This is a genomic window from Ureibacillus galli (genome assembly GCF_014836845.1).
Taxonomy (GTDB): Bacteria; Bacillota; Bacilli; order Bacillales_A; family Planococcaceae; genus Ureibacillus; species Ureibacillus galli.
Genome location: NZ_JACSQA010000005.1, coordinates 1 through 115343, shown reverse-complemented (window position 1 = coordinate 115343; position 115343 = coordinate 1). Strand labels below are relative to the sequence as shown.

The following is a 115343-nucleotide window of genomic DNA, read 5'->3' as shown; positions in this document are numbered from 1 at the left end:
TCTAATTCTTTATGGGCCGTTAACAACACTTTGGCTCCTGGAATTTCATAAACTTCCCGGGATTTTATGCCGACAAGTCTATTTTCAACATGGTCAATTCGTCCAACACCATGTGCCCCAGCAATTTTATTTAACGTTTGTATTAAATCTGCTAATTTCATTTCATTACCATTTAATGCAACCGGTTTTCCTTCTACGAACTCGATTTCAACGTATTCAGGAGTATCAGGGGCATTTTCAATGGAAACCGTTAAGCCATAAGCCTCTTCCGGTGGTGCTACCCAAGGATCTTCCATAACTCCTGCTTCATTAGCTCGACCCCAAAGGTTTTGATCTATTGAAAATGGTGAATCGATCGTTGCTGGTACAGGGACTCCATGCTTTTGTGCGTATTCAATCTCCTCGTCACGGCTCCATCCCCATTCACGAACAGGAGCTAAAACTTCGAGAGTAGGATTTAATGCTTTAATGGAAACCTCAAATCGTACTTGGTCGTTTCCTTTTCCTGTACATCCGTGGGCAACCGCATCTGCTCCTGTACGGTTGGCAATTTCCACTAATTTTTTTGAAATGAGTGGACGGGATAGTGCAGATAACAATGGATATTTTTGTTCATACCATGTATGGGCTTGTAATGAAATAAGAGCATATTCTTCTGCAAACTCATCCTTTGCATCGACCATATACGATTCAATGGCACCTACTTGAAGTGCTTTGTTTTTTATAAATTCAAGGTCTTTACCTTCTCCCACATCTAAGCAAACGGCGATGACATCCCAGCCTTGTTCCTTTAACCAAGGAATTGCGACGGATGTATCAAGTCCACCTGAATAAGCTAAAACTACTTTTTTATTTGCCATAAAATAGCGCCTCCGATAATTCATTTATGTATTTTTATACATTGTCATAAAAGTTTATACACGAATAGTAACATGGAATAAAAATAAACACAAGTGTATTTTTATAAATTTTTATTTTTACCAAAATAAAAAAGCGCCTATCATTAGACGCTTTACTATCATTGGTTCATCACCTATTTTTTATTAAAAAAACTACTACCCAATCTTTCTACTAGTGTCGGTGCTAATGCATAAAGTTTACTTGTTAGCGACATGACCCTCGGCAAGTTTACTTCACGAACAGGTCTATCAATCGTTTTCATTACTTCTGTTGCTACGTATTCTGGGTTCAGTAGAAATTTTTCAATCGTATTACGATAATTGTTAGTGGAATCGGCTTTTTGTAAAAAAGGCGTATCAATTGGTCCAGGGAAAATCGTTGTTACTTTTATATGAAAGGGAGCTAGTTCCATTCGAATTCCGTTTGCAAGTCCTGTAATAGCATGTTTAGAAGCAGCATAAACACTCGCTTTTTTTGTCGCCACTTTTCCTGCTTGTGATCCTACAAAAATGAAGTGCCCCGATTGACAATCAATCATTTGTTTTGAAAGTCTATTCGTTAAATAAATTGGTGCCTTTACATTAACATCAATCATTTCATTAATTTGTTCATCCGATAATTCAAACACATTTTCAAATATACCTACTCCTGCATTTATGACGGCAACATCGATTGCAGGCAATTGACTACATACGTTATTTATATCTTGAAGATTGGACATATTTGCTTGAAATACTTTTGCTCCCATTTCGGATAATGAAAGTAATGAAGACTCATTACGTCCAGTTGCATAAACTGTATATCCTTTATTTATACATTTTTCTGCAATCATTCGACCAATTCCACTCGTTGCACCTGTTATAAATATCTTTTTATTATTCATCAATCTGTATAATTCCTTTCAATTTACTCATAATAATTTTGTTATTTATAGAAATAAAATTGAAAAAGAGTATAGATACATCATCTATACCCTTTAAGACTGATCAATTCCTAGTAGTCTATACATTTCGTCTTTAGATAGGAGAAAATCTGCTAGTGTATATTTATCTAACACTTCTAAATACGCATGAAGTGCTTCTCTTAAAGCAAATTTCAATTGACAAGTAGGTGAAATTTTGCACATATTATTTTCTTCATCAAAGCATTCTACAAGATGAAAATCTTCTTCGGTTTGACGAACTACTTGCCCAATATTAATGTCTTTTGGATCAATATGTAATCGTATACCACCACCACGGCCGCGTATCGTTTCGATTAATCCTAATTGTCCTAAATCATAAGTAACTTTCATCAAATGATTTTTCGAAATATGATAATTGTCCGCTATTTCTTGTATCGTTGATAAGCGTTCCTTCCCTTTAATACCAAGATATAATAAAACTCTTAAAGAATAATCTGTATATAAAGTTAAGCGCATCAATTACACACCACTCTTTCTCTTAGTATTATACCATTATAAATTTATATAGAATGAAAATTTTGTCTCAATTAAAGATGTATTCTATATACATCATTGTGTCCATTTTGTTAAACATATATTTCAAATATTGCTTTTAAATACAGTGAAGCGTATGATGGCGATGAAAGGACGTGAATGTTTTGTTATCTCAACAAACAATTGACATTATTAAATCAACCGTTCCAGTATTAGAACAACATGGTGTAACGATTACGAAGACTTTTTACAAAAATCTATTTGAAAAACATCCAGAATTATTGAATTATTTCAATCACGCAAACCAAGTAAGAGGAAGACAACAAACGGCATTGGCTAACACGGTCTATGCCGCAGCAGCCCATATAGATAACTTACAAGCAATTGTTCCTGCCGTAATGCAAATTGCCCACAAACATCGTGGATTAGGAATTTTACCTGAACATTATCCAATCGTTGGGGAAAACTTATTAGCTGCTATTAAAGAAGTATTAGGTGATGCAGCAACGGATGACATTTTGAACGCATGGGCTGAAGCATATGGCGTTATTGCAGATGTATTTATTTCTGTGGAAGAAGATCTATATAAGGAAGCAGAAAAAGATGGAGGTTGGCGTTTATTTAAAACCTTCTTAGTAACAAAAAAAGTGCCAGTAAACGAAATTGTAACTTCATTTTATCTAGAACCTGTTGATGGCGAAATACTACCTGAGTTTAAACCTGGACAGTATATTACAGTTCGTGTAAAAGTTCCTGGTGATGAATATACATCCAACCGTCATTATACCCTTTCACAGCCTTCTAACAATAATGAATACCGTATTTCTGTAAAAGTAGAAGATGAATGTGATCCAAAAGGTGTTGTTTCGAATTTTCTTCATAAACAAGTGAACGTAGGAGATACAATTGAAGTAAGTGCTCCTGCTGGTTTATTTACTTTAGAAGAAAATAACAGCCCATTGTTATTTGTCAGTGGTGGAATCGGTGTGACACCGCTAAATACAATGTTACAAACAATGGAATTAGGACGACAAGTGTCATTTGTTCAATGTGCCCGTAACGATAAATCAGCTGCCTTTAAAGAACAAATTGAGAAAAAGGTAAATGAGTTAAATGGTTCTTACCGCATCCTATACTCAGAAGAGACTGGTTATGTTACAAAAGAAGATTTAGCTCCATTTATAAGTAAAGATACAGAAATTTATATTTGTGGTCCTGCGCCATTTATGGAAACAGTTATTTCCATTGCCCGTGATTTAGGAGTTTCAGATGATCAAATTCATTTTGAATTCTTCGGGCCTGCTATGTCTTTAGAAGCATTAGCAAGCGCTAATTAACAAATATTCAAATAAAAATCCCCCAAACAGAGAATGGTTTGGGGGATAATAATTTACTTTGTTACGAGCGAATAAAAATGAACTCCATTAATCAAGTCCACTTGAACTATTTCATCTCGAACTAAACAATCTAAATATCCTAATGTTTTTGATAAAGTTAGTCCCATCTGTTTTTGATAAACTGTTGGAAATAAATTCATTGTCAATTCAATTACTGTTTGATGACCATCCATTAACTGTAATAACTGTTCCATACGTAGTTGATCTTTTTCTAACCGAATATCAATTAACTCATTTACCTTTATTATATCATGGCCATGACCTGAAAAGACTTTCGCCACATTTAATTCACGTAACAATTTTAAAGATTGTTGTTGCTGAATTAGTGACTTCGGTCTATTTTTGGATAAATCGATTGGGGGTTCCACTAATGGATTAGGCGTTATTTTTTCTAATAGAAGGTCCCCACCGATTACTTCCTTTGTTTCTTGCTCAACGAAAATTAAATGACTTTGAGCATGCCCCGGAGTATAATAAGCCTTTAAATTTGGATGACCTGGCACCTCATCACCATCACCAATAAATTGAGTTAATGGTTTTGAACCAAATAACTCCATCTCTCCCTTATTTTGAACTATTTTTTCAATATAATTATTAGGAACCCCTTGCAACTGTAATTGTTGTCGATAAAAATCACTTCGATAAGATAAAAATTCATCTGTTTTTCTCAGCCAATGGTCCACATATTCATGGGCTATAATTTCAGCATCCGGAAATGCATCGACCCATCCACAATGATCCGGATGATGATGGGTTAATACAACTTGTTCCACATCGTTCATTTTATAACCAGCTTCTTGGATTCCCCATTTTAATGCTTCAAATGCTTCTGGTGTTTTTGGTCCAGCATCAAAAAGCGACAATGCATCACCCTTCACTAAAAAAGCATTTACATCCCCTTCAGGATATGGTGTTGGAATAACAATTTTATGTATGTTCATGGAAATCCCCCTCTAACCTCATTACAAGCAAAACTATTTTATCCCTATAATGAATCACTATTCACTCATTTTATCTCTTTTTTTCTTTTTCGTCACGTATGTAAGTTGACATATTTTAAAAGTGTGCCTATAATTTTCATAATTTAAAATTTCTTAATGCGATGATGAAGACAAGTAGATGAGCTTATGGTTTCAGAGAGTGCTATGTTTGGTGGAAGTAGCATAACCCACTAATTTCATCGAACCTACTTCAGAGCAGTCATGAAAACATGACCGTACCCTCTGCGATAATGAGGATTTAAGCTGTGTCTATTGAATAGGCAAACAAAGGTGGTACCGCGGAAAAGCGTTCAAGCGTTTTCGTCCTTATTATTAAGGACGAAAACGTTTTTTTGTTGTTTTATTATTCATCATTAGAAGTCATTGCATTCATTTAAAAATAAAATGCTGATTTTTTTAATCGCATTTTTGAATAATGACATTCTTTACACATAAATATCATTAAACGGAGGGATAACATTTGCAAAAAATACTATTTATCGGTGCAGGTTCGATGTCAGAAGCCCTTATTCAAGGTTGGATAACACAAAACGTCGTTTCGAACGACTCTTTGTATGTCACCAATCGTTCCAATTATGAACGACTGGAAGAATTAGAAAAGAAATATGGAATTCATATTTTGTCACATATTGAAAAAATAAAAGAAATGGATTTCATCATTCTTGCTACTAAACCAAAGGATGTACAATCAGTTATCGAACAAATTCAACCAATTATTTCTCCAAATACTGCAATACTATCCGTCTTAGCTGGTATTTCCATTCAAACAATTGAAGACGGGTTAGGTAGTCGCCCGATTGCACGGGTTATGCCGAATACTTCAGCTACCATCGGAATGTCTGCTAGTGGCATTGCGTTTAATAAAGAAGTTTCCGAAGTTCAAAAAACAATGTACTTAAAATTGTTAGAAGCTGTTGGAATTGTTATAGAAGTAGAAGAAGATAAGCTACATGCGGTAACCGCTCTCTCTGGTAGTGGTCCTGCCTATCTTTATTATTTACTAGAGGCATGGGAAAGTGTTGGAACTGAGTTTGGATTATCAAAGGAAATTGTACGTAAACTAATGGTACAAACTATAGCTGGTTCCGCTGCAATGCTACAATCCGTAAAAGAGGAGCCAAACGTACTGAGAAAAAAAGTGACTAGTCCAGGAGGCACTACTGAAGCTGGCATTCGCGCCCTTGAAAATTATCACTTTCATGATGCTATTTATGCTTGTATAAAAAGTGCTGAGGCCCGCTCAAGAGAATTAGCAAAAGGAGACTAATTCTTATCTAGTGTAATGAATCTTTTAAAGCATCATTCAAATCTATTTATCGTTCTATATTAACCCCTAAAGATTGACATTAAAATTTTCTTCCCTAACAAATTCGTAACATATCAATGCAAGTTTCAGAAGTATAGGCTATAAAAATAGTAAATATTTATTAAATAATTCTGCTTTAGTTCTAATATTTCCTAGGAAATGTTTTTTTTTACTATTTTTCTTTTGTCGAAAGGTGCCATTTATCCTATATACTTCATCATTTTATTACAAATCTTTATCTATTTCGTGAAAAAACGCGTACGCAATTGTTGAAATTTGCGTACGCGTGATTTTTATAAAACTCCCGCTTTTATTCTTTTGACGATTGAGTAAGTCGTATAAATTGCCATAGGGCCAAGGATTACAACTAGAATAAGCCAAAAAGTTAAAGCATTCGCTGCTTTTAATCCTGCAAAGTTTGTAATGATGTAAATAATTACCCCTAACAGTAAAATGTAACTTAGTACATTTGGAAAAATAACAAGTAAACGTAGTACAGCAGGATTAATTTTGGTTTGATTCATAACATCCCCTCCTCGCTCTATGATACATAAATCATCTCGATTATTCTACTTTTTTCTCACTTTAGTAAAATATTCTTCCTTTTTACTCTGTCGTTAATTGGTTGTTTTTCCATTGATATAGCGTAAAATCATTTGCGATAGACACATTAGGGAAAATTTCTTTTGCATCATTTAATAATGTTTCTAAATCATGGGGTAAAAATCGAGCACTGATATGATTCAAAATTAAATTTTTCCCCTTTGATTCTCTGGCTATTTTTGCTGCTTCGACATTTGTGGAATGGCCATAACTCGCTGCCAAATGTCCTGTTGCATGATCAAAAGTTGCTTCATGTACGATAATATCCGCCTCATTACAAAGTATTTTTGCACTTTCACAATACTTTGTATCGCCTAAAATTGTAACAATAAACCCTTTTTTCGGTGGGGCCGTTACATCTTTACTAAGAATTGTTGTCCCATTTTCCAAAGTTACATCTTCACCATTTTTTAATTTTCCTAACATTGGACCTTTTGGAACCCCTAATTCATTTACTTTGTCGATTAACAATTCCCCTAGCAGTGGTTTTTGTTCGATACGATAACCGTAGCAAGGTATGACATGCTCCAGTAACTTTGCTGTAACTATGAATTGATCGTCCTCGAATATTACCCCTTCTTCTACCTCAACAAATTCAATCGGGTAGGTTAAGTGAGTTTTTGAAACTTCAAAGCTACTGTTAATCCATTCCTTTAAACCTTTAGGTCCGTATATCGTTAATGTATCTTTACCACCTAAAAAAGACCGTGAACTTAAAAATCCAGGTAACCCAAAAATATGGTCCCCATGTAAATGGGTAATAAAAATTTTTTCAACTTTACGAGGGCGAATTGTTGTATGTAAAATTTGATGTTGTGTCGCCTCACCACAATCGAATAGCCAAATTGTACCGCGCTCCTCTAATAGTTTTAACGCTAGTGCACTTGTATTTCTCTCCTTAGAAGGCATCCCTGCCCCTGTTCCTAGAAATTGTAGTTCCATCTCTAGCCTCCGTTCTTCGTATTTATATGAACATTTTTATTCGATGGAGTCGATATCCTTTAAATCTTCCAAAAAATCTTTACTAAAACTCGTTTTGGAGGCGTAACTCTGTTTATTTACTTCCATTCCCTTTTGAATGGCTCCCTTGCCGAATTTCCGTTCAATATTTTCAATTAATTCATAGATTGGTTCTTGTTTTGCGTATTGTTCAAAATTAAATATAGACAGCTGTTCCACCGACTGTTTTCGGTCAAACACATTGGAAATAGTTACTCCAAGAAGTCGAATTGGTGCACCATCCCATGATTGATGAAATAATTTAATTGCTTCTTCATAAATGACATTTTTATTATAAATAGGATTTTGGAATGTTTTACTTTTAGAATGATTGTGCCAATCTGCATCTCTTATTTGTATACTTAACGTAGATCCACATAATTTTTTTGCATCCAAACGTTCTGCCACTTTTTCACAAATTTTTTCAAAGGTTTTCTCCAAAACTTGAATGTCCGTCTCATCTATCGGCAAAGTTGTGGAATTCCCTACACTTTTCGTCTCATATATTGAATTTGGATCTACCTTTCGAACATCTTCTCCATTTGCACGTGCCCTTAATCGTATTCCATTTTTACCAAGAGCTTGTCGGATCGTATATTCTTCAACATGGGCCAATTCACCAATCGTCTGAATGTTCAATGATGCCAGCTTTTTCGCTGTACTTTCTCCCACACCATGCATTTCAATGACAGGAAGAGGCCATAGTTTAGATGGAACATCCCTTTTTCTAAGTATGGTAATTCCCATCGGTTTTTTCATATCTGATGCCGTTTTCGCTAAAAATTTATTTGGGGCAATTCCAATGGAACAAGGTAAATCCAGTTCATTGTAAATTCTCTTTTGTATTTCTTGCGCTATTTCGAGAGGGTGGCGTTCGGAAGATAGATCTGTGATGTCCATATACCCCTCATCAATCGATACCGGCTCTATTAAATCAGTATAACTTCGTAAAATCGTAAACATTGCCTTCGAAGCGTTTCGGTATTTTGGAAAATCTGGGGGTAAGAGTATCAACTCAGGACATTTCCTCATGGCTTCCCCAACATTCATCGTTGTATAGATGCCTTTTGCACGGGCTTCATAGGAACTCGTGACAATAATTCCACGCCGTTCTTTTGGATTCCCTGCTATAGCAATCGCTTTCCCCTTCAATTCAGGACGATGGGACTGTTCCACCGATGCATAAAAACTGTTCATATCAACATGTAAAATAATTCTACCCTTCGTCATACTCTCACCACCCTTTCCCAAAATCAATTCATTAAAATATTATCACATTCTAATTGTTCTATCCTATTTAGTGCAATAAAAAAGGAGAAGGATCAATTGATTCCTTCTCCCAATACATTATGCATACATTTCTTCAAGCCATTTTAATTGTTGTTGAACGAATTCTTCAGACAACCCATTTTTTTCAATAAAACGATTACGTTCATGTTTCGAACATTCTAGTGTACAACCACCTAAATGTTTTAATTCATTTTCTTCAGAACTTAAAATTTGTTTATTGCATTCTGGATTCGAACAGTTAATGTAACGTTCACATGGTGTTCCATCAAAATGGTCCTTACCAACAATGTTATGTTCTACTTGGTTAATCGGAACCGTTAAACGTTCATCGAAAACGTACATTTGACCGTCCCATAATTGGCCTTTTGCAACAGGATCTTTACTATACGTTGCAACCCCACCATGTAATTGACCAACATCTTCTCCAATACCTTCACGTTTTAACCAACCGGAGAATTTTTCACAACGGATACCGCCTGTACAATAAGTTAATACCCGTTTTCCTTCGAATAATTCCTTGTTTGCGCGTACCCATGCTGGCGTATCACGGAACGTTTCTACTTCGGGACGAATCGCCCCACGGAAATGACCGACATCGTATTCATAAGTGTTACGTACATCTAAAACAATCGTATCTTCCCGTTGCATTTCTTCCATAAATTCAGCTGGAGAAAGGTAACGACCAGTGATTTCTTTTGGATTCACATCATCTTCTAAACTTAAATTAACAAGCTCAGGACGCGGACGCACATGCATTTTTTTAAATACATGTCCTTCTGCTTCATCAATTTTAAAGACGATATCTTTAAATAAAGGAGAGTTTTGCATCATTTCCATATATGCATTTGTATCTTCAATAGTACCTGAAACAGTACCGTTTATTCCTTCATTTGCTACTAAAATACGACCTTTTAAATTTAATTCTTTACAAGCGGCTAAATGCTCTGCGGCAAATGCAGCTGGATCTTCAATCGTTGTGTAATAATAGTAAAGTAATACTCTATATTCCATCTTTTTTCCACCTATCATGTATATTTGCAAGATATATTGATAGTATATATATCTTAATCATTTAAGTAATCATTTAACATTTTATACTTTCATCCTTTTTAAAACAAAAGAAAAAAGCGGAATACAACATACAAAACCGCTAAAAAGAGTTTTATAAAGTATGCAAAAGCAAAAAATGATAATTAATCACACTGTTTATAATATACCATAAAAGTAATAGTCATTTCCTCATACATAAGTCTGAATTGTGATATTCTCAACTCATACGAAAGTCTACATATACTTAAAGTTAATTATTTTCAGTATTTTAAAAGAACTATGTTGACATTTATCTATTAGTATAATAACCTTTTTGTGTAAACTTAAATAATTAATAAGTTAACACAAAGGGGGTATTAATTTGAAATCAAAAACATATTCATATGTTGTCACTGCATTTGGTGCAGCCATCATTGCTGTACTAGCTCAAATCACCATTCCATTGCCACTTATTCCGATTACAGGACAAACCCTTGCTGTCGGACTGATTGTGACCATTTTAGGTACTAAATATGGGACTCTATCAGTATTATTATATATTTTATTAGGTGCCATTGGCTTACCTGTATTTTCAGGTTTTTCGGGGGGATTTGCAGTTCTAGTAGGTCCTACAGGAGGCTATATTATCGGTTTCCTAGTTCAAGCCTACATAATGGGAATTTATATGGACAAATTCGGAATTACTTATGTTCACGCAATTATCGCCAATATTATTGGAATGGTTATAACGTTAGCTTTCGGTACAACTTGGTTAAAATTTGTCGGGGATTTATCTTGGACTGCCGCATTTATGGGAGGAGCAGCTCCATTTATCGTTGTAGGCATTATAAAAGCAGTCCTTGCAGCTTGGCTTGGGGTACTTGTTCGTAAACGTTTAGAAAGTGCCCACCTACTACCACAACTTTCATAATTTTATTTTATCGCTTCTTTTAATTTAAACGAGCTATTCTATATGAAGAATAGCTCGTCTTTTTATTTACTTAATAAGAAAATTCTTTCCATTCTACTACTCTTGGAATACGGACATGTTGATTGTAAGATTGATCCTTTACGAATACTTTAGTGGAAATATCCTTTAACGTATCAAGAACTGCTGGCTTATCATCAAAATAATAATCCAAGTTTAATTTTTTTATAATGTCAATTTTCTCTTGATCTTGCATACCGCAGAAAAATTTTTCATCATGGACAGGGAATCCTTTTTCCTTTACCCACTGTCTAGTTCTAGAACAAAACTCTTTCGGACGGGAAGTAATATAAAATATTTCATGTCCCTCTTGTTCAAGTTTATTTAATAATTCAATGGCACCTTCAAAAGCAGGACAATCGGTAAAATAAATTTCTTCTAAAAGACTCCCCCACATTTGACTACCACTTTCTTTATCCAAACCAAACGCTTCATGTATTTCTACAGTTTTTAATTCACGGAACACTTCCAATCCAACATTTACATTTAACTTTCTATTGTAAATATGAAAGGCATGTTCCCGTAAATTTATAAGTGTATCATCTATATCAAAACCATATCTCACAAAAGCTCCTACTTTCTTTATGAATAAATGACAAATTGTGTCGCAAATGTTTGTTCTTTTTCAATTTGAATTGCTTGCAGTCTTGCTACTTCTTTTTTCCTTTGTTTTGAACATTGTATTAACTCTAGTTCAGATACTTTTTCTTCTGTTATTACTGATGCTAACGTGTCCGCATCTTTCATCGCACTATTTAACCCAAAAGCCCCTGTCGGTGTCATCGTATGAACCGCATCTCCAATTAACGCAACACCCTTTTTCCCCCACTGTTCTGCATAATTACTATGCACATCCAGTAATACAAAATCACGCCACGACTGAATATGACTGCGTACTGTTGACTCTAATTCAGGGAACGCCTTAATTAATTTTTCAATAAATGGCATAAAAGGTTGTTTTATTAACGAAGGAAATGATCCTTCTGGGATATTCCATCCGATTTGGATAAATCTATTTGTTTGGGTAAACAAAGAAAGCTGCATTCCATCGATTAAAGCCATTTTAATCGTCGGTTCCCAATGGATAGGTGCTGGAATTTTTGCCCATAGTAAATCATAGCCATGTTTTCGAACGGTAACATCAATGCCCGCCTTTTTACGAACGATTGAATAACGACCATCAGCCCCAATGACTAGGTTACTTTCGATGAATATCTCATTGCCATTTTGGTTTGCTTTTACCCCTTTAACGGAACCTTCATTGTCTTTTATTAAGTCAATTACAGTTGTACTAGTCATCAATGAAAATTCATTAAATGTTTTTGCTTCATTAATGAGCACCGTAAGAAGATGGGATTGAGGAACATGGATTCCTAAATGTCCGATAGCTGGATCAGGCAATACCGTTTTAAACAGTTTTCCATTTTCCCAATATTCTAATCTTTCCATACGGAGCATCCCAAGTTTTTCTACTTTCTCTAATAAACCGTACTTTTTTAATATTTCTTCGCCTTCTTCATTTAAATGTTCTCCACGAAATTCCTTTGCAACTTCTTTAAAACGTTCGAGAAGAATGACAGATATATTTTGTTTGGCTAATAAATACGCAAGTAAAGCTCCACCAGGTCCAGCGCCAACAATACATACATCCGTTTTTAAATTCATTTCGATTCTCCGATTTTAGGATATGCGGTTATACATAAATCCGGTCCAACCTTTTCAAATGAATCGATTTCAAGTTGTAAAGCTTGCTCCATCGTTTCCACATCGAAACCGGTAAATGGTGTTTTTGAATTTCTCCCACCAAGTAGTTTCGGAGCAATATACACGATGAATTTATTAATGAAACCTGCTCTTAGGAAAGATGCATTCACTTCAGCTCCACCTTCAACTAAAACATCTGTAATACCAAGTTTGTATAGTTCATCGAGCATGTCTTCTATTTTTAGTCCGCTAGCATCCTTTTCAATTGGAAGAATTGTCGCGCCTTTTTCCTCATATTGACTCATTTTCGTTACATCTACATGAGGGTTACAAACAATAATAGTGGATGCTTCTGATGTATCCATTACATTTGCATCTAAAGGTGTTTTCAGTTCACTATCTAAAATAATTCGAATCGGATTCTTCCCATCGCGATGAGGAAGTCTAGTTGTTAATGATGGATTATCAGCTAATACTGTGCCAATCCCTACTAAAATCGCATCTACCTCATGACGTAATTCATGAACTTGAAGTCGCGCTTCCTCGCTCGTAATCCATTTTGATTGGCCATTATATGTGGCAATCTTTCCATCTAAAGTCATCGCAAATTTGGAAATAACAAATGGTTTACTTGTTAACATATTATGAATGAAACGTTCGTTTAACTTTCTTGCTTCTTGTTCCAGTAAACCTACTTCCACTTCTATGCCCGCTTCTTTTAGCATGTTGATACCACGTCCAGCAACAGCTGGATTAGGATCCATTGTCGCAACAACCACACGACTTACTTCCGATTCTTTTACTAATTTTGCACATGGCGGTGTTTTTCCGTAATGGGAACAAGGTTCTAACGTAACGTATAATGTAGCGCCTTTTGCATGATCACCAGCCATTTGAAAGGCATGAACTTCTGCGTGGGGCTCACCTGCTTTTCGATGAAGACCTGTCCCTACAATGACACCATCTTTTACAAGAACCGCTCCAACAACAGGGTTAGGATTTGTGTTCCCTTTTGCTGAAGCAGCTAAATCTAAAGCTAATTGCATATAATCACGATCTGTTTTCATATAGGACATACTCCTTAAACCGTTAATTGCGTTTCTGCAATGTGACCAGATTTTTTAACTTTCGTTTCTAAATAGTGACGATTTGTTTCCGTCAAACCGCCCCATAACGGAATATGTTTATGGGCAAGGAGGCCATGGGATTGCAGAGCTGCAAGTTTTTTTGGATTGTTCGTAATTAACGTGACTGGTTTTTCTCTTAAAGTTTCCAAAACTCGAATTGCTTCCTCATAACTACGGGAATCGTCTTCAAAACCTAACGCATGGTTAGCCTCAACTGTATCGTAACCTTCCTCTTGTAGTATATAGGCTAATGATTTGGAGAATAAACCAATCCCACGACCTTCATGATTCGCTAAATAGAAAATAGCGCCACAACCATGTTCTTCAACCATTTTCATCGATTCATGAAGCTGGTATCCACAATCACAACGTTGGCTACCAAAAATATCGCCTGTATGACAAATACTATGCATACGAATAATCGCGTCATCACCACTAGAAAAGTCACCATAAAGTAATACGGAGGATTGTTGTTTTGAAGCCAAATCCGCATTGACTATATATTCTAATACTTTTTCTTTCGTTTCGAACTCTTTATTTACAGTTAACCATGTGTACCATTGAAATGTAGTCTCAAACTCACCTTGTTTAATTGGCAATTGAACGGGACCTACTATACATAAATTTTCTTGATCATTAAACGGTACTAAATTCATTCTATTTATAAGTATCTCTTTTGTATTTGAAAGATTTTCCATACTCATCTCACCTATCTCTATTTAATCTTTAGTCCAACTTGCATTTGTTATTACACTTACTTTTCGTAACTTAGTTTACAATAATAAGCATAACAAGTCAATTGAAATTCCTAGTGATTTAATCAACTTTCAATTATTACAACTTAACTATAGCTTATGTAATTTACGAAATCAAAAGAGGTGCATGCACACAAACATCTACCTATTAGATTGGAATTATTTCCTCTCTCCAAAAACAGGCAAATTTAAATACCCACCCCGTTTTAAAGAAGCTTTATGAAAGTTCCAATAAAATATAAAAAGAGAGAAAACATAATACATTTACCATCCCTCTCCTTATATCCATTCTTTTAAATTAGTCTCTCAATGTTTATTTGTAAAGTTAAGATACTATAAGATTTGTAAAAATAAAAAAAGCTCTAATTTCACATTTAGAGCTTTCCATTTATCGCATTTTTGCAAAATGGTTATAAACGTCATTTAATGTTTCACATCCGATTTGCATTACCTTTTCAACATAAACACTCCACAGTTTCGCCGTCATTTTCGCATCGCCTAATGCGTTATGGCGATTTGTAATAGGAATTTCATTATGAATACACAGTTGTTCTAGAGAGACATGATGTAAATGTGGTTCGATTATTTTATAAAGGAAGGATGTATCTACGACCCGGTGTTTAAAAGGGGTTTTAAATAACTTGGAACTTGCGAGTTGCATAAAACTTCTTTCATGGTTCGCATGATGTGCAACTAGTGTTGCATCTTCTACGAATTGAAAAAACTGAATTAATACATCAGCTAATGGTGGCGCCTCAATTACTTCTTCATTTGTTATGCCTGTTAATTGTATAATCTCTTCTGGAATCTTTCGATCAAAATGTATAAGGGAATAAAATTCTTGACCTTCTATTAAATTAGTACCCTGCATTTTTATTGCACCAATTGATAAAATACCATCTCCTTTTTCCGGAGAGAAACCAGTAGTCTCCATGTCAAATACGACGACAGGTAATTGTTGCAAGGGTACGTTCATAGCATTTTCTTTGTTCATCTCTTTTTGTAGATGTCTTAAATAGGCCATTTGTTGTGAATTTTGAATGGCACCAATTCCACCGTGGGCACGTCTTCCTTGAATTCCCCTCAATAATTGCATAAATGGTTCAAACGCCATTGGAAACACCCTCTATTACGAAATTTAAGCTTTTAACTTTTCAAAAACGTTAACTCCACTACCGAATCATGGAGCTTTTTGCCATCTTTTAAAATACGTTTCAACTGTTTCCGTTGTTCTTTACTTAACTTTTTTATATTTAAGTAATGCGTATCATCGTAAGTTATCGAATCCAACAAAGACATACGATAAGTGATCAGCGTTGAGAAATTTTCATAACTATATCGAAGTAAATCTTTGTATCTTTCTATTAACCTAAGCTGTTTTATTCGTTCTAACGTCGAAGTTTCATAAATTCCTTCCTTTATAGATAAAAGTCGTATGGAATTTACGTATGGTAAAAAAGCAGCGTACTTTAAATTAATACACCCTTGGTAAACCCCGTGTTGCTCAACTAAAATTTGCCCTACTGGACCTATAATAGGCTTTATATGTTTAACGTTGGCTACAAATCTACTTAATAGAGACGGATGTTCGAGTTGATATTCTATTATAATGGACTTTAACTGTTGAATATAATTTGTATTTCCAAATAGAACTCTAGCATCATAAAAAATTTGTAAATAACGAATGGATTCCCAACTTTCCTTTTCCATCCATAGAACAATTTGAGTGTTCCATTGTTCCAGTGACTTACACCAAATTGGATTAGAGCTCATAATATTCCCGTTACAATATGGATAGCCAACACAATCCATACCGAAAGCCAACTCTTCCCCCAACCGTTTGAAATAATGATCATTTTCTTCATTTGAAATTTCATAAACAATACCGTGATCCTGATCACTTATGAAACCTTGTTCAAAACGTCCTCCACTTCCTGTAATAAACCAAGTAAAATCACATGGTGGTTTTGGACAATTTATGTTGGCGATTGCAACAGTCAACACTTTTAACATTACTTGATCATGAAATTCGTTGAGCGAAATATTATTGGATAGGTAGGAAGCAATATTGGCATCTTTCCATTTTTTGATTGTCTCGTACGTTTCCACCTTCACACTTCCCTTTTATAAAAAAAGCCTCTGATATCAGAGGCTTTTTTGATTAAGTATAAAGTATATTACCTATCTATTCATGAAAAATTTTCTTTTGTTGCTGCCGTTGTTAATTTTACTTCTTCTAATGCCATTTGTTCCGGATAACCGTAACTTCCGTGTTCAGACATGTCTAATCCCATAATCTCTTCTTCTTCAGAAACCCGAAGACCACCCATAACCTTATCCAATATTTTAAGGATAATGAATGAAATGACAAATGCATAAGCACCTGATGCAACAACACCTAAGGTTTGAACGCCCAATTGTTCCCAGCCTCCGCCGTAGAACAAACCTGCTTGACCCCAATCGATGTCCGTCGATAAAGCTGGTAAAGCAAACAGACCGTTCGACAGTGTACCCCAAACCCCTACAGTACCGTGTACGGATAATGCAGCAATTGGATCATCAATTTTAAGTCTTTCAAATAATTGCATACTGAATACAACCATGATTCCACCGATTAAACCAATTACTACTGCAGCCCAAGGAGCTACAAATCCACAAGAAGCAGTAATCGCTACTAAACCAGCAAGGGCACCATTTAACGTTGTCGGTACATCAGCTTTACCTGTTTTAGCCCAAGCTGTAAACATTGCTGCAACAGCACCTGCACCAGCAGCTAATTGCGTGTTTAAAATAACATATCCAAAGAATCCATCAGCAACACCAAATGTACTCGCACCATTAAATCCAAACCAACCAACCCAAAGGATAAGGACTCCTAGTGTCGTATATACTTGGTTATGACCAGCAAGAACATTTGACGAACCGTCCTTGTTATATTTACCGATACGTGGTTTCAAAATCATCGTAGCAGCTAATGCAGCCATTGCACCTGTTAAGTGGACTACCGTAGAACCAGCAAAATCTTGCTTTCCGTGTTCAGCTAACCAGCCACCACCCCAAATCCAATGGGCAACAATCGGATAAATAAATGCACTAAATAAAATGGCAAAAATAACATATACAGATAATTTTGCTCTTTCAGCAAAGCCACCGAAGGCAATTGTTAATGAAACTAATGCAAACATCACTTGGAAAGAAAAATCAACAGCAGTCGTTAAACCATCCTCTGGAGCAGATGCGTCACCGTAGAAAAAATTTGATAATCCGATAATTGGATTCCCATCTCCATAAATAAAGCCATAACCGACCGCCCAGAACACTAAAGTTCCAATTCCAGCTGTGAAAATTGTTTTTCCAGCAATATGTCCAGCATTTTTCATTCTAGTCGAACCTGCTTCGAGTAAAATAAACCCGCCTAACATGAAGAAAACTAAAATTGCACCAATCCCTACCCACAGGTTATCCATTAATACTTGAACAGCTTCCATATACTCATTCTCCCTTCTCGCAAAACTATACGTTACTTTATGTTATTCATAGATGTTAGAAAATGTAACACGTTTTATTACGTTTATTTTATCCTAAATTCGTTTAATGTCAATACAATTTTCATCAATTGTTTTCTATTATGTAAGAAAACATAACATATTAATAAAAGCATTAGACAACTTAGAAATAGAAGTTCTTTTCTTTAGATAACGCATGCAGTTTTGTATCCGATTTCATAAAACACAACCTTTCATTCACTTTAAATTTATATTTTTTATTTACATTCGGATAAATTAGCTTCGTCTTTCCCTTGATTTTTTTATCAATCCGTCTTAATTACATGTCATATTTTTTCACACAATACAATTAACCCTCCTGTAAAATTCGTTTCTTTTTGATAAAAACAGAAAAGACCCTTAAAGAATAATCTTTAAGGGCCACTTCACATATCAATTTATACGGGATTAATTCAAAATTTTAACTTTGACTTTCTTTCTTCCCCATTCTAAAGCTTGATCTTGGGAAGGGATGAAAACATCAATTTTATTTCCTTTAATGGCTCCACCAGTATCTCCTGCGATAGCTTCACCATATCCTTCTACCCAAACTCTAGATCCGAGAGGAATGATATTTGGATCCACAGCTATTACTTTTTGATTTGGGTTTGCTCTCAAATTGATTCCAATCGCTGTTGTTCCGGAACATCCTTCACAATAAGCTGTATATGCCGTTGCCGTCACAGTCATTTCTTTACCGGATGTTGGTTCTGGACTTGAACTAACGGCCGATTTTGTTTCTGTAGTTTTTGAATTTGATTGGTTTTTCTTTTCCTTCACAGATTTCTCTTGTTTGACTTGAGTATTTGCTGATGATGCATCTGCAACTGTCGTTTTCTTTTCCTGTTTACTATGATCCTCATATAAAACTAATTCATCTCCAGGGTGGATTGTATAATCATTTAAATTATTCCATTCCATTAGATCTTCTAATTCTACTTGGTGATTTAAAGCAATTCGGAACAGGTTATCCCCATCCTTTACTTCGTATGTTTCCGGTTGAGCCGACTTATAAAACACCTTATCCTTCTCTAATACATGATCAAAAAGTTGGTTCTCAAATGAATCGGTAATAATGATTTGTTCACCCGCATCATTTGTGTGCATTGCAGATTTATCTATGTCCATAGCAAAAGAGTTTGTAGTTATAGAAAATACTAGAAGTAAAGATAGTAAAACGATTTTAGATTTCATACTTAGTCCTCCTTACATTTTTTCAAAATTTGTAATGAAATTGATGAACTAAGTACTCTCCAGGGTTTTACAAGATTATACATATTGATATAAAAATAGAAATAAAATGAAATATTTGTAACATTTGAAATAATTTCATAATCTTCTTTTTTTCATAAAAAAACTGATTTCATAGCTAACGCTTTGAAATCAGCTTTTTATTTTTTAAATGAAATCATTCTTTATTGAGCAGTATATCCACCGTCGACAGTTAATGCATTCCCTGTCATGAAGGAAGAATCATCACTAGACATAAATAAAACTGCTTTTGCCATTTCTTCATCTTTACCTAGTCGTTTCATTGGTGTCATAGAGCGTAAAGCTTCCTTGCTTTCTTCAGGAATTATCGGTGTATCAATAAAACCAGGACATAATGCATTAACGCGAATATTTTGTTCTGCATATTCTAAAGCTAAAGAACGAGTTAAATTAATCACTCCGCCTTTTGCCGCATTGTATGCCGCTGATCCTGGTGATCCAACCCAACCATACATAGAAGCTGTGTTAACGATTACACCGCCATCTGCTTTTAAAAATTCACGAATAGCTTCACGGGCAACTAAGAAAACTCCATCTAAATCTACATTTACTGTATTTCTCCACTCAGCATATTCAAGATCATGGGACGAATGAACGCGACCAATTCCAGCATTATTAAATACAACATCTACTTTTCCAAAAGTTTGTAATGTTTGTTTAAAAACATTGGCCACTTCTTCTTCACTTGTAATATTTGCTTTTATAAATAAAGCTTCTGCGTTTTGTTCTTTTAATTCCGCTTCAAAAGCTTTTCCTTTTTCTTCATTTAAATCAACTAGTACGGTACGACTTTTGCTCCTTCTTTCACGAATAGACGAGCAGTAGCTGCACCAATACCAGAAGCTCCACCAGTAATAACCGCTACTTTATTTTGTAATTTACCCATGTATATTACCTCCTAAATTGTTATACAAATTAGAACATGAACGACTTTGCTCAAAGTGATTTTACTATTGTAAAGTGTTCGATTTTGTTCACAATTTCATTGTACTCCTCTCACTTCATGGTACAATCATTAATATAATTCAATGTGTTTATTACATAGACACTTTCGATCATTGTGTTGAAAATAGGAGGATTCTAATGACAAAAGACGATCTCCAAATAACAACTAGACGTCAAAATAGGACAAAAACCCATTTTAAACAAGCACTTATCGATTTAATTAAAGAAATAGGCTACCATTCGATTACCGTAAAAGATTTGGTAGAATATGCGAACTATAATCGAAGTACCTTTTATGTTCACTTTCAAGATAAAGAACATTTAGCTAAAGAGTTATTAGAATCGATGTTAAAAGGATTAGAACAATCTGTTGGACAACCATATACTTATGGGCAAAGAGTGAATACTTCCCAGCTAACTAAACCTGCTTTTAATATCGTACATTTCATTTATGAAAATCGAAACTTTTTTGAGCTGGTAAAGTATGAAAATACATTACCTGGTTTACATACCCAGTTTCCATTAACAATAACTAAAATTTACAAAGAGCAATTTATTTTTAAAACGATCAATAATACACCTGTAAACATGAATTACTTTAAACTGTATACTTCCTATGGTTTTTATGGATTAGTAATGGATTGGATTACCAGCAGTTTTAGTAGATCGGAAGAAGATTTCATCAATGATATCATTGATTTAACAAAAACCCATATTTCTTCTTATGAATACATTGGCAAATAAACAAAACAAACTATTTTAAACTTCGAAGAAAAGTGGTGGGAGAAATTGAAGAGTCGAGTACATGTTATAGCACCCTATGCCACAATGTTACCCGTCGTAAAAGAATGTAGCGCCCTTTTTCCAGAGTTAATTGTTAACACATCTGTCGGTAGCTTAGAAGATGGAGTGAACATTGCGATTAAAGAAGAGTGCAATACTGATATCTTTATAAGTAGAGGTACGACTGCAAGACTAATAAAAGAAGCGGTTAAAAAACCTGTTATCGATATGCACATATCAGGATACGATTTAATGCGTTCTCTTTCATTAGCATCGAATATAACAACTAAAACGGCACTTATTGGAATGCGATCCATTACCCACGTTGCAAAAGCAATCATCGATTTAATGGATATACCTATAGCGATTTATACAGTGGAGCATTTAGAGGAGATTCCCACTTTAGTTTTAGAATTAAAAAATAAAGGGTTTAAACAAATTATCGGTGATGTGATAATTACCCACATTAGCGAAACGTATGGACTTAAAGGGTTTTTAATTCAATCTTGTAAAGAAACAATTTTACAAGCACTAGAACGGGCTAAACAGGCAAACGAGTACAAAAATAATATCGATGTCCCGAGTAAAATATTCGAACAAATCGTTCAAAAAAAATATAAAAATATCGTTGTCCTTAATAAAGAAAACCATATTATATATGAACATATTTCAAAATTAAATTTCACCGGTGAAATAAAGGATCATTTATACATATTAAATACAGATATGAATGAACTAAAACCAAGGGCGTCAAAATTAATCGTAGTGGATAATGATTTAATCGAAATAAAGGGTTACTTTGTCTCGGAGTTCGGATATAAACTTTTTATATTAAAAAAATATGATCAGCTTATTAATCAGTCCGGTTTAACGGTCCAAACTCATCCCCTTCATATACCGGTAATTAAAGAATCAACTTCTATACAACATGTATACAAACAAGTAGAATTACTTTTTAAACATAGAGAACCGATTTTACTTATTGGACAGCAAGGGACGGGAAAAGACTTTATTTCAACTTATATTCACGAAAAACATGAAGAGGGATTATTAGTAACAATTAATTTTAAATTGTTTAATATCGATCAATTAAAGATCTTTCCATTGCAACATGTACGAACGATTAAATTTCAACATTGTGAAGCGATTGGGGAACAACAAAAAGAAGTTTTATCTTCATTTGTTCAACAATGTTTAGAAAAAAATATTCATATTTTTGTATTATGTGAAGAGAGTCAACAAGTCGATTCGTTTGAATGGTTAAAGTGTAATAAAATTCAACTTCCTACTCTTTCAGAACGAAAAGAAGATATTGTTCCTTTAATCCACTATTTTTTATCCCAATTTCACGAAAAGTACGGAACAACTCCTGTTAAAATCAAAAACAAATCCCTCTCTTTATTGGAAGAAACGAATTATCCATTAAATATTGATGATTTGCATGCCATTATGAAACAAATTGTATTAAATGAAAAAGATTATATTATCCAACATGAAACTGTTGAAAATATATTAAAGCAAAGAAACCAAACTTTAAAACCGATATCATTTAAAGGAACTCTAAAGGAAATTGAAAAAGAAATTATCGAACTTGTATTAAAGGAAGAAAATTTTAATCAATCAAAAACGGCAGAACGACTTGGTATAAATCGAGCAACTCTCTGGAGAAAACTTAAAAATGAGGTTCATTAAAATATAAAAAAGAAGCTCCCGGTTATAAAACATCCATTTTATTAGATGTTTGCCTTAATTGTGAGCTTCTTTTTACTATCAATTACTCAAATAACATACCAACTGATACATTAATCATTGTTGATTTATTGCACCTTTATAATCAATACATTCACTTCAAATCCAATTATAATGTTAAAGGGGAATGGATAATAGAAATGTTCAACATGATTAAATCTAGTTTATGATTTAGTTAAAATTTGAAAAAACAAATATAAAAACTCCATTTCGAAAAAGATGAACTAGGACTTCTACATAATCGATAATTACCAGCTTCTTATTTTAGTTGTTCACCAATTCAACGTTGTTTTTATTTTAATTCTATTTTTTCGTCATATGTTTTACCTTGTGCGTCTGTCCATATAATGACAACAGAATACGAAGCATCTTTTTTTGGTTCTTCTCCATAATATAAGTCTGGATAAGAAAAAGGATGTAATGTGTACGTAGTCCCATCGATATCTCTGCCTTCATAAAACTCAGTTCTATCAGATATACCCTTGTCATTTTCCAAAAACTCAAGTTTTTTCACAATTACTTCCTTGTCATTTAACTGTGTCACAGATACTTTCCAGGCGTCACCAGCTTCAACTTCATTAATTTTTTTATAAACTACTTTCCACATACCATCAGTTGAAGTTCCTTTGATACTAGTAGGTGAAAAAATAAAAGTAACTATTCCCACTAGAATAATTAATAAGAGCATTAAGAGATATATTTTTTTCATAGGATTTCCCTTCTTTTAGATTGAAAGTATATTAATTAGTAGGTATTGGTTACAGTATTTTCCCTACCTCTTATAATGCAAAAACTATTCAATTGGTAGACAACAATGAATAAGCTAATTACATAGTATTATAACGTACAAAATAGTAAATTTATGTAAAATTTCTAAAAGAAAAAGTTTATTAGAAACAATTTACATTAAATAAAAGAACTCATTTTGTAATAGCATCAAAAATGAGTTCTTTTATTTAAATTCATTATTTTATCCTTTTTTTTTCTGCTATGTCTCTACACATCTCTACTAAATGGGATGGTATTATTTTAATCTATTTAATTTAGTAAATCTGTATCACAAGTAGGGAAAATATAAATACCTTGAATAGACTCATAATTATAATATTTTTGAACAAATTTTGCTTGATATAAATATTCCATAAGGCAGATTTCATCTTCATCGGCCCCACATAAAACTCCCGAGATACTTAACCCATTTTTAAACGCAACGCCAATCGGCTGACCAATTAATAGTTTGATTTTATCAAGCATCGATTAGCTCCCTCCTTCATCTAGATTATGAAAAAAAGAGAGCCCATCCTTGTGCGATTGCCTTATGAAAAAAATAATCCCGTTCTTAAAAGAACGAGATGTACCTCATTATTCCTTTTTCTTTCCGCGCATGATTTTTTCAAATCTTTCCATCATCGGGTCGACTTTTGGAGTAAATTTATAAGGATTTTTCTCCACAGCAAACTCTACAACCGGTTTCGCTTGAGTATAAACGCTTATTTTTTCACTCGCTGATGCAGTAGGATCATTAATGATACTTTCCTTTTCCCCATCAAAATGTGGGGTTGACTCAACATGTTGATTATCATTTCTTGGCATTCTAGTCATCTCCTTTGATGTTTCTTTTAATATGAATAAAAAGGAGACGATTTATACGATAAAACGAACGCTTTCTCTATTTTTCTAACAACCAATACTTTAAATTGTCAAGATTACGTCATTATATTTCAAATATAAATAGGACAAAATAAAAATATTTTAATAAATGCTTTGACATGTCATGAAAAATGAGGTAAATTACCAAAGGGCGAACATTATTGCCCGTATTTATAAAAAATATTCGTGATTTAGGGGTGTACGTAAAATGGATAACGTATTTGATTATGAGGATATTCAACTAATACCAAATAAATGTATAGTAAACAGCCGTTCAGAATGTGATACTTCTGTTATGTTTGGCGGATATAAATTTAAATTACCTGTAGTACCTGCTAATATGCAAACAATCATCGATGAATCTATTGCAATTAAATTAGCTGAAAACGGCTACTTTTATATTATGCACCGTTTCAATCCTGAAACTCGTGCAGAATTTATTCGAAATATGCATTCACGTAAATTAATCGCATCTATTTCTGTTGGTGTGAAAGAGGAAGAATACGCGTTCATCGAACAGTTAGCAGTAGAAGAGTTAATTCCTGAATTTATTACAATTGATATTGCTCACGGTCATTCGAATGCGGTTATCGAAATGATTAAACATATTAAAACACATTTACCACAAAGCTTTGTTATTGCTGGTAATGTCGGAACACCTGAAGCAGTTCGTGAACTCGAAAATGCTGGGGCAGATGCAACAAAAGTCGGCATCGGACCAGGTAAAGTATGTATTACAAAAATTAAAACAGGTTTCGGTACAGGTGGTTGGCAATTAGCCGCTCTTCGTTGGTGTGCAAAAGCTGCAACAAAACCGATTATCGCTGACGGTGGTATTCGTACCCATGGTGATATTGCGAAGTCTGTTCGTTTTGGTGCTTCCATGGTGATGATCGGTTCCCTATTTGCAGGTCATGAAGAATCTCCTGGTCAAACCGTCGTAAAAGACGGAAAAATGTTTAAAGAATATTTTGGTTCAGCATCTGAATTCCAAAAAGGCGAAAAGAAAAATGTCGAAGGGAAAAAAATGTATGTTGAACATAAAGGTTCTTTGATGGACACTTTAACTGAAATGGAACAAGACTTACAATCCTCTATTTCCTACGCTGGTGGAAATAAGCTTGATGCTATTCGCACAGTTGATTATGTAGTTGTGAAAAATTCCATCTTTAACGGAGATAAAGTATATTAATTCATTAAAAATAAATTTTATTTATCTTTAGAAAACGTGGTAAACGATGAAACTCGAAGAAATTCAATATTTTTTCGAGTTTCTTTTACTTTCTTATTTCATTATTTCTCTATATTTTTCATACCATTTTTCCCATTCATTTTCAGGATAATGGTTTTTTTCATTATTGACGACATCAGCGAAATGAAATAAACAAACATGCCAACCAGCTAAATCTTTTGGTGTATGATCTGTTATTTCTGTTAGCACTTGTTTCAGTAGAAGTTGTGTCCCTTCTTCTTCCGGTCGAATTTCAAACCTTACAAAATCCTTTCCCCATTCAAATTCCAAAACTCTTCCCTCTTCAAAGTCGGTAATTGTTATCTCCTCTACAGTTCCTAAGTCGTCATGGAAATGGAATTGTATGTTTCCTCCCTTTCTTAAATCCGTTATTTCGAGGTGATCCATCCACAATTTCAAGTTTTCATTGTTTGTTAAGACATTCCAAACTTCGGCTGGTGATGAAGAAAATATTCTCTTGTATTCAGCTATTGTACCGTGATTATTTTTATATAAAGAAGCTAGCATAATCGTTTCCTCCTAATTTGTCCTGATTAAATTATGGGAAAAAGTAAAAAATGGCTACTTTCAATGAATAGCCATTAGTTTACATGTTAATATTTCCATTTACTTTTTACGTTAGGTAATGAAAGGTTCAATGAAAATTAATTTGATTTAACTTCCACTTCTTCCTTTCCCCAATTTAACGTGAAATGGTTGAAAGGATATATTCTCATTTTGGACTCTCCTAAAACAGCATCAATCGATATTAATCCATAATGTCTACTATCAAAACTTGTTAAGCGATTATCACCTAAAACGAATAAATAACCTTCTGGTACAGTTTTTTCACCAGTATAGTCTTCTAAAGTGAAATTTTCAGTTACCCTTCTTTGGAAGGGGTTATCCGTTTCACGATTAACATACGGTTCTTCATATTCAATGCCATTCACAATTAAAATGTCCTCTTTCATTTCTACCGTATCTCCAGGTAACCCAATTACTCGTTTTATATAGTATTCATCTTCTACCGGGGATTTAAAGACGATATGATCGAATCGATCAATCTCGCTAATTTTACTCACAATAATGACATCTTTATTCTCATAAGTCGGTACCATGGAAGCACCCTTAACCACAATTGGGGAGAAAAGAAATTCTCGACAAATAAAAGAAATTACAATTCCGAATAATATAGCGACTAACCAAGACATAAACTCATTTTTATTTTTTCGTTCTTTTTTCATTCAATATCCCCCTCCTCTATCTATAAACTACATGCTCTTCCTATGGGATATTAAAAATTGTTCATCCCTAACCTTATTTAGATGTATGCTTTAAAATATTCGCGCATTCAACGGGAAATGAAACAATGATCATTTAATTATGTTGGACGATTTCTTTTAAAGCAAGCCATGTGCGGTCTTGTTCCTTTTGTATTGAAACAGGGCGGTCATAAAATGTAGATAAAATATCTTCTGTAAATAAAAACTCTGACAAGCCTTGGTCAAAAACTTCTCCATTTTTTAATAACAACGTATGGCTAAAGCAAGGTAACACTTCTTCTACATGATGAGTTACGTATATCATAGTTGGACATTCTTTTTGCATGCTTAAATCGTTAATCAAATCAAGTAAATGTTCCCGCATAATTATATCTAAACCATTACAAGGCTCATCAAAAATAAGAAGTTCAGGTTGTGCCATTAAAGCCCTAGCAATTAAAACTTTTTGACGTTCCCCTTGCGATAAAGTTCCATATTCTTTATCTTGCAAATGATTGCATTGTAATAGCTCCATATAATGCTCGGCAAGTTGAATATCACTTTTTTCTACTGATTCCCATAATCCAATCGATGCAAACTTTCCGCTTAATACAATGCTTAATACACTTTCAAAAGGTTGGATTTGTTGCTGCAATGAAGCACTTACAAGCCCAATCCTTTTACGTAAGTCTGGTAAGTATGTTTTTCCAAAGAGTTGATGAAACACTTCTACTTGACCTGTTGTTGGATGTAAATAACCATTTAACACATTCAAAAGGGTTGTTTTGCCAGAACCGTTTAAACCTAAAATCGACCAATGTTCTCCTTTTTCAACATGCCAACTTACATTTTTTAGAATGGTTTTTTTATTTTTTATAACAGAAACATTAGTTAATTGAATCATGGAATTCCTCCTTCAACTTCCATAAGCTCCTAGTCAATGACAATTGGTTCTATTCACACTGTAAATCTTGTTGTAGAAAGATAGCTTGAAAAATATGTACAAACTTTTCGTCTATAATTTCGAACTATTTACTTTATTTTAATACTTCCGAACATTGAATAACATATAAAAATAAAAAATGAAGGAGATACGTTTAAATCCCTCCATTTTTTATACGACTAACTATACAACTTCATCCATTCCATAAAGTTGGCCACTACTGAATCGAGGAATTGTACAGTACCTTCATCTGTTATATTTCCTTTATCATCCATTTTCGTATGAACCGCTCCAATATATACATCATTCCCAATTAAAACAGGTGATGAAAGACCAATTGCAAATAATATATCCCGCAAGTGCATTTGAGCTTTTGCAGTTCCTAGATTCCCCATTGACGCCCCCATGATCCAAGACGGTTTACCAATCATTACTTTATCCACCCTTGATAGCCAATCAATCGCATTCCCTAAAACACCAGGAATAGATGAATTGTATTCTGGGGTTACCCATAAAACAGCTTGCGCTTCTTTTACCTTCTGTTTAAAATCAAGCACTTCTTGTGGAGGATTTTCCTCGATGTCCTGATTGTACATAGGAATATCATTTAATGTTAATATTTCTAAATCAAACTTATCTGCGTAACGTTTTTGTACAAATTGAGCCAATTTTTTATTATAAGAGTCTTTTCGTATACTACCGACTATCGCTACTACTTTCATTTCTTTTCCCTCCATTTTCACTTTTCAAATTATTTTCTGCAGTTTGCTCATTTTCATGCCAAAATGAAAACCATTATGTAATTAAAATAAAATAGTAAAATCCCTACTTACGTAAAATAAATAGGGATCTTATGATTATTTATTTCGAACTGTTTGAAGTGCAGTGCTCCATGCAATAACTTGATCTAACATGTCATTTACAGATTGGGCTTGAACTTCTTTCGGTTTAAAATCAGTCCCATTTTCAAAATCAGTGAATAAAGATAATGCTGGATGAACACGAACATCGGCAATCAATAATTCACCACAAATGCCACGTAAATGTTCTGCCGCTCTCGCTCCACCTACAGAGCCATAACTTACGATACCTGCTGCTTTATGATTCCATTCTTCTCGAAGAAAATCGAGGGCATTTTTTAGTGCACCTGTTATCGAATGATTATATTCCTGAACGATAAATACAAAACCATCGCAACCATTAATTTTACTAGACCATTGGGCAGCACCTGATGCATCACCGCCAGGTTCACCTAAAAACGGTAATTTATAATCAGCAATGTCGATAATTTCATAAGTTGCATCACCACGAGCGTCTCCAATTTTCTTTACCCACTCACCAACTTGTGGACTTACTCGACCTTCTCGTGTACTTCCTAAAATAATACCGATGTTCAGCATTTCATTACCTCCATATAAAATTTAATAAGAAAATATTTTCCAATTGATTAAACAAGTAGAAAATTACCCTTAATTCATTCGAATTTTGATAGAACATTCTGTTGTTATTTTCACCAAAATAATCAATTGTAATCACTTTTTGAATTGAAATAAAATTCTTATTATTATGCATTATAACTATTTTTTTCTATAATGGGTAATAACTTGCTCCCGAGCTATTATTGTTTATTTTTCAAACTATTTTGTAAGTTCTCGATTGTATCTAGTAAGCTTTGATATTCTGAAATGATCGGAATTTCTTTACCAATGACAGAATCTTTTCTTTCTGCTGCATTGGCCAAAGTCTCAAAAATTAATAAAAAACGAGCCATCTTCTGATCATCAAGTGTAGGACGTGAGTGGAATTTAGAATATTTATCTAACAAAAACGCTAATTCTTCTAACGAATAAACAATTGGCCAATAATACTCTAACGCCCTTTTATCTTTTGGAATTTCACCTGCTGCTGTATCGTAAACGGTACTTAAATTAGCCATATTTGTTTCCATCTTATTAAATTCTATATTTTTTCCATAATGTTGATAAATCTTATTACCCGAAAACAGTGCATAAAAGACTTGTCCTTGACTTCGAATCGTTTTGGCAATTAAGTGAGGTAGTCTACTGGATGCAGATTTTCGACCGATTAACCATACACCGATTAAACCAATCGCTATCCCAATGATTACATCAATTAGTCGAGCAGTTGCAAAATATGTAAATGCATAATGCCCTTTAGAACCTGCTTCAGCCATGATTAAAGCATTCGGAGTAAAAAATAAGGCGGCTAAACCATAATTTTTAACGATAAATAACTCAGTAATGAATGTTAAAAGAAAAACGAGAAAGGCAATAATATATCCGGTTGGATGAAAAGCGAGGATGAAGCTTGCAATTAATATACCAAAAATAGTTCCTAAACTTCTTTGTATCCCTCTATGAAGAGTCGCGACAACTGTGGCACCACTCATAACCGCAACACATGAAAGAGGTACCCAAAAGGAACGATCTAAATCCAACTCATAGGCAATGATAGCGGCAAGCATCGTAAAAATACCAAATCGTATTGAGTTAATGAAAATAATTGAATTTATATCAAAAGCCCCTAATAATACTCTTTTTGCTGTAGGCTTTGAAATTTCCACTTGTTCTAGTAATTTCGTTTTGGAAACCGATAAACTATTTTTTGCCTCATTAATTTCTATAAATAATTGGGCCATATGCTCTTCCATATGATTTGGATGTGGTAAAGGGATCGTTTCTACTTCATGAAATTTTTTTGAATCGACGATATGGGCGATGGTACGTAAAGATTCTCCAAACTCGATAGGTATTTGCTCTTTTCTATCAGTAAAATGTTCGACTGCATATAAAAAGATTTTATTAGCATAATTATTTAACACATACAGATGATTGAAAACATCCGTTCTACGCCAAGGAATGTAACCCGATGCAATTATTTGGCTAGCTTCCTTTAAAGTAGCCATAACAGCGTGTTGAGCATCATTCTCTTTTTCAGTCCCGATGGCATCTAAAAAATTAGCTAATTGTATATAGGATCTTTTTACAACTACCCTTTCAGGTCCGTGTGGGTTAAAAAACCATCCACTCATGGCAATGATCCATGAAAATACCCCACCTAAAAAGGCTAAACCAGCTCTCATAAAGGCTTCTTCTGGGGCGACTGGCATCCCCGTTGTCATCGCAAATATGAGAACAAAAAATATAGCTGAAGGACCAATTAATCGAAATGCTCCAAATATAAATAACCCGGTTGCCCCAATGAGTCCCATTACAATTGCGGCGAAAATAGGATAAGGAGCCAAAACAGTTCCTAAAAATACACATAACGTAATCGCTAAAATACACCATGTAAGCTTTTTTGCTAATTGGGCATAAGGTATAGGAAATACATATAAATAAGTAAAACCACCCAATCCTGCGAGTAATCCATACTCTAAACTACCAAACAATAACCCAACTGCAATCGGAAACCCTGCAGCAAAACCAGCTAAAAGAGCCTTTAACCATGGAAATGGTTTTTTATTAACCGTTAAAGCTTGTTTAAAAATTGAAGGACTATGTATCGTATTCCCCATGACAGTTCTCTCCTTACATAAAAAATACCATTCAAATTATTTTTCCCTAATCCATAACTAGATAATCAGAAGGTAAAAATTCATATAATTAATGAATATAAAAATCGCTCCTACTTTGAAAGAGGAACGATTGCTCTATTATTTATTATATCACAATCATTTCCTTCCCCATTCTATTTGTATACAATTAGAAAAGACGGTAAAAACTTATGCAATTCGTGATAGAATAGAGAAAACGGGGGTATTTTTATGCATAATACAAAACCTATATACTATCATTTTCTAGAACATAATAAATGGAAAGTTTATATCGCTTGTACAGAAAAGGGACTTTGTTACGTCGGCACTGAGCATTCATCAATTGAAGATTTAATTTCATGTTGTAGTAAACAGTTTCCGAATAGTGAGATCGTCGAAAATGAAGAAAAGTTAACTCTATATAAAAATGAACTTATTGAATACTTTGAAGGTAAAAGAACCCAATTTACTTTTTCCTTTGACATTAGTGGAACTGCTTTCCAAATGGCTGTTTGGAAGGTGTTACAAGAGATTCCCTTTGGCCAAACGAAGTGCTACTCAGATATTGCCTTCAAAATTGGAAATCCGAAGGCCGTTCGAGCAGTCGGTACTGCTATCGGAGCAAATCCTGTGGCCATTGCAATTCCCTGCCACCGCGTATTAGGAAAAAACGGAACTTTAACCGGATTCAGTGGCGGACTGGATGTAAAAGAAAAACTACTAACTCTAGAAGGAATTACATATAAACCATAGTAAAACAAAAAGCAGTGCAAATTGCACTGCTTTTGACTAATCGATGATATATCCATTTTCATCTCTTTGTTCATCATATTCGAATGTTTTTGGTTTGCGTACAAAACACATAATCGCAGCAATAATTAATAAAATTCCCGAAATCGAAACGATACCTGATAAAACTGCTGCAATGATAAATAAAATTCCCGCCAATTTAGCATTTTGATTTACTTTAACAGCCCCAACTACTGCTAATACAATTGCAATAATAGCAACTACGACTACTAACCAACCAATCGTGTTAATAAGTGCCATAACATCATCCATAATTTCCATACCGTATACAGGGTCGTATCCGTTTATACTTGCATCTTCATAAATCGAATTCTCAAACTCAGTTTGAAAGGCTGGATCCTCAACAATCATTTTACTTATAAATAACATGAAAATTAAAAACCCTACACCTATTAAATTTAATACAGCAGACACAATACTTAATATTCTTTCACCAGTTCTTTTCATTTTCATTCTCCCTTACTAAATTTTTCTATATTTTTAATAACATCTTCCACAGTACTCACAATGACACCATGTTGCTTAATAATTCCAATTACAAATAAATTGCGATAGATGAATTGATTTTCAGTCCCATCTTGGATGAGGGCATCTATTTTTTGTTGATTATCTCGACCAAGTTGACGTACATCTGAGAAAAGAGCGACGATCGGCCGGTTAAAAGTAGAAAATACACCAATCTCAGCAGCAACACCAGAATCTACTTCAATTCCATCTAAGACAGCGATTAAAATATCACTTTCCTGTAATTTTTCCAAATCTGCACTGGCAATCGCTAAACTATCAGCAAAGCTTTGTTTATCATTAATCACATCGTTTTCCTGTGGTACATATAAATCAATATTTGGTATTGCTTTTCGTATTTCTTTTGCTAATAATTCATTTACTAATCGATCTCCGATGGAAAATAAACCATTTGCCAAGTAAGCTTTCATGTTCATTACCGCCTTTAATGTATGTATGAAAAAACGATTATATAACTAAAGATTCCATCCAAACCAAAAGAATAAAATCCCTCCCAATAGATTAATTCCGGTAAATAGAAGAGCCATTCTCCACTGTTTTGAATCGATCAATTTGACCAAATCAAATGCAAAGGTTGAAAAGGTTGTAAATCCACCTAACACACCTATCGTTAAAAACGATAACATTGTACTTTCGATAAATGTCCAAGAACCTACATTACCTAATAAAAACGAACCTAATAAATTGACGAGAGCAGTAGCCCAAAAGGAAGGAACATCCATTTGTTGAATGAAACGTTGTGTACTATATCTTAATGTAGCCCCTACTCCACCCCCAAGGGCGACTAAGATCCACTCCATTTAGTCATCCCTCGATTCAAATAATACCCTCCGAAAGCAGCCAAAAAACAAGAGAGTGTCATTGCTATTCCATAAAGGATACCAACTACCTGATTTTCCTGTAATTGATGAAACCAATATTCGGAAAAGGTTGAAAATGTTGTAAAAGCACCTAGCATACCAGTTGTGAAAAGAAGTTTTAATTTATTTTCTTTCCTTTCAAAATAACCGTTTAAGCTCCCTAGAGCAAAACTGCCCAATACATTCACAACCCACAACATAATCGAAACACTCGTAAGTGATTGGACGATAAAACGTAAAAGAGAGCCAATCATACCGCCTAAGAAGACTTGAAACAAATTTTTCAATAATACCTCTCCAAATGAAACAATTTAATGTTAAAAATAGTATTTTAGAACTTCAATGAAAATGAAATACTCTATTAACATAGAGTTTTTAACAAGAAGTACCATCCTATTTCCTAATTTTCCCCATCTATCCAAATTTACCTATTTAGTAGTATACACTGTTCCGAGTCCTTATTTCAAACCTTTTAAAAGTAAGAATCTCTTATTTAAATGACGATTTTTTATCAAGATTGATTGTTTCCTCTTTCTATACGGGGCAATAACAAAAAAGTTTCACTAACCATAGTTGAATATTAGGTTAATTATTTTAATTTATGAATATAATTTAATAAGGTAGAAATTAGACTTAACGATTGGAGTTAACTACATGAGTATGTCTGAAATCTTTGAATTACTAAATAAACTTGATTCTGAACTTTACTATTATATAGATAAATTTGGGATATACATTTACTTTATCCTATTTCTAATCGTATTTGGCAAGACAGGTTTTGTTATTTTAACTTTTTTACCAGGTGATTCCCTTGTATTTGCTAGTGGGACAATTGCTGCAGTAGGGGAATTAAATATAGTGATTTTATTTCTTTTATTTTTTATCGCAACCTCTTTAGCTGATAGTAACAATTTTTTTATCGGACGAAATTTTGCTAAAATACCAACCGAAAAAATAAAGTTTATTCCACTATCTACGATTGATCGGGCGAGAGAGTTTCTAGATGAATATGGAAAAATTGCCATTACATTTTCAAGGTTTATTCCTTTGATGAGAACGATGACACCATTTATCGCTGCATATACTGGACATCCGTACTATCATTTTGTACGTTACAATATCATCGGCGCTTTCATTTGGACGACAGTTTGGCTTGGTACAGGTTTTGCACTAGGAAATATTCCTTGGGTAGAAAAAAATTTATTTGTCACATTAATGCTTATTACTGTAATCATGTTTATTCCGGGTATATTTGGTTTCATATCACACTTTCGGAAAAAACATACGACCATTGCAGAAAATACCGAAGTATAAAAACTAAAAAAATAGCTAATAGGCTGATTTTATAACTTGCCATTTACGTTTCTTTTTTGAAACATGACGGTTAAATAATTTCATCGCCTATTAGCATTTTAATTTTTACGTGTTTAACGCACTTTCATCCTGTCGCATTTTTTCTAAATAATCGATTATTTCTCGAATACCTTCCAAAGAATTAACTAATATTTTCGGATCAACACACGTTATCATCCGATCTTCCAAATTGGCTACAGCCGTGAAATATTGGGTTTTTGTATAATTTACTAGTCCTACTTGATGAATATCCGTTCCAGAAAAATCTACTATTTCCTTTGCTTCACTAACAACTAAACCAAAATGAACAATATCGGTATTGACTACGATAATGCGACATAACTCCCCGTAACTTTCTCTATTATATAAAATACGATTGAGATCAATAATTGGAATTATTTCTCCTCGAATTTTCGTAAAACCAAGTAAATAAATCGGTAGGTGTGGAATCGGTGTAACATTATTTAATTTTTCAATTGATACTACTTGTTCAACTGGTACAGCATATTCTTCATTACCACAACCAAAAATAAGTGCTTGATTAAATGTCATTGCTATCACCTCGTTACTCTACTTTGCAGAGCATTTTACAATCTCCACTAATAAATCGGCTAATTTCTCCAATTCTTCAATAGGCATACGCTCTTTTGTCGTATGAATTTCTTCATAGCCGACAGAGAGATTTACAGTTGGAATACCAAAACCAGCGATAACATTGGCATCGCTCCCCCCACCTGAAGTACCTAATAATGGTTTGCGTCCAACTTTTGTGACAGCTTCCATCGCAATTTGTACAACACGATCAGATTCTGTAACAGAAAAGCCTGGATACATTAATTTAACTTCAACTTCAGCACGTCCCCCTAAACTTTGGGAAACATTTTCGAAAGTTTCTTTCATATGTTTCGTTTGAGCATCTAATTTATCTTTATTAATCGAACGAGCTTCAGCTAAAATATACACTTCATCACAAACAATGTTTGTAGCTTTCCCACCTTCGAATCGCCCAATATTTGCCGTTGTTTCTTCATCGATTCGACCGAGATTCATTTTTGCAATCGCTTTGGAAGCTAACGTAATCGCTGAAATTCCTTTTTCAGGTGCCACACCTGCATGGGCAGTTTTACCATAAATCTTTGTTTCAATTTTCGCTTGGAATGGGGCTGCAGTTACAATTCCACCTACTTTCCCATCGCTATCTACAGCAAATCCGTATTTAGCTTGAATGAATGATGGGTCCAATTCTTTTGCACCTGCCAAACCACTTTCTTCTCCAGCAGTAATAATAAATTGAATTGTACCATGATCAATATTTTGTTCTTTTAAACGTTTCGCCATTTCGAAAAGCGCTGCCATTCCTGCTTTATCGTCTGCACCTAAGATGGTTGTTCCGTCAGAATAGATATATCCATCTTCTCTAATCTCCGGTTTAATGCCAACTCCCGGGACGACTGTATCCATGTGTACAGTAAAATAAATTGGATCTGCTTCTATTGTACCTTGTAATGTGGCAATAATATTACCAGCAGCATGACCATTTCGTGTATGTGCATCATCTTGAAAAACTTCGAATCCCATATCTTTTAATTTTTTTACTAGAATTGGTGCAATGACCTCTTCATGTTTTGTTTCAGAATCAATTTGAACTAATTCTAAAAATTCGTTTACTAAACGACTATTCATGTAAAAAAACTCCCTTTTCTTTGGATAATCTCCATCTTATTTTACGCCTCTCTAGAAAGGAGCACAAACCTAAAGGTTTCTTTTTTGACCAAAAATTTCATTTTCCTTTTTTATTTTCGGAAAATTTGGTTACACTTTTTTAAATAAAAACAGGCGATTCATAAAGAATCGCCCATTCATCGTTGACTAAAACTTGATTTATATTAGATGTAGAAAAACTTACAAAACGATTAAACTAATAATCCGCCGCCATTTTTAATGTAATTTTGAATACCTTCAGCAGCTAAGTATGATAATGCTCCAACTGTACCAGTTGGGTTAAAACATGAGTTGTGTGGGAACGAAGATGCACCTACTACAAATACATTTTCTACTTCCCACATTTGTTGATATTTATTTAGGGCAGATGTTTCTGGATCTGATCCCATTATAACGCCACCAGTATTGTGGGTATTTGTATCTTTATTTACACTGAAGTTACCTTGTTCTTCTGAAGTTTCGATAATATCCGCACCGATTTTTTCACCGATTTCACGCGTTTTTGTCGCCATGAATTTTACTAATTCACGGTCATTATCCGTATATTCATACGTCATACGCAGTAAAGGATAACCCCAAGCATCTTTATATTCAGGATCAAGGTCTAAGTAGTTTTCGCGGTGTGGCATACTTGCACCCTGTGTTTTTACTGGGAAGTTTGAGTTCGCATATTTAATGGATTGCTTTTTAAATTCTGCACCCCAGTTAGGTGTACCTTTTGGCACACGGTTCGTTGCAATCGGACGATCACCGTATTGAGTAGAGCGAATACCAGCTCCATGAATAAAGTTTACATCGGAATGGTCAAAATTATCACCCATATATTCGGCAATTTCAATCCCTAATGCACCAGCACCGCCGTATAAGTTAAACTCTTTATCTTCAAAGAATAATTGCGTTGTACCACCAGTTACTTGGTAACAATAGTTTTTCCCAATCGTACCTTTACCTGTTTTCGGGTCATAAGGTGTACCTAAGTTCGAGTTTAATAATAAACGTGCGTTATTAAATACATAAGAAGTGATAACAACGACATCAGCAGGTTGTTCGAATTTTTCACCCGTTAACATATCTACGTAAAGTACGCCCGTTGCTTTACCATTAGCAGAAGTAATTTCTAATACGTTCGCATGTGTACGTAGGTCCAGTTTACCTGTTTGTTTTGCTACAGGAATCACTGTTACAGCAGGATCACCTTTTGCTCCGTATTCACATCCGAAGTTTTCACAGTATGCACAGTATTGACACGCACCACGTTGAATACCATCTGGATTTGTATAAGATTCAGAAAGGTTGGCTGCTGGAATTACGAACGGTTTATATCCTAGGCTTGTTGCAGCTTCTTCAAAAGTTTTCATGATTGGCGTTTTTACTAATGGGCCAGTTGGATATGGTTTCGCACGTTTACCCCACAGTTCAACTTCTTCCCCAGAAATACCAGCCATATATTCAAATTTTTCATAGTAAGGCTCAAGTTCATCATAAGTAATTCCCCAGTCTTGAAGCGTCATCCAACCTGGAATTTTACCTTCGCCATAACGATCAACTGTTTGGGAACGAATTTCGAAATCATATGGTAAAAAACGATATGTTTGTCCATTCCAGTGGGAACCTGCTCCCCCTACTCCATCACCAACGATGAAAGTACCGTAATGGCGCATTGGAAGTGCCTTTTGTTTTAAAGAACTACGATAAGTAATTGTCTCTTTTGATAAATCTTGCATTAACTCTGTACGATGTTGATAACGTAACTCATCGTGAGCCATTGTATAGTCTGCTGTTGTACGATCTTTACCACGTTCCAGCCCGACTACGTTAATTCCAGCCTTTGTTAGTTCTGCGGAAACAATACCGCCTGCCCAACCCATACCGACTACTACTACTTGGGCTTTATCTAATTTTGTTACCATGTAAGTGTCAATCCTTTCTACTATCCAAATGTTAGCTCATGTGGCTACTTAAGCCCTCTGGTTTTAATTCGATAAATTCATCACTTTGAATTTCATTTACATATTGCATACGAGAACCTGGATACTTACGCATTGCCCAGCCTTTCATTTCATTATTACCGCCGTACATTGGATCTGCGTAAACCCCTTCAATTGTCATCGTACGTAATAAACTGAAGAATTCACCTGAACCTGTATTACCGTATAATGTCACTTTTCCTTCACTGAAAGCGGTTAAAACTTCATCTTGTTGTTCAGGTTCTAATCCTGTAAATACGGCATCATAGTTTTCTTTTGAATATGCATCAAGAGCTTCTAAACCTGCACGGAATAAATCTTTACGTAATAATTTCGTTTGTGGACCTTGATTTTCTCCCGGTTTATAAAATGCACCTAAACGATAATCTTTTACATTATTACCCCATTGACCTGCGAGTTGGTGGTCAATATAAACGGCTGCTCCTAATTCTTTAGCGCCTGGGCCGTTCTCATCTTCTGGATAAATTCGCTCAACTGCTGCAGCAGCCGTTTGGTATTCTGCAGGAGTAAAGAACATTAACGCGTGGTTATAATTTGTTGTTGTACCCCCACCATGTGCTGCTTCATGTTCTGTCGTCGTAGTACCTTCATTATTTTTTACTACTAAACTTGTTACAGCTCCACCAAGTACTAATCCCCCAAGGGTCAAACCTGAATTCTTTAAGAAATTACGTCTCGTCGAACGTTTTTCTGTGAAGTTTTCTTTCTCTGCCATGATGACTCCTCCTTAAATTAACTAAACATAGCTCCAAAATTAAAATAAATTGTAAATACTATTGATGTAATAATCATCGTAAGCATGAAGCCTAAATGTCTTAAGCCGATCCAGCAACCTATAATAATGGCTAAACCTACAGCTGTTCCAATAAGCGCGAAGGCTGGTACAGAACTGTTGTATACATTTATAGTAAATGCATAACCTACAGTTAATGTAATTCCGGATAACACTTGTAAGATTGTAAAAAGCTCATCGCGGCTATACTCTGTCATGATAATTCCCTCCTTACCTTTCCACTCAAATAAAAGGAATTAATAATTTACTTTTTGGATAAAGAGTGTATAATTTACTTCTGTGTCCTACAAAACCATTTCATTTTATAACAGGATTGTATACAATGTAAAGTGCTTATCTTGAAATTGAAATTTTCCTGTTAATTTTTTCTTTAATAGTTTGTTTTGAAAGGTTGGTGAAAAAATGGAAGAAAAAGAATATACATTAGTTGAGCATTTAGAAGAACTTCGCAAACGATTAATTATTATTTGCGTAGTCTTCGTTGTGACACTATTGATCGGTTTCATTTTCGCACCGGATATTTTACAATTTTTAAAATCTCAAGATGTTGCAAAACATGTTGATTGGAACGTTTTTGGTTATACAGATGGCATCTCAATTTACGTGAAATGTGCACTAATTGTATCGATTTGTATTACATTACCGATTGCAATGCATCAACTTTGGTTATTTACTAAACCTGCTCTAACTGATCAAGAATCTAATAGTGCAGCAATCTTCATTCCAGTAGCCTTTCTTTTATTTATTATAGGAATATCATTTAGTTACTTTATTTTATTCCCACTTATGCTAAATTTTATGTCCAATATTAATGAATCGATTGGTGCAACTGAAACTTATGGAATGAAACAGTACTTTACATTAATGTTTAACTTACTTATTCCTGTAGGTCTCGTTTTTGAATTGCCGGTAATAATATTATTTTTAACCAAGTTAGGGATTGTTACTCCAAATCGACTAAGAAAAATGAGAAAAGTATCTTATTTCATTCTAATCGTGATCGGTGTCATGATTTCGCCACCAGATTTTGTATCAGATTTTTTAATTATTATTCCGCTATTACTTTTATTTGAAATAAGTATTATCGTTTCAGAAAAAACTTATAAAAAACAGTTAAAAACAGCACAACAAGAAGGAACCGAATAACAATTATTTTTTAAGGAGGATTTTTTCATGTTTCAATCTATCGGAGTTCCAGGATTAATTATCATCCTAGTCATTGCATTAATTCTTTTCGGACCATCAAAATTACCTCAATTAGGTCGTGCAGTTGGACAAACATTAAAGGAATTTAAAGCTTCAACGAAAGATGTTGTTGACGATGTATCTGGTGAATTTAAAGAAGTAAAAGAAGAATTCACTTTAGTAGATAATAAAAAAGAAGAGGCTGCAAATAAATAAGTCCGCTTTCAAACAAACTATTTGTCCCCTCTATATACGAGTGAGCCTAACAGATACACGAATATTTAGAGGGGATTAAAAGTTGAAATACACTTATATCTTTTGCAGTAAACAAATTGGAGGAAAAACTGTATGTTGAACTCAATTGGTATCCCTGGGTTAATTATTATTTTAGTTATTATTTTAATCATCTTTGGTCCTTCCAAACTGCCAAAGTTAGGCCGTTCAATTGGCGAATCATTAAAAAACTTTAAGGATTCAACAAAAAATGTCATTAACGATGAAGATGATGAGAAAAAAGAACAATAACCTAGGACCTTATGAAATTTTCATAACCTATTAACATATTTTTCAATAGAAAACTTTAATTTTTGTAACACTTGAAGTTTTCCCGTTTCAACAACTTAGAAAAAAATATATCCATACCCATTTGTCCAATGGTTTGAAAGTTACTAACGACAAAAAAGATGGTAGGAATACATCCCACCACCCTTTTTATGTTGTTGACTAGAAACTTATTTAAATATTATAAGACTATTTCTATTTAACTTTGTTTTACTATTTCATTTCAGACAAAATTATACTAAAGAGCCGCCACCGTTTTTAAGGTATTTTTCAATTCCTTCTGCAGCACGGTATGCTAGTGCACCTACAGTTCCAGTTGGGTTCATACCTGAGTTATGCGGGAAGGCACTTGCACCAGGGATAAAGACGTTTTCACAATCCCACATTTGTAGGTAGCTATTTAAAACTGAAGTTTCTGGATCAGCACCCATAATTGCGCCACCTGTGTTATGCGTTGTTTGATATTTTGTAGTATCCCAATCACCTTGGTCACCAGCTGGATCAATAATATCAGCACCCATTTCTTTCATGATTTTAGTCGTAATATCACGAATGAATTTTTGTTGATTACGTTCGTTTTCACGATAGTTAAATGTCATACGTAATAATGGGTCACCAAATTGGTCAGTATATGTAGGATCAAGGTCTAAGTAGTTATTTTTATGAGGCATTACAGATCCTTGGCTACCAATACTTAAAGTACGGTTTGCATATTTTACAGATGCATCTTTGAATTCAGCTCCCCAAGAAGGTGTTCCTTTTGGAGTAGAGTTATTCGCGATTGGACGTTTACCATAATGACCTAATGCAATGTTTCCACCGTGAATGAAATCTAAATCTGTATGATCAAAATTGTCACCATTAAAATCATCAAGAACCGAAGCTAATGCACCAGTACCGGCGTATAAGTTGAATTCTTTATCTTCAAAGTAACCAGTAGTACTTGCTGAAGTAATTTGGTACGCATAGTTTTTACCAACGACACCTTTACCCGTTTTAGGATCGTATGGTTTACCAAGTTTAGAATTCAATAATAAACGTACATTGTTAATTGCATATGCAGAAATCACAACAACATCCGCTTCTTGGATAAACTCTTCACCTGTATTAGTATCCACATACAATACACCAGTAGCTTTACCATTTTCATGTAAAACTCGACGAACATAACTGAAATTACGAACTTCGTGGTTTCCTGTTTCTTTTGCAACTGGTAAAACTGTTACGACTGGTGATGCTTTTGCACCATATTCACAGCCAAAACGCTCACAGAATCCACAATATTGGCAAGCTCCACGTGTAATTCCATCTGGATTTGTGTAATCTTCTGATAATGTTGCAGCAGGAGCTGTATATGGATGATATCCTAATTTAGTTGCTGCTTCTTTAAACATTTTCATTGAAGGAGTATTTAATAATGGAGCTGTTGGATATTCAACTTTTGGTGAACCTGGGAATGGATTCTGTTCTCCTGATAGACCAATTAGTTGATCAAATTTATCGAAATAAGGTTCTAATTCATCATACGTAATACCCCAATCTTGCAATGGCATATCTGCAGGTATTTTATCTTTCCCGTAACGTTCAACCGTTTTTGTATAAATTTCAAAATCGTAAGGCATGAAACGATAAGTTAAACCGTTCCAGTGCTCACCAGAACCACCTAAACCATCACCGATTAAGAATGAACCATGTTGGCGCATTGGTAATGCTGTTTGATCAGGATCATGACGAAGTGTCCAAGTTTCTTTTGATAAATCTTGCATCATTTCTAAACGTGAAGCATAACGAAGTTCATCGTGTACCATTAAGTAATCAGCAGTCGTACGGGCTTTACCGCGCTCTAGACCTACTACTTTATATCCTTTTTTGGCTAGTTCTGCGGCAATAATACCACCAGTCCAACCAACACCTACCGTTACTATATCTACCTTTGGTAATTTTGTTGCCATTTTCATTACTCCATTCTAATTAGTGATTATGTTGAGCATTTAATCCTTGTGGTTCAATTGCTACAAATTCTTCTTTTTCAATTATGTTTTTGAAGCTCATTTGGTGACCTGGGAAGTTTTTCATTTTCCAGCCAGCCATATCCTTATTACCACCGTATAATGGATCTGAATATGCCCCTTCTAAAGTTGCACCACGCAATAATTTAAAGAAAAATGACGGTTTTATAGCAGCTTTCATTGTTACTTCATCTGCTTCAACAGCCTTAAGAATTTCTACTTGTTGTTCAGCAGTGATTGAATAAAACGTGTTATCAAAACGTTTTTTCGCTTCATCGTTTAATAAATTTATACCTAATGTAAAAATTTGTTGACGATTCAAATGAGTTTGATATCCAAATAACGGGGATGCTTCAGGACTAAATGGTCCTTGAGTGTATTCTTTGGAGTTTAAGCCCCATGCTCCTGCTAATTGATGATCGATGAAATAAGCTACTAATAAGGACTTTGCACCAGGGCCAATTTCTGTTTCGGGGAAAATTTGTTCAGTCGCCGCTTCAATCGTTGAGTATTGTTCCGGTGTGAAGAACATTAATGCTTGATTATAATTAGCTGTACTGTGGGAATGTGAAGGATCTGCAGTAGTTGTAATTGTTTCATCTTTTTTCGTTACTAAACTTGTTACAGCTCCACCAAGCACTAAACCACCAATTGTTAAACCAGAATTTTTCAAAAAGTTCCTTCTTGTAGAACGTTTTTCTGTGAAGTTTTCTTTCTCTGACATCATGACTCCTCCTAAAATTAACTAAACATTGCTCCAAAGTTAAAATAAATCGCATAAATAATTGACGTTATAATCATTGCAAGCATAAAGGTTAAATGTTTTAACCCTAACCAACATCCGATAATTATGGCAAGGCCGACCGCTGAACCAATTAATGCAAATGCTGGAACAGTTTGATGAAAGTTTGCGACGGAAAAGGCATAACCTACCGTTAATGTGATTCCTGCTAACATTTGTATAATTGTAAATAGTTCGTCACGGCTATACTCTGACATAGAATCCCCCCTATCTATCACTCTATTAAATTATTTACTTTTCGTTTAAAGAGTGTATAATCAATTAATATTCCTTGTAAAACTATTACAGTCTACAATAGTTCTGTATACAATTCAACAATTTTGTGTACATTTAATCGATTTTGTATACTTTATTTGATGTATACTTTTATTTTTGTAGATAGTATATTGAAAGTTTGCTATAATTAAAAGTTTCGAAAAGGGGATGAAAAATGGAAGAGCAAGAATATACGATAGTTGAACATTTAACAGAACTTCGAAAAAGACTTATTATTTCTTGTTCTGTTTTCATTGTGACATTACTCATTGGATTCATTTTCGCACCTGATATTTTACATTTTATTAAAGCCCAAAAAGTTGCTCAAAATGTTGATTGGAACGTTTTTGGCTATACAGATGGTATTTCGATTTATGTAAAATGTGCATTACTAGTTTCCATTTGTTTAACATTACCCGTTGCAATGCATCAACTTTGGTTGTTTACTAAACCAGGTTTAACAAAAAAAGAAGCATCTGGCGCAGCAAAATTTGTACCTTTAGCATTCCTCCTATTTATTATCGGAGTATCCTTTAGTTACTTTATTTTATTTCCGTTAATGCTAAACTTTTTGGATAATATCAATAATTCCATTGGTGCAACTGAAACTTATGGAATGAAACAGTATTTTACACTAATGTTTAATTTATTAATTCCTGTAGGGATCGTTTTCGAGCTACCAGTCGTAATTTTATTTTTAACTAAGCTCGGTATCGTTACCCCAACTAGATTAAGAAAGATGAGAAAAGTATCATACTTCATTCTTATCGTAATCGGTGTAATGATTTCACCCCCTGACTTTGTATCAGATTTTTTAATCATCATTCCACTATTACTCTTATTTGAAATTAGTATTATTGTTTCGGAAAAAACATATAAAAAACAATTACAAAATAAAGAAGTATCAAACTAAAACACTATATTTAGGAGGATTTACCATATGTTTCAATCAATCGGAGTTCCAGGCTTAATTATTATTCTAGTCATTGCTTTAATTCTTTTCGGACCATCAAAACTTCCGCAACTTGGGCGCGCTGTTGGACAAACTTTAAAAGAATTTAAAGATTCAACAAAAGATGTAGTTGATGAAGTAACTGGTGACGTGAAAGAAGTAAAAGAAGAGTTCAAATTAACTGAAAGCAAAAAAGAAGAAGCTTCACAAAAATAATAGATTGTGTACTTTAAAGTGATGCCATATAGTGAGAGATTGACAATGCCCCTTTTCTATAGGCGGTTCACATTGTAGGAGGAAAATATTCTATGTTCAATTCAATTGGTATCCCAGGCTTAATTATTATTTTAGTCATTATTTTAATACTCTTTGGTCCATCAAAATTACCTAAGTTAGGTCGTTCCATTGGAGAATCGATGAAAAACTTTAAAGATTCCACAAAAGATATTATGGATGATGATGAAATAAACCAAGACGAAAAAGCCACTAAAGAAAATAAATAGTAAAATATGAAGAATCACTGTTCCAAATTCATCTCCCCCGTAAAGTTAGAGAATAATCTATTTTTACGGGGGTTATTTATTGAAAAATGAAAAGACCTAGCCCAGTAGATTACCGAACTCAGGTCCTTGGGATAATTTTATCTAACTTTCTTTAGTTAAATAGATAAATCGAATGTTTATACATAATATCGTTTTTTCCAACTTACAATGGAATATTTCCGTGTTTTTTATATGGTCGAGTTTCTTCCTTCGTTGCCAACATATCAAGTGATTGGATTAATTTTATACGTGTTTCCCTCGGATCAATAACATCATCCACCATTCCACGGGATGCCGCAACATAAGGATTCGCAAATTTCTCTTTATATTCTTCAATTTTTGCTTCACGTGTACTTTCAGGATGTTCAGAGTTAGCTATTTCATTGGCAAAAATAATATTTGCCGCCCCAGCTGCCCCCATTACCGCGATTTCTGCATTTGGCCAAGCATAAACTAAATCTGCGCCTATTGACTTCGAGTTAAGTGCAACGTATGCTCCACCATATGCTTTTCGTAAAATGACTGTTATTTTCGGTACAGTTGCCTCTGAGTATGCATATAAAATTTTCGCACCGTGGCGAATAATACCGCCGTGTTCTTGCTTAACTCCTGGGAAGAATCCGGAAACATCTTCAAAAGTAATAATCGGAATGTTAAAAGCATCACAAGTTCGAATAAATCGAGAAGCTTTATCAGACGAATCGATATCTAGTCCACCTGCTAATGCTTTCGGTTGGTTACAAACTAATCCAACTGACTCCCCTGCTATTCGTGCAAATCCAACCACAATGTTTTTCGCAAATTCAGCCTGAACCTCCATAAAGGAGTATTTATCTACGACCTGTTCGACGACTTTACGCACATCATAAGGTTTTGTCGGTTCAATTGGTACATAATCAATAATATCTGGACGATAATCATCCCCTTCAGGTCGTGGGAATCTAGGCGCTTTCTCTTTATTATTTTGTGGCAGATAACTTAGAAGATTGCGAATTTGTTCGATAGATTCTTCCTCAGATGGAGCACGAAAATGGGCATTCCCACTAATCGTATTATGAACTTTCGAACCACCTAAATCTTCTGAAGAAATTTTCTCTCCTGTAACCGTTTCAATAACTTTTGGTCCCGTTATAAACATTTGGGATGTTTTATCCACCATTAAAATAAAGTCCGTAATTGCTGGAGAGTAGACTGCTCCACCGGCACAAGGTCCCATAATAACAGAAATTTGTGGGATTACACCGGAATAGATAGAGTTACGGTAAAATATACTTCCATACCCATCTAAAGATAAAACACCTTCTTGAATACGAGCACCGCCAGAATCGTTAATGCCGATAAAAGGAGTACCATTTTTAGCTGCCAAGTCCATAACAGCTGCTATTTTTTTGGCATGCATTTCTCCAAGGGCTCCACCAAAAACCGTAAAATCTTGTGCAAATAAATAAACATTGCGCCCATTAATTTTACCAAAACCTGTTACAACCCCATCGCCAGGACCTTTTTGTTCATCCATACCAAAATCCGTTGTTCTATGAGTAATAAATGGATTTATTTCTACAAAGGTATCTTTATCTAATAACATATCAATCCGTTCACGAGCTGTTAGCTTTCCTTTTTCATGTTGCTTTTCTATACGCTTGTCTCCACCGCCAAGCTCGATTTCACGTTTACGATCATACATCTCATTAATTTTGTCGAACATGTCCATATCTCTCATTATCCCCTTTTTTACTTTTATCACAAAGTTCATATAGTACACCATAAGAGTCCTTTGGGTGTAAAAAGGCAACTTCTGCTCCCCCAGCACCTGGATTCGGTTCATCCGAAAGAATACGTACTCCCTTTTCTCGCAATTCTTTCATTCTTTCCCGAATACCCGTTACCCCAAATGCAACATGTTGAATTCCTTCTCCACGTTTTTCGATATGTTTATATATCGCACTTTCTTCACTAGTAGGTTCCAATAGCTCAAATTTCACATTACCTGCATCAATAAACGCTACTCGAACATGTTGTGAAGGAACCTCTTCTATTTTTAGTAATGTTAAGCCTAGAGTTTCAGTATAATATGTAATACGTTCATCCAGGTTTTTAACAGCTATTCCAATATGATCTACGCCCTTCATAACAACACCCCTTCTGTTATAGTACATTTCTATTGTATCAAAAAAGGAAAACAATTCGCTACGTACTTGAGATATTTTTCAAATTTGATAAACTAAATTTAACAATAGAAGGGGAGAAAAAATATGAGTAATAAAAAATTCCAAAAAATAGTCGTATATAGCATGATTGCCATAATGGTTATTTCAACTTTAGCATTTGGTCTATCATTCTTCTAAACGTCTTCTTTCTGCGATTACTTTCCTGTAATCGCTTTTTTTCTGCTTTTATTCTTTATTCCTTTATATGACTGTTTTATCATTAAATATTGATCCATTTCTTCGATAAATTGATAAAGGGAGGCCATCGCTAAAAATTTTTCGTGACTTTCAGGTAATGGCATTTTGGCAAACTCCTCTTTAACCATTTCCAATTTATTTCGAAAGCGCTTAGCAGTATTACCTGGATGTACATTTTCAGCTAGTTCTTCCATAAAATCCGCAACCAACTCCGCTTGCTGTACCATAACAGGTAAAGTTGTAATTTTAGGTAATACTCTTTCAATAATCTCTAATTGCTTTTCACGCATATCGAAATATAAATAATATTCGTTTTGTTTACGTGTTAGATGGTTTTCTACATCTTTAAACGCAAGAGATTTCGCCTTCTCTAAAATATTGGCCGCTTCAATAATTTCCTTTCCATCCCACGTCGTATCTCCGTTTCGTAAATATTTTTCAATTTCCTTAAATATCGAACTATATAAATTTTCTATTTCGTCAAGGTAACGATCTAATTCCTTTTGGAAATCCCCCATATACATATTGACAGCTAGAGCTGTTCCAAACCCAATTGCCATTAAAGCAATTTCATTTAAAAATAAGTCCAAAGTGAAATTTGCTTCTCCATAAATATGCATAATAATAACGGAACTTGATACAAATCCTGCTGCAACATTTAAAGTAACAATGGTAGGGATAAAAATTAGTATCATACATCCTAAAACGATTGGATTATAGCCGAACGTTTCTAAAGCAAGATAGGCAAAAGCCATTCCAATAAAACTTGCGATCAATCTCGTATAAACGGCATGAACAGATTTCTTTTTTGTCGTTTGTATACAAAGAATCGTTAAGATCGCTGCTGATGAAAAGTATTGTAAGTCAAAGTAGTGAGCGATAGCAATTGCAATTGCAGCACCAACTGCTGTTTTAACTGTGCGATAGCCGATTTTAAATTTTTTGATAACGACTTCCTCCTTCAAGCTTTGAAGCGGTTATTATGTAAAAATCGGATAATTGTGACAAATGTAAAGAAAAGAACATGTCCTTAAAAATAATCTAAGGACAAGTTCTTTTAATTTTTCACATTAAACTTCATCACAATATTCTTCAAAGTTTGCTTGTAAATTTGTAATAACGGACATTGGATCATGACCTTCAATTTCATGACGACCAATATCTGCAACAACTTTACCATCTTTTAATAAAACAAAGGCAGGTGAAGAAGGAATGTGGTTATCACCAAAGAAATGACGAGCAGCTGCTGTCGCTTCTTTATCTTGACCAGCAAAAACAGTTACTAAATGGTCTGGACGTTTATCGTAATGAATCGCGTTTGCTGCAGCTGGACGGGCAATCCCACCTGCACAACCACAAACAGAGTTCACCATTACAAGCGTAGTACCTGGACGAGCAAATGCTTCCTCTACTTCTTCTGGTGTACGCAGTTGTTCATAACCTGCTCCCTCTATTTCAGCACGCGCTGTTCTTTTAATTTCTTCCATAAATAAATCGTAATCCATATTCATGATTTATCGCTCCTTTCAACTATATATATTATCACAAAGACATCTATTTGAACGGTTTAAAATACTGATCATTGGTTATTGGAAAATAATTTCGTTACTCCTTGAGTTACGGTTATTTCCCCCTGCAATATTTGCGTCTCGATTGACTTCATTTGGCCCTTTTTATCCGAATTATTAAAAAATGAATCGATTAATGTATCGGTAATCATTGACTGAAACCATTCTTTCGTTTGTTCTAGACGTCTTGTTTCCCAATAGTGAGAGTCTTTAATCGTTTTTTCGAATTGACAAATCATGTCCCAAACATCGGTTAATCCCGTTTTCTTAATCGAGGATACAGCTAACGCTTTACTCATCCACCCTGGTGTGGCAGGCTGTAGGAAGTGAAGAATTTGCAAATATTCGCGAACGGTTTTTTTCGCTTTTGGTAAATTATCTCCATCACTTTTATGAACGATAATACCATCTGCCAACTCCATAATTCCTTTTTTCATACCTTGCAATTCATCGCCTGCACCTGTTAAAACTAATAGAAGGAAAAAATCTACCATCCCTCGAACATACGTCTCACTCTGTCCGACACCAACCGTTTCGATTAATATGACATCGTAACCCGCTGCTTCACAAAGTAACATTGTTTCTCTCGTTTTTTTATGAACACCACCAAGGATCCCTGCACTTGGTGATGGTCGAACGAAAGCGCGTTTATGACGACTCAATTCCTCCATACGGGTTTTATCACCTAAAATACTACCACCGGACAGAGATGAACTCGGATCAATGGCAAGAACTGCAACTTTTTTTCCCATATTACAAAGCATTGTCCCAAACGCTTCTATGAAAGAACTTTTACCAGCACCCGGGACACCAGTAATACCAATTCGAATGCTATTCCCTGTAAAAGGTAATAGTTCCTGTAACAATTTTTGCGCTTGCTCTTTATGTTCACTATGTGAACTTTCAATTAACGTAATCGCTTTTGAAAGAGAAGTGCGTAAACCGCTCCGCACTTCCTCAGCTAGATTTTCAATATCAATGGATTGCTGTTTCTTTTTCCTAAATTTTTTTGGTGATATCGTTCTTCCATCATGGGTCCCTTCTACACCGGCCATTACATGTAATGCACCCTTGTCTGTTTGATCGCCCATTACAAAGACACTTCCTCGTAACCTAATCGTTTATATATTTCTTCAATGATTTTAATCGCAGACACAGGAATAACCGTCCCTGGACCAAATATCGCTACTGCTCCAGCATCGTAAATAAATTGATAGTCTTGAGCTGGAATAACACCGCCGACGATAACGATAATATCTTCTCGACCGAGTTTTTTAAGTTCCGCGATAAGTTCAGGAACTAATGTTTTATGTCCTGCAGCTAGGGAAGAAACACCCACACAGTGAACGTCATTTTCTACTGCCATTTGCGCAGCTTCTTCAGGAGTTAAAAATAGCGGCGAAATATCCACGTCAAATCCTAAATCTGCATAGCCTGTTGCCACAACTTTTGCCCCTCGGTCGTGACCATCTTGCCCCATTTTAGCCACAAGAATACGCGGACGACGACCTTCATTTTCTAAAAATTCCTCCGTCATTTGTTTTACTTCATTGATTAATTCATCATCTGAGAAATTAGAAGAATAGACGCCTGATATCGAACGAATCACTGCTTTATGACGACTTGATACTTTTTCAATCGCATCAGAAATTTCACCGAGGGAAGCACGAGCACGAGCCGCATCAATTGCTACAGCTAATAAATTTTCTTCCCCTGTTTCTGCTGCACGTGTAAGTCTTGCTAAATGCTTTTGAACTTCTTCTTCGTTTCGATTTAACTTTAACTTTTCTAAACGTTCAATTTGTTTTTGTCGAACAATTGTATTATCGATATCTAAAATATCAATTGGTTCTTCAACATCTAGTAAATATTTATTTACTCCAACAATTGTTTCCGTTTTAGAATCAATTTTGGCTTGACGTTTTGCTGCAGATTCTTCCACCTTCATTTTTGGCAACCCTGTTTCTATCGCTTTTGCCATTCCACCTAGTTCTTCAATTTCTTCAATTAACGCCCACGCTTTATGGGTAAGTTCATCCGTTAATTTTTCTACATAGTAAGATCCACCCCAAGGATCAATCACTTTCGTCATTCCAGTTTCTTCTTGTAAGAAGAGCTGAGTATTCCGCGCAATTCGTGCTGAGAAATCCGTCGGTAATGCAATCGCCTCATCAAGGGCATTCGTATGGAGGGACTGTGTATGTCCCATTGCCGCTGCATTTGCTTCCAATAATGTTCTCGTCACATTATTAAATGGATCCTGTTCTGTTAAAGACCATCCTGATGTTTGGGAATGGGTACGTAAAGCTAAAGATTTTGGATTTTTTGGATTAAATGTACTCATCATTTGTGCCCAAATACGGCGTGCAGCACGCATTTTCGCTACTTCCATATAATAATTCATTCCAATAGCCCAAAAGAAAGATAAACGTGGTGCGAACGAATCAATATCAATCCCAGCTTTTAAACCCGTCCGAACATATTCAAGACCATCTGCCAACGTATAAGCTAATTCGATATCATTTGTTGCGCCCGCTTCTTGAATATGATAGCCAGAAATGGAAATCGAGTTGAATTTCGGCATAAATTTACTCGTAAATTCAAAAATATCAGCAATAATCTTCATGGACATTTCTGGTGGATAGATATACGTATTTCGTACCATATATTCTTTTAAAATATCATTTTGAATCGTACCTGCTAACTGTTCAGGTGAAACTCCTTGTTCTTCCGCCGCAACGATATAGAATGCTAAAATCGGTAATACGGCACCATTCATCGTCATGGAAACAGACATTTGATCTAACGGAATACCATCAAACAATATTTTCATATCTTCAATAGAGTCGATAGCTACCCCTGCTTTTCCAACATCCCCCTTTACACGAGGATGATCTGAGTCATAGCCACGGTGAGTTGCTAAATCGAAGGCCACTGATAATCCTTTTTGCCCCATTGCTAAATTTCTTCGGTAAAAGGCATTGGACTCTTCCGCTGTTGAAAAACCAGCGTATTGACGAACAGTCCAAGGTCTTGCTACGTACATTGTAGGATAAGGACCTCGAGTATTTGGTGCAATACCTGAGAAATCATTTAAATGATTCATATGTTGTATATCTTCTTTATTATAAAATTCTTTCACTTCAATTTCTTCATTTGTTATGAATGAATTGGTAGAATCTATTTTTTCTTTTAAAAATACTTCTTTTAAGTTGATGGCTTTAAAATCTGGTTTACTCATCGTTGCACCCCCTGCAAGCTTTCAAGTATGTCTGTCAGCTTTTTCACCATATTTTGCCCCGCAAAAATAAAGCCATTTACCCCTTTTTCTATCCACTCGTTCTGCTCATCAACAAACTTTCCAGCCACGTCTAATAGTAAGTTTTTCGGTTTTGAAGAAAGGAGTGTCGGTACAATCTTTTTTGTCTCATCATCTTTTGCAACAAAAATAACATAATCATACTGACCATTTTGTAACCATGTTTGTGCTGATTCAATCGTCTGGATTTCCCCGGATTGATCGGGAGAGATACCTGCAGTTGCAAAAATACCTGATACATAGTCTGCTCGAGGTTTGAAGTCTTTTAATTTTCCGTAAGTTAAAATGCCAATTTTCGGTTGAACCTTTTGGTAGCTTACGCGTAACTGTTCAAAGGGTATTGCTAACCTTTTTACTTGTTTAAATAACGGGTTCATTTCCGTCGTTATTTCGTCAGTAGGGTTCGCATAAATATTTGTACCGATTAATGACTGTTTTCTTGTTTCAACTGCTTTTAATCGATTTTCATATACTGTTTCTAATTCCATTTTTAATTTCCCAGACTCTATATATGCATCGATACCGCCAGCTTCTTCAATCTCTAAAAACAGTTTCCATGCCTTCTCGACATACTCGGCTGTTAATGATTCAATAAAATAGGAACCACCCGATGGATCTAATACTTTTTCGACAAAGGACTCTTCTTTTAAAACTAATAAAACATTTCGTGCAATACGAATCGATTTATCGGTTGGATTTGTTAAGCAATCATGAGGGTGGACGGTAAATAAATCTGCTCCTCCGATTAATGCTGCAAAAGCTTCATTCCCCGCACGCAATAAATTAACATACACATCCAACGTCGAAAAACTTCTTAAAGAAGTCTCAGCAACGACAGGGATTGCCCTCGCCTCAGTAATACCATAACCAGATGTAAACACTTTCCACAATACTTTAAAAGCACGTAATTTTGCAATCTCACCGAAAAAGGATGTATCGACAGCAAAATTAACAAAAAACTTATTTATAAATCGATTGAAATCTCCTTCTTGCTCTGCGAACTTTGCAGCAAATGCAAGGGATAAAGCTAATTCTTGTATTGCATGTGCCCCTTCGTGATGATATGTAACAATATTAGCCGAAATGGTTCTTACATGTTCAAAGTTATCTAACTGTATCGGTTCATTTGAAATGATAAAACCTTTTATTTCATAATTTTTTATAAATTTAAATACATTTAAAATCGGATCCTTTGCATTTTGAACGAACAACTTGAACGAATTTTCAGTTAAAAATTCGGCTAATGTCATTAAGTTTTCTTCATGCCATTCAAAAGCGATCCGACTATCAATTGTTACTACTTCATTTCCTTTATCAATGCTATCTTGTAGTCGTGCAAAAAATTCTTCAGCTGTACTACCATAAATTTGTTGAGCTACTTTTAAACCAGTTGTGGATTTTAATGAACGAATCGTTGAAATTTGTTTCTCTAATTGTTCATTTAACTGGTCCAATACCATATCTCGCGTATAGAGTGGCTCTAAAGTGACCCCTTCAATTGTTTTTGTGAATAACGATTCAAACGGCTTCCCCTTTAATGCTTTTATTGCTTGTTCTTTCCATTCCCCATAATGAGCTGTTGGAAAACTAATACTTTTCATTTGAATTGTCATATTCTCGCTAAACAGCTTCCCCCCTTAACAATTTCTAATTACTATTTTACATTAGAATAAGTTTCCAATAAAGTATATAAGTAAAATGGGATAGTGGTACTATATGGAAGACTTTAAAATAAAAAAATCCGCTCCACTTCTTCAAAGGTATTATTGCAGAATAAAGATCCATATTTATTCAATATGGCAATTTGCCAAAATGGCATCTTAAATTCCTCACCTTTGAGAAGCGAGCAGATTTTTTGTTTATAGAAAAAGAAATTATTTAAGTTTGTTCCATAAAATATTAATAAATTGACATTGTCTCTTCATTCACATTTTCTAGAATTGATTTCACTCGATTTAAGAATTTACCACAAATAAGACCATCTAAAACGCGGTGGTCAAGGGATAAACATAAATTAACCATATCTCGAGCTGCAAACATATTATCATTCATGATGACCGGTCTTTTTACAATGGATTCTATTTGAAGAATCGCTGCTTGTGGGTAATTAATAATACCCATTGATTGGACAGAACCAAATGAGCCTGTATTATTAACCGTAAAAGTTCCACCTTGCATATGTTCCTGTCGTAATTTTCCAGAACGTACAAGAGTCGATAATTCGTGAATATCCTTTGCAATCCCTTTAACCGATTTATCATCCGCATTTTTAATAACTGGTACAAACAAAGCATCCTCAGTCGCAACCGCTATGGAAATATTTATATCCTTCTTCTGAATAATTTTATCTCCAGCCCATACAGAATTCATCATCGGGAATTCTTTTAAAGCTTTGGCAACTGCCTTTACAAAGAAGGCAAAGTACGTAATGTTAAATCCTTCTTTTGCTTTAAAATCATTTTTTATTTTATTTCGATAGTTAACAAGATTTGTTACATCAACTTCCATCATCATCCATGCATGAGGTACTTCTTGTTTGCTTCTTACCATATTATTCGCAATTGCACGGCGAACAGGTGTAACCGGAATTTCAATATCACCAACTGCACTTGTAATCGTACTTTCCTTCTTCGGAACTTGTGGGATTTCCTGCTGTTTTACCGGTTCTTGTACTACAGTTTCTGTTTGTTGCGGTATGTTACCAGTTTCAATAATTTTTAAAATATCTTTTCTCGTAATACGTCCACCAAGACCTGTACCTTCAACAAGCTGTAAATCAATTTCATGTTCATTAGCGAGCCTTAGAACTGCTGGGGAATAACGACCTTTTTGAGAAGAATCTTTCGAATTCGTTTCTCCTACAACAGTTGTTTTTACTTGTTGTGGTTTTTCAGTGTTATTTTCTGCACCGTTTGATTGATCAGATGCTGAACCAGTTTCTTCAACAACTTCTACTTCAATCGTACATACAAGGGCACCTACTGGTAATGTTTCCCCTTCTTTAGCTATTAGTTCTTTAATTGTCCCTGTAAAAGATGAAGGTATTTCTGCGTTTACTTTATCTGTCACAACTTCTGCTAAAGGATCATACTTATTTACTTGATCCCCTGGTTGGACGAGCCATTTTTCAATCGTTCCTTCCGTAACACTTTCTCCAAGTTGCGGCATTAAAATCTGTTGTATCGACATAACGAACATCCTCCCTTTAGAAAGCTGCTAATTCACGCATTGCTTTTTCAATTTTATCCGGATTAATCATAAAGTATTTTTCCATTGGTGGTGCGTATGGCATCGCAGGTACATCTGGACCAGCAAGTCGCTGAATTGGAGCATCTAAATCGAATAAACAATTTTCCGCGATAATGGCTGCTACTTCACTAATAATGCTACCTTCTTTGTTATCTTCGGTGATTAATAATACTTTTCCGGTTTTACTTGCAGCTTCAATAATCGCTTCTTTATCGAGAGGATAGATTGTTCTTAAATCTAATACATGAGCTTCGATACCATCATCTGCAAGTCGTTCTGCTGCTTGAAGGGCAAAGTTGACAGCTAAACCGTACGTAATAACTGTAATGTCATCCCCTTCTCGCTTAACATCCGCTTTGCCAATTGGAAGTACGTAATCTTCTGTCGGAACTTCCCCTTTTAATAATCGATAAGCTTTTTTATGCTCAAAGAATAAAACTGGATCATTGTCTCGAACTGCTGCTTTTAGCAATCCTTTTGCATCGTATGGTGTAGATGGAATGACAATTTTCAATCCTGGAGTATTAGCAAATAGAGATTCTACGGATTGGGAATGATAAAGGGCACCGTGTATCCCCCCTCCAAAAGGAGCACGAATAACTAATGGACAGTCCCAATCGTTATTCGAACGGTAACGAATTTTGGCTGCTTCCGATACAATTTGATTGACCGCAGGCATGATAAAATCTGCGAATTGCATTTCCGCAATCGGTCGCATTCCAACCATTGCAGCACCAATCGCCACTCCCGCGATCGCACTTTCAGCAAGCGGTGTATCAAGTACTCGATATTCGCCAAATTGATTGTAAAGGTCAGCAGTCGCTTTAAAGACGCCTCCTTTACGACCTACATCTTCACCTAATATGAAGACATTTTCATCTCGTTCTAATTCTTCTTTCATGGCCAAATGAATAGCCTCAATATATGACATTACAGCCATTATTCGCCATCCCCTTCCTCATACACAAATTTCAATGCATGCTCTGGAGTTGCATACGGTGCATTTTCAGCATAGTCAGTTGCTTCATTTACAATCGCCATTACTTTTTTATTCATTTCTTGTAGTCCTTCGTCCGTAATAACAGCCGTTTCTTTTAAATAATTTTCAAATAATAGAATCGGGTCATTCGCTCGACCTTCCGCTAAATCTTCCGCCGTACGATATTGTCGGTCATCATCGTCAGAAGAATGGGCAGTTAAACGATAAGTCACCGTCTCAATTAAAGTTGGTCCTTCGCCTTTTCTCGCTCTATCTGCCGCTTCTTTTACAACACGATAGACTTCTAAAGGATTTTGACCATCTACTGTATATCCTGGCATACCATATCCAATGGCACGGTCAGATACTTGAGCACAGCCTAATTGACGTTCAACTGGTACAGAAATGGCATACTTATTATTTTCAACCATAATAATTACCGGTAATTTATGAACCCCTGCGAAGTTAGCTCCTTCATGGAAATCGCCTTGGTTAGTAGAACCCTCCCCAAGGGTTACAAAGGAAACAAAATCTTCCTGTCTAATTTTACCAGCAAGCGCTACGCCGACTGCATGTGGAACTTGAGTCGCTACAGGAGAAGACCCAGTTAAAATGCGATTTTTCTTTTGTCCGAAATGTCCAGGCATTTGACGACCGCCAGAGTTTGGATCTTCCGCTTTCGCAAAGGCAGATAACATTAAATCTTTTGGTGTCATACCAAAATGAAGGACCACTCCCATATCACGATAATATGGAGCGATATAATCTTTTGTTTGATCAAGCGCAAAAGCTGCACCGACTTGGGCTGCTTCTTGACCTTGACATGAAATAACAAAAGGAATTTTTCCGGAACGATTTAATAGCCACATTCTCTCATCAAGTCTTCTAGCCATTAACATCGTTTCATACATTTTCAACACATCTTCGTCGGAAAGCCCTAATTGTTTATGATTTATTTTCTCTTCGACCATCCAAACATCCCCTTTCGAAATATAAAGTGGAAATGCTCTAAAAAGCGAAACCTACTCATATGATTTGGATTTTTTTCCGCAAAAAACTACTTTAGTATACTTTAAACAATTTTTCAAATCTATTAAACTAATTTCTAAAAATGTATCGCTTTGCCATCTACTGCTAACGCTACTTCCCCTATTACTTCACTTAATGATGGGTGAGGATGAATTGTTTCTCCAATTTCCCACGGAGTAGCATCTAACAACATACTGAGTGCCGCTTCTGAAATAAGGTTTGTAACATGTGGACCGATCATATGAACACCTAACAAATCATTTGTCGCTTTATCGGCTATCATTTTTACAAAGCCTTCCGATTGGCCGTAAACTAACGCTTTACCAATTCCTTTAAACGGAAATTGTCCGACCTTGATATCAAACCCTTTTTCTTTTGCTTGTTGTTCTGTTAACCCAATACTCGCTGCTTCAGGATAACTATAAATACAACGAGCAACATTTGTATAATTGAGCGGATGGGAAGTGCCGTTTACAATATGCTCCACTGCGGCAATCCCTTCATGGGAAGCGACATGGGCTAATTGCATCCCACCGATAACATCCCCAATTGCGTAAATATGTTCTTCTTTCGTTTGGTACACTTCATTGACTTTAATAAAATTCGAGTCATATTCGATATCTGTATTTTCCAAGCCAATGCCATTTACATTTCCAACACGCCCTACAGCTAGTAACATTTTATCAGCAGCAAATGTTTGTTCATTTCCTTTAACTTTAGCTGTTAATGTCACGCCATTTTGTCGTTCAATGGACTCTGCCATGATTTCTGTATTTTTATAAAATTTAATTCCCCTTTTAGTTAACTGTTTTTCCATTTCCTTCGAGATATCGACATCTTCAGTTGGAAGTATTCGATCCCCGTATTCTAAAACAGTTACTTCGACTCCAAAGTCCGCTAACAATGAAGCCCACTCAATTCCAATTACTCCTGCTCCAACAATCATCATTGATTTAGGGAGAGTTTGTAATTCTAACGCATGGTCCGATGATAAAATCACTTGACCGTCAACATTTATCCCATCTAAATTACGCGGTTTTGAACCAGTAGCGATAATGATGTTTTTTGGAAGCAGCATTTCATTTTCTAAATCCGCCATTTCCACCGAAATAGTGCCTGGCATCGGAGAAAAGATAGAAGGACCTAATATTCTCCCTGTTCCATAATAAACATCAATTTTCCCTTTTTTCATTAACCCTTGTATTCCATTATGAAGTTGGTCAATAATCGATTGTTTTCGATTTTGTACTCCATCGAAATTAATTTTCACTTCAGGAATATCAATTCCAAATTGTTCTGCATTAAGCGACTGTCTATATACTTCCGCACTTCGTAGAAAAGCCTTACTTGGGATACACCCCTTATGTAAACAAGTACCACCAAGTTTTTCCTTTTCGACGATAGCCGTCTTTAATCCTAGTTGAGATGCTCGAATAGCAGCAACATATCCGCCAGTACCTCCACCAAGAATTACTAAATCATATTCACGAGCCATGTAGTTCCCTCCTAACAAATGGGGAAGCAAAGAATCTCTTTACTCCCCTTTCAACTTAAGAAGCTTTATCTACCGTTTAATATATTTTTACCATTTTTAAGAAATTGAGAACGAGATTTTGAAATACGTTCAATTCTTTCTTCTGCTAAACGGTTAGCAGCTAAATAAGTTGGAATTTTATCACGTTTTGATATTTCGAATATCTTACTAATACTATCATAAATTGCTTCCACACGCTTCATTGCACGTTCTCTATTGTATCCATATAATTCATCGGCTACATTGATTACACCACCTGCATTGATAACATAATCGGGGGCATAGACAATTCCCATTTTATGAATAAGATCACCGTGTGCAGAATCTTTTAATTGGTTGTTGGCTGAACCAGCAATCACTTTTGCCTTTAACTGTGGAATTGTTTCATCATTTATAATAGCACCTAGGGCACATGGAGCAAATATATCGACATCTTGACTATAAATATCCCCTGGATCTACTGCTACCGCATTAAAATCATTCACTACTCTTTCAACGGCATTTTTATTAATATCTGTTACAACTAGCTTTGCACCTTCGTTGTACAAGTACTCACATAATGTATAAGCTACGTTACCAAGGCCTTGAACAGCAATTGTTCGATCTTGAAGACTATCCGTACCAAAAGCTTCTTTTGCAGCTGCCTTCATTCCTAAGTAAACTCCATAAGCTGTTACCGGAGAAGGATTTCCTGAAGAACCAAACGATGGGGATATACCCGTTACATAATCTGTTTCTTCGTGAATTAAATCCATATCAGTTACCGTAGTTCCAACATCTTCAGCCGTAATATATCGACCATTTAGACCTTGAATAAAACGACCTAAAGCACGGAACATTTCTTCATTTTTATCTTTAAATGGATCACCGATAATTACAGTTTTTCCCCCACCAAGATTTAGTCCAGCAGCGGCATTTTTATAAGTCATTCCACGTGCAAGTCGAAGAGCATCTTCAATCGCTTGTTCTTCAGATGCATATGACCACATTCTCGCACCACCTAAAGCTGGTCCAAGAGTTGTATCATGGATAGCAATAATTGCTTTTAACCCCGATGTTTTGTCTTGGCAAAAAACTACCTGTTCATAATCGTATTTTTCTAAGTATTTAAAGATCTCCACAATAACCCCTCCAAAAAGTAAGCGTTTTCTTTCTTGAATAGACAATGAATCAGCTAAAAAAATCATTATATTCATCATGATTCTTTTACCTAATTTAAACATACTTTTAATTATGGGAAATCGCAACAATAAATGTTAAAATCGGTTTAATTAAGAATTTTCTAATTATTTGAATTATTATTCTATTTCATATAATTCCTTTGCTTTCTTGACTTTCAATGGGACCATTGTAAAATGAAAGTAAGTGTGAGGTGTAAACGAATGGCAAGATTACTAGCGTTTATCGTATTATTAATACCTGCCTTAATGGCTGGAGCAGGAATCAAATTTTTAAGAGATACGTTATTTGGTAAATTAATTTCACCATTTCCGTGGTTTTGGTTACAGTTCGTTGTAGGAATCATATTCTTAGTCATTGGTCTTGGTTTCTTTGCTGGTTATTTATTAAATAAAGACCGGAAGAATGGAAGAATTGCACCCAAATATCAAAAGGGACCAAAATAATAAACAGACGTTCAAATTTAGGACAAGCGATTCCTTAAATTGAACGTCTGTTTTCTTTTTTTCTTTTTTCTGCTTTTGCTACCTTGTCTGGATAATCCGTTATCCAACCAATTACAGAAGGATGTGGGTTAGATAAAAATGACTCATTACCATTTACAGAGTAAAATCGAATTGACTTTTTAGCCCTTTCGACTGCATCTAAAATACTCGGTTTATAATATTTTTTATTGGCATGGATGACATCGATGTGGGAAAGTGATTGTAATTGATTCCAATCAAATTTTCTCGTCACAATATACGCCGTTTGAAAATCAGGTCTTTGCATTTTGACGATGCGTAGTAATTCATCATGAAAGGAGGAAAAATGACTTCCCTCAGGCAAAATAACACGTTGTAATGCTGTAATAAGTGGCCTGGTATTTTCCAAAAAAGATTCCTTTAACTCCACATTTAAAGGAATCTGATATCCATTTGCCCATTCTACAACTTGTTGAAAGGTTGGAATACGTTCTTTCGAGTATTTTCTGAAAAAATGTTTCCCAATCGGATAATTTAAAAGTTCTTTATAAGTGCATTCATTGATTTTTTTCCGCTTACCCGTGAGGCGAAATAAATCCATATCATGATAAACGATTAATTCATGATCCTTCGTCAATTGAATATCAATTTCAATCCCATCAGCACCAAGTTTTCTTGCCTTTTCAAAAGCTTTCAAGGTATTTTCCAAAGCATAGCCAGAAGCTCCACGATGAGCAAATATCGGAATACAATTTGTCATTAAACATTCAGCTCTCCAGACTCTAAACGGAATTTTCCTTGTGTTGTATGATTTAACAAGGAAGACTTTTTACCGATTTGAATAATTGTTCCAGGATAAGCAAATTTCGTTACAACAATTTCTTCTTTTCCCGTTTCCTTTGCTTCGTTCATCAATAGCTTTATTTCTAAATCAATTTCTTTTGAAATCGCTTTCTTTCTTTCTAATTCCATCTTTAAATCTTCTAAACTTTGTAGTTGCTGAGCATTCAATTTATCTTTATTTGCATTTATTCTGTCAATTTTAGATGTAAAGTCTATAATTTCTTCTTGTGTCTTTTTTAACAAGGATGCTTTCTCTTGTATTTGTTCATAAATAGTTTGTCGATTTAAATTTTTAATTATTAATGCGGTACGCCGTTCCAATCGATTTCCGGAAATTGCTGTGACAATTTTCTGCTTCGCAACCGCTTCCCCACCAATAATCTTCCCTTTATTCTCATCTAATAAAATCGAATTGGCCGATAATGTCGAGCCGATTGAATAGTAACCGATGACAATTTCTTTTTTAGCAAGTAATTTAGCGTTATTTACATGCTTAACAAAGATGTTACCCCCTGCTTCGATAATGGTTTCATCAAGTCCAAAAATGCCGCCTTTTATGAAAATATCTCCACTTTCAGATTTAATTAATTTGGCACCAGTAATCCCTTCTCGTCCTTCTATTGAAATATCTCCAGTTGCTATAACTGAATAACCTGTTCCGACAGTACCTTTTATTGTAACCGAACCATCAAAGGTTATATTACCTGTTTCAATTCCAACATCGCCATCTATTGGTAGATGATTATTTACAGCTATTACACCTTGGTGAATTTCTAGTACTCCAGTTTTATTCGCATATAGGATAATTTTATCTTCTTTTTCTACTTCATAAATTGATTTTGGATCATATTTTAATGGAGCATCATGGCCAGGAGGTGCAGGAATCGGATCACCAAAAATCGTCATGCCATCAACCCCAAGCTGAGCCCGAGTTTTCTCTCCTACCCAATCTCCCTCTTGGATTTCTAATACAAAATTCATCTCAAAATAATCTGCTTTTCCATCTTCACGTATGATTGGCTTTCTTTCAGGGATTTCGATATACGTAATTTTAGCATCTTCCCCCTTTATCGGTGGGGTACCTTCTGCTATAACGTATGATTTACCTGGTTTTAATTGTTCGATTTGTAACTCTTTAATGCCGTGACAAATATGATGTTCCGTTAACAAAGTATCGATATCAGATGTAATTTTTTCTATATTATTTTTTAATTCATCGATTGGTTCATTGATAAAGACAGAAGCAGACATCTGGTCTTTTGCAATTTCCAATTCAATATTCGGTAACCATTTTCCAATTTCAACAGGTTCTTCACTTTTTGTTACTAAAGCATTTTTCAATCCAGCAAAATTGGTTAAACGAATGCGAGGATATTGTCGTAAAATCATATCGATTTCTTTTAACGGAAACCCCGCTTTATTCGTTTGTAATAGAACAGTACCGTTTTGCTCCAGTAACTCAATAAAATCATTCGTATAAATTATCACCTGAAAATCACCCCTTTTTCCAGTATAAACAAAAAACCTAGTTTTGTTTAGAGGGTTATAGGATAATTTTCACATTTTATCCAGCTGTTCAAAAAGTACTAATTTTTTTTACTTTTTTCTTTCTTTTCGATTTCATTTTCTTCTTCGCCAACTTTAGACAATTTCGAAACGGGTTCTGATATAAAGCTCGGAATTTTAACGCCTAATGCTCCAATATTTTCAATCGTTGATAATCCTTCACGGCCAACATAATACATAATTGCGAGTGTTCTTATTAATGGTTGATCATTGCCGACAAGCGTATCTAACATGACAGCAATTGCTATGACGATGAGGATAACTGCTTTACGAATACCTCCCCAAAACATGATATCACTATTTAATTTTTTCTTTTTAATTGCAACTAATACACCCGTAATATAATCAATCACCATAAAGGCAACTAAAAATTTCAACGCTTGATCCCAACCTCCTAGCCAATAGGTAACGAATGTACCGAATAAAGAAACAACAGAATTAAATGAAATTTCCTTCATGTTCATCCTCCTTGTAGTCAAAAAAATTGTAAGATGTTAGTTTGATTTAAAGTTTAGAAGAGGGGTATGCTTATTCCTCTCAGGATAAAAAAAGACGCAATTCCATGCGCCCCTAGAATGTCATCCTATATGGAAAAGTGTTATGACACTTTAAAACAGCACTTATTCCGCTTCTATTTCAACTGGCTTTTCTATCATTAAGAAAATCTATTATGAACATTTCGATTATCTCGTACGTTATTGATGAACTAATAGAAGTCGAATCTATCACATTTGTCTACCCACCAACTTGTTTCTCCAGCGAAAAGAAAGATTTACTATTGTTTGTACATATCCTATTCTTCTTCCTTACAGTAAACTAAGTTGGTAGCCTAAAATTGGCATAATAAAAAACACTTCCAAACAAGGATTTCCCTTGAAATTAGAAGTGTTTTTCATGCTAGACTTAACTAGCAATCTCGTATGTTTACCTTAACTTGCCACTAATTCAATACGAATTTTATCGGCAATCATGGCAATGAATTCTGAGTTAGTTGGTTTTGATTTTAAATGGTGGACAGTGTAACCAAACATCTGGGAAATCGATTCATAATTCCCACGGTTCCACGCCACTTCAATGGCATGACGAATCGCTCTTTCTACACGAGAAGGAGTTGTACCGAATTTTTTCGCAATTTCTGGATATAAAATTTTAGTCACTGAACCTAACAATTCAATGTCATAATAGACCATTTGGATTGCTTCTCTTAAATAAGAATAGCCTTTAATATGAGCAGGAACACCAATTTCCTTAATAATTGCTGTAATCGTTGTGTCAAGTTGCCGTTGATTTACTTTCGCTTGTCCATCTGGTTGAAGAATGCTTTGTCTTTTTACACTCTCTGTTTTTTGTCCAGCACAGTGTAATATTTTTTGTACAAGCTGATCAAATTCAAATGGTTTTAACATGAAGTAGGAAGCACCATATGTAACTGCTTGCTTCATAACATCTTCTTGTCCAAAGGCTGTTAACATGATTACTTGAGTTTTCGCAAGACGATCGTCACTATACATTACCTCAAGTACGCCAAGTCCATCTAAATGTGGCATGATTATATCAAGCAGTAATACATCTGGTTGAAATTCTTCTAACATTTTAATACAAAGTTTACCGTTTGCTGCAGTCGCTACTACTTCAATATCAGGATGATTTTCAAAAAATTGTTCCATCGTTCTGACTAAATCTCGGTTATCGTCGGCAATTGCCATTTTTACTTTCGCCAAAAAAATTCCTCCTTAGATTCATTAATACAAGTATTCTACTTAATTAGTATTCCGTCTCATTTTATGCCACAGTTTTACTATACTTGACAATTGTATTTTCGACATTAGTTAGAAAATTCCTTTAATTTATAAAAAAATGAATAACTAGTCCGAAGGTTTCATGTTTTATCGACAAATTTTTTGAATCGACTGTAATTAATCTATCGTAAAAAACATTTCACGTCATCATTTTGTTACAAATCACAAAAAAAGACTACACTTCCCATGAAAAGTGTAGTCTTTTTGCTTATTTCGGTTTTTTCTTTAACATTTCTGTTACGGTAATGGCTGCTCCTTTAGAAGGTTGTTCGACAAACATATGTGTCACCGCCCCAACAAATTGTCCTTTTTGTATAATTGGGCTGCCACTCATCCCCTGCAGGATACCGCCTGTTTTTTCCAATAATTCTTTATCCGTTACGACAAATTGTAAAAAATTATCTTCAATTTTGACTATGTCTATTTCAAAGGCTTCCACTTTAGAACCTTCAATTGCCGTATAAAGTTCTGCCTTACCGAGCTCAATATCTTCTTCGTTCATGATATCAATTGGTTTACGCAAACTTTCTTTCAAGTCGCTTTCCCAGCTACCGAAAATGCCATATATATCGTTTGATTTAACATTCCCTAAGCGAATATTATTGTTTTCAATTACCGAAATTTTATAACCAGGGTTCCCCGGAGTACTTTTCTTAATTTGTTCTATGGAGGCTAAAAAAATCGAACCATCCTGAAAATCTGGTGGTTCATTTAAAACACCATCGATAATTTGGTGACCCAAAGCACCGTATTGTTTCGACTCTGGATCTATAAAGGTTAATGTACCTATGCCATCTGTTTCATCTTTCAAAAACGGTATAATATTATTTGCCTGTTCACTTGTTAATGAAAGTTCTCGTTTCTCCTGTGCTTTTTGTTTTACAGAGAATGTAAGTTCATTTGTGGAAATTTGATCTTTAATTTTTTCGACAGATGTTACAGATGAACCGTTTACTTCTGTAATGACGTCACCCTTCTTTAACCAATGCCCATTTGGTAATAAAACATCGTGGGCGACGTATACAAATGGCAATTGTAACTGTATCCCAATTGATTCACCCATTGGAATTAATTTCTTCGCAAAGGCTTCTGCGTTTGGCGAAAAAATAAATACCATGAATACGATCAAAGACAACAGATTACGCAAATGGCATTTCATAGTCCACCTCCTTTAAGATTTGTACATTTACTATGTGTCACTTGTACATCATTAATGAGAGGTAAATATTTGTCGTCTAAACAAATAAAAAATGTGGATAAAGGAGTAGCTATTTTTAGCTACTCCTTATTTTCAAATTTGACAAATATTTTTTTCTAACGATGGAAAACTAAATTTGATTATTGATAAACTTCATCTCTTTTTTACGCATTTCAGCAAGTTGTAGAAGTTCAGACGCATGCTGTAATGTTAAATCCGTAATTTCGGATCCGCCCATCATACGACTTATTTCTTCGATTCGATTTTGGATATCGATATTTGAAACCGTTGTATAAGTTCTATTTTTCTCCACTTGTTTACGGATCAAATAATGTTGGTCCGCCATTGCGGCTACTTGAGGTAAATGGGAGATACAAAGTACTTGCGAAGAAATTGAGATGGCAGCAATTTTCTCTGCAATCGCTTGTGCAACTCGTCCACTTACACCTGTGTCCACTTCATCAAAAATAATCGAAGTGATACCATTAGAAGAAGAAAAAATCGTTTTTAAAGCGAGCATAATTCGAGATAATTCTCCGCCGGATGCAATTTTTGGTAATGATTTCGGCGGTTCACCAACATTTGTTGATATATAGAATGATACATAGTCTTTCCCATTCATATCAAAACTATGTAAGGAATCAAAATTAACAATAAACTTCGCTTTTTCCATATGTAAATCGCGTAATTGACCCATAATCGCCTCGCTAAGTTTCGAAGCACATTGTTTTCTTTTACTCGTAAGTTGCTCGGCCAACTGTTCCAGTTCTTGTTCCATTTTTGCTAATTGGATTTCGTTATTTTTAATTGTTTCATCTCGATTTTGTAATTGAACTAGTTCATCCGTAATTTTTTCATAATAATGTAAAATTTCTTCAACCGTCGTTCCATATTTTCTTTTCATCGATTGATATTGAGCTAATCGATGCTCCACTTCGTTCAATCGATTCGGATCAAATTCTAATTCATCAATAATGTTTTTAATTTGATGTGCCGCATCTTGTAATGCATAAAAAGAGGTCGTCACAGCCTCTGAGGAATCTTTAAATTGCTCATCTATCTCAACAATATCTTCTAATGCATTCATTGCATCACCAATATTATCTAGACCCTTTAATTCGCCAGAGATTGCCTCATAGGCAATATTCGCCCGCTCAAAAATTTTATGGAAGTTAGATAAACGTTTACGTTCCTCTAATAATTCTTCTTCTTCTCCTAATTTAAGGTTCGCTTCTTCCAGTTCGTTTATTTGAAACTGATATAAATCGATTCGCTGTGCCGTTCTTTGCTCATCAATATTTATGGCAGCGATTTCACGTTTAAAATCACGATACGCTTGATACTTTTGAGTATACTTTTCCTTCAATTCGGCTATTTCGTGATGGGCAAAATGATCGAGTAAATATATATGTTGTTTTTCATCCATCAGCTCTTGACTTTCATGTTGACCGTGAATGTCAATTAATGTTGCGCCAATTTCCCGTAAAACTGATAATGGAACGAGTTTACCATTTACCCGACAAACACTTTTACCGCTTTCATTTATATCTCGGCGTAGTATAATCGTTCCTTCTTCACTTTCAAGTCCAACTTCTTCTAATTTTTCATAAATTGGATGATGATCATTTGTCATGATGAATAGTCCGGTTAGTTCCGCCTTTGTAGCACCATGTCGAATAAATTCTGAAGAAGCTCGTCCACCAGCAAGTAAATGAACGGCATCAATAATAATCGATTTACCCGCACCTGTTTCACCGGTTAAAACTGTTAGACCATCAGAAAAATCTACTGTTAAGTCATCTATAATAGCAAAGTTACGTATACTAAGCTCTTTTAACAAAAATCCTTCACCTCTTAAATTACCCTTATACTAGATTAATAAAATCTATGAGATTGATTTCATTATAGTAAATCTAAAATACGTTCTCTTACAATTTCACGATCTTCTTCTCTACGGCAAATAATAAGAATCGTATCATCTCCTGAAAGGGTTCCTAATATCTCTTTCCATTCTAAATGATCGATCAGGACCGCAATCGCATTCCCATTCCCTGGTAAAGATTTTAACATTAAAAAATGTGATACGCCATCAATGCTTACGAAAGAATCTGCTAATGCTCTTTGTAGTTTTTGCAATGGATTAAAACGTTGATCTGCAGGAAGACTGTATTTATAACGGCCATCTTGAAGAGGTACTTTTACTAAATGTAATTCTTTTATATCCCTTGAAACAGTTGCCTGTGTAACGTTATATCCATTTTGTTTTAGACGATCAACTAATTCATCTTGTGTTTCAATTTCATTATTTGTTACAATTTCACGGATTCTCATATGACGTTGCCCTTTATTCATCCTGTTCACCTCTTATGAATATATATGTATATTTATACTAACATTCCACCTATAAAACCTCAAGAAAAAGTGGATGACCCTTATATGAAGAGTCACCCACTTATTTTGGGTATCATAAATTATCATGTATACCATTTATAGAATTTATAGAATTTATTTTAATTCACTATGTGCTGCTTCTACGACATCTTTAAAGTTCGTAAAAGGTTCTACTTCTTCATCGTCTTTCGGATTAACTAAATGGAATAAAAATTCAATATTTCCTTCCCCACCTGTAATTGGAGAATAGGAAGCATTTTTGACAATAAAACCGATTTCCGTTGCCATTTTCGCCGTTTCTTCTAAAACATCTAAATGGATTTTCGGATCACGAACAATGCCTTTTTTTCCTACATTTTCACGGCCAGCTTCAAATTGTGGCTTCACTAGTGCCATTACATCTCCACCTGGCAATAAAATTGTTTTTAAAACAGGTAATATTAACGACAGGGAAATAAAAGAGACATCAATCGTTGCAAATTCCGGCAACCCTTCAGTAAAGTCTTCCGGTTTCGAATAACGAAAGTTTGTTTTCTCCATGACAGTTACCCGTTCATCCGAACGAATTTTCCAAGCAAGCTGATTGGATCCAACGTCTAGAGCATAACAATGTTTTGCCCCATTTTGTAAAGCACAATCGGTAAAACCACCAGTAGAAGAACCAATGTCTAACATCAATTTCCCTTCAACCGTCATGTCAAATATTTCTAACGCCTTTTCTAGTTTTAGGCCTCCACGACTGACATATTTCAGTTGGGAACCTTTCACTTGAAGAGGGGCATCTATTGAAATTTTTTCACCCGCTTTATCGATTCGGGTTTCATTGGAATAAACTAATCCCGCCATAATTGAGCGCTTTGCTTTTTCACGAGTTTCACATAATCCTCTTTCAACAAGTAATATGTCCACCCGTTCTTTGATTTGTTTTGTCATACTAATTTTGTTCCTACTTTTTTGTTACTATTCGCCAACTTTCGAAGGCGTTCTACTGCTTCTTCTTTTGTAAGATGAATTTCTTCCAATAACAAATCAACGCTACCTTGTTCAATAAATTGATCTGGAATACCCATTCGGTCAATTTCCACATCTAAGTATTTGTTTTCACTAGCAAACTCAAGGACAGCACTACCAAAGCCTCCTTGAAGAACAGCTTCTTCAATCGTTAGGATTGGAACTTTTTTCACTAATAACTCGTGAAGCATGTCAACATCTAACGGTTTAATGAAACGGGCATTGACAACTTTAACATCGATTCCTGCTTGTTCCAATTCCTTTGCAGCATCCATCGCCGTCGGAATCGTCGTACCAAAAGTTAAAATTGCTACATCTTTACCTTCTTTTAGTACTTCCCAGCTACCGATTGGAATAGTTTTCATTTCCTTATCCATCGGTACCCCGTAGCCGTTACCACGTGGATATCGTAAAGCAATCGGACCGTCATTATATTCAATCGCCGTTTTCACCATATGTTGACCTTCATTTTCATCCTTTGGCATCATGAGGACCATATTCGGTAAATGTCTTAAGAAAGCAATATCGAATACGCCTTGATGAGTTTCCCCATCTGCCCCAACTAAACCAGCACGATCAATTCCAATAAAAACGTTTAAGTTTGGTCTTGCAATATCATGTAATACTTGATCATACGCCCGTTGTAGGAAAGTAGAGTAAATAGCTAAATATGGTTTCATCGCTTGTGTAGCAATCCCAGCAGCCATCGTCGTCGCATGCTGTTCAGCAATACCGACATCAAAAAATCGATCAGGGAATGACCGTTGAATTCCTTCCATTTTTGAACCAACCGGCATCGCTGGAGTGATTGCAACAATTCGTTCATCATCTTCCATTAACTTCCGAACAGATTCTGAAACTAACCCGCTCCAACTTGGACCTTTTGCAGAAGATTTAACAAAGTCACCTGTTTCCATTTTATAAGGACCCGTACCATGCCATGTACCTACAGTATCTTCTTCAGCTGGTTTATACCCTTTTCCTTTTTTCGTAATGACGTGAACAATAACTGGACCTTTTACTTTTTTTGCATATTCTAATGACTTATCTAAGGCATCAAAATCATGTCCATCAATTGGCCCTAAATATTTAAAGCCCATTTCTTCAAAGAATACACCTGAGACAACTAAATATTTTAAACTGTCTTTTACCCGTTCAGCAGTACTCGCAACTTTCCCACCTAAAACAGGAATTTTTTTCAATAGTACTTCCAGTTCCTCTTTTGCCTTTGAATACTCTTTGGCTGTACGTAGTCGACCTAAAATATTGTGTAATGCACCGACGTTTGGCGCTATGGACATTTCATTGTCATTTAGAATCACAATCATATTCTTTTTTTCATGTCCAATATGGTTAAGCGCTTCTAAAGCCATTCCACCTGTTAATGCACCGTCACCAATAATCGGAATAACATAATTTTTTTCTTTTTTAATATCACGAGCAATCGCCATACCCATCGCAGCAGAAAGGGACGTGGAACTATGCCCAGTTTCCCATTCGTCGTGTTCACTTTCACTGCGCTTCGGAAAGCCACTTAGACCTTTGAATTGTCGTAACGTATCAAATTGATCTGCACGACCCGTTAAAATTTTATGAACATAGGCTTGGTGCCCTACATCCCATAAAAATTTATCCTTCGGACTATTAAAAGCTTTATGCAATGCGATCGTTAACTCAACAACACCTAGGTTTGGGCCAATATGTCCCCCTGTAATCGAACATTTTTCAATAAGAAAAGAGCGAATATCACTTGCTAGCGACTCTAACTCTTTTTTATTCATATTTTTCAAAAAGGATGGACTAGTTATTTTGGTTAAATCCATCTCACACACACCTTTTCATAATTATTAATCAAAGAAAACGTTTTTACTATTATACCAGTGAAAACTTTTAATCAAAAGAATTTACTATTTTTTAATTATTTCGATGAACAATATATTCGGCAAATTCTTGTAATAACGAAGTGTCCTTCTCCACTCTTTCTAACGCTTCAAGGGCAAAATGATAGTGTTCTTCTAGCTTTTGCTTCGCTCCTTCAAGGGAAAGTAATGCTGGGTAAGTACTCTTATTACTTTTCTCATCTTTACCAGCGGTTTTTCCAAGTTCTTCGGAAGTGGCAATGATATCTAAAATGTCATCTTGGATTTGGAAAGCTAAACCGATATGGTGGGCATATTCCACTAATGCAAACCGTTCTTCTTCACTTGCGTTAGATAAAACAGCACCTGATTCGATACTAAAGCGTAAAATCGCACCTGTTTTATTAATATGGACATGCTCCAGCTCAGGTAAATTTAATTGGCGTGTTTCCCCATCGATATCTAATACTTGTCCTCCAACCATTCCTTCAGCACCTGAAGCAACACTTAATAAGTTGATTAACTCAACTCGTTGTTCTGATGGAACGTTTTCCATTCGAGCTAATATCCCGAAACTTAATGTGTTTAATGCATCACCTGCTAAAGTTGCTAATGCTTCACCGAAAACGATATGATTTGTCGGTTTGCCGCGACGCATATCATCATTATCCATACTTGGTAAATCATCATGGATAAGTGAATATGTATGAATCATTTCAAGGGCTGCACCGACTGTATATGCTTCTTGTTGTTTATTTTGAAACAAATCACATACAGCTAAAACAAAAAGTGGACGAATTCTTTTCCCGCCAGCTTTTAGTGAATAAAGCATCGATTCTTTTAATTGTTCAGGTGCTTTAATACATTGAACTAATGAGTATAACTCATGCTCAATTTTAGGTAAATTATCTGCAATAAATTCCTTTATACGATTTGACATAGTTATTCCTCTCCGTTTGTTGGTTCAAAAGGTTGTTTCTCACCTTGATCGTTTACTATCGAGATTAATTGTTTCTCTGCACTTTGTAACTTTTCATGACAAAAATGGGATAATTCCATCCCATTTTTATATAAATCAATCGCTTCCTCTAAAGGGACGTCACCTTGTTCCAGCTTACGTACAATTTCCTCTAGTTCGGACATAGCTTCTGCAAAGGACTGTTGTTTTTTCATTATCTTCCCCCACCTTCAAGAGTTTTAATAATTTTTGCTTGCGCTTTCCCATCATGGAAATGAATGTCGATTTCTTCATCCGCCGTTAATTGTGTAACTGATTTAACGACTTGTTGATCTTTATAAGTTACACTATACCCTCTTGTCATAATCGATAAAGGGTTTAATGCCTCTAATGTTCGGATATTCGAACTATGCTGATCTTTCTTTTTTTGCAATAGTGACTGAACGTTACGAGTTAACAATTCCGTCATTTGATTAATTTGTTTATAGTGATACTGAATTTCATTTTCAGGTGAATAGGATTTAATCGTCGAATCCAATTTTTGCAATGCATTATATTTTTTCATTAAATACATTTGTGAGGATCGACCTAGTTGCATATCTAACTGCACAATTTTTTCTGTAAATGGACGGTAAAGTCTTTCAGGTGTTGCTAACGGATAAGCATTTTGCAGCTTCTTTAAACGACTTCTTTCAAATTGCACGCGAGATGAAGTCATTTGATGCAATCTTGACTGATTCGATAAGATTCGTTGAATTAATTCATGTTGGTTTGGAACAGCTAGTTCAGCTGCTGCAGTAGGTGTTGGTGCACGGAGGTCAGCAACAAAGTCTGCAATTGTCATATCCGTTTCATGTCCTACCGCACTGATGATAGGAATTCTACTTTCAAAAATTGCTTGGGCAACCATTTCTTCATTAAATGCCCATAAATCTTCAATCGAACCTCCACCACGTCCTACAATTAACACGTCACATAATTGTTGCTTGTTTGCCAATTGGATATTTTTTGCAATATTTGGAGCTGCATTTTCGCCTTGGACAACTGTCGGATAAATAATAATTTCCGCCAACGGGTAACGTCTGTTAATCGTTGTACAAATATCTCGAATAGCTGCCCCTGTCGTTGCAGTCAATACGCCAACGGTATTCGGAAATTTTGGAATCGGTTGCTTAAAATTCGGATTAAAAAACCCTTCCTTTTGCAATCTTTCTTTTAATTGATTAAAAGCAACAAACAATCCACCTACGCCATCGGGTTCCATTGTTTGCACATACAATTGGTAAATCCCTGATGATTCGTACACATTGACTTCCCCACGAATATAAACCTGCATGCCTTCTTCAGGTTTAAATTTCAACTTACTTGCTTGTGTACGAAACATGGCCGCAGTAATTCTTGCTGCATCATCTTTTAAAGTAAAGTATATATGGCCAGAACTATGTATTTTTACATTGGAGAGCTCACCTTTTACATACACTTCACGTAAATGAGGATCTGCATCGAATTTACGTTTTATATATTTTGTTAGGGCTTTCACGGTTAAATAAGAAGACGTTGTCATATGTACGGCTCCTCCAACTTAAAATTAATATTTGTATGAAACTATGAATATAAAAATTTCATTCCAAAAGAAAAGCTGTTTCTCTTTAGAAAAACACAATTTATCACCATTTGGTGCAAATTGATGTATTTTCTTATGCGGAAGTCTTAGAATCATATCCGCGCAGAAAAACAGCTTCTGTCTCTATAGTTTACATGTTTTCAACTTATTTGTCCTGTGCTAAGGTGTTCTCTGCTGATTGTACAGTGTTAAAAAGTAACATTGTAATCGTCATAGGGCCGACACCACCAGGAACAGGTGTAATATGGGATGCGATTCCATCAACTGCATTAAAATCTACATCTCCAGTTAACTTATTGTTTTCATCACGGTTTATCCCTACATCAATGACAACAGCACCTGGTTTCACATGCTCTTTTGTAATAAAATTCGCTCTTCCAACAGCTGCGATTAAAATATCCGCTTGCTTTGTGATAGAAGGTAAGTCCGGTGTTTTAGAATGTGTATATGTAACAGTAGCGTCTTTTTGAAGTAACAGTTGTCCCATTGGTTTACCAACGATGTGGCTTCGACCAACAACAACTGCATGTTTACCAGCGATGTCTATCCCTGAATATTCAAGTAATTTCATTACACCAAATGGCGTACATGGTAAATATGTCTCTTGGCCTAACATCATTTTCCCTACACTTACCGGGGAGAAGCCGTCTACATCTTTATCTGGGGAAATCGTTGCGATAACTTTGTCTTCATCGATATGTTTTGGTAAAGGTAATTGTACTAAAATTCCATGAATATCATTGCGATTATTTAATGAACGAATTTGCACAAGTAATTCTTCCTCTGTTACCTCTTCCGGTAGTTGAATCAGTTCGGAGAAAATCCCAATTGCTTCACAAGATTTTTGTTTATTTCGAACATAAGTTTGTGACGCTGGATTGTTGCCGACTAAAATAACCGCTAATCCTGGTGTCACTCCTTGTTCTTTTAACAATTGCACTCGCTCGGCAATTGATTTTCGAATTTCTTGGCCAATTTCTTTTCCGTTAATGATTGCACTAGACATCTTCTGATACTTCCTTTCAAAGGACTATTGTTGTGTGAATTTTGATAGAACACCATTGACAAATTTGCTTGATTTTTCATCACCAAAAGTTTTACAAAGCTCAATCGCTTCGTTTAAAACAACACGGCTAGGTGTATCTTGCATAAATTGTAATTCATAAACAGCTAATCTTAATACCGTTCTTTCAATTTTAGGTAAACGGCCTAAAGACCAGTTTTCTAAGTTTTGACTAAGCTTTTCGTCAATTTCTTTTTGATTTTCGGTAACACCGTGTACTAATTGATCAAAAAATGCATCGGATTCTTCTTCATTTAGTACGTGTCCAATCGCTTCCTGTAATGTTAGATCTGTGTTGTCTAACTGAAACAGTACTTGCACCGCTTTTTCGCGCGCATCATGTCGTTTCATGTATAAATCTCCTTCATTAGTAACATTAAGTCCTATAATAACATATTTTAGCTATTCTAACACAGCTTCAAACGAACTTTTAAAAAATAGGAACAGTCATATGATATTTATTAAGTTTCGTAGCATTTTCCTTCACTTTCCGACTAAAGGAAAACACACTGTCTTTGGGATTCCTTATTTAAAATTATTATTTGAAACTTTGTGCAGCTTTGACTGCCTTTTTCCAACCTTCATACAATGCTTCCTTTTTCGCCTCATCCATTTCAGGATTAAATTTTTTGCCGATATTCCAATACTTCGAAATTTCCTCTTTATTTTTCCAAAAACCAACTGCTAACCCGGCTAAATAAGCTGCTCCTAATGCCGTCGTTTCATTTATCGCTGGCCGTTCAACTGGAACAGATAAAATATCCGCTTGGAATTGCATTAAAAGATTATTTTTTACAACGCCGCCATCTACTCGTAACGATTTCAAAGAAAGTTCTGAATCTGCCTCCATAGCACTCAAAACATCTTTCGTTTGATAAGCAAGGGATTCTAACGTAGCGCGAATGAAATGCTCCTTTGTTGTTCCACGGGTAAGACCAAAAACAGCTCCCCTCACATCACTATCCCAATAAGGCGTACCTAATCCTACGAAAGCAGGAACGACGTAAACTCCTTCTGTACTTGGTACTTTCTCCGCATATCGTTCACTTTCACTGGAATCCCGGAACATTCTTAATCCATCACGTAACCATTGAATGGCTGATCCAGCAACAAAAATACTCCCTTCCAAAGCATATTCCACTTTCCCATCAATACCCCAAGCGATTGTTGTTAGTAATCCGTGATTGGAACAAACGGCTTTCTCCCCTGTATTCATTAACATAAAACATCCAGTGCCATATGTATTTTTCACCATGCCAGATTCAAAACAAGCCTGCCCAAAAAGCGCTGCTTGTTGGTCTCCCGCAATTCCTGCAATAGGCACTTCCACACCGAAGAAATGACTTTTGGAAACATAACCGTATATTTCAGATGAAGGGCGTACTTCCGGTAACATCGAAGAAGGAATGTCGAGAATTTGTAACAATTGTTCATCCCATTTTAGTTCAAAAATGTTATACATTAACGTCCTAGAAGCGTTCGAATAGTCCGTTACATGAACAGTACCCTCTGTAAGCTTCCATATAATCCAACTATCAATGGTTCCAAAAAGCAACTCACCTTTTTCTGCTTTTTCTCTAGCACCTTCTACATGATTCAATATCCATTTCACTTTCGTACCAGAAAAATACGGATCGATAATTAGCCCCGTTTTTTGTTGGAATAACTCTCCGTATCCTTGCTCTAATAGTTCATTACATATTTGTGAAGTTTGGCGAGATTGCCAAACAATGGCATGATAAATCGGTTCTCCTGTTGTTTTATCCCATACAACTGTAGTTTCCCGTTGATTTGTAATCCCAATTCCTTCAATTTGTTCAGGTCGGATATTTTTTTCTGATAGCACAGTTGCAATGACAGATAGTATGGAACTCCATATTTCATTTGCATTATGCTCTACCCAGCCATTTTGCGGAAAATGTTGTTTAAATTCTCGTTGGGAAATATGTTCCACCTTTCCCTCTTTATTAAATAAAATAGCTCGGGAACTTGTCGTTCCTTGATCTAGTGATAAAATATATTTTTTCAAAATGCCTTCCCTCCAAAAAGAAATTCCAAACTTTATGTATGTTTGATCCATTAAATAGGATACCACTGTTTCCGAACATTAGAATACTTAGTATTCTAAAAAAGAGTATGTCCAAAATGACATACTCTCCTTTGAATCTGTTTGCTAGTTGATACTTTTTCGATTATTACTTCTTTCCATACGAACTCATCCATACATTTCGATGATTAAAATTACTAAATCCTATTTCCCTTGTTGACGATTTGCTGCTTCATCTTTAATTTCTTCTCTGAAGCCTTCTAAAGCTTGCTTACGGCGTTCATTTTTCGCCTGAATTTTCGCTTTTTCTTCTGGGCTTGAAAACCCCATTGTTTCTTCTGCTGCTTCGATATTTTCAAGTGTGTTGTGGACCATACTTTGTAACTTCTCTACATTATCTGATCGATCATCTGGATTAGGCTTACGATTATTTGCCATTTGATAATGCCTCCTTTTTTATTTTACGGGATTAGTTTGGTTCCATTTCCTATGTTTATACGGTATCTGCATTTTTTAAGGAATAAAAAAGAGCCCTTTCTTATATGAAGAAAGAGCTCTAACATTTGTTGAATTATTCGTCTTCTTTTGAGTTTTCGAATTGAATAGCAGTAATATGAACATTTACTTCATTCGTATCAATCGACGTCATATTAAAGATTGCTTGACGAATGGCTGTTTGGATTTCCTTTGCTACTTTTGGAATGGAGTAGCCATATTTTACTGAACAAAATACATCCATTATAATTTGTCCATCTTCTGAAATGGTTGCTTTAACACCTTTCGAATGCACTTTTTTTCCTAGACGTTCTGCAACACCTGATGCAAAGTTCCCTCTAGTGGCAGCAACACCATCAATTTCTGTTGTGGCAATCCCTGCGATTACTTCAATCACTTCAGGAGCTACTTCGATTTGACCAAGTTCTTCTTTACCAGAAGGAGTTGGTTGTATGAAAGCTTTTGCTACTTTCTCAGCCATCTTCTTCATCCTCTCTTACTCTGCAAATTGTCGAGTTTTATTAAAATGACAGAATTCACAAAGATTTCTATTTACAATATATTATACCTTATTTTTTTCATTAACGCTTTACCGAATACGTTTTTTCTAAATAATATTTTACTCGTGTTCTTTCCAAATGCTTGCCAAATATTCATAAGAAGCTTTACGTTTTTCAATATCGTAAATCGGACTATTGATCATCAATTCATCTAGTTCACGATGGCGAAGGAAATCTAATAATTGGTCATATACTGTTTGTTGTGAACCGAAGAATGTATATTTCAGTTGTTGGAATACTACTTTCTTTTCATCTTCTGTCCAAAGATTTGCCATTTCCCTTGGTGGTTGGGTTTTACCCCGTTGACCTTTAATGATTCCTAAAAACTGTTGGAATAATGTACTAGCTAAATATTCCCCTTCTTCATCGGTATCTGCAACTACTGCATTGACAGCTACCATGACATAAGGTTGATCTAATACTTTCGAAGGTATAAAGTTTCTTCTATAAGTATGAAGGGCATCATCTAAAAGATCTGGAGCAAAGTGACTTGCAAATGAATAAGGTAATCCAAGTCGTCCAGCCAATTGAGCACTATAAAGACTAGACCCTAATAACCAGATTGGAATGGACATCCCTTTCCCAGGTACGGCTATAACAGGTCGTTCAATATCTTCAAAATAGCCTCTTAATTCATCTACTAAACGATCAAACTCATAAGCTCCTCTATCATCTCGGCGTAATGCACGAGCTGTGAGCATATCTGAACCAGGCGCTCTTCCTAAACCTAAATCGATTCGACCTGGATACATGGATTCTAATGTTCCGAATTGTTCAGCCACAACGAGTGGGGAATGGTTTGGTAACATAATTCCTCCTGAACCAACCCGAATCGTACTTGTTGCAGCGGCTAAATATCCTATTAAAACGGGTGTAGCAGAGCTTGCAATCCCTTGCATATTATGATGTTCTGCCACCCAATAACGATTATAACCAGACTTCTCAGCAGTCTGGATTAATTCTCTACTATTTTGAAAAGAATTAGCTGGCGTTTGCCCCTCTAAAACAGGCGCTAAATCGAGTACAGATAATTTTGGTAACAACTGTAACTCCCCCTTCCATATTGATAGTATAAAACGAACTGTAGAAGTATTCATTTATTTCGTCTCGGGACAAAAAAATGACTACCTCAATTTAGGAGATCGTCATTTTTAATGAACATTTTATTTATACGGTACTTCTTCTTTTTTTGCCGCATTTAATAATCATTTTCCTTTAAGAACTTCGTATTGAATTTTCCAGATTCCAAATACTTTAAATATAGACTTTATTCAGCATGGATCAAGATGGAATTTAGGATACTCACTGATTGGTTATTGATGATTTTCTACAACCATCATACATACGTAGGCAGCAAAGCATTCAATATAATAATTGGGTATTACATATAGGTTAGGAGGATTGAAATGCAACCAACCTGGCAGGACGTTCTTGAAATAACAGAACAGTATAGACATACAAAAACAGAGTATTGGTTAAGTGAAAACGTATATACTTTGAGTTGGTGGATTCTTTTAATTACATCTATTGGTATATTTATTGTATGGATTATTATTTTAGATAAAAAAAGAATATTCGAGATTATCACCTATGGATTTTTTGTCGGGACAGTAGCCATATACGCAGACGTATTAGGAGTTTGGTTAGATTTTTGGCATTACCCAATTACAATAACACCTATGCATTTACCTTTTGAAATACACAGACTACAAATGCCTATTATTTATATGGTGATTTATCAGTATTTTAAAACATGGAAAACCTTTCTAATTGCCGCTGCAATCAATGCATTTATATTCGCATTTCCTTTGGAATCGATATTGGTGTGGTTAAAGGTATATGAACCCATTCAATGGAAACATATCTATTCATTGGTCCCTTATTTTCTCATCGCTACGGTACTTAGATGGATAATCAATAAATTCAAACAACTGGACAAGAATTATCAATAGCTTCGTAATACAATGTTTAACACTAGAATTTTTTAATTCAATTTTAACAAACTAAAATAAAAAAACCGGGCCCAACAACTAGGCGTCTTTCTAGTCTAGGTTGGTTAATAAATACCGTCATTAAAAACTTTTTGCATGGCTGTAACCTACAAGGAAGAATCTCTTAACTTTTCGTCTTTCCATATTTGATTTAATTTGTGAAGGATTCACTAAAACTGAAGTGCAATCATCATAAGATAAGATTCAAGCACTTCATTTATCGATTTCAAGCGATTCTTATATAACATCTTTTAAATCAAGCATATTAATTCTTTGTCTTTTTTTAGCCATAAAATAAACCCCCTAACCTAATTTAGGTTAGGAGGTAAAACATATCGTAATTTTTTATTTCGTTCTATTCATCAGTTTTATTTATTCGGTACTTCTTCTTTTTTAGCCGTATTTAATAAATCATTTTCCTCAAGGAACTTCGTATTGAATTTTCCAGATTGGAATACTTCATTGTTCATTAAAGCTTGATGGAACGGAATCGTTGTATGAATACCAGGTCCGGCCACTTCAAATTCACTTAAAGCACGATTCATTTTAGCAATTGCTTCATCTCGAGAATCCGCATGAACAATTAATTTAGCAACCATCGAATCATAGTATGGCGGAATTGTGTATCCAGCATATACTGCTGAATCAATACGAACTCCATAACCACCTGGTGTAATATACGTTTCAACGGTACCTGCTGAAGGCATAAAGTTTTTATACGCATTTTCAGCATTTATACGGCATTCGATTGCCCAACCATTGATTTTAATATCTTCTTGTGTAAATGGAAGCGCCTCTCCAGCTGCAATTTTTAATTGTTGTTGAACTAAATCAACACCCGTTATCATTTCTGTTACTGGATGCTCTACTTGGATACGCGTATTCATTTCCATGAAGTAAAATTTATCTGCTTGGTAATCGTAAATAAATTCAATTGTACCCGCACCTTCATAGTTACAAGCTTGTGCAGCTTTAACAGCCGCAGCCCCCATTTCAGCACGACGTTCTTCTGATAATGCAGGTGATGGAGCTTCTTCTACAAGCTTCTGCATACGGCGTTGAACAGTACAATCCCGCTCACCTAAATGGACAACATTTCCAAAAGAATCAGCTAACACTTGAATTTCGCAGTGACGGAAGTATTCAATGAACTTTTCTAAATAGACACCAGGATTACCGAAAGCCGCAGCTGCTTCTTTTTGCGTAATCTCGATTCCTTTTACAAGGTCTTCTTCCGTACGCGCAACACGAATACCTTTACCGCCGCCACCAGCAGTCGCTTTAATAATAACCGGGTAGCCAATTTCTTGTGCCCATTTTTTACCCGTTTCAATATCTGGGACGATGCCTGTCCCAGGAACAAGTGGTACTCCCGCTTCTTCCATCGTACTGCGAGCAACGTCTTTAATTCCCATAATTTTGATCGAATCAGATGAAGGACCAATAAACTTAATTCCTGCATTTTCACAAGCTTCAGCAAAATCAGCATTTTCCGCTAAAAAACCGTAACCTGGGTGAATGCCATCTACACCTGTTTTTTGAGCTACCCCTAGTACTGCTGGGAAGCTTAAATAAGAGTCTTTTGATAATTTTGGTCCGATACAATACGCCTCATCTGCTAATTTTACATGAAGTGCATTTGCATCTGCTTCGGAATATACCGCAACGGTTTCAATACCTAGTTCTTTACATGCACGAATAATACGTACTGCAATTTCACCGCGGTTTGCAATTAAAACTTTTTTCATAATAGAAGCACCCCTTACTCAGGTTTCACTAGGAATAGTGGTTGCCCGTATTCAACTAATTGACCGTCTTTCACAAGTACTTCAACGATTTCACCTTTAATCTCCGCTTCAATTTCATTGAATAATTTCATCGCTTCGACGATACATACAATTGTTTCTTCTCCAACTTTATCCCCTACTTTTACGTAAGGTGGTTGGTCAGGTGAAGGTGCTTGGTAGAATGTCCCTACCATTGGCGAAGTAATTTTATGTAATGAAGATTGATCTACATTAACAGGTGCTGCTTTTTCCTCCGCTTTTACTTCTTCAACCTTTGTTGTTTCAACAACAGGTTCTACAGCTACTGGTGCTGGAGCTGTTTGTTGAACTACAGGAGTAGTTTCAATTTTAGGAGTGACAACTTCTGTTACAACTCCGTTATTTTTTTTCAATTTAAGTTTAGCCCCATCATGTTCATAAACGAACTCGTCTATGGATGATCCGTCAACTAACTTAATAATTTCTCTCAATTCTTGTACTTTAAACACGTAAAGACACCCCTTATGTTTTATTCACTTCTTTACTATTTTATAGTTTTTTTACTAAATTTGAAATACATAAATACAATTTTAAAGAAATAACGTAAAAAACAGTGCTTTCGTCTTGAAAACGAACGCACTGCGTAATTTCTGTTTGTAAAAATATTATTCGTATAATAATAATTTCTATATAAATTTTCAATTAATAGTAATTTGATTCTACGTTTACTTGGACATCGCTTACATCTTCTAGCTCTGAACGAACTGTAAAGATAATTTCGTTTGCTTGCTGTTTCGAAATTTCATCTGATAATACGGTTACAGCAACTTTATCATCTTCTACTCGTACTAAAGCATCTGAATAACCAAGGGATTCAATTAACATCTCAAGCATAGATTCTGATGACTCTTGTTCAATAAGGGCATTCATTTCGTTAAAGGCTTCATTTTTCTCTTCTGCCGAATATTCGTCAGATGCAATTTTTTGTGTAAGTTGTTCTCTTAATTGATCTCGTTCATTACTTTTTTCCATTCGCATTTCTTCAAATAAGTAACTTTCTGATGTTGTTGTAGTCATTTTTTCTTCGTCTACACCTGTCAATGTCGTTTCTTTTAATGCGTCATCTGAAAAAATCGTCGCCAGATCCACATCACGATTTGGTTCAAATACATAATAAACTGAAATGACGGCCGCTAAACTTAGTAGCGTTAATAACCATACTGTTCTTCTTTTTACTTTCATTGTTCATCTCCTTTACTCTCCATCGGTACAATCATAATTCTGTGAGTAGGCATTTGCATTACTCGACTAATAGTTTCCAAAAGTTGCTTTTGAATAGCTGGGTTAGACGCCCCTTCCGATACAACGAGCAATCCTGATACATGCTGTTGATTTTCACTTGAACTAAGGTACCCATTTAACAAACTATCAGAATTTGAATCATTCGGTGATGGGACATCGTAATGAAAATAGACCTTTACTTGTCCAACACCTTTAATCTGACTTAAGGTTTGCTCAAGTTTACTTTCCTCTTCAGATGAGTTATATTGCTCCTCCTTTGGATCATTCAACGTGACAGAAATGTACGCAATGAACACTAGAACTGCAATCGGAATAAAGATTAATTTTTGTTTTGACCATTTCTTTTCCACCTCACGTTCTTTAGCGCCTCCTTTCTATCAAATACGCCTCGGCGTATTGCCGGAGGCTTTCCCTTTGTTCAGCATCGTTCATAATAAATTTATAAAGTTCATATTCCCTTTACTCTAGTTGAAGGCACTTTACTGAACAAAGTTTAACGTTTCAACACATTGTATGAAGCTAGTCCTAACTGTATGCTTTATAGTTTAAGAAAATCTAACACTGTTGTTAAAAAAATTAATAATGTTGCTAGTTTTACGTAGACAATGACGTCTTTCTCATCTGCTAAAAGTAATAAACATTTCCCTATTAAAATAATAATTATTAGTTTGATCAAAAGCTTTTCCCCACCCCTAGCTGCATAATGACGATTAAGATGAGCCAAATAAAGACAAAGGCAATTCCTAGTAATATTGCTACAGCACAAAGTAATAATAGAGACTTACCAACGTCATCTAACAGTCCGCTAATCGTACTTCCGGTAAAGGGTTCCACAACGGCTGCTAGTAACTTAAAGGTCATCGCATGAATTAGTAGTTTACCAGCAGGATAAAAAGCAGCAATCCAGAAGGCAGTCATAGCCCCTAACCCGACAACCGTTGTAGCCGTTGATTGATATTTATGGAAGATCGAAAAACCTTCTACAATGAGGGAGCCGACAATTGGTATCGTTTGTTCAATTACCTTTTTTACTGGACTCGCTATAGCTTGGTCAATTGTAAAAAAGGCAACCCCGGTAAAGGAAAGTACGGTTACCATTCCTAATAGCGATGCCGTAATGAGCGTCATTACGGTGCCGCGAATTAAGTCTGAAGCCTTTGAAAACGAAATTTCTTGAATAAATCTTGAACAGAAATCAAGAATTAGCGCTACCGTTATCGCAGGAATTAAGACTTTTTTACAAAGTAGCATTAACATCTCAAAAATAAAGAGAACAATAGGACTCCAGGCGATAAATGAAAATACCGCATTTAAAACGACTAAAATGGAAGTTAAAATCGGTGTAATGGCTAAAAAGAAGTCTGAAGCAACGTTGACGATTTCTCCCATTGTAGAAAAAGCATCCATTACAGTTTGTCCAAGGGTTAGCACGAGTACGATGACGAATAACGTATCGCCCCATTTTTTAAACTTTGGCACAAAGGCCTCTATCACAAGAAATAACACGGTATAAATCAAAACTAAGATGATGGATTGTCCAGCGAGTTTCAATGGATCTGTAAAAATGTTTAGTATTTCATTCATTATAAAAGCCCCTTACTGAAGCTTTTCTAAAATTGACGAGAAATCTGACAATACTTTTGCAAATTCGCTAGTCCAATAAAATAGTAGTACGATGCGAATGGAAAACATGACAAGTTCTCCAAATGTTTCATATTCCTTTTCATCAAATAAGGATTGAAAGAACAAACCTATCTGGTAAAAAAGTGCAGAGTACACAAGCTGAGGTACATATGGCACTGATTGCACATAAGTAAGGAGCTGCTCTGTAAAAGGAATAGCGAGCACCGACAGTAAGAAATATAGTAGGATGAAAAAGAAAACAATGACGGTTACTGCGTGTAGTTTTTCGAAAGTTTCTTTAATTAGTATTAATAGTAAAATTAAGATGACGGCATAAATTAAAAATTTCATATATTACCCTAATTTAAATTTAGCCATTGGAAGAATGTAAGTATGTCGTCAAAGAAAAGCCGTAAAAATCGAATTAGTTCTGCCGTAATATACAAATATGCGATAAAAAATATAAAGAACGAAAATTCCTTTTTGCCGATTTGCTCAAAGAAAACATGAAGCAAAGCAATAATAAGCCCTACCCCAGCTACCCGCAAAACGTCCTGTAATTCCATCACGACGCCTCCTTGTGTAAGGCAATATATGAGCTTGTTCAAAAAAATAGACCTTTTTATCGTAAAAAAAGTCATCTCTTTCAAAGAGATGACTTTAAAATTCCAATTTATAGAAGAAAAAGCCATCCATAAAGGAGTGGCTTTTAACTTTCATTCTATTGTTTTCTACTATGCACGAGATACGTAAGATCCGTCAGTAGTATTAATCACTAATTTGTCTCCTTCATTAACGAAGAAAGGAACTTGAACAACTAAACCTGTTTCAAGTGTAGCTGGTTTTGAACCGCCAGAAGCAGTATCACCTTTAATACCTGGTTCTGTTTCTTTTACTTCTAATACTACAGTGTTTGGTAATTCAACACCTAACATTTCACCTTGGTATGATTGGATGTGAACTTCCATATTTTCAAGAAGATATTTTAACTCTTCTTCGATTTGAACACTTGCTAATTCTGTTTGCTCATAAGATTCCATATCCATGAATACGTGGGAATCACCTTGTGCATATAAATATTGCATTTTACGGTTATCGATTTGTGCTTTTTCGACTTTTTCACCCGCACGGAAAGTTTTTTCTGTTACGTTACCATTACGTAAGTTACGTAATTTCGAACGTACGAAAGCAGCACCTTTCCCTGGTTTAACGTGTTGGAAGTCCATTACACGGTATAATTGGCCATCAATCATAATTGTAAGACCAGTACGGAAATCGTTAACTGAAATCATGAGTTGTATTCCTCCATTATAAAATAATTAAATCTTTGGTTGAATGGGTTAATTTTTCATTACCTGTTTCTGTGATTAAAATATCGTCTTCAATACGAACGCCGCCAATTCCCGGTAAGTAAATACCTGGTTCAATTGTCACAACCATATTTGGTTCTAGGACGGTTTCAGAACGAGATGAAAGACCAGGGCCTTCATGTACTTCGAGTCCGATACCGTGGCCAGTCGAATGACCAAATGCCTCACCATAACCTTTTGAAGTTAAATAATCACGAGCAACCGCGTCAGCTTGAATACCTGTCATACCAGGACCCACTTTTTCCAATGCTAGAAGCTGAGATTCTAAGACCGTTTGATACATTTCTTTTAATTTTTCTGACGGTTGGCCAACTGAAATTGTACGTGTGATATCTGAAACGTATCCATTATAAATCGCACCGAAATCAAGTGTGACGAAATCACCCTTTTCAATGACTTTCTCTGTTGCTACTCCATGGGGTAATGCACTGCGCACACCACTAGCAACAATTGTGTCAAAAGATGATGCAGTTGCGCCTTGTTTTCGCATGAAAAATTCTAATTCATTCGATACTTCAAGCTCAGTTACACCTGGCTTAATGAATTCTAATATATGGGAAAAAGCATTGTCAGCAATTTCACATGCAACCTTAATAATATTAATCTCTTGTTCAGTCTTAATCAAGCGAATTTTTTCAATTAACCCAGAAAGAGGTATTAATTCAGCGTTTATAAGGGATTTATAAGTTTCAAACATCCCGTAAGTCATCGTATCTTTCTCAAAACCTAACGTTTTAATACCCATTTTTTCTACTTGAGCTGCTACTTCCTTATAAATAACACTGTCATGTTGTACAATTCTGAAGTTTTGTACTTGGTTTTTTGCTTGTTCCGTATAACGGAAGTCGGTGATAAAAACTGCATCATCTTTTGTCACAATGGCTACTCCCGTACTGCCAGTAAAACCCGTCATATAACGACGATTGTAGTCATTCGTAATGAGTAAACCATCCACATTTTCTTCCACTAATGCTTTACGTAATTTCTCTAATTTTATCATCTCATTTTTCCTCCCCTTATTGTTCTAGAAACTTTCTAAGGGCTAATTGATAGCCAAACGTCCCTAGACCACAAATTTGACCAACACATTCTGCAGCAAGCTTTGACTCATGACGAAACGATTCCCGTTTATGTATATTCGAAATGTGCACTTCAATGACAGGCACATTTACAGCTGCAATTGCATCTCTAAGAGCGATACTTGTATGGGTATAAGCTCCCGGATTAAACACAATGCCATCTACATCTCCGTCCTCCGCTTCATGAATCCAATCAATTAATTCCCCTTCATGGTTCGATTGCCGAAAATCAATAGTGGCATTGAATTGTGTCGCAAGATTTTGACATTTCAGTTTAACATCATCCAATGTTTCACTGCCATAAATCTCCGGTTCACGCTTTCCTAATCGATTTAAATTCGGTCCATTTAAGATTAATACCTTCATCGACATTCTCCTCTTTTAACGGAAATTACCACTTTTATTTTATCATAGTGTCTTTATACGGCAACTTATTTCGTTCGTTTTCCGCTCGATAATGGAACATGGCAGTCTCAAAAACAAATCGTGCCGTAATGATGAGTGTCACCATAAATGGAATCGATAATTTTTTAAATGAAGAAAGTTCTGCAGGTAAATCAAAAATAATCCACTCACAAATAAGGGCAAAAATAGCACCAATGATCAGAGAAGTGAAGAATGGAGGAACCATTTGGACAAATTGCATAATGAAATAAAAAATTAAAATAATACAAAAAATAACAACCATTAAAATGAGCCATTGAACGGTCCAATGACTTTCCGTTAAAATATCCAACCTCTTTGTATATCCAACTGGACTCCATTTAATAAAATGAAATAAGGATAATAATTTCAATGTCAGAGTAAGTAATAATGTAGCAAATAAACTTGTAATAATTCCTAAATAAACCATTTGAACACCTCTTTTTTTCTCTTTAGTTTCCCCCATTTACAAATTTCGTATGCGTAATTCATAGTGCTTTTGGGAAAAATTTAGTACAATAGATGAACTACTAGTTTTAAAAATTGAGAGAGTGGTGTAGAAGTTTGAGTAATGAAGCACCGGTTTATGGTGGACAAGCCCTTTTAGAAGGCGTGATGTTCGGTGGGAAGGAACATACCGTAACTGCAATCCGCCGTAATGACGATAGCATTGAATATTATTATGCTAAAAAACCTAAGAAACCTTTATTCCAGAAATTAAAAAAGATCCCTTTTCTTCGAGGTGTAATCGCCCTCATTGAATCATCCGGTCTAGGTGCAAAGCATCTTCAATTTTCAAGTGACCGGTATGATATTAATCCAGGAGAAGAAGATGAAAACGAACCAGAAACATCGAAATTACAAATGATTTTAGGTGTTGCTGTTGTTGGAGTCATTTCCTTTTTATTTGGTAAATTTGTTTTCACATTAGTTCCTGTCTTCATTGCTGAATTATTTTCACCTTGGATTTCAGGTAAGTTTCCACAAATTTTCTTGGAAACACTCTTTAAGCTCATTTTGCTCTTAGGATATTTATACATAGTTTCGATGACACCGATTATTAAACGGGTATTCCAATATCACGGTGCCGAACATAAAGTCATTAATTGCTATGAGTCAGGTCTTGAGTTAACAGTGGAAAACGTTCAAAAGCAATCCCGACTTCATTATCGTTGTGGTTCAAGTTTTATTTTATTTACGGTAATCATCGGGATGTTTGTATACTTCTTCTTCCCTACCGATCCTTTATGGTTACGGGTCGTCATTCGAATTTTATTAATTCCAGTTGTTCTAGGTATATCATTTGAAGTTCTTCAAGCAACGAATGCTGTAAGAGGAATACCTGTTTTGAAATACCTTGGTTATCCTGGTCTATGGCTTCAATTATTAACGACGAAGGAACCAAAGGATGAAATGGTCGAGGTTGCTATTGCTTCATTTAAAAAATTACATGAAGTCGAGAAAAATCCGGAATTGGCCATGGAATTGCATCACGATTAATCGAATATAGACTCCTGTTAAATAACCTTGCAAAAGTTATCTTTTGCAAGGTTTTTATGATGAAAGAAGTTAGCGTGAAACAATCAAGGACCTATTTACATTTTTCGACAAATCCGATACCATTTTCATAATACATAATGAGGAGTTTTGTAAAATGGAATTAGATATCGTGAAAGTATTGGTTCTCTCCTTCTTTGGTTTTGTCGGCGCATTTATTAACGCCACTGTAGGCGGTGGCGGTTTAATTACTTTACCTGCCCTATTATCCGTTGGTCTTCCCCCTTCTGCTGCAATCGCAACAAACAAACTGGCTGCCTCGATGGGGAATTTAACTAGTTTTTTAACTTTTTTTAAAGCTGGAAAAATCGATTTGAAGTTAATTGGACCTATTTTACCCTTCGTCTTTATTTTTTCAATGATAGGCGCTTGGACTGTCCATTTAATGGATTCAGAGCTATTAAGACCTTTAATTATCGTTATGCTGATCATCGTATTAATTTACACATTAGCGAAGAAAAATTGGGGACAATTAGCCGAAAGAAAACCATTCAATTGGAAACGGGGCATCATCTTTTTTTCGAGTCTTGTATTATTAGCATTTTACGATGGCTTTTTTGGTCCCGGAACAGGTTCCTTCATTATTTTTGTATTTCTAATAATGGGATTTGATTTTCTAGAAGCAGCAGGAAATGCAAAACTATTAAATTTTATGAGTAATATAGCTGCACTTACGATGTTTTTAATTTTAGGAGAGGTTGTTTTTACTTACGGACTCATTATGGGGATATCGATGATTGTTGGTTCCTTCTTTGGAACGAAATTCGCCTTAAAAAAAGGGACAAGTTTTGTCAGAATGTTATTCATTGTCATGACAATTATTTTAATTATGAAAAATATTTATGATTATGTTCAAGCATAGTTATAAAATAAAAACCGGAAGCAAAACACATTTCACTTTTGCCTCCGGTTTATTTTATTTCATGCTATTTTTTATAGTCCACATTTTAGTTGGGCGCCACAGCTTGTACATGTGTTACAACCACCTAATTCTTCCACTGTTCCTTGACGACAAACAGGACAAGTATTCCCTACTTCGGAACCGATTGTAACGTTTGTAGTAGTAAGAGGGGCAATTGTATCCACTAATACAACAGGTTGTTTTTCAACGACTTTCTCTTCCAATACTTCATCAAATGCTAATTGTTCATCATGGGATGATTCTGCTTTTAATGTAAGTACTTGAGAATCACGGCTACCATCAACGTAAACTGTTCCACCTTTTGCTCCACCTTTGTATAGACGTTCGTACACTTTTTGTACTTGTTCTACCGTGTAGCCTTTTGGTGCGTTTACGGTTTTAGAAATGGATGAGTCTACCCAACTTTGGATAACACATTGTACATCAGCATGAGCTTCAGGTGTTAACTCCATCGATGATATGAACCAATGTGGTAGATTGTTTTCATCTGCTTCTGGATGGCTATTTAAATAATCTTGCACAATTTCAGCTTTCACTTCAATGAACTTTCCAAGACGACCAGAACGGTAGTAAGTGAAGGAGAAGTATGGTTCTAATCCAGTTGCAACCCCAACCATCGTACCAGTAGATCCTGTTGGAGCCACTGTTAATAAGTGAGAGTTACGGATACCATTTTCTAGCACTCCTTGACGTACATGTTCAGGCATTTTCTTCATATAACCAGTGTTAATAAAGGCTTCTCTTAAACGTTTTGTTTCTTCTTCTGTTTCACCTTGTAAGAATGGGAAGCTTCCACGTTCTTTACCTAGTTCAATCGATGTTTCATAAGCTGTTACAGCAATTGTTTCGAAGATTTTATCAACTAATTCATTGCCTTCTGCAGAGCCGTACTCTTTTTCACAATAAATTAATAAATCAGCTAGACCCATTACGCCAAGACCTACTCGACGTTCACCTAACGCTTGTTTACGGTTTGGTTCCAAGAAGTAAGGTGTCGAATTAATCACGTTATCTTGCATACGTACGCCGATGCGAACCGTTTCACGTAGTGCATCGTAATTAACTGTTTTTGTGTCTTTATCGGCAAATTGAGCTAAATTAACAGCAGCCAAGTTACATACTGAGTATGGTGCAAGCGGTTGTTCCCCACAAGGATTTGTTGCAACAACTTTTTGGCCATAGGCACGAGCGTTCGTCATGTCGTTTGCATTATCGATGAAGAAAATCCCCGGTTCTGCAGCGTATGTAGCACAAATATTAATTAAGTTCCACAGTTCACGAGCTTTAATTGTTCGATAAGTCCGAACTCCGTAACCCATCGCTTCCCACTCACGTACATCTCCTACTTCATGCCATTTTTCATTGTAAATCGCCATTTCTTCAGGTGTGTAGTTTGCAACATCTGGGAATCGTAATTCGTAATCAGCGTCATTTTCAACAGCTTCCATAAAGTCTTTTGTCAAAGTAACTGAAATATTGGCACCTGTTAAAAATTCCGGATTATGAACACTATATGTTCCACCATCACGCAATTTGCTTTCTGCTTCTTTTATAATCGCTTCGTTGAAACCGCCAAGACCTGGAATTGCTTTATAATTGACGATACCTTGGTACATCGCTTCCTCTTGTTGCGTTAAAGGTTTGAATTTTAACTTTTCCTTAGCTAAAGAAGCAATTAACTCATCTTCTGTATTTTCAATTAAATAACGAAGAATACGTGGGTTTTGCATTTTTGAAATAATGAACTCCACAATATCAGGATGCCAATCGGCTAACATGATCATTTGTGCTCCGCGACGGCTACCACCTTGCTCTACAAGATGAGTCAGTTTGGCAATATCATCAAGCCATGATACCGATCCACTTGATTTACCGTTTACACCTCGCGCTAAAGTGTTGCGTGGACGTAATGTTGAACCATTTGTTCCTACGCCACCACCACGGCTCATGATTTCCATAACTTGTTTGCGGTGATCACTAATTCCTTCACGACTATCTGGTACGAAAGGCATCACATAACAGTTAAAGAACGTTACATCTGTTTGTGAACCTGCTCCGTATAACACTCGTCCAGCAGGAATGAATTTTAATGAAACAAGTTGTTCATAAAATTTTTCGAACCATTTTTGTCTATTTTCTTCTGTTTCTTCAACAGACGCTAAACCAGTTGCATTACGTTTTGCAATTTGTTCGTAATAAATTTCAAGAGGCTTTTCAATTACGTCTAAGGAACGCACAATAATGCCTGTTTCTTGTTCTTCTGGATTATCTAATACATGGCGGTATTCTTCATCAATTAATATTTCAGCTTTTTTAGCTTCCACATCGATTGAACGAATAAAACCTAACCCGCGCGCAGGAAATTTTGGATCTTCTTTAATCGTTAGTACTACAAAATCTCCCGGTTTTAATGTCTTCTTTTCCGTATCCTTAAAAGAATAACGGTCAATCATGACTAATCTTGAAACTCCCTTATGCGTAATATGCATGTCCGGTGTAATTGGATGTACTTGTGGAAAATTCTTGATGTCTGAATTTAGTTGATCTACGAGGATGGTTGCTTGCGTTTCACTTAACATTACCATCTGCCAGCCTCCCTTAATAAAATCTAGTGTTGTTTACATTGATATAGGCATACAAGATATTGTATGCAAATAATATAAACAACACTAGATATAGTTAATATTTATTTACTAGAAAAGATTACCTCATAACAAATATTGTTTCAAGGGGTTGATTTTTTTAAAACTTGCTGGAACCCTTTCATTTCAATAGTTTAAACTCTATAAAAAATTTTTTTCGAAAAAAGAAACATACGTTCCTTTTTATTTTTTGAAATTCCATTCATCTGTTAAATATTTTTTTTGTTCTAAATCTGTCACATATTGCTTTTGTTTTTCTGTTAATTCATAAGGTACTAATTCAATGTCTAGCGCCTGCTCAAAACCTGCTTTAAATGCTTCTACACATTGAGTAATTGTAATTTGTTTATCTGTTAATTGATTAATAGCTACGGCCTTTTGAGGGAGTTTTTCACGCATTTTTTCTTTCATTTCTGGTGAAGAAAATTTAAAGAGGGATAACAATTTTTCCTCATCAAGATCTAGTAATATAGCGCCATGTTGTAAAATAACACCTTTTTGGCGTGTTTGGGCACTTCCCGCTACCTTTTTCCCTTCTACGACAAGTTCATACCAGCTCGGTGCATCAAAACATACCGCACTCTTTGGTTTTTTTAAATCAGCTAGTTTTTCTTCTGTATCAGGAACACTAAAGTAAGCTTTTAATCCTAAATTTTGGAAGCCTAACAATAAGCCTTCACTAAGTACCCGATAGGCTTCAGTTACCCCTGCAGGCATTTCGGGATATTGTTCAGTAACGATAATACTATAAGTTAGTTCATGTTCATGTAAAACGGCTCGTCCACCAGTAGGACGTCGAACAAATCCAAGATTTTGCGCCTTTACAGCTTCAAAATCCACATCCTTCATCGCTCTTTGGAAATAACCGATTGATAGTGTTGCTGGATTCCACTCATAAAATCGAATAACAGGAGGTATTTCTCCTTCGCTATGAAAATCAAGTAAAGCTTCATCTAATGCCATATTATAAGACGGACTACATGGCCCTGAGTTAATAAAATACCATTTTGATTTCAAACCTATCATCTCCTCACACATAACTATCATTTTAACAAACTCATTGGACTATCGCTACTTTCTCTTTTATAATGGAATATGAAGAAAGAAAGGAGAAAGAAAGCAGTGACTGTACTTTATACAATTGCTATTATACTAGGCCTTATCATCGTATACGTTCTAGTCAATACACTACGCTTAAAGAAAGCAGTGTCAAACTTAAATCAAGATGAATTTATCCAGGGTTATCGAAAAGCCCAACTTATTGATGTACGGGAAACAAAAGAATTTGAAGCAGGTCATATTTTAGGGGCACGTAATATTCCATCAACACAATTACGTCAACGTTATAAAGAAATCCGACCTGATCTACCAGTATACTTATACTGCCAAAATTCAGGCCGTAGCGCCCGTGCTGCTCTATTTTTAAAGAAAAAAGGTTATAACCAACTTTATCAACTTCAAGGTGGTTTCAAAACTTGGACTGGTAAAATTAAATCAAAAGCTTAACAAATAATGAAAGGGGACATGCTCAAGTTTGAGCTGTCCCCTTTCAAACGTTTTACAATACCAATTGCGTAACTGTAACGACAAAAAGTGTAGAGAGTCATCAAAGAGACTCAATCTACACTAATTGGATTTTATGCTTCTACTTTTGTATAACGAAGGATCGGCGTACGAGCGGCACGCGTTTCATCTAAACGGCTAATTACCGTTGTATGAGGTGCTTCTTGTACTAGAGAAGGATTTTCTTCCGTTTCCTTCGCAATTTGAATCATCGCTTCGCAAAATGCATCTAACGTTTCTTTCGATTCCGTTTCTGTTGGTTCAATCATCATGCCCTCTTCTACGTTTAATGGGAAGTAGATTGTTGGTGGATGGTATCCAAAGTCAAGCAGACGTTTCGCAATATCTAAAGTACGGACACCTAATTTCTTTTGGCGACGTCCAGATAAGACGAATTCATGTTTACAATGACGGTTGTATGGTAGGTCAAAATAAGGTTCTAAACGACGCATCATATAATTCGCATTTAATACCGCATATTCAGTTACTGCCTTTAATCCATCTGGACCCATTGTACGGATATACGTATAAGCACGAACATTAATACCAAAGTTACCGTAATACGGTTTTACACGACCGATTGATTGTGGTCGATTATAATCGAAATGGAATGTTCCATCTTCTTTTTTCACAAGGACAGGTTTTGGTAAGAACGGAATTAAGTCCGCTTTTACGCCAACAGGACCAGATCCTGGTCCACCGCCGCCATGGGGACCTGTAAATGTTTTATGAAGGTTTAAATGGACACAGTCAAAGCCCATATCCCCTGGGCGAGCTTTACTCATTACAGCGTTTAAGTTGGCACCATCATAGTACACTTTCCCACCAACACTATGGATAATTTCCGCCATTTCAATAATGTTTTCTTCAAACAACCCTAATGTATTTGGATTCGTTAACATTAAAGCTGCTGTATCTTCCCCTACGACACGACGTAAATCGTCTAAATCTACTAAACCGTCTTCATTGGATTTAACCGTAATCGTTTCAAATCCAGCAACAGTTGCAGATGCAGGGTTCGTACCATGGGCAGAGTCTGGAACAATGACTTTGTTACGATGTCCTTCACCATTTGCTTCATGGAACGCACGAATCATCATTAACGCCGTCCACTCACCGTGGGCACCAGCAGCAGGTTGTAACGTAACTTCGTCCATACCTGTAATTTCTACTAAAGAAGTTTGAAGATCATAAAGTAACTCCATTGCCCCTTGAACTGTTGATTCATCTTGTAACGGATGGATGTTGGCAAAACCTGAAAGTCTTGCAACATTTTCGTTTATTTTAGGATTATATTTCATCGTACAAGAACCTAATGGATAGAACCCTGAATCAACACCGTGGTTACGGCGAGATAATGCCGTATAATGACGCATAATATCAAGCTCTGAAACTTCTGGTAATTCAGGAGCTTCGTCACGAACATAGCCTTCTGGTAATAATTCTTCTAAATCCAATTCAGGTACATCTAATTCTGGTAAACTATAGCCAACTCGGCCTTCTTTCGATAATTCAAAAATGAGTGATTGGTTTTCGTTATGCATTGTAAGCCCCCATTTCTGCAACTAATGCGTCAATTTCTTCTTTTGTACGTAATTCTGTTACAGCAAGTAAAACATGATTTTCCAACTCTGGATAAACACGACCTAAATCAAAACCACCAATTATCCCTTTTTCTAAAAGGTATTGATTGATTTCTGAAACGGGTTTGTTTGTTTTCACTACGATTTCATTAAAATGCGCACCTTGGAATGGAATCGTAAAACCAGCAGCTTCGAATGCATTTTTTGCATAACGCGTTTTGACAATATTTTGTTTCGCCATTTCTTTTACGCCTTTTTTACCGAGCGCTGTCATTGCTACAGAAGCTGCAAGGGCAAGTAATGCTTGGTTTGAACAAATATTAGACGTTGCTTTTTCACGACGAATATGTTGTTCACGGGCTTGTAATGTTAATACGTAACCACGACGTCCATCTTGATCCACCGTTTCCCCTACTAAACGACCAGGAACTTTACGCATTAGCTTTGTTGTCGTTGCAAAGTAACCACAGTAAGGACCACCAAAACTTTCAGGAATACCGAACACTTGTGCATCCCCAACCGTAATATCTGCACCAAGTTTACCTGGTGGAGTTAAAACACCTAAAGCAAGCGGGTTGCTAGAGACGATAAATAATCCTTTTGCTTCATGGGCTAGTTCACCGATTGTTTTTAAGTCTTCAATTTGACCGAAGAAATTTGGGTATTGAACCATCACAGCAGCAGTTTGATCATCAATTAATACTTTTAAAGCATCCATATCCGTCACGCCGTCTTTTGTAGGAACTGTCACAATTTCAATCGATTGACCATATGCATAAGTTGCAACAACATCTCGGTATTCAGGATGAATGGCATCAGAAACAAGTAATTTTTTTCGACGAGTATGACCAGCAGCAAGCATACCTGCTTCCGCTAAAGAAGTTCCCCCATCATACATAGAGGAATTGGCTAAATCCATTCCAGTTAGCTCTGCGATCATCGTCTGAAATTCAAAGATTGCTTGAAGCTCCCCTTGGGAAATTTCAGGTTGATATGGTGTATAAGCTGTATAAAACTCAGAACGTGAAATGACATGGTCAACAATCACCGGTTTGTAGTGATTATAAATTCCAGCTCCTAAGAAAGAGACATTTGACTCAGTATCTTCATTTTTCGCAGCAAGTTGTTTTAATTCTTTTAATAAGGAAGATTCTGATTTCGCTTCTTTAATATTGTAGTACCCTTTAAAACGAACGCTTTCAGGGATATCTGAAAATAATTCATCAACACTTTCGACACCAATCGTCTCCAGCATTTCTTTTTTGTCTTGTTCCGTCATAGGAAGATAACGATGTTTCATTTTATTAGTAACCCTCTTTTCGATTTATTTTGAACGTTTATAAAAAGGTGTTGCTACTGTTTTAGCTTGTAAGCGTCTATTACGAATTTCAATTTCTAATTCGATATCTAATTGAGCAAATTTTGAGTCAATTAATACTAAACCGATATTTCGTTTCGTTAAAGGCGACTGAGTTCCCGTAGTAACTTCGCCAATTTCCTCACCATCTTTGAATACTTTGTATCCGTGACGAGGGATACCTTTATCCATCATTTCAATGCCAATGATTTTTCGTGGTAAGCCGCTTTCTTTTTGAGCAACTAACGCTTCTTTTCCAATAAAGTCCGATTCCTTTTGAAGCTTCACTGCAAATCCAATTCCTGCTTCTAAAGGAGAAATATCTTTCGATAATTCTTGACCATATAAAGGTAGACACGCCTCAAAACGCAAAGTATCACGGGCACCTAAGCCAGCAGGGACAACGCCCTTTTCTTTTCCAGCTTCTAAAATGTCATTCCATAGATGAATAACCGCATTTGGCTCACCATAAATTTCAAAGCCGTCTTCTCCTGTATAACCAGTACGAGAAACTAAAACAGAATTTCCTGAAATATTGACATCTTGTAGGAATTTGAAATATTTAATCTCTTTTAAATCGACTTCTGTTAAAGTTTGAAGAACTTCTTCAGCAAGTGGACCTTGCAGTGCAATTTGAGCGTAGTCATCAGACTGATTGATAACCGTTACATCCCCATGAACGTGTTGTTGCATCCATTCAAAATCTTTTTCAATATTGGCTGCATTGACACATAATAAATAACGTTCTTCTCCTAAACGATAAACGAGTAGATCATCAACGACTCCACCATTGTCATAACACATTGCATTGTACTGAGCGCCACCGATGGCAATTTTTGAAATATCATTTGTTAATAGATTTTGTAAAAACTGAAGTGCATCTTTTCCTTCTACTAAAATCTCACCCATATGGGAGACATCGAAAAGACCCGCGCGATTTCTGACAGCATCGTGCTCTTCCTTAATCGAAGAAAATTGTACAGGTAATTCCCAACCGCCAAAATCAATTGTTTTCCCACCGTATTTGGCATATTCATGGAATAACGGTGTTCGTTTTAATTCATTCCCCATTGCATATCCTCCTTAGAGTTTCAACGTTTTTGAACAAAAAAAGGACAGACGAACCCCTCATTTATTTGAGGAATCCCCTGTCCTTGCACCTGAAAGTTACACCAAATTTTGTAATAGATAAATCTATTCTCCTTTGGCTTTCCCCTTTGGTGGCTGTAACAAAAAAATGAACATTTACAGCGCTCTCCAGAGATGCGTCCTGTACGAGTCTTTTTGCCTGAGAGATTCATAGCCCATGACTACTTGCTCCTTCGGCGACGCTTTTCACGTTCTCTCCCCGCACAATCATCCGCCCATATTTCATTATTCAATGTACAAATATGACAACTCTTGGCTATATCCTAACATTGAACGCTATAGAATGGCAATCTTTTTTTAAATTTAATTAAAAAACGAACATTAAACCATTACCAAACTTCATTGTTCGCCTTTTAATCGATTTACTTGGAAAGCAATATACTCTACAATTTGACGAAGGGTACGGCCCTCCGTTAAAACTCGAATATGACCTGCCGTCCGGTAAAATTTTCTTCGCGTATGATACAACTGTTCCAATTCTTGTTTTGTGGATCGTTGGACGATAGGTCGATTTTTATCATTTTTAATTCGAATATAAATATCCTCGAACGTGGCATCTAAAAAAAAGACGAGCCCTGTACGACGCATAATTTTCCGATTTTCTTCGTTTATGGCAACTCCTCCACCTGTCGATATAATACATGCTTCATCTCGAAAATTACGAAGGAACTCGGTTTCTAACGCTCTAAAATGTGACTCGCCATATTTTTCAAATATTTCTGGAATCGACATCCCCTGTTGTCGAACTATTTCATGATCCATGTCGTAATACGGCATCCTTAAAAAATAGCTTAATCTTCGACCGATAGCGCTTTTTCCACATCCCATGAAGCCTACTAAGTATATTTTTCGCATGCTATCACCTTCTTTACAACCAAAAATCTGTCTACTTACTACCAATTTTCTCTAGTAAGTTTATCGTAGCACGAACATTGGCTAATTCCAACGAATTATATGTTTTTATTTGTGATTGGTATGAAAGACAATAGTAAGTTATAAAGGAAGTTGCGATAAAAAGTAACATGATAGCTAATGCGAAAGTAGCTCCCTTGTTATTTGTTAGTTGTTTGAACAAAGAAAGTTCTCTCCCTTACTTCACCATCTTGAAATTCAACAATTATTGTTAGAAATTCATCTTGAAGATGAAATTGAACCTTTCGAATACCAATTAATAACGGTACATATCCTTTATCATTTGTTTGGAGTCGTATGACATCACCAGTTCGATTGATTTGTTTCCGCTCCAATGAATCAACATAAGCAATCTCTACTTGCCCATATTCATCTTTGACTGTTATTTCTCTTATATTTGTAAATAACTGTTGAACATCTTGGACAAATAATTCCCATGCTACATTTTCATTGGTCATCAACGTTTTATTCATTTGGTTTAACCATAGAACAAACATTATGAAAATATTGGCTAATAACATGAATACGATAAATTGAAATAACGCTTCTAACAAAGTAAATCCTTTATTACTTAAGAAAATTCTTTTTGTCGTCCGATACATTTTTGTTTTTCTTCATCCCCATTACGATACTTTACACAAATTTTTTGACCGTCGTATATCCAGTGGTAATCAATTTCATCAATTGTTTTCACACCACTTTTTAAAGATTGCGTTTGAAGTCTTTTGGCAATTTCTAATGCAGTCTCGGAGGCATGTAATTCTAATTGTTGGTTATATAAAGTCTCTTTTAAATGGTAACTAAACGGAAGAAGCGTTCCGGCAAGTATAAATACAATGACGACAGTTAGCAATGTTTCAGCAAAAGATATTCCTTCACTATTTAGCTTCAACTATTCTCATCCGCCCTTTTTGAATATTTACTATTAATTGTCTTTCACCAAAGGGGGTATAAAAAATAATTTTGCCAAAGTTCACCACTTCACCATTTGGATAAATTACGATGTTTTTTAGATTGCTGTAAATGTTTAACTGAATATTTGTTGGAAAGGATCTCTCAAATATTTTTTTACCATCAAGACTGTAATAAGCTTTGTACGTGTTGTTATCACTAAACAATACATTGATTGTTTTCTTTTCCTCTATTGCAAGAGCTTGCATACTTTGTATATCCAGCTGAACCTGGTTGAAAAATTGATTAATAACTTGCTTTTCTGTAATTGTTAACGATATTTTGTACACGAAAGAACTTACAACAATTACAATGAACAGGACCAATAGCATTTCAATTAAAGTAAACCCTTTATCGGTTTTAATATATTTCGTCAAAGTCATTTATGAAAAAAGCTATTCTCCTTTCACTACAACCTTCCCATCACTTTGTATTTCAACATCTGCTCCATTTGGGCAGGAAGTTTCACCTTCATTGATATAATCCTTTTCAACTAATTCATTCATAGTTGGAATAGTATGATGATCAATCCTATACGCTTCCACTTGTCCTTGCACCATCTTGACATAAGCATCGCATCCCTTTTTATCAATCGAACTAAAATGTTTCGTTACATTTGGGATAGTAACTAAAATTAAGATGGAAATAATGAACAATACAATGAGCATTTCGATTAAAGTAAATCCATCTTGTTTTTTTAATATCAATGCCCTCACTCCTTTTAAATTAGTTCAATCAGTTCATACATCGGTAGTAAAATACTTAAATAGGCAGCGATAATACAAACGGCGATTAGAATAAAAAATAACGGTTGAACAATCGCAACAATTTGTTGAACAATCGTTTCCAGTTTTTCTTCTAACAAATCACAATAAAGAAGTAATTCCCTTCCTAAATAACCGCTTTTTTCTCCGTGTTTTATAAAATCTTCAAACTTTGGTGAAAACCACGCTAAAATAAAGACCGCATTTGATAACGATTCTCCATAAATGACTTGTCGTTCTAGTTCCTTTGCCACATACGCGATTGTTTGATTAAATTGTTGGCTTTGTAATATGCCTAACGCTTGTTGAAGGGAAATACCGCCAACAAGAAGTTCACCAAGAGTTTTCGATATTCGTATCGTTAATTGCAACTTGAAAAAGTAATTGATGATGGGGATTTTTAATAAAATATCCATTCGTTTATATGTTTCTTTTCTTTTTAAATAAACTATGAAAATTAAAAAAAGGATTAAACAACTGGAGAAAATAATAAAGAGTATATCAGGGAGGTGAAGAAAAAAATTCGAAATACTAACAATTCCGCTCTCTTCCTTCGTTCGAGAATGGATGATTTCCGTAATGTTTGGTAAAAAATACGTGCGGAAAGCTATAAAGATCATTATGAGAACAAAGGATAAAAATATTGGATAGCTTAACAGTTTCACTACTTTTTTTCTCATTTGATATGTAAACTCTAACTGCTTTGAAACTGTTTTTAATACCTCTGCCAACTTTCCACTTTCTTCTGCAATTTGAATGGTAATCAAATAATAATTCGGTATGGACAAACTTTGTAATATGTCAGTCACATCCGCACCATTTTTTAGTTTTTCATAAACTACCGCCCTCCAATAAACTAAATCTTCTACATGGTAAGGAAGTAACATATCAACGGAGTCGGCAAATGTATAACCTTCATTTAGCAATGTACTTAGCCGATTTAAAAATGCAGGTAGTTGTTTGACTTTCTTCTTTTTTGAGGGAAGAAAAGGATGGTCGATAAATTTAAGTCGTAACGGTTGCATGTTGTTTCTTCACCCCATAGGAAGCTAACTGATACGTTAACGTTTCGTATTCCGGTAATTGATAGTGGTCACCCCGCATTATCGCTGCTATCGCATCAACTAAATGGAGGTCACTTAAAATTTCATATAACGCCTTTCTATCCTCTGTTCCTATTTCTACTAAACATTGAGCAACAATCCCAATAAGCGCTTGTCTCACTTCTTCGATAGTTATATTTAAATCTAACAATCGGTATATACAATTCACCGTGTCTTTCGCATGAATTGTACTTAGTACTAAATGTCCCGTTAACGAAGCTTCAATTGCAATTTTTGCGGTTTCCCGATCTCGAATTTCTCCAATCATGATGACATCCGGTGAGTGACGTAATATTGCTTTTAAACCGGCAGCATAGGTTACGCCTGCCCTTTCATTTACTTGTATTTGTAATAAATTCGATTGACTATTTTCAACTGGATCTTCTAAAGAAATGACATGTCGGGCAAGAGTTTCGCTCGTATAATTAACTAATGAATATAAAGTAGTCGTTTTTCCTGAACCTGTTGGCCCACAAAATAACAAAAGACCTTGACGACTCGAGACAAGTTGAACTAGTTTTTCTGCAGATTTTGGATTGATGGAAAGTGAAGTAAGGGGAAGATTAGCATTTTGAAGCATCAATCGGATAACGACACTCTCTCTTTTAAAAACGGATGGTAGAGTAGAAATCCGAAATGCATATAACTGATTGGAAAATTCCTTTTGAAAAGAACCGCTTTGAGGTTTACGTTTTTCGCTAATATCAAGGGATGCTAAAAATTTAAAATAAGAGATGATACGGTCACCTAATTCAAAAGGGATATTGGTCGTTGGAAATAGTTTTCCGTATTTACGAAAATGAATCGAGTATTGATGATTTTGAGGAACGATATGAATATCCGATGCTCCGAAATGGAGTGCCTTTAATAATAACTGCATACTTTTATTTTCTACTACTGATTCAATGTCCATAAACAACACCTCATCATTATAGAATTTTTATTGACCGCAACCGAATTAAAGACAGTATATAATGGGATGTTAATTTGGAAAACCCCTTTTTCTATCTTTCAATTTTCAACTTGATTTTCTAAAGAAATAATAAATTTGTTCACGAGCGATACAAAATTTCCATGCTTTTCCCGTTACTAAGAGATTGTTTTTGTAAGTAAAACGAGAATATAAATTCAATCTTTTTAATAAAAACAACCTTTCGTTTGGAATTAAAAAAGGGGCAGTATGACAACCTACCCTCTTTATCCATTTTCCCTTAGTAACGATTTTCTAAAGGCAGAATCTATTTTGAAGACGAAAAAGAGGATGTATTCATGGTAACGATATTGTAAAATTATGTTAAAATACAGTTATAGACGATATTACTTTTAAGGAGGAGAATATTATTCGAAAGAAATACATCATTATTTTTCTTATAACACTTGTAATTGAAGCGGTTTTAACGTTTTTTGTTGCCGAAGCATTCTCAGTACGATTTATTGAAGTCATGTTTTTCACTGGCATTGCTTTTGCCATCATTAGTTTTTACTTTTCAAGCAGTGGTGGCATTCTCTCCGACTATAATGCTGCTCAAACTAGCGCACAAACAGGGATTATTCAGAAAAGGGAAGAACTGGTTTTTAGATTCGGACCTATCTTCATCTCTTCGATCATTTTTTTCTTCATAGGACTTGTATTATTTATTTTACTTATTTCAGGAATAATCCCACCTGCTCAAAATTAATCAGTAAAGAGCATATAATTTGAAATACCAATTTTCCGATGAAGACACCACTTGTCTCGTCTTTTTTGCAGAGAAATTTTCCATCGTTTGACTTGAATCAAATATTTACAGGAAAAAATTTTTTCATTGCGTAATTTCCGTTTAAAAAATCGTAATTAACAAATAATGAGATTAAACTGCTTTTCCAATTGGTGAATGAAAACCTTTCCAAAAGGTAAAGTTTATTTCCATTTTAAAAGGAGAAAAAAAGAGAAAACTTTCTCTTAATTTTTATTTGTTTGTCACAAACAAAATGGAAGTAGCAGTTTACATTATCCTTACCAATCATTTATAATAAAAGTTGAGATTATTGAGTCACATGGCAAAAGGAGGGATTCTTCATGAGCAACATGTATAAAGTTATGGCATTCTGGACTGGTATTTTTGCCGTTATGTTCTACCTTGGTGATATGTACGAGGTTTCGCTATTATTCGTTGGTAATACAATTTTATTTATATTATTAGGCTTCTTAAACCTAACAGAACGCATGTACATGTACATTTTCGGAGCTTATTTAACTATATTCTTCGCTGGATTTACGTATTATACTACATTTATCCATGTACCTGGTGCTGGCCATTAAAAAAAGACATCGACTGTTTGTTCAGTCGATGTTTTTTCTTTTTACCCTTCGTAACCATTTAAAAATGGATTCATATCCATTTCGGCTTGTGGCGTTGTATAGGAGCCATGTCCAGGGTAAATAATTGTATCCTCAGGTAACACTAATAGTTTTTCATGAATGGATTGAAGAAGTACTTTTAGTGATCCTTCAATTAAATCGGTTCTACCAATACTTCTTTCAAAAAGTGTATCCCCTACGATAGCAAAACCATCTTCTTCAAAAATATACGAAATACTTCCAGGGGAATGGCCAGGAGTAAATACAGCTTTAAAAGTGAACCCGTCGATGTTAAACGTTTGTTCTTTTCGAATAATATGGGCTTCATCTGGCTTTTTTACAATGTAATTCGGCAGTTCTGCATATTTTCCAGAGCCGTTTTTCATTGGATCTCCAAGCCAGCTCACTTCCCGTTCATGTACATATAATGGCAAATCAAACAGTTCCCTTAATTCATCCACTGCCCCAATATGGTCAAAATGGGTATGGGTTAAGAATATGGCCTTTGGTTTTAATTGATTGGAACGTATCACATTAATTATTTTTGAAGCTTCTTCACCTGGGTCGAATAGAATGCAGTCCTTTTGCTTATTACTAACAATATAACAGTTTGTTTGAACAGGACCTAAACTAAATACTTTTACATTTAACATCAATAATCACCTCTTGATTATTATACATGGATAAGAAAAAAATTACATTGAACGTTCAAATAAACTGTGTTTTTTGTTCTCGACAAACGGATGTAAGTGCTTTACAATAAAGAAGGAATATTGTCTACGACATTCAACTTCTAATGTCTAAAGGAGTGTCTTCTTAATGAACTTATTAATGGTTATTTTCGCTTTAGTAGCAATCTTTGCTGTAGTAAATTTATTCCAAGCAATTAAAGAAAAAAATATTCTTGCTTTTATTTTCAGTATTGCTACAGCTGCAATCTTTGGTTGGTTTGTAGTTATGACCGTTTTAAATCAAGGTTATCCGCCAAAATTGCACTAATTTATTGTAAAAGACGAAGTATCAAAAGATACTTCGTCTTTTTCGTTTATTTGTAAGTATTTCTCCATTACCTTTAAGCTATCCAACCTTATTAAAAAAAACATTAAAAGGGTCATTTCATGGATGAAATGACCCTTTCATTTATTCTTTCTTTTCTTCTACCACATTTTGTTTTAAATTCCCTGTATCTTCATCATAGAAACGTAACAAGTCGCCATTAATAATTTGGTCGGAATATTCAAGCTCAATGGTAGCACGGTCAATATATGGTTGACACGCTTCGATTTCTACTTCCTCTCCCGTATCCCGATCGTAACATACTTCACCAGCGTAAACTAATTGATCCGTCACAAAACGACCATCTCGGAATATGACGAAATCTTCATGTTCTTTAGAGAACATATCGTCACCAAGTTGCATGTCTTTTGAAGTATCAATTCCTAAAAGGTGTAATATCGTCGGACGAATATCAATTTGACCTGAAGTTTCATCAATTACTTGACCATCGTTTGAACCAGGGATATGGATAAATAACGGTACCGATTGCAATAAAGCACTATCATAGGCAGTAATTTCTTCCTTACCTAAGTATTGTGCCATTGCTTTATTATGGTTTTCCGAAATACCATAATGGTCACCATACATGACAATAATGGAATTATCGTAAAGACCTGATTCTTTTAACTCTTCAAAGAAAACTTTAATCGATTCATCTAAATAACGAACCGTTTGGAAATAACGATTAAGTGTTCCAGAATTTGAGTTGTATTCTGGAATCATAATATCCTCTTCCATTAAAGTAAACGGATAATGGTTTGTTAATGTGATCATCCGCGTAGCAAAAGGTTGCTCCATCTCACTCATCATATCAACGGATTGTTCGAAAAATGGAATGTCTTTTAAACCCCAGTTCACGGAGTTTTCATCCGTTACATCATAGGAATCAACATCATAAAATTTCTGAATATCTAATGATTGATAAATGACATCACGATTCCAGAACGAAGCATTGTTAGAATGCATAACACTTGTAAAATATCCATTTTCGTTTAATCTCTCGGACATCGAATTATACGTATTTCCACCATGAGTGAAGAACACCGCGCCGCTTCCTAAACCAAACAATGAATTTTCTACTATAAATTCAGAATCACTTGTTTTCCCTAATCCCGTTTGATGATAAAAGTCACTGAAATAGTACGTATCTTTATCTTGTGTAAGAGAATTTAAGAAAGGAGTTATAACTTCCCCGTTCATTTTATTATTAATGACAAAATTTTGTAATGATTCTAATTGGACAAAAATAACATTTCGACCTTTATACTTCCCAAACATTTCCTCATTAATAGCTGATTGATTCGCTTGCACATAGTTATCTACTTCTACAAGTTCACTACCATCCGCTAATGCTCTTTGCGCACTCGATTTGGATTGAACATAAATATCATATAAGTGATAGTTATATGTCCCAATATTTTTTACTAATAATTCACGGTCAAAGGCACGTGTTAATAATTGAGGTCGTTCCGTTTCTGCTAATCCTAAATTTAAGAACACCATCGCAACAGCTAATACAAAATAAGCACGACGGATATCTTTACGAATTGGAGCTGCTTCTTGTAATTTTGGTAAAAATTTAATGGCTAAAATTAAAACAAAAACATCTGTAAAGTAAAAAATATCGTACCAGTTAATAATTTCCGTTACAGAAGTACCTAAATCTCCGAAATTGCTAGTTTGGAATAAAACTGCTAATGTGATGAAATCATTATAGAATCGATAAAACGCAACATTAGCAAATAATACAATCGCCAGGAAAACGCTTATTGTAATTAAATAACGATGACGTACTTTTGCCGTTTTAAAAAATAATGAAATCCCATAAGCAAATAATAGGAAACTTAATGGGTTAATTATTAAAATCAGCTCTTGCATTGCGTTTTCAATGTCCATTTCAAAACTTGTATGGTATACAATCACAGTTTTGATCCAAGTTGTCAGTATAGCGATAGCTAAAATCGAATGTTTAGGCCATTTAGAGAAATTCATTCCAAAACATCCTTTCCACATAATTGATACATAGATATAAACATAAATTTCTATTGAAATTTACAACAAAAATTAACTTTAAAGTTAGAAAACAAAATTTATCTTAATCTTCTTTCCTTTAATTATCAATATAATATGTATACATCCATTTTAAAAACAACACTGGTATACATCATGTAATTAATCCTCTTAAGATAACATTGCCTTCAACTTTCCCATGACGAACAGAAGTCTCATATACCTTTTACATTTGGAACGTGCCTTTTCATACTAACTTTGCATTTTCTTTTGTAAGAGGGAGTAGATTCTCTTTCAAAAAAGTACGGAACATTACAATTATTAAAATACTATATGAATATTTACGTTTTATTTACAAAAAAGTTCCCAAATGAAAACAGTGGCAAATAAATCCACTGTCAAATCAATGTATATAATTAACAATTATTAACAACATCATACCATTTAAAACATAATATATGGTAATTTTTTTGAAATTATTTAATAATTTTTAAAATGATTACGTTTATTGCAGCTTTTTCTCTTCCTTTTCAAGTCTTGATAGTTCTTGTTTGATTAGGAGCATAGCTGTTTGAAAGTCTTTTGGATCAAGAACCTTCGCTTTATACAATTCTCGAATTTCATCTTCCATTAATAATAAATCCCCTATCCGGTCTCTTGTATAAATAAATGTTCCATATTGTTTTAATAAATCATAGATATCTTTCATTGTCTTCATTTTAGCGTCCCCTTTCGATTTGCTTCACAATCGATTCGCATTGTTTCTGTAATAATTAAATGAACTGGTAGATCATATGTATCGTATGGTACTTCATCTACAATTTGGATATTAAAAGCAAGGGAAATGAGCATCCCATTATATTTTGTTAAAAAGCGGTCATAATAACCTCCACCATAACCAATCCGATAACCTTTATGATCAAAGACGATTCCTGGCACGATCATACAATCAATCTCTTCGGCAGCTACGAGTTCCGTAATATGGGGATTTGGTTCCAATAAATCCATATATACGATTTCAAGCTGTTGAAAATTCTCAATTGCATAAAAGTCCATCGTAAAATTTACTGGATGACATTTTGGAACAACGACTTTTTTATTCATGCTCCATAAAGACTCAATAATTTCTCTCGTATGAACTTCCCTTTTACGGGAAATCGTGATAGCAATCGTATTCCCTTCTATAATCGAAGGCTCTTTTAATAATTGTTCTTTTATTTTCAAAGAGGAGTGTCTGAAATGATGATCGGATAGTTCATTTAAAGCTTTTTTTATTTGATTTCTTAACTGTTTTTTATCCAAACTTACCATCCCCTTATCGGTCCCTTATAATTAAAAAGCCAAAACCACATGTGGTTTTGGCAATAATGCTTACTTTGTTTCACGGTGAAGAGTGTATTTCTTCTCGCGAGAGCAATATTTTTTAAGTTCAAGACGTTCTGGATTATTACGTTTGTTCTTTTTAGAAATGTAGTTACGTTCACCACAATCTGTGCAAGCTAATGTAATGTTTACGCGCATTATTAACCCTCCCACTCTATATAAAGACTTTAAATTCATTTGAGCATGATTTATACGACTAAATCATTATAACATAAATAGAAAAAAAATCTAGCATCATTTATTATTAACTTTTCTTATGCTAAAATAACTTAAAATAGTAAAAAAGACGGAGGAACAACAATGGATTTATCAATGATTTTAATGATCATCGGCATTGTTTGTATCGTTGTATCATTTTTCTTAAAAGATACATCTAAACGGGTTGAAAAAGACTTAGAAGACTTATCGATTAGTATTTACCAAGAAACAAATTCATTAAAAAAACGGTTGAAAATCGTGGAGGAGGAACTACTCCTTGAACCGAATTTTTCCGTTAAGTCGCCTTCTACAACAAAGTTAACCGACACAACTAAATTGGCGACTTCAGCACCAAAAAAACAAGCAAAAACGGTAAACCAGAAGCAAGTGAATGAAATATTAGTATCTCAAGTAATCCAGTTGAACAAACAAGGATATCCGATAGAGGAAATTAGTAAAATGTCCACTTTATCGACACAACAAATTTTATCGATATTACGGGATGGGAGATAGACGATGAAAAGATCATCCCTTCGTAGCTTCGGTATTGCTTGTTTTATCATTGGAATGGTCATGGTGATTGCAAATCAGTTCAATCTTCCATTCCTTTCTTCAAAGGATTCCTCCAACGAGGAACAATATAAAGACCAAATTACCCAATTGGAACATCAATTAGAAGAAGCAAAGGAACAAATCACCTTACTAGAACAAAAGGAACAAACTGCTCCACAAAAAATAGAGACAACAGACGACAAAACGAAGTCAGAAGAAGAAGTACCGGAAGAAGTCATCAGTGGTACTTTATATATTTATTCGGGTTTAACGGTTGCAGAAGTTGCTCAAAAGTTAAAAGAGATGGGCATTATACATAATAGTGTTGAGCTGGAACTATTTTTGGCTCAGCCAGAATATGCTAAATCGATTCAAAAAGGACAATTTGAATTAAATTCTTCTATGTCGATTGAAGAAATCGCTAATATTATTACTGGAAAACCATCTTCATAACCTAGAGGGGGAGGCCATTTAAGCCTTCCCCTTTTGCTTGAAGTAATTTCTTATATATTCAACAAACATTTTTGTGGCAGAACTTTTAAAACGACTTTTCATAAATGCTAAACCAATTTCCCGTTTACAACCACGGGCTTCCACCCGAATGATTTTTAGTTTATATTGTTCTAACCCTTTTATGTAGGGGATTAATGAAACGCCTAAACCACTTTCGACTAATCCTGCAACAGTATGTACTTCCTCCCCTTCAAAGGCAACATTTAACTGAAAACCTTCCCTTTTATATAAATTATCCACTGATTTTCTTAACGAATTTCCTTTTTTAATGCAAATAAAGGGATCATGGGCAAAGTCTTTAATGCTCACGCGCTGTTCATTTGCCAATCGATGATTTTCAGGGACGATTAAAAATATTTCCTCTTCCCATAACTTTTCCCAAACAATATCTTGATTTGTATCTACGGAAGAAATTAAACATACATCTAACTCACCCACTTCGAGCTTTTTCAAAATCGAACTGGAGTTACTTTGAGTAAGTTGAAATTTCATTTGGGGATAAACTTTTTTCACATCCGTCATGAGTGAAGGGATAACTTCTAAACCTAGGGTATGCATAAATCCAATTGATACTTCCCCTTGCCCAGGTGAAACTAAATTCGTTAAATCTTCTTTCGCCCTTTCAAATTCTTTTACAATATATTCTGCTCGCTCTAAAAAAAATTTACCATATCGATTTAGTTTAATGGAACGACCATTTCGATCAAATAATGCCACACCTAGCGATTCTTCTAATAAGGAAATGGATTTACTTAGGGCAGGCTGGGTAATATGTAAACGCTGGGCAGCCTGAGACATATTTTCATACTTGGCTACCAATATAAAATATTGAAGGGAATTAAAATCCATTTTACGTCTCCTTATTACTTTTATTTATAAGACACATAAAAATTATGAATTATCATTATATGATTGCACTCATTATAATAAATGTAATACGAAAGCACAAAATGTTTATTATTTCAAAAGAGGCGAACCAACATGACTTATTTACAAAAAGGGACAAAGGAATTCCATTTAGCGAACTTAGCACTTTTTGCAGCTGGGTTTATTACTTTTGCAAATTTATATGTTACACAACCATTATTCCCCCAATTTACAGAACAGTATGGTGTATCACCCGCCATCGCAAGTCTCTCCCTCTCCTTATCTACAGGTGTATTATCCATTAGTTTAATTTTATTTGGTTCGTTATCAGAAGCTTGGGGTCGTAAACGTTTAATGACGATATCAATCTTTCTTTCCTCATTACTGACCATTGTTCTTGCTCTTTCACCTACCTTTGAAACCCTTTTACTTTTACGGATTATCCAAGGCTTTGTCTTTGCAGGTGTTCCTGCTATCGCAATGGCTTATTTAGGAGAAGAAGTTCATCCAAACTCTCTTGGAATCGCCATGGGGTTATATATTAGCGGGAATTCAGTTGGTGGATTAGCTGGGCGTATTATTATGGGCACGATGACCGACTTTTTTAGTTGGCAAATCGGCATGGTGTTTTTAGGAATATTAAGTTTAATCGTTAGTGCTTATTTTGTTTGGGCTTTACCAGCATCAAAGCACTTCACACCGCGACAACTTAAACTTAAACCTTTAGCAAAGTCATTATTTTCCCATCTGAAGGATCCGGGTTTGATTTGTTTGTTCGGTATTGCCTTTACATTAATGGGTAGCTTCGTCACTTTATATAATTATATAAGTTATAAATTAATGGATGCCCCTTATCATTTAAGTGCTGGGGTTGTCGGTTGGATTTTTCTCGTTTACTTAGTTGGTACTTTTAGTTCAACTTGGTTTGGTAGCTTGTCCGACAAATACGGCAGACAAAAAGTATTATTAATTGGTATTACCATCATGTTCTCAGGAGCATTATTAACATTACCGGTTCATTTGTTCATTAAAATTTTAGGGATTGTCATTTATACTTTCGGCTTTTTTGGAGCCCATTCCATTGCAAGCGGCTGGGTAAGTTCCCGTGCGAAAAAAGATAAAGCGCAAGCATCCTCCCTTTATTTATTTGCCTATTATTTTGGCTCAAGTGTCGGCGGTACAACTGGCGGCCTTTTCTGGTCAAGCTGGGGTTGGAATGGCGTCATTGGATTTATCAGTTCTTTTTTAATTACTTCTTTCTTGCTAGCTGTTACACTAATAGTGTTAAATCGAAAAGAAAAAATGTTAGAAGATCATCTCCAATATTGAGAAGAAAGAGAGTGAAAGAATATGAACATTTACGACTTTGACGTAACGAAGGAAAATGGTGAAAAATATTCTTTAGAACAATATAAAGGGAAAGTATTACTCATTGTGAACACGGCAACGAAGTGCGGACTTGCAGGTCAATTTAGCGAGTTGGAAGAACTTTATCAAAAATATCATTCCCAAGGTTTTGAAATTCTCGGCTTCCCTTCTGATCAATTCAAACAAGAATTATCTACAGGAAATGAAGCAGCGGAAGCTTGTCGTCTTACATATGGGGTTACTTTCCCGATGCATGACATTATTAAAGTAAACGGAGAAGAAGCCCATCCTCTTTTCCAATATTTAACAGAGAAAACAAAAGGATTTTTAGGGAAAAACGTTAAATGGAACTTTACGAAGTTTTTAGTAGACCGGGAAGGAAACGTTGTGGAACGATTCGCCCCAACAGATAAACCATCTAAATGTGAAAAAGAAATTGCTAAATTACTATAAAAAGGAGAAAGGACACATTGCTTTTATTAAGCACGTGTCCTTTTTCACTACCATAATGGATCATCTTCTTTTGTAAAGCTAATTGTAAAATTAGAAATATAAAAAATATGGAAGATGGCAACTAGTGTAAAGGGTAAACCGATTAGTTGAAAAGGTATTCCTAACATACCTAGACTATAAAAACTAAGAAATGGAACGGAGACTGGAAATTTATTTCTCGATTTTTTACTTTGAAAAATCTGCTTGCCACAATGAAAACATTGGGTTCGATAATTGCCTAAAGAATTTTTAAATCGTCCTTTTTTTGAAATTTGATGACCGCAATGGGGGCAATTTGGTAAATGTTTATGGCGGATTGACCATAATAAAAATAAACAATTATTTAAGAAAACAAACAAAATGATTAGAAATTTTATCGCCTCAATGGATTGACCAGCAAATGAAAAACTACCTAATCCTAGTAATAAAGAGCTACCGACAAACCATAGTATGATTGATCTTTTTGATAATCTCCTAATAAAATTGATTCCCTTTTTCTCTCGCCATCTTTCCGTTGTCAGTATTACGGTAATTGTTAACAATAAAGCTAACCATTCAAGAATGATTAAACCTATTAACCAATAAAATGTCGCATCTAAATGGAGAAAAATATTTGATAACTGATTTTCACTTTGGACAGACGTATTAGTGAAATTTACATGATTCTCTTTGAAAAGGATGAAGAAAAAGGCTAAACCAGCAAAAAAGGTTGTTAATACAATTGGGTAACCCCAATTCCTTTTAGAAATTTGTTCTACATTTTCATTGATAATATTTTGAACCATTTCTTCCTTTGTTTCGGTGCTTAAATGGATATTTCCATCTAATTCTTTTTTCCACAACTGTTTAACATCATTCATTTCCATTGAGTAACACCTCCAAATCTGCACCTTTTAATTTCTCTTTTAAAACAGTTCTAGCTTTTTGCAATCTTGATTTAATTGTTGATTCTGGAATACTTAAAATTTCTGCTATCTCTTTCGTTGTATGTTCTGCATAATAATAAAACAAAAGAACTTCTCGTAATTTAACATTCAATGAAAATACCGCTTCGGTAACTTCCATCTTTTCTTCTTTTTCTATATACTTTGTTTCTATATTTTTTGTTTCCCCTCGAATATGGAACTTTCCAATCAGTAATTCCTTTTTATTTTTCCAGCTTCTTAAATAATCGGTACATCGATGAACCGTTATTTTTGTTAAATACGTTTTTAGCGACGCTTCTCCGCGAAATTGTCCTCGTTTCTTATAATAAGCAAGAAAAACATCTTGAATCATTTCTTCCGCTATCCGTTGGTCTTTTACATATGTATAGGCAATTCTTAATAAGTAATCACCGTAAAGTTCTATTATTTCTTCTAAATGATAACGCACTGGCTTCCCTCCCTTTCAATTATATAGACGAGAAAAATAATCTTTTGGACGAAAAAAGCACACAAAATATTTTTGTGTGCAACAGATTGTCGACAAAAGGCCTTCAGAATGGTCACATTCTGAAGGCCTTTTGTAATTTTGAACGTTTTTCGGGTATTT

At 35.2% G+C, this 115343-nt stretch carries 125 protein-coding genes, 1 pseudogene, 1 riboswitch and 1 other annotated feature (1 of these 128 running past the window's edge); of the genes and pseudogenes, 26 read left to right on the top strand and 100 right to left on the bottom strand.

Going from position 1 to position 115343, the window contains the following annotated elements:
• The 3 genes from H9636_RS05875 to H9636_RS05865 form a co-directional block, all read right to left on the bottom strand.
• Window positions 1-860 carry the 5' portion of an argininosuccinate synthase gene (locus H9636_RS05875; protein WP_191706695.1) on the bottom strand. It extends 355 nt beyond the left edge of the window, so the window shows 860 of its 1215 coding nt (coding positions 1-860); the start codon lies at window positions 858-860; its stop codon lies off the left edge, out of view.
• 173 nt (window positions 861-1033) lie between these two features.
• The gene (locus tag H9636_RS05870) at window positions 1034-1783 is read right to left on the bottom strand and encodes an SDR family NAD(P)-dependent oxidoreductase (protein WP_191706729.1); all 750 of its coding nucleotides are present in this window, start codon (window positions 1781-1783) and stop codon (window positions 1034-1036) included.
• Window positions 1784-1876: 93 nt separating this feature from the next.
• Complete coding sequence (locus tag H9636_RS05865; RefSeq protein WP_191706694.1) at window positions 1877-2320, bottom strand: RrF2 family transcriptional regulator; 444 nt, start codon at window positions 2318-2320, stop codon at window positions 1877-1879.
• Window positions 2321-2502: 182 nt separating this feature from the next.
• On the opposite strand from H9636_RS05865, the gene hmpA reads away from it, so the two are divergent.
• Complete coding sequence (gene hmpA, locus H9636_RS05860; protein ID WP_191706693.1) at window positions 2503-3675, top strand: NO-inducible flavohemoprotein; 1173 nt, start codon at window positions 2503-2505, stop codon at window positions 3673-3675.
• Between the two features lie 53 nt (window positions 3676-3728).
• Here the strand turns inward: hmpA and H9636_RS05855 are convergent, their stop codons facing one another.
• The gene (locus tag H9636_RS05855; protein ID WP_191706692.1) at window positions 3729-4676 is read right to left on the bottom strand and encodes an MBL fold metallo-hydrolase; all 948 of its coding nucleotides are present in this window, start codon (window positions 4674-4676) and stop codon (window positions 3729-3731) included.
• Window positions 4677-4828: 152 nt separating this feature from the next.
• Window positions 4829-5047 (top strand) — a binding site (T-box leader).
• A gap of 149 nt (window positions 5048-5196) precedes the next feature.
• Between H9636_RS05855 and proC the strand changes: the two genes are divergently transcribed.
• Window positions 5197-6003: a pyrroline-5-carboxylate reductase gene (gene proC / locus H9636_RS05850; protein ID WP_191706691.1), complete on the top strand. Its 807-nt coding sequence runs from the start codon at window positions 5197-5199 to the stop codon at window positions 6001-6003.
• A 332-nt stretch (window positions 6004-6335) separates the two neighbouring features.
• Here the strand turns inward: proC and H9636_RS05845 are convergent, their stop codons facing one another.
• From H9636_RS05845 to trhO, 4 genes are all read right to left on the bottom strand, one after another.
• Window positions 6336-6566, bottom strand: a complete 231-nt coding sequence (locus tag H9636_RS05845; protein ID WP_191706690.1) for an acyl-phosphate glycerol 3-phosphate acyltransferase — start codon at window positions 6564-6566, stop codon at window positions 6336-6338.
• 82 nt (window positions 6567-6648) lie between these two features.
• Complete coding sequence (rnz, locus tag H9636_RS05840) at window positions 6649-7587, bottom strand: ribonuclease Z (RefSeq protein ID WP_191706689.1); 939 nt, start codon at window positions 7585-7587, stop codon at window positions 6649-6651.
• A 36-nt stretch (window positions 7588-7623) separates the two neighbouring features.
• On the bottom strand, window positions 7624-8874 hold the full coding sequence (locus tag H9636_RS05835) for a DNA polymerase IV (RefSeq protein WP_191706688.1): 1251 nt from the start codon (window positions 8872-8874) through the stop codon (window positions 7624-7626).
• A 117-nt stretch (window positions 8875-8991) separates the two neighbouring features.
• The gene (gene trhO, locus H9636_RS05830; protein ID WP_191706687.1) at window positions 8992-9945 is read right to left on the bottom strand and encodes an oxygen-dependent tRNA uridine(34) hydroxylase TrhO; all 954 of its coding nucleotides are present in this window, start codon (window positions 9943-9945) and stop codon (window positions 8992-8994) included.
• Window positions 9946-10345: 400 nt separating this feature from the next.
• Here trhO and H9636_RS05825 point away from each other — a divergent pair, with 400 nt between their 5' ends.
• On the top strand, window positions 10346-10894 hold the full coding sequence (locus H9636_RS05825; RefSeq protein WP_191706686.1) for a biotin transporter BioY: 549 nt from the start codon (window positions 10346-10348) through the stop codon (window positions 10892-10894).
• A 70-nt stretch (window positions 10895-10964) separates the two neighbouring features.
• On the opposite strand, the gene H9636_RS05820 is transcribed toward H9636_RS05825, so the two are convergent.
• The 9 genes and pseudogenes from H9636_RS05820 to H9636_RS05780 form a co-directional block, all read right to left on the bottom strand.
• Window positions 10965-11516: a 5' nucleotidase, NT5C type gene (locus H9636_RS05820; protein WP_191706685.1), complete on the bottom strand. Its 552-nt coding sequence runs from the start codon at window positions 11514-11516 to the stop codon at window positions 10965-10967.
• Between the two features lie 17 nt (window positions 11517-11533).
• Window positions 11534-12616: an FAD-dependent monooxygenase gene (locus tag H9636_RS05815; protein ID WP_191706684.1), complete on the bottom strand. Its 1083-nt coding sequence runs from the start codon at window positions 12614-12616 to the stop codon at window positions 11534-11536.
• The gene (ribD, locus tag H9636_RS05810) at window positions 12613-13722 is read right to left on the bottom strand and encodes a bifunctional diaminohydroxyphosphoribosylaminopyrimidine deaminase/5-amino-6-(5-phosphoribosylamino)uracil reductase RibD (protein WP_191706683.1); all 1110 of its coding nucleotides are present in this window, start codon (window positions 13720-13722) and stop codon (window positions 12613-12615) included. The genes H9636_RS05815 and ribD overlap by 4 nt, the downstream gene beginning before the upstream one ends.
• Window positions 13723-13736: 14 nt before the next feature.
• On the bottom strand, window positions 13737-14480 hold the full coding sequence (locus H9636_RS05805) for a GTP cyclohydrolase II (RefSeq protein ID WP_191706682.1): 744 nt from the start codon (window positions 14478-14480) through the stop codon (window positions 13737-13739).
• Window positions 14481-14925: 445 nt separating this feature from the next.
• Window positions 14926-15651: an exonuclease domain-containing protein gene (locus tag H9636_RS05800; RefSeq protein WP_191706681.1), complete on the bottom strand. Its 726-nt coding sequence runs from the start codon at window positions 15649-15651 to the stop codon at window positions 14926-14928.
• A gap of 32 nt (window positions 15652-15683) precedes the next feature.
• Entirely contained in the window at window positions 15684-16646 is a 963-nt protein-coding gene (locus tag H9636_RS05795; protein ID WP_191706680.1) for a DUF294 nucleotidyltransferase-like domain-containing protein, read from the bottom strand.
• A gap of 80 nt (window positions 16647-16726) precedes the next feature.
• Window positions 16727-18025 (bottom strand): ammonium transporter, encoded by a 1299-nt coding sequence (locus H9636_RS05790; protein ID WP_191706679.1) that lies wholly within the window; start codon window positions 18023-18025, stop codon window positions 16727-16729.
• 465 nt (window positions 18026-18490) lie between these two features.
• Window positions 18491-19276 (bottom strand): 3D domain-containing protein, encoded by a 786-nt coding sequence (locus H9636_RS19360; RefSeq protein ID WP_191706678.1) that lies wholly within the window; start codon window positions 19274-19276, stop codon window positions 18491-18493.
• A gap of 221 nt (window positions 19277-19497) precedes the next feature.
• Window positions 19498-20240, bottom strand: a pseudogene (locus H9636_RS05780) (SDR family NAD(P)-dependent oxidoreductase).
• Window positions 20241-20437: 197 nt separating this feature from the next.
• Here H9636_RS05780 and H9636_RS05775 point away from each other — a divergent pair.
• Together H9636_RS05775 and H9636_RS05770 are read left to right on the top strand one after the other, a co-directional pair.
• Window positions 20438-21043 carry a TetR/AcrR family transcriptional regulator gene (locus H9636_RS05775; protein ID WP_191706677.1) on the top strand — a complete coding sequence of 202 codons (606 nt, stop codon included), beginning with the start codon at window positions 20438-20440 and terminating at the stop codon, window positions 21041-21043.
• 45 nt (window positions 21044-21088) lie between these two features.
• On the top strand, window positions 21089-22774 hold the full coding sequence (locus H9636_RS05770) for a sigma-54-dependent transcriptional regulator (protein WP_191706676.1): 1686 nt from the start codon (window positions 21089-21091) through the stop codon (window positions 22772-22774).
• A 349-nt stretch (window positions 22775-23123) separates the two neighbouring features.
• Here H9636_RS05770 and H9636_RS05765 read toward each other — a convergent pair whose 3' ends face one another.
• From H9636_RS05765 to H9636_RS05755, 3 genes are all read right to left on the bottom strand, one after another.
• Window positions 23124-23540, bottom strand: coding sequence for a hypothetical protein (locus H9636_RS05765; protein ID WP_191706675.1), 417 nt, complete (start codon window positions 23538-23540; stop codon window positions 23124-23126).
• Window positions 23541-23869: 329 nt separating this feature from the next.
• Window positions 23870-24085: a hypothetical protein gene (locus H9636_RS05760; protein ID WP_191706674.1), complete on the bottom strand. Its 216-nt coding sequence runs from the start codon at window positions 24083-24085 to the stop codon at window positions 23870-23872.
• A 108-nt stretch (window positions 24086-24193) separates the two neighbouring features.
• Window positions 24194-24424: a hypothetical protein gene (locus tag H9636_RS05755; RefSeq protein WP_191706673.1), complete on the bottom strand. Its 231-nt coding sequence runs from the start codon at window positions 24422-24424 to the stop codon at window positions 24194-24196.
• A 265-nt stretch (window positions 24425-24689) separates the two neighbouring features.
• Here H9636_RS05755 and guaC point away from each other — a divergent pair, with 265 nt between their 5' ends.
• Entirely contained in the window at window positions 24690-25673 is a 984-nt protein-coding gene (guaC, locus tag H9636_RS05750; protein ID WP_191706672.1) for a GMP reductase, read from the top strand.
• 93 nt (window positions 25674-25766) lie between these two features.
• On the opposite strand, the gene H9636_RS05745 is transcribed toward guaC, so the two are convergent.
• The 6 genes from H9636_RS05745 to H9636_RS05720 all read right to left on the bottom strand — a co-directional run bounded on the left by H9636_RS05745 (window position 25767) and on the right by H9636_RS05720 (window position 31458).
• Window positions 25767-26240: an SRPBCC family protein gene (locus H9636_RS05745; protein WP_191706671.1), complete on the bottom strand. Its 474-nt coding sequence runs from the start codon at window positions 26238-26240 to the stop codon at window positions 25767-25769.
• A 137-nt stretch (window positions 26241-26377) separates the two neighbouring features.
• Complete coding sequence (lepB, locus tag H9636_RS05740; protein WP_404817740.1) at window positions 26378-26926, bottom strand: signal peptidase I; 549 nt, start codon at window positions 26924-26926, stop codon at window positions 26378-26380.
• 166 nt (window positions 26927-27092) lie between these two features.
• On the bottom strand, window positions 27093-27881 hold the full coding sequence (locus H9636_RS05735; RefSeq protein WP_191706669.1) for an ABC transporter ATP-binding protein: 789 nt from the start codon (window positions 27879-27881) through the stop codon (window positions 27093-27095).
• Window positions 27882-28099: 218 nt separating this feature from the next.
• Window positions 28100-28642: an NADPH-dependent FMN reductase gene (locus H9636_RS05730; RefSeq protein ID WP_191706668.1), complete on the bottom strand. Its 543-nt coding sequence runs from the start codon at window positions 28640-28642 to the stop codon at window positions 28100-28102.
• Window positions 28643-28777: 135 nt separating this feature from the next.
• Window positions 28778-29320: an NADPH-dependent FMN reductase gene (locus H9636_RS05725; RefSeq protein ID WP_191706667.1), complete on the bottom strand. Its 543-nt coding sequence runs from the start codon at window positions 29318-29320 to the stop codon at window positions 28778-28780.
• Between the two features lie 218 nt (window positions 29321-29538).
• Window positions 29539-31458 (bottom strand): FUSC family protein, encoded by a 1920-nt coding sequence (locus tag H9636_RS05720; protein ID WP_191706666.1) that lies wholly within the window; start codon window positions 31456-31458, stop codon window positions 29539-29541.
• Window positions 31459-31707: 249 nt separating this feature from the next.
• Here H9636_RS05720 and H9636_RS05715 point away from each other — a divergent pair, with 249 nt between their 5' ends.
• Complete coding sequence (locus tag H9636_RS05715; protein ID WP_191706665.1) at window positions 31708-32229, top strand: methylated-DNA--[protein]-cysteine S-methyltransferase; 522 nt, start codon at window positions 31708-31710, stop codon at window positions 32227-32229.
• A gap of 36 nt (window positions 32230-32265) precedes the next feature.
• Here the strand turns inward: H9636_RS05715 and H9636_RS05710 are convergent, their stop codons facing one another.
• The 4 genes from H9636_RS05710 to H9636_RS05695 are packed head-to-tail and all read right to left on the bottom strand — an operon-like array spanning window position 32266 to window position 33958.
• Window positions 32266-32733: a DUF4064 domain-containing protein gene (locus H9636_RS05710; protein WP_191706664.1), complete on the bottom strand. Its 468-nt coding sequence runs from the start codon at window positions 32731-32733 to the stop codon at window positions 32266-32268.
• Between the two features lie 2 nt (window positions 32734-32735).
• A complete protein-coding gene (locus H9636_RS05705) occupies window positions 32736-33221 on the bottom strand; it encodes a nucleoside 2-deoxyribosyltransferase (RefSeq protein WP_191706663.1) in 486 nt (161 codons plus the stop codon).
• 45 nt (window positions 33222-33266) lie between these two features.
• The gene (locus H9636_RS05700) at window positions 33267-33611 is read right to left on the bottom strand and encodes a fluoride efflux transporter FluC (protein WP_191706662.1); all 345 of its coding nucleotides are present in this window, start codon (window positions 33609-33611) and stop codon (window positions 33267-33269) included.
• Window positions 33596-33958 (bottom strand): fluoride efflux transporter FluC, encoded by a 363-nt coding sequence (locus H9636_RS05695; RefSeq protein ID WP_191706661.1) that lies wholly within the window; start codon window positions 33956-33958, stop codon window positions 33596-33598. Before H9636_RS05695 ends, H9636_RS05700 begins: the two co-directional genes overlap by 16 nt.
• Before the next feature lie 367 nt (window positions 33959-34325).
• Here H9636_RS05695 and H9636_RS05690 point away from each other — a divergent pair, with 367 nt between their 5' ends.
• Window positions 34326-34985 (top strand): DedA family protein, encoded by a 660-nt coding sequence (locus H9636_RS05690; RefSeq protein ID WP_225230094.1) that lies wholly within the window; start codon window positions 34326-34328, stop codon window positions 34983-34985.
• Window positions 34986-35090: 105 nt separating this feature from the next.
• Here the strand turns inward: H9636_RS05690 and H9636_RS05685 are convergent, their stop codons facing one another.
• The 5 genes from H9636_RS05685 to H9636_RS05665 form a co-directional block, all read right to left on the bottom strand.
• A complete protein-coding gene (locus tag H9636_RS05685) occupies window positions 35091-35576 on the bottom strand; it encodes a chemotaxis protein CheW (RefSeq protein ID WP_191706660.1) in 486 nt (161 codons plus the stop codon).
• A gap of 18 nt (window positions 35577-35594) precedes the next feature.
• The gene (locus H9636_RS05680; protein WP_191706659.1) at window positions 35595-36707 is read right to left on the bottom strand and encodes a M20/M25/M40 family metallo-hydrolase; all 1113 of its coding nucleotides are present in this window, start codon (window positions 36705-36707) and stop codon (window positions 35595-35597) included.
• A 230-nt stretch (window positions 36708-36937) separates the two neighbouring features.
• Entirely contained in the window at window positions 36938-38656 is a 1719-nt protein-coding gene (locus H9636_RS05675; protein ID WP_191706658.1) for a GMC family oxidoreductase, read from the bottom strand.
• A 31-nt stretch (window positions 38657-38687) separates the two neighbouring features.
• Entirely contained in the window at window positions 38688-39449 is a 762-nt protein-coding gene (locus H9636_RS05670; protein WP_191706657.1) for a gluconate 2-dehydrogenase subunit 3 family protein, read from the bottom strand.
• Between the two features lie 17 nt (window positions 39450-39466).
• Window positions 39467-39724 (bottom strand): hypothetical protein, encoded by a 258-nt coding sequence (locus H9636_RS05665; RefSeq protein WP_191706656.1) that lies wholly within the window; start codon window positions 39722-39724, stop codon window positions 39467-39469.
• 205 nt (window positions 39725-39929) lie between these two features.
• Here H9636_RS05665 and tatC (H9636_RS05660) point away from each other — a divergent pair, with 205 nt between their 5' ends.
• The 3 genes from tatC (H9636_RS05660) (at window position 39930) to tatA (H9636_RS05650) (ending at window position 41237) form a co-directional block, all read left to right on the top strand.
• The gene (gene tatC, locus H9636_RS05660) at window positions 39930-40673 is read left to right on the top strand and encodes a twin-arginine translocase subunit TatC (protein ID WP_191706655.1); all 744 of its coding nucleotides are present in this window, start codon (window positions 39930-39932) and stop codon (window positions 40671-40673) included.
• A gap of 27 nt (window positions 40674-40700) precedes the next feature.
• Complete coding sequence (gene tatA / locus H9636_RS05655) at window positions 40701-40928, top strand: twin-arginine translocase TatA/TatE family subunit (protein WP_191706654.1); 228 nt, start codon at window positions 40701-40703, stop codon at window positions 40926-40928.
• Between the two features lie 132 nt (window positions 40929-41060).
• A complete protein-coding gene (gene tatA / locus H9636_RS05650; protein WP_191706653.1) occupies window positions 41061-41237 on the top strand; it encodes a twin-arginine translocase TatA/TatE family subunit in 177 nt (58 codons plus the stop codon).
• A gap of 269 nt (window positions 41238-41506) precedes the next feature.
• Here tatA (H9636_RS05650) and H9636_RS05645 read toward each other — a convergent pair whose 3' ends face one another.
• Genes H9636_RS05645 through H9636_RS05635 form a run of 3 tightly spaced genes read right to left on the bottom strand, consistent with a single transcriptional unit; the run spans window position 41507 to window position 44281 of the window.
• The gene (locus H9636_RS05645; protein ID WP_191706652.1) at window positions 41507-43225 is read right to left on the bottom strand and encodes a GMC family oxidoreductase; all 1719 of its coding nucleotides are present in this window, start codon (window positions 43223-43225) and stop codon (window positions 41507-41509) included.
• Between the two features lie 19 nt (window positions 43226-43244).
• Window positions 43245-44006 (bottom strand): gluconate 2-dehydrogenase subunit 3 family protein, encoded by a 762-nt coding sequence (locus H9636_RS05640; RefSeq protein ID WP_191706651.1) that lies wholly within the window; start codon window positions 44004-44006, stop codon window positions 43245-43247.
• A gap of 17 nt (window positions 44007-44023) precedes the next feature.
• On the bottom strand, window positions 44024-44281 hold the full coding sequence (locus H9636_RS05635; protein ID WP_191706650.1) for a hypothetical protein: 258 nt from the start codon (window positions 44279-44281) through the stop codon (window positions 44024-44026).
• Between the two features lie 233 nt (window positions 44282-44514).
• Here H9636_RS05635 and tatC (H9636_RS05630) point away from each other — a divergent pair, with 233 nt between their 5' ends.
• The 3 genes from tatC (H9636_RS05630) (at window position 44515) to tatA (H9636_RS05620) (ending at window position 45794) form a co-directional block, all read left to right on the top strand.
• The gene (gene tatC / locus H9636_RS05630; RefSeq protein ID WP_191706649.1) at window positions 44515-45252 is read left to right on the top strand and encodes a twin-arginine translocase subunit TatC; all 738 of its coding nucleotides are present in this window, start codon (window positions 44515-44517) and stop codon (window positions 45250-45252) included.
• A gap of 27 nt (window positions 45253-45279) precedes the next feature.
• Entirely contained in the window at window positions 45280-45507 is a 228-nt protein-coding gene (tatA, locus tag H9636_RS05625; RefSeq protein ID WP_191706648.1) for a twin-arginine translocase TatA/TatE family subunit, read from the top strand.
• Window positions 45508-45599: 92 nt separating this feature from the next.
• Entirely contained in the window at window positions 45600-45794 is a 195-nt protein-coding gene (gene tatA, locus H9636_RS05620; RefSeq protein WP_191706647.1) for a twin-arginine translocase TatA/TatE family subunit, read from the top strand.
• A gap of 202 nt (window positions 45795-45996) precedes the next feature.
• Here the strand turns inward: tatA (H9636_RS05620) and H9636_RS05615 are convergent, their stop codons facing one another.
• Entirely contained in the window at window positions 45997-47544 is a 1548-nt protein-coding gene (locus tag H9636_RS05615; protein WP_191706646.1) for an acyl-CoA carboxylase subunit beta, read from the bottom strand.
• Window positions 47522-47962, bottom strand: a complete 441-nt coding sequence (gene mce, locus H9636_RS05610; protein ID WP_191706645.1) for a methylmalonyl-CoA epimerase — start codon at window positions 47960-47962, stop codon at window positions 47522-47524. Before mce ends, H9636_RS05615 begins: the two co-directional genes overlap by 23 nt.
• A 123-nt stretch (window positions 47963-48085) precedes the next feature.
• Between mce and prli42 the strand changes: the two genes are divergently transcribed.
• Window positions 48086-48178: a stressosome-associated protein Prli42 gene (gene prli42, locus H9636_RS05605; protein WP_156967325.1), complete on the top strand. Its 93-nt coding sequence runs from the start codon at window positions 48086-48088 to the stop codon at window positions 48176-48178.
• Window positions 48179-48195: 17 nt separating this feature from the next.
• On the opposite strand, the gene H9636_RS05600 is transcribed toward prli42, so the two are convergent.
• The 10 genes from H9636_RS05600 to bcd form a co-directional block, all read right to left on the bottom strand.
• A complete protein-coding gene (locus H9636_RS05600; protein ID WP_225230093.1) occupies window positions 48196-49203 on the bottom strand; it encodes an aromatic acid exporter family protein in 1008 nt (335 codons plus the stop codon).
• A 105-nt stretch (window positions 49204-49308) separates the two neighbouring features.
• Window positions 49309-49749, bottom strand: a complete 441-nt coding sequence (locus H9636_RS05595; RefSeq protein ID WP_191706644.1) for a BrxA/BrxB family bacilliredoxin — start codon at window positions 49747-49749, stop codon at window positions 49309-49311.
• Window positions 49750-49817: 68 nt separating this feature from the next.
• Window positions 49818-50897, bottom strand: coding sequence for a methylmalonyl Co-A mutase-associated GTPase MeaB (gene meaB, locus H9636_RS05590; protein WP_191706643.1), 1080 nt, complete (start codon window positions 50895-50897; stop codon window positions 49818-49820).
• Entirely contained in the window at window positions 50897-53047 is a 2151-nt protein-coding gene (gene scpA / locus H9636_RS05585) for a methylmalonyl-CoA mutase (RefSeq protein WP_191706642.1), read from the bottom strand. Before scpA ends, meaB begins: the two co-directional genes overlap by 1 nt.
• Window positions 53044-54738 carry a methylmalonyl-CoA mutase family protein gene (locus H9636_RS05580; protein WP_191706641.1) on the bottom strand — a complete coding sequence of 565 codons (1695 nt, stop codon included), beginning with the start codon at window positions 54736-54738 and terminating at the stop codon, window positions 53044-53046. The genes scpA and H9636_RS05580 overlap by 4 nt, the downstream gene beginning before the upstream one ends.
• Before the next feature lie 286 nt (window positions 54739-55024).
• Window positions 55025-56314 carry a dihydrolipoamide acetyltransferase family protein gene (locus H9636_RS05575; RefSeq protein ID WP_191706640.1) on the bottom strand — a complete coding sequence of 430 codons (1290 nt, stop codon included), beginning with the start codon at window positions 56312-56314 and terminating at the stop codon, window positions 55025-55027.
• Window positions 56315-56330: 16 nt separating this feature from the next.
• A complete protein-coding gene (locus tag H9636_RS05570) occupies window positions 56331-57314 on the bottom strand; it encodes an alpha-ketoacid dehydrogenase subunit beta (protein ID WP_191706639.1) in 984 nt (327 codons plus the stop codon).
• A complete protein-coding gene (locus H9636_RS05565) occupies window positions 57314-58324 on the bottom strand; it encodes a thiamine pyrophosphate-dependent dehydrogenase E1 component subunit alpha (protein WP_191706638.1) in 1011 nt (336 codons plus the stop codon). The genes H9636_RS05570 and H9636_RS05565 overlap by 1 nt, the downstream gene beginning before the upstream one ends.
• A 134-nt stretch (window positions 58325-58458) precedes the next feature.
• Complete coding sequence (lpdA, locus tag H9636_RS05560) at window positions 58459-59877, bottom strand: dihydrolipoyl dehydrogenase (RefSeq protein WP_191706637.1); 1419 nt, start codon at window positions 59875-59877, stop codon at window positions 58459-58461.
• Between the two features lie 65 nt (window positions 59878-59942).
• Window positions 59943-61037, bottom strand: a complete 1095-nt coding sequence (gene bcd / locus H9636_RS05555) for a branched-chain amino acid dehydrogenase (protein ID WP_191706636.1) — start codon at window positions 61035-61037, stop codon at window positions 59943-59945.
• A 261-nt stretch (window positions 61038-61298) separates the two neighbouring features.
• On the opposite strand from bcd, the gene H9636_RS05550 reads away from it, so the two are divergent.
• Window positions 61299-61541 (top strand): DUF2627 domain-containing protein, encoded by a 243-nt coding sequence (locus H9636_RS05550; protein WP_191706635.1) that lies wholly within the window; start codon window positions 61299-61301, stop codon window positions 61539-61541.
• A 34-nt stretch (window positions 61542-61575) separates the two neighbouring features.
• Here H9636_RS05550 and H9636_RS05545 read toward each other — a convergent pair whose 3' ends face one another.
• The 18 genes from H9636_RS05545 to H9636_RS05460 form a co-directional block, all read right to left on the bottom strand.
• Window positions 61576-62319 (bottom strand): glycerophosphodiester phosphodiesterase, encoded by a 744-nt coding sequence (locus H9636_RS05545; RefSeq protein ID WP_191706634.1) that lies wholly within the window; start codon window positions 62317-62319, stop codon window positions 61576-61578.
• Window positions 62319-63890 (bottom strand): DUF342 domain-containing protein, encoded by a 1572-nt coding sequence (locus H9636_RS05540; RefSeq protein ID WP_191706633.1) that lies wholly within the window; start codon window positions 63888-63890, stop codon window positions 62319-62321. Before H9636_RS05540 ends, H9636_RS05545 begins: the two co-directional genes overlap by 1 nt.
• Window positions 63891-63988: 98 nt before the next feature.
• A complete protein-coding gene (locus tag H9636_RS05535) occupies window positions 63989-64426 on the bottom strand; it encodes a phage holin family protein (RefSeq protein ID WP_225230092.1) in 438 nt (145 codons plus the stop codon).
• 471 nt (window positions 64427-64897) lie between these two features.
• Window positions 64898-65689: a sporulation transcription factor Spo0A gene (gene spo0A / locus H9636_RS05530; protein ID WP_191706631.1), complete on the bottom strand. Its 792-nt coding sequence runs from the start codon at window positions 65687-65689 to the stop codon at window positions 64898-64900.
• Window positions 65690-65975: 286 nt separating this feature from the next.
• The gene (locus tag H9636_RS05525) at window positions 65976-66926 is read right to left on the bottom strand and encodes a SpoIVB peptidase S55 domain-containing protein (protein ID WP_191706630.1); all 951 of its coding nucleotides are present in this window, start codon (window positions 66924-66926) and stop codon (window positions 65976-65978) included.
• A 169-nt stretch (window positions 66927-67095) separates the two neighbouring features.
• The gene (recN, locus tag H9636_RS05520; RefSeq protein WP_191706629.1) at window positions 67096-68805 is read right to left on the bottom strand and encodes a DNA repair protein RecN; all 1710 of its coding nucleotides are present in this window, start codon (window positions 68803-68805) and stop codon (window positions 67096-67098) included.
• A 62-nt stretch (window positions 68806-68867) separates the two neighbouring features.
• Window positions 68868-69317, bottom strand: coding sequence for a transcriptional regulator AhrC/ArgR (ahrC, locus tag H9636_RS05515; RefSeq protein WP_191706628.1), 450 nt, complete (start codon window positions 69315-69317; stop codon window positions 68868-68870).
• 153 nt (window positions 69318-69470) lie between these two features.
• Entirely contained in the window at window positions 69471-70289 is an 819-nt protein-coding gene (locus H9636_RS05510; protein ID WP_191706627.1) for a TlyA family RNA methyltransferase, read from the bottom strand.
• On the bottom strand, window positions 70286-72190 hold the full coding sequence (gene dxs / locus H9636_RS05505; protein ID WP_191706626.1) for a 1-deoxy-D-xylulose-5-phosphate synthase: 1905 nt from the start codon (window positions 72188-72190) through the stop codon (window positions 70286-70288). Before dxs ends, H9636_RS05510 begins: the two co-directional genes overlap by 4 nt.
• Before the next feature lie 91 nt (window positions 72191-72281).
• Entirely contained in the window at window positions 72282-73166 is an 885-nt protein-coding gene (locus H9636_RS05500; protein ID WP_191706625.1) for a polyprenyl synthetase family protein, read from the bottom strand.
• A 2-nt stretch (window positions 73167-73168) separates the two neighbouring features.
• Window positions 73169-73402: an exodeoxyribonuclease VII small subunit gene (locus H9636_RS05495; RefSeq protein WP_318240997.1), complete on the bottom strand. Its 234-nt coding sequence runs from the start codon at window positions 73400-73402 to the stop codon at window positions 73169-73171.
• Window positions 73399-74748, bottom strand: coding sequence for an exodeoxyribonuclease VII large subunit (xseA, locus tag H9636_RS05490; RefSeq protein WP_191706623.1), 1350 nt, complete (start codon window positions 74746-74748; stop codon window positions 73399-73401). The genes H9636_RS05495 and xseA overlap by 4 nt, the downstream gene beginning before the upstream one ends.
• A gap of 205 nt (window positions 74749-74953) precedes the next feature.
• Entirely contained in the window at window positions 74954-75814 is an 861-nt protein-coding gene (folD, locus tag H9636_RS05485; protein ID WP_191706622.1) for a bifunctional methylenetetrahydrofolate dehydrogenase/methenyltetrahydrofolate cyclohydrolase FolD, read from the bottom strand.
• 24 nt (window positions 75815-75838) lie between these two features.
• Entirely contained in the window at window positions 75839-76222 is a 384-nt protein-coding gene (gene nusB, locus H9636_RS05480; RefSeq protein ID WP_191706621.1) for a transcription antitermination factor NusB, read from the bottom strand.
• Between the two features lie 187 nt (window positions 76223-76409).
• Window positions 76410-77900, bottom strand: coding sequence for a glycerol kinase GlpK (glpK, locus tag H9636_RS05475; protein ID WP_191706620.1), 1491 nt, complete (start codon window positions 77898-77900; stop codon window positions 76410-76412).
• A 222-nt stretch (window positions 77901-78122) separates the two neighbouring features.
• On the bottom strand, window positions 78123-78356 hold the full coding sequence (gene tlp / locus H9636_RS05470; protein ID WP_191706619.1) for a small acid-soluble spore protein Tlp: 234 nt from the start codon (window positions 78354-78356) through the stop codon (window positions 78123-78125).
• 133 nt (window positions 78357-78489) lie between these two features.
• On the bottom strand, window positions 78490-78894 hold the full coding sequence (locus H9636_RS05465; RefSeq protein WP_191706618.1) for an Asp23/Gls24 family envelope stress response protein: 405 nt from the start codon (window positions 78892-78894) through the stop codon (window positions 78490-78492).
• A 138-nt stretch (window positions 78895-79032) separates the two neighbouring features.
• Window positions 79033-80016 carry an LLM class flavin-dependent oxidoreductase gene (locus H9636_RS05460; RefSeq protein ID WP_225230091.1) on the bottom strand — a complete coding sequence of 328 codons (984 nt, stop codon included), beginning with the start codon at window positions 80014-80016 and terminating at the stop codon, window positions 79033-79035.
• A gap of 363 nt (window positions 80017-80379) precedes the next feature.
• On the opposite strand from H9636_RS05460, the gene H9636_RS05455 reads away from it, so the two are divergent.
• Window positions 80380-80925 carry a CBO0543 family protein gene (locus tag H9636_RS05455; protein ID WP_191706616.1) on the top strand — a complete coding sequence of 182 codons (546 nt, stop codon included), beginning with the start codon at window positions 80380-80382 and terminating at the stop codon, window positions 80923-80925.
• A 407-nt stretch (window positions 80926-81332) separates the two neighbouring features.
• Here H9636_RS05455 and accC read toward each other — a convergent pair whose 3' ends face one another.
• The 12 genes from accC to H9636_RS05395 all read right to left on the bottom strand — a co-directional run bounded on the left by accC (window position 81333) and on the right by H9636_RS05395 (window position 88957).
• Window positions 81333-82712, bottom strand: a complete 1380-nt coding sequence (gene accC, locus H9636_RS05450) for an acetyl-CoA carboxylase biotin carboxylase subunit (protein WP_191706615.1) — start codon at window positions 82710-82712, stop codon at window positions 81333-81335.
• A gap of 14 nt (window positions 82713-82726) precedes the next feature.
• A complete protein-coding gene (gene accB / locus H9636_RS05445) occupies window positions 82727-83239 on the bottom strand; it encodes an acetyl-CoA carboxylase biotin carboxyl carrier protein (protein WP_191706614.1) in 513 nt (170 codons plus the stop codon).
• A 193-nt stretch (window positions 83240-83432) separates the two neighbouring features.
• Window positions 83433-83972: a SpoIIIAH-like family protein gene (locus H9636_RS05440; protein WP_191706613.1), complete on the bottom strand. Its 540-nt coding sequence runs from the start codon at window positions 83970-83972 to the stop codon at window positions 83433-83435.
• Window positions 83969-84382 (bottom strand): hypothetical protein, encoded by a 414-nt coding sequence (locus H9636_RS05435; RefSeq protein ID WP_191706612.1) that lies wholly within the window; start codon window positions 84380-84382, stop codon window positions 83969-83971. Before H9636_RS05435 ends, H9636_RS05440 begins: the two co-directional genes overlap by 4 nt.
• 188 nt (window positions 84383-84570) lie before the next feature.
• A complete protein-coding gene (locus H9636_RS05430; RefSeq protein ID WP_158599690.1) occupies window positions 84571-84708 on the bottom strand; it encodes a hypothetical protein in 138 nt (45 codons plus the stop codon).
• Window positions 84705-85616, bottom strand: coding sequence for a stage III sporulation protein AE (locus tag H9636_RS05425; protein ID WP_191706611.1), 912 nt, complete (start codon window positions 85614-85616; stop codon window positions 84705-84707). Before H9636_RS05425 ends, H9636_RS05430 begins: the two co-directional genes overlap by 4 nt.
• A gap of 12 nt (window positions 85617-85628) precedes the next feature.
• A complete protein-coding gene (locus H9636_RS05420; protein WP_191706610.1) occupies window positions 85629-86006 on the bottom strand; it encodes a hypothetical protein in 378 nt (125 codons plus the stop codon).
• A gap of 8 nt (window positions 86007-86014) precedes the next feature.
• A complete protein-coding gene (locus H9636_RS05415; protein ID WP_122971858.1) occupies window positions 86015-86221 on the bottom strand; it encodes a stage III sporulation protein AC in 207 nt (68 codons plus the stop codon).
• 168 nt (window positions 86222-86389) lie between these two features.
• Window positions 86390-86947 carry an elongation factor P gene (gene efp / locus H9636_RS05410; protein ID WP_191706609.1) on the bottom strand — a complete coding sequence of 186 codons (558 nt, stop codon included), beginning with the start codon at window positions 86945-86947 and terminating at the stop codon, window positions 86390-86392.
• Window positions 86948-86963: 16 nt separating this feature from the next.
• A complete protein-coding gene (locus tag H9636_RS05405) occupies window positions 86964-88025 on the bottom strand; it encodes a M24 family metallopeptidase (protein ID WP_191706608.1) in 1062 nt (353 codons plus the stop codon).
• Window positions 88026-88041: 16 nt separating this feature from the next.
• Complete coding sequence (aroQ, locus tag H9636_RS05400; protein ID WP_191706607.1) at window positions 88042-88470, bottom strand: type II 3-dehydroquinate dehydratase; 429 nt, start codon at window positions 88468-88470, stop codon at window positions 88042-88044.
• Between the two features lie 34 nt (window positions 88471-88504).
• On the bottom strand, window positions 88505-88957 hold the full coding sequence (locus H9636_RS05395) for a hypothetical protein (RefSeq protein ID WP_191706606.1): 453 nt from the start codon (window positions 88955-88957) through the stop codon (window positions 88505-88507).
• Window positions 88958-89142: 185 nt separating this feature from the next.
• Here H9636_RS05395 and H9636_RS05390 point away from each other — a divergent pair, with 185 nt between their 5' ends.
• Window positions 89143-90027: a DUF1385 domain-containing protein gene (locus H9636_RS05390; RefSeq protein ID WP_404817739.1), complete on the top strand. Its 885-nt coding sequence runs from the start codon at window positions 89143-89145 to the stop codon at window positions 90025-90027.
• 154 nt (window positions 90028-90181) lie between these two features.
• Window positions 90182-90946 carry a sulfite exporter TauE/SafE family protein gene (locus tag H9636_RS05385; protein WP_191706604.1) on the top strand — a complete coding sequence of 255 codons (765 nt, stop codon included), beginning with the start codon at window positions 90182-90184 and terminating at the stop codon, window positions 90944-90946.
• A gap of 71 nt (window positions 90947-91017) precedes the next feature.
• Here H9636_RS05385 and H9636_RS05380 read toward each other — a convergent pair whose 3' ends face one another.
• A complete protein-coding gene (locus H9636_RS05380; protein WP_191706603.1) occupies window positions 91018-93591 on the bottom strand; it encodes a vitamin B12-dependent ribonucleotide reductase in 2574 nt (857 codons plus the stop codon).
• A gap of 240 nt (window positions 93592-93831) precedes the next feature.
• Window positions 93832-94611, bottom strand: a complete 780-nt coding sequence (locus H9636_RS05375; RefSeq protein ID WP_191706726.1) for a lipoate--protein ligase family protein — start codon at window positions 94609-94611, stop codon at window positions 93832-93834.
• A gap of 159 nt (window positions 94612-94770) precedes the next feature.
• Between H9636_RS05375 and H9636_RS05370 the strand changes: the two genes are divergently transcribed.
• Window positions 94771-95154, top strand: a complete 384-nt coding sequence (locus tag H9636_RS05370; RefSeq protein WP_191706602.1) for a rhodanese-like domain-containing protein — start codon at window positions 94771-94773, stop codon at window positions 95152-95154.
• A gap of 131 nt (window positions 95155-95285) precedes the next feature.
• Here H9636_RS05370 and gcvPB read toward each other — a convergent pair whose 3' ends face one another.
• The 10 genes from gcvPB to comGA all read right to left on the bottom strand — a co-directional run bounded on the left by gcvPB (window position 95286) and on the right by comGA (window position 103943).
• A complete protein-coding gene (gcvPB, locus tag H9636_RS05365) occupies window positions 95286-96755 on the bottom strand; it encodes an aminomethyl-transferring glycine dehydrogenase subunit GcvPB (RefSeq protein WP_191706601.1) in 1470 nt (489 codons plus the stop codon).
• Window positions 96748-98094 carry an aminomethyl-transferring glycine dehydrogenase subunit GcvPA gene (gene gcvPA / locus H9636_RS05360; protein ID WP_191706600.1) on the bottom strand — a complete coding sequence of 449 codons (1347 nt, stop codon included), beginning with the start codon at window positions 98092-98094 and terminating at the stop codon, window positions 96748-96750. Before gcvPA ends, gcvPB begins: the two co-directional genes overlap by 8 nt.
• Before the next feature lie 24 nt (window positions 98095-98118).
• A complete protein-coding gene (gene gcvT, locus H9636_RS05355; protein WP_191706599.1) occupies window positions 98119-99222 on the bottom strand; it encodes a glycine cleavage system aminomethyltransferase GcvT in 1104 nt (367 codons plus the stop codon).
• Window positions 99223-99417: 195 nt separating this feature from the next.
• Window positions 99418-99511: riboswitch (glycine riboswitch) on the bottom strand.
• A 128-nt stretch (window positions 99512-99639) separates the two neighbouring features.
• On the bottom strand, window positions 99640-100155 hold the full coding sequence (locus H9636_RS05350) for a shikimate kinase (protein WP_191706598.1): 516 nt from the start codon (window positions 100153-100155) through the stop codon (window positions 99640-99642).
• A 197-nt stretch (window positions 100156-100352) separates the two neighbouring features.
• Window positions 100353-100814: a competence type IV pilus minor pilin ComGF gene (gene comGF / locus H9636_RS05345; protein WP_191706597.1), complete on the bottom strand. Its 462-nt coding sequence runs from the start codon at window positions 100812-100814 to the stop codon at window positions 100353-100355.
• Window positions 100784-101104 carry a hypothetical protein gene (locus H9636_RS05340; protein WP_191706596.1) on the bottom strand — a complete coding sequence of 107 codons (321 nt, stop codon included), beginning with the start codon at window positions 101102-101104 and terminating at the stop codon, window positions 100784-100786. The genes comGF and H9636_RS05340 overlap by 31 nt, the downstream gene beginning before the upstream one ends.
• Window positions 101091-101546 (bottom strand): competence type IV pilus minor pilin ComGD, encoded by a 456-nt coding sequence (gene comGD / locus H9636_RS19230; RefSeq protein WP_191706595.1) that lies wholly within the window; start codon window positions 101544-101546, stop codon window positions 101091-101093. Before comGD ends, H9636_RS05340 begins: the two co-directional genes overlap by 14 nt.
• A 12-nt stretch (window positions 101547-101558) precedes the next feature.
• Window positions 101559-101867 carry a competence type IV pilus major pilin ComGC gene (gene comGC, locus H9636_RS05330; RefSeq protein WP_191706725.1) on the bottom strand — a complete coding sequence of 103 codons (309 nt, stop codon included), beginning with the start codon at window positions 101865-101867 and terminating at the stop codon, window positions 101559-101561.
• A 17-nt stretch (window positions 101868-101884) separates the two neighbouring features.
• On the bottom strand, window positions 101885-102952 hold the full coding sequence (gene comGB / locus H9636_RS05325; protein WP_191706594.1) for a competence type IV pilus assembly protein ComGB: 1068 nt from the start codon (window positions 102950-102952) through the stop codon (window positions 101885-101887).
• Window positions 102933-103943: a competence type IV pilus ATPase ComGA gene (gene comGA / locus H9636_RS05320; protein ID WP_191706593.1), complete on the bottom strand. Its 1011-nt coding sequence runs from the start codon at window positions 103941-103943 to the stop codon at window positions 102933-102935. Before comGA ends, comGB begins: the two co-directional genes overlap by 20 nt.
• Before the next feature lie 1146 nt (window positions 103944-105089).
• Here comGA and H9636_RS05315 point away from each other — a divergent pair.
• A complete protein-coding gene (locus H9636_RS05315) occupies window positions 105090-105332 on the top strand; it encodes a DUF2626 domain-containing protein (RefSeq protein ID WP_143963686.1) in 243 nt (80 codons plus the stop codon).
• A gap of 41 nt (window positions 105333-105373) precedes the next feature.
• On the opposite strand, the gene H9636_RS05310 is transcribed toward H9636_RS05315, so the two are convergent.
• The gene (locus H9636_RS05310) at window positions 105374-106024 is read right to left on the bottom strand and encodes an MBL fold metallo-hydrolase (protein WP_191706592.1); all 651 of its coding nucleotides are present in this window, start codon (window positions 106022-106024) and stop codon (window positions 105374-105376) included.
• A gap of 166 nt (window positions 106025-106190) precedes the next feature.
• Here H9636_RS05310 and H9636_RS05305 point away from each other — a divergent pair, with 166 nt between their 5' ends.
• Window positions 106191-106370, top strand: a complete 180-nt coding sequence (locus H9636_RS05305) for a DUF2759 domain-containing protein (protein ID WP_191706591.1) — start codon at window positions 106191-106193, stop codon at window positions 106368-106370.
• Between the two features lie 141 nt (window positions 106371-106511).
• On the opposite strand, the gene H9636_RS05300 is transcribed toward H9636_RS05305, so the two are convergent.
• From H9636_RS05300 to rpmG, 4 genes are all read right to left on the bottom strand, one after another.
• Window positions 106512-108419, bottom strand: a complete 1908-nt coding sequence (locus H9636_RS05300; RefSeq protein WP_191706590.1) for an LTA synthase family protein — start codon at window positions 108417-108419, stop codon at window positions 106512-106514.
• 523 nt (window positions 108420-108942) lie between these two features.
• The gene (locus tag H9636_RS05295) at window positions 108943-109155 is read right to left on the bottom strand and encodes a YqgQ family protein (RefSeq protein ID WP_191706589.1); all 213 of its coding nucleotides are present in this window, start codon (window positions 109153-109155) and stop codon (window positions 108943-108945) included.
• A complete protein-coding gene (locus tag H9636_RS05290) occupies window positions 109152-109739 on the bottom strand; it encodes a 5-formyltetrahydrofolate cyclo-ligase (RefSeq protein ID WP_191706588.1) in 588 nt (195 codons plus the stop codon). The genes H9636_RS05295 and H9636_RS05290 overlap by 4 nt, the downstream gene beginning before the upstream one ends.
• A gap of 69 nt (window positions 109740-109808) precedes the next feature.
• Complete coding sequence (rpmG, locus tag H9636_RS05285; protein WP_008408521.1) at window positions 109809-109958, bottom strand: 50S ribosomal protein L33; 150 nt, start codon at window positions 109956-109958, stop codon at window positions 109809-109811.
• Window positions 109959-110120: 162 nt separating this feature from the next.
• Between rpmG and H9636_RS05280 the strand changes: the two genes are divergently transcribed.
• Both H9636_RS05280 and H9636_RS05275 read left to right on the top strand, forming a co-directional pair.
• Complete coding sequence (locus H9636_RS05280; protein WP_191706587.1) at window positions 110121-110531, top strand: hypothetical protein; 411 nt, start codon at window positions 110121-110123, stop codon at window positions 110529-110531.
• A gap of 3 nt (window positions 110532-110534) precedes the next feature.
• A complete protein-coding gene (locus H9636_RS05275; RefSeq protein WP_191706586.1) occupies window positions 110535-111023 on the top strand; it encodes an endolytic transglycosylase MltG in 489 nt (162 codons plus the stop codon).
• Between the two features lie 18 nt (window positions 111024-111041).
• On the opposite strand, the gene H9636_RS05270 is transcribed toward H9636_RS05275, so the two are convergent.
• Window positions 111042-111932, bottom strand: coding sequence for a LysR family transcriptional regulator (locus H9636_RS05270; RefSeq protein ID WP_191706585.1), 891 nt, complete (start codon window positions 111930-111932; stop codon window positions 111042-111044).
• A gap of 132 nt (window positions 111933-112064) precedes the next feature.
• Between H9636_RS05270 and H9636_RS05265 the strand changes: the two genes are divergently transcribed.
• Together H9636_RS05265 and H9636_RS05260 are read left to right on the top strand one after the other, a co-directional pair.
• Complete coding sequence (locus H9636_RS05265) at window positions 112065-113279, top strand: MFS transporter (RefSeq protein WP_191706584.1); 1215 nt, start codon at window positions 112065-112067, stop codon at window positions 113277-113279.
• 21 nt (window positions 113280-113300) lie between these two features.
• Entirely contained in the window at window positions 113301-113771 is a 471-nt protein-coding gene (locus H9636_RS05260) for a glutathione peroxidase (protein ID WP_191706583.1), read from the top strand.
• A 47-nt stretch (window positions 113772-113818) separates the two neighbouring features.
• On the opposite strand, the gene H9636_RS05255 is transcribed toward H9636_RS05260, so the two are convergent.
• Entirely contained in the window at window positions 113819-114676 is an 858-nt protein-coding gene (locus tag H9636_RS05255; RefSeq protein WP_191706582.1) for a hypothetical protein, read from the bottom strand.
• The gene (locus H9636_RS05250) at window positions 114663-115184 is read right to left on the bottom strand and encodes a sigma-70 family RNA polymerase sigma factor (protein ID WP_191706581.1); all 522 of its coding nucleotides are present in this window, start codon (window positions 115182-115184) and stop codon (window positions 114663-114665) included. The genes H9636_RS05255 and H9636_RS05250 overlap by 14 nt, the downstream gene beginning before the upstream one ends.
• Window positions 115185-115343 lie beyond the last annotated feature (159 nt).

Coding starts and splice junctions, on each gene's coding strand:
- H9636_RS05545 (WP_191706634.1), bottom strand. CDS start 62,319: ATGACAAATTGTATTCCGATATTTGCTCATCGTGGAGCTTCTGGCTAT.
- H9636_RS05815 (WP_191706684.1), bottom strand. CDS start 12,616: ATGAATTTAAAAACGGATGTATGTATTGTTGGCGCTGGACCTGGTGGA.
- trhO (WP_191706687.1), bottom strand. CDS start 9,945: ATGGAATATAGAGTATTACTTTACTATTATTACACAACGATTGAAGAT.
- H9636_RS05595 (WP_191706644.1), bottom strand. CDS start 49,749: ATGAATATGGATTACGATTTATTTATGGAAGAAATTAAAAGAACAGCG.
- gcvT (WP_191706599.1), bottom strand. CDS start 99,222: ATGGGGAATGAATTAAAACGAACACCGTTATTCCATGAATATGCCAAA.
- tatA (WP_191706648.1), top strand. CDS start 45,280: ATGTTTCAATCAATCGGAGTTCCAGGCTTAATTATTATTCTAGTCATT.
- lepB (WP_404817740.1), bottom strand. CDS start 26,926: ATGTCTTGGTTAGTCGCTATATTATTCGGAATTGTAATTTCTTTTATT.
- H9636_RS05635 (WP_191706650.1), bottom strand. CDS start 44,281: ATGTCAGAGTATAGCCGTGACGAACTATTTACAATTATACAAATGTTA.
- H9636_RS05440 (WP_191706613.1), bottom strand. CDS start 83,972: ATGAAAGTAAAAAGAAGAACAGTATGGTTATTAACGCTACTAAGTTTA.
- H9636_RS05640 (WP_191706651.1), bottom strand. CDS start 44,006: ATGTCAGAGAAAGAAAACTTCACAGAAAAACGTTCTACAAGAAGGAAC.
- H9636_RS05615 (WP_191706646.1), bottom strand. CDS start 47,544: ATGGACATGTTCGACAAAATTAATGAGATGTATGATCGTAAACGTGAA.
- H9636_RS05415 (WP_122971858.1), bottom strand. CDS start 86,221: ATGGAATTACAGGACGTTTTGCGGGTAGCTGGGGTAGGGCTTATTATT.
- H9636_RS05760 (WP_191706674.1), bottom strand. CDS start 24,085: ATGCTTGATAAAATCAAACTATTAATTGGTCAGCCGATTGGCGTTGCG.
- H9636_RS05805 (WP_191706682.1), bottom strand. CDS start 14,480: ATGGAAAATCTTTCAAATACAAAAGAGATACTTATAAATAGAATGAAT.
- H9636_RS05395 (WP_191706606.1), bottom strand. CDS start 88,957: ATGGTTTATTTAGGAATTATTACAAGTTTATTTGCTACATTATTACTT.
- nusB (WP_191706621.1), bottom strand. CDS start 76,222: ATGAAACGACATGATGCGCGCGAAAAAGCGGTGCAAGTACTGTTTCAG.
- H9636_RS05730 (WP_191706668.1), bottom strand. CDS start 28,642: ATGAAAGTAGTAGCGATAGTCGGTAGTATACGAAAAGACTCTTATAAT.
- tatA (WP_191706647.1), top strand. CDS start 45,600: ATGTTCAATTCAATTGGTATCCCAGGCTTAATTATTATTTTAGTCATT.
- H9636_RS05690 (WP_225230094.1), top strand. CDS start 34,326: ATGAGTATGTCTGAAATCTTTGAATTACTAAATAAACTTGATTCTGAA.
- xseA (WP_191706623.1), bottom strand. CDS start 74,748: ATGACAACGTCTTCTTATTTAACCGTGAAAGCCCTAACAAAATATATA.
- H9636_RS05755 (WP_191706673.1), bottom strand. CDS start 24,424: ATGCCAAGAAATGATAATCAACATGTTGAGTCAACCCCACATTTTGAT.
- accC (WP_191706615.1), bottom strand. CDS start 82,712: ATGAAAAAAGTTTTAATTGCAAACCGCGGTGAAATTGCAGTACGTATT.
- H9636_RS05565 (WP_191706638.1), bottom strand. CDS start 58,324: ATGGTCGAAGAGAAAATAAATCATAAACAATTAGGGCTTTCCGACGAA.
- dxs (WP_191706626.1), bottom strand. CDS start 72,190: ATGGATTTAACCAAAATAACTAGTCCATCCTTTTTGAAAAATATGAAT.
- H9636_RS05855 (WP_191706692.1), bottom strand. CDS start 4,676: ATGAACATACATAAAATTGTTATTCCAACACCATATCCTGAAGGGGAT.
- H9636_RS05465 (WP_191706618.1), bottom strand. CDS start 78,894: ATGGCTGAGAAAGTAGCAAAAGCTTTCATACAACCAACTCCTTCTGGT.
- H9636_RS05845 (WP_191706690.1), bottom strand. CDS start 6,566: ATGAATCAAACCAAAATTAATCCTGCTGTACTACGTTTACTTGTTATT.
- H9636_RS05310 (WP_191706592.1), bottom strand. CDS start 106,024: ATGTTAAATGTAAAAGTATTTAGTTTAGGTCCTGTTCAAACAAACTGT.
- H9636_RS05725 (WP_191706667.1), bottom strand. CDS start 29,320: ATGCTGAACATCGGTATTATTTTAGGAAGTACACGAGAAGGTCGAGTA.
- H9636_RS05835 (WP_191706688.1), bottom strand. CDS start 8,874: ATGACGAAGGGTAGAATTATTTTACATGTTGATATGAACAGTTTTTAT.
- H9636_RS05775 (WP_191706677.1), top strand. CDS start 20,438: ATGACAAAAGACGATCTCCAAATAACAACTAGACGTCAAAATAGGACA.
- prli42 (WP_156967325.1), top strand. CDS start 48,086: ATGAGTAATAAAAAATTCCAAAAAATAGTCGTATATAGCATGATTGCC.
- mce (WP_191706645.1), bottom strand. CDS start 47,962: ATGAAGGGCGTAGATCATATTGGAATAGCTGTTAAAAACCTGGATGAA.
- H9636_RS05670 (WP_191706657.1), bottom strand. CDS start 39,449: ATGGCAGAGAAAGAAAACTTCACAGAAAAACGTTCGACGAGACGTAAT.
- efp (WP_191706609.1), bottom strand. CDS start 86,947: ATGATTTCAGTTAACGATTTCCGTACTGGTCTTACAATTATGATTGAT.
- H9636_RS05510 (WP_191706627.1), bottom strand. CDS start 70,289: ATGACAAAACAAATCAAAGAACGGGTGGACATATTACTTGTTGAAAGA.
- H9636_RS05525 (WP_191706630.1), bottom strand. CDS start 66,926: ATGAAATGCCATTTGCGTAATCTGTTGTCTTTGATCGTATTCATGGTA.
- H9636_RS05350 (WP_191706598.1), bottom strand. CDS start 100,155: ATGCGAAAAATATACTTAGTAGGCTTCATGGGATGTGGAAAAAGCGCT.
- H9636_RS05790 (WP_191706679.1), bottom strand. CDS start 18,025: ATGGAAGCTGTTCAAGTATTAATGGATAACCTGTGGGTAGGGATTGGT.
- H9636_RS05685 (WP_191706660.1), bottom strand. CDS start 35,576: ATGACATTTAATCAAGCACTTATTTTTGGTTGTGGTAATGAAGAATAT.
- H9636_RS05870 (WP_191706729.1), bottom strand. CDS start 1,783: ATGAATAATAAAAAGATATTTATAACAGGTGCAACGAGTGGAATTGGT.
- H9636_RS05295 (WP_191706589.1), bottom strand. CDS start 109,155: ATGAAGACAATGAAAGATATCTATGATTTATTAAAACAATATGGAACA.
- H9636_RS05765 (WP_191706675.1), bottom strand. CDS start 23,540: ATGAAAAAAATATATCTCTTAATGCTCTTATTAATTATTCTAGTGGGA.
- tatA (WP_191706653.1), top strand. CDS start 41,061: ATGTTGAACTCAATTGGTATCCCTGGGTTAATTATTATTTTAGTTATT.
- H9636_RS05375 (WP_191706726.1), bottom strand. CDS start 94,611: ATGGCATTAGATGAAGCTTTACTTGATTTTCATAGCGAAGGAGAAATA.
- H9636_RS05255 (WP_191706582.1), bottom strand. CDS start 114,676: ATGGAAATGAATGATGTTAAACAGTTGTGGAAAAAAGAATTAGATGGA.
- comGB (WP_191706594.1), bottom strand. CDS start 102,952: ATGCAACCGTTACGACTTAAATTTATCGACCATCCTTTTCTTCCCTCA.
- H9636_RS05275 (WP_191706586.1), top strand. CDS start 110,535: ATGAAAAGATCATCCCTTCGTAGCTTCGGTATTGCTTGTTTTATCATT.
- rpmG (WP_008408521.1), bottom strand. CDS start 109,958: ATGCGCGTAAACATTACATTAGCTTGCACAGATTGTGGTGAACGTAAC.
- H9636_RS05405 (WP_191706608.1), bottom strand. CDS start 88,025: ATGATAAAATTAGAGAAATTACGTAAAGCATTAGTGGAAGAAAATGTG.
- H9636_RS05710 (WP_191706664.1), bottom strand. CDS start 32,733: ATGAAAAGAACTGGTGAAAGAATATTAAGTATTGTGTCTGCTGTATTA.
- H9636_RS05735 (WP_191706669.1), bottom strand. CDS start 27,881: ATGATTCAATTAACTAATGTTTCTGTTATAAAAAATAAAAAAACCATT.
- H9636_RS05570 (WP_191706639.1), bottom strand. CDS start 57,314: ATGGCTGTAATGTCATATATTGAGGCTATTCATTTGGCCATGAAAGAA.
- gcvPB (WP_191706601.1), bottom strand. CDS start 96,755: ATGCATAACGAAAACCAATCACTCATTTTTGAATTATCGAAAGAAGGC.
- ahrC (WP_191706628.1), bottom strand. CDS start 69,317: ATGAATAAAGGGCAACGTCATATGAGAATCCGTGAAATTGTAACAAAT.
- comGF (WP_191706597.1), bottom strand. CDS start 100,814: ATGTATCGGACGACAAAAAGAATTTTCTTAAGTAATAAAGGATTTACT.
- H9636_RS05535 (WP_225230092.1), bottom strand. CDS start 64,426: ATGAAGGAAATTTCATTTAATTCTGTTGTTTCTTTATTCGGTACATTC.
- H9636_RS05700 (WP_191706662.1), bottom strand. CDS start 33,611: ATGGAGTGGATCTTAGTCGCCCTTGGGGGTGGAGTAGGGGCTACATTA.
- H9636_RS05265 (WP_191706584.1), top strand. CDS start 112,065: ATGACTTATTTACAAAAAGGGACAAAGGAATTCCATTTAGCGAACTTA.
- H9636_RS05260 (WP_191706583.1), top strand. CDS start 113,301: ATGAACATTTACGACTTTGACGTAACGAAGGAAAATGGTGAAAAATAT.
- H9636_RS05680 (WP_191706659.1), bottom strand. CDS start 36,707: ATGAATAGTCGTTTAGTAAACGAATTTTTAGAATTAGTTCAAATTGAT.
- H9636_RS05300 (WP_191706590.1), bottom strand. CDS start 108,419: ATGAATTTCTCTAAATGGCCTAAACATTCGATTTTAGCTATCGCTATA.
- H9636_RS05575 (WP_191706640.1), bottom strand. CDS start 56,314: ATGTCGATACAACAGATTTTAATGCCGCAACTTGGAGAAAGTGTTACG.
- H9636_RS05645 (WP_191706652.1), bottom strand. CDS start 43,225: ATGGCAACAAAATTACCAAAGGTAGATATAGTAACGGTAGGTGTTGGT.
- H9636_RS05800 (WP_191706681.1), bottom strand. CDS start 15,651: ATGGCGTTTGAACCATTTATGCAATTATTGAGGGGAATTCAAGGAAGA.
- H9636_RS05500 (WP_191706625.1), bottom strand. CDS start 73,166: ATGTCAAATCGTATAAAGGAATTTATTGCAGATAATTTACCTAAAATT.
- folD (WP_191706622.1), bottom strand. CDS start 75,814: ATGTCTAGTGCAATCATTAACGGAAAAGAAATTGGCCAAGAAATTCGA.
- H9636_RS05305 (WP_191706591.1), top strand. CDS start 106,191: ATGAACTTATTAATGGTTATTTTCGCTTTAGTAGCAATCTTTGCTGTA.
- H9636_RS05665 (WP_191706656.1), bottom strand. CDS start 39,724: ATGACAGAGTATAGCCGCGATGAGCTTTTTACAATCTTACAAGTGTTA.
- tatC (WP_191706655.1), top strand. CDS start 39,930: ATGGAAGAAAAAGAATATACATTAGTTGAGCATTTAGAAGAACTTCGC.
- H9636_RS05580 (WP_191706641.1), bottom strand. CDS start 54,738: ATGACAATTCAAATGAAAAGTATTAGTTTTCCAACAGCTCATTATGGG.
- H9636_RS05390 (WP_404817739.1), top strand. CDS start 89,143: ATGTTCGGTGGGAAGGAACATACCGTAACTGCAATCCGCCGTAATGAC.
- H9636_RS19360 (WP_191706678.1), bottom strand. CDS start 19,276: ATGAAATCTAAAATCGTTTTACTATCTTTACTTCTAGTATTTTCTATA.
- H9636_RS05385 (WP_191706604.1), top strand. CDS start 90,182: ATGGAATTAGATATCGTGAAAGTATTGGTTCTCTCCTTCTTTGGTTTT.
- ribD (WP_191706683.1), bottom strand. CDS start 13,722: ATGAAAACAGATCGTGATTATATGCAATTAGCTTTAGATTTAGCTGCT.
- aroQ (WP_191706607.1), bottom strand. CDS start 88,470: ATGAAGGTATTAATCTTAAATGGACCGAATTTAAATCGATTAGGAAAG.
- H9636_RS05315 (WP_143963686.1), top strand. CDS start 105,090: ATGAGCAACATGTATAAAGTTATGGCATTCTGGACTGGTATTTTTGCC.
- H9636_RS05270 (WP_191706585.1), bottom strand. CDS start 111,932: ATGGATTTTAATTCCCTTCAATATTTTATATTGGTAGCCAAGTATGAA.
- H9636_RS05705 (WP_191706663.1), bottom strand. CDS start 33,221: ATGAAAGCTTACTTGGCAAATGGTTTATTTTCCATCGGAGATCGATTA.
- scpA (WP_191706642.1), bottom strand. CDS start 53,047: ATGAGTAAACCAGATTTTAAAGCCATCAACTTAAAAGAAGTATTTTTA.
- H9636_RS05865 (WP_191706694.1), bottom strand. CDS start 2,320: ATGCGCTTAACTTTATATACAGATTATTCTTTAAGAGTTTTATTATAT.
- tatC (WP_191706649.1), top strand. CDS start 44,515: ATGGAAGAGCAAGAATATACGATAGTTGAACATTTAACAGAACTTCGA.
- H9636_RS05715 (WP_191706665.1), top strand. CDS start 31,708: ATGCATAATACAAAACCTATATACTATCATTTTCTAGAACATAATAAA.
- lpdA (WP_191706637.1), bottom strand. CDS start 59,877: ATGGCTCGTGAATATGATTTAGTAATTCTTGGTGGAGGTACTGGCGGA.
- H9636_RS05455 (WP_191706616.1), top strand. CDS start 80,380: ATGCAACCAACCTGGCAGGACGTTCTTGAAATAACAGAACAGTATAGA.
- comGD (WP_191706595.1), bottom strand. CDS start 101,546: ATGACTTTGACGAAATATATTAAAACCGATAAAGGGTTTACTTTAATT.
- H9636_RS05380 (WP_191706603.1), bottom strand. CDS start 93,591: ATGGTAATGTTAAGTGAAACGCAAGCAACCATCCTCGTAGATCAACTA.
- tlp (WP_191706619.1), bottom strand. CDS start 78,356: ATGGCAAATAATCGTAAGCCTAATCCAGATGATCGATCAGATAATGTA.
- rnz (WP_191706689.1), bottom strand. CDS start 7,587: ATGGAACTACAATTTCTAGGAACAGGGGCAGGGATGCCTTCTAAGGAG.
- H9636_RS05425 (WP_191706611.1), bottom strand. CDS start 85,616: ATGAATGAAATACTAAACATTTTTACAGATCCATTGAAACTCGCTGGA.
- H9636_RS05420 (WP_191706610.1), bottom strand. CDS start 86,006: ATGAAATTTTTAATTTATGCCGTCATCTTAATTTTACTATTAATACTA.
- meaB (WP_191706643.1), bottom strand. CDS start 50,897: ATGGGCGATCAAACAGACAAGGGTGCATTACATGTAATGGCCGGTGTA.
- H9636_RS05550 (WP_191706635.1), top strand. CDS start 61,299: ATGGCAAGATTACTAGCGTTTATCGTATTATTAATACCTGCCTTAATG.
- tatA (WP_191706654.1), top strand. CDS start 40,701: ATGTTTCAATCTATCGGAGTTCCAGGATTAATTATCATCCTAGTCATT.
- H9636_RS05280 (WP_191706587.1), top strand. CDS start 110,121: ATGGATTTATCAATGATTTTAATGATCATCGGCATTGTTTGTATCGTT.
- guaC (WP_191706672.1), top strand. CDS start 24,690: ATGGATAACGTATTTGATTATGAGGATATTCAACTAATACCAAATAAA.
- H9636_RS05745 (WP_191706671.1), bottom strand. CDS start 26,240: ATGCTAGCTTCTTTATATAAAAATAATCACGGTACAATAGCTGAATAC.
- gcvPA (WP_191706600.1), bottom strand. CDS start 98,094: ATGAAACATCGTTATCTTCCTATGACGGAACAAGACAAAAAAGAAATG.
- H9636_RS05675 (WP_191706658.1), bottom strand. CDS start 38,656: ATGGTAACAAAATTAGATAAAGCCCAAGTAGTAGTAGTCGGTATGGGT.
- H9636_RS05720 (WP_191706666.1), bottom strand. CDS start 31,458: ATGGGGAATACGATACATAGTCCTTCAATTTTTAAACAAGCTTTAACG.
- comGA (WP_191706593.1), bottom strand. CDS start 103,943: ATGGACATTGAATCAGTAGTAGAAAATAAAAGTATGCAGTTATTATTA.